Origin of the sequence: Mycobacterium sp. ST-F2 (assembly GCF_001905655.1) — a bacterium.
Lineage (GTDB): Bacteria > Actinomycetota > Actinomycetes > Mycobacteriales > Mycobacteriaceae > Mycobacterium.
In genome coordinates, this window is sequence record NZ_JMHT01000031.1 from 1 (window position 1) to 112734 (window position 112734).

Below are 112734 nucleotides of genomic sequence, written 5' to 3' on the forward strand. Positions count from 1 at the left end.
GGTCGCCGGCCATTCGCATCGCGGGCCGCCGGGTGCTGGAGCTGACGGGCCTGGGCGTCGATGACGTCGACGCGGTGGACGTGTATTCGTGTTTCCCGTCGGCGGTGCAAGTGGCCGCCCGCGAATTGGGTCTGGGCCTCGACGACCTACAGCGGCCCCTGACCGTTACCGGTGGGCTCACCTTCGCCGGTGGTCCGTGGAACAACTACGTCACCCATTCGATCGCGACCATGGCCGAGCGGCTGGCCGCCCATCCCGGTCAGGTCGGGCTGATCACCGCCAACGGTGGGTATCTGACCAAGCACAGCTTCGGGGTTTACAGCACCGAGCCGCCGGTACATGAATTCCGTTGGGCGGATGTGCAATCGGAGGTCGATGCGGAGCCGACGGTGGTGGCCGAGGACGACTGGTCGGGCACTGGGACCGTCGAGGCCTGGACGACGCCGGTGACCCGTGAGGGCGCTCCGGAGAAGGTGTTCGTCGCGGTCCGCACACCCAGCGGCAGCCGGGCGCTGGCGGTCATCACCGATGCCTCGCAGGCCGAGGCCAGCACCCGCGAAGACCTCGCCGGCGCCAAGGTCACGGTCAACGCGGACGGGACCGCCGGGCTGGAGTAGCCGGGTCAGGCCGCCAGGTCCGACAGGTTGACCGACGGATCGGCGAGCGCGCCGACATCGACCGGGCGCTGGGACCGGATGATCTTCTTGATGTCGTCAAGGCCTTCCCAGATGTTGACGTTCATGCCGGCCAGTACGCGGTGGCCGCCGTCGAGCCAGAACATGGTGAATTCGCGTGTGCCGAGATCGCCGCGGGTCACCGACGCCTGATACTGCGGTGCGTAGCCGACGTACTCCATGCCGAGGTCGTACTGGTCGGTGAAGAAGTACGGCAGTTCGTCGTAACTGCCGGGGTCACCGAGCATTCCGTCGACGGCCACGGCGGGCTGCTTGAGCGCATTGGCCCAGTGCTCGGTGCGGATCGGGACACCGAACAGCGGGTGTTCGGCGGCCGCGATGTCACCCACGGCGTAGATGTCGGCGTCGCTGGTGACCAGAGATTCGTCGACTGCGAGGCCGCCGTCGGCGATGACGAGGCCGGAGCGCTCGGCGAATTCGACGTTCGGCATGGCGCCCACGGCGACGAGCACCGCGTCCGCAGCGACGGTTGTCCCGTCGCCGAGTCGCAGGCCTGTCGCCGTGCCGTCGGTGGTCGTGATTTCGTCGACCGTCGTACCCAGCCGCAGATCGACGCCGTTGTCCCGGTGCAGACCGGCGAACACCTCGCCGGCTTCCCGGCCCAGGGAAGCCAGCAGCGGCAGCGCGGCGGATTCCACGACGGTGACCTCAGCGCCCAGCCCGCGGGCACTGGCCGCGACTTCGAGCCCGATCCAGCCGGCTCCGATGATCGCCAGCCGCCGGCCGTCGGTCAGTTGCTCCAACAGTGCGGTGGCGTCGTCGACGGTGCGCAGGAAATAGACCCCGTGGGCGTCCGCGCCGGGGATCGGGGGTTTCCGGGCACGAGATCCGGTGGCCAGCAGCAATTTGTCGTAGTGCTCGTGATCGCCGTCGTTGAAGGCCACCATGTGCGCCGTGCGATCCAGCGTGGTGATCTCTGTGCCCAGCCGCAGGTCGACGTCGTGCTCGGCGTACCAGCTCTTGGGCTGCACCGTGAATTCCTCGATGGTCTTCTTGCCTGCCATGAACTCCTTCGACAGCGGCGGGCGTTCGTACGGCAGCCGGTCCTCGGCGCCGAACAACACCACCTGACCTCCAAAATCCTTGTTGCGCAGGGCTTCCGCGGCCTTGGCGCCCGCCAGCCCGCCGCCGAAGGCCGCGATCATGGTGCGGCGTTCAGCTTTCAGCACGGCTGTGGGCGTGCGCAGCCCGCTCCGGAACAACTCGCGGGCGGCGGCGACCGCAGTGGTCGCAGCGATGGGCTTGCTCGCGAGCATGCAGAGCGACAGCAGTTTGAACAGCGGCATCGGCTTGTCGCGCAGCGTTATCCCGGCGTCGTCGGCATACGTGGTACCGGCTGCGTCGAGCAACCGCGCGACGACCTGTCGATCCCGTGCCATACCTCCACGAGTACCCGGCCGCGGGGCGCGCAAACGCTTACTTGGGTGGCAGCGTGCCCGCGTACCCGACGCCCCGGTCAACCCAGGTCTGCAGCTGCCGCTTGGTTTTCAGGCCGTCGGGTGCCACCCGCAACCAACCGCGCATCTCCCGGCCACCCATCACCATCAGTCCGACGTGCTTGCGTTCCAGCAACTTCTCGGTGTCGTCCGGCGCAACGCGCACCAGCAGACCACCGTCGTGGCTGGCCGCCACCGACATGTTGCCGCTCACCAGGAAGGCCAGCCCGCCGAACATCCGCTTTTCTTCGATGCCACCGACCGGGCCGACCAACTCGCGGATCCGGTTGGCCAGATCCTCGTCATAGGCCATAGCTAACACGTTAGATTCCTCAGGTGCTGATCGCGGCGTTACGGGACCTGCAGTGGCGGCGGCGCCGATTTCTCATCGCGGTCGTCGGTACGTCGTTCGTGTTCGCGATGACCCTGGTGCTCACCGGGTTGGCCAACGGTTTTCGGGTGGAGGCCGGCAACACCGTCAACTCCCTGGGTATCGATCACTTCATGATCCAGAACGGCGCGGCCGGGCCGTTCCTGGGCTCGTCACCGTTCGCGCAGACCGAAGTTGAACGCGCACAGAAGCTTCCGGGAGTGCAGGCGGCCGCCGCGGTCGTCTACGCGGGCACCACGGCGCTCGACAACGGCACGCCGCGGACGATGAATCTGTTCGGCGCACCGACGGGCGGGCCGGGCATGCCGGAGATGTCGCAGGGTCGTCCGCCCGCCACTCCGGACGAGATCGCGGTGTCGTCGACGCTGGGCCGCAAGATCGGCGACCAGATGCACATCGCCTCCCACAACCTGCAGGTCGTGGGGATCGTGAACAACTCGACGGTCTTGGCGCAGCAGCCCAATCTGTTCCTGACGACGCTCGGCGCACAGCGTCTCGTCTACGGCGGGCAGCCCGTGATCGCGTCGGTCGGCATCCGGGGTAACCCGACCAAGGCGCTCGACGGTTACCGCCTGGTGGACCGGCACGGCGCCATCGACGACATGATGCGGCCGCTGAAAGTCGCGGTCGATGCCATCAGCATCATGGCCGTCCTGCTGTGGGTGGTGGCCGCAACGATCATCGGCATGTTCATCTACATGTCCGCGATGGAACGGACCCGCGATTTCGCGGTGTTCAAAGCCGTTGGGGTGAAGACGAAATCGATGATGGCCGGGCTGGCGATGCAGGCCGTGTTCGTCGCCGTGTTCTCCGCGGCGATCGGCGTGCTGCTGGCGATGGTGCTCGGGCCGATGTTCCCGATGCGGGTGGACGTGCCGGCCGGCGCTTATCTGTTACTGCCGGTGGTGGCCATCACCATCGGGCTGATCGCGAGCCTGGCGGGCATGCGTAGAGCGGTGACGATCGATCCAGCGATGGCATTCGGGGGGCCATAGACCATGAGCGGCTTACAGATTCGTGATCTGGTGGTGGAATACGGCAAGGGCGCCGACAAGGTCAGGCCCATCGACAATTTCGAACTGGAGCTGTCGGCAGGATCCCTGGCGATCCTGCTGGGGCCCAGCGGTTGTGGGAAGACGACGTTGTTGTCGTGCATGGGCGGGATCCTCAAGCCCACGTCGGGTCAGATCCTGTTCGATGGTGTCGACGTCACCACCCTCGGACCCAAGGCGCTGACCGACTATCGCCGCAACACCGTCGGCATCGTGTTCCAGGCGTTCAATCTGGTGCCCAGCCTGACGGCCGCCGAGAACGTCATGGTGCCGATGCGGGCAGCGGGCATGAGCCGCGGTGCGGCCCGTCAGCGCGCCGCGGAACTGCTCGACCGGGTCGGTCTGTCACACCGGATGACGCACCGCCCCGGTGACATGTCGGGAGGACAGCAGCAGCGCGTCGCGGTGGCTCGGGCCATCGCCCTGGACCCGCCGCTGATCCTGGCCGACGAGCCGACAGCGCACCTGGACTTCATTCAGGTCGAGGAGGTGCTGCGGCTCATCCGGGAGTTGGCGGACGATCGCGTCGTGGTGGTCGCCACCCATGACAGCCGGATGCTGCCACTGGCCGATCGCGTCGTCGAACTCGTCCCGACGGTCGCCACCACCGACCGCGAACCCGAGGTCTTCGAGCTCGAGGCGGGCGATCTGGTGTTCGAGCAGACCACCATCGGGGACCTGATCTACGTGGTCAAGGAAGGCCGCTTCGAGATCACCCGCGAGATGCCGGACGGCGAGACCATGCTGCTGTTCACCGCAGGACCCGGCGAGTACTTCGGTGAGATCGGGCCGCTGTTCGGGATTCCGCGCACGGCGACGGTCCGCGCCCTCACCGACGGGGTCGTCATCGGTTACACCGTGAAGGATTTCCGGGCGCGGCTCGGCCCCGATCGCATCCACGAACTCATCGAGCACCGCGAGATCCATCTGGCCGAGGTACCGCCGTCGGCCGATATTGCCTGAGACTCAGGCCGGCCCATCTGACGCGAGCAGACCCAAATGTCCCACCACCGTGAGGTGGGCAGGAGCATTTGGGTCTGCTCGCAGGGGTTACGCCGCCGCCGTGATCTCAGCGGCCGGCTCCAGCGCCTGGGCGACGATGTCGGCGACGTCGGTCATGGGCCGCACGTCGAGTGCGTCGAGGACTTCGGCCGGCACGTCGTCCAGGTCCGGTTCGTTGCGCGACGGGATGAAAACCGTTGTCAGACCGGCACGTTGGGCTGCCATCAGCTTCTGCTTGACCCCGCCGATGGGCAGCACCCGCCCGTTCAGCGTGACCTCGCCCGTCATCCCGACATCGCTGCGGACCTGGCGACCCGTGGCCATGGAGACCAGCGCGGTCACCATCGTCACGCCCGCAGACGGACCGTCCTTGGGCACCGCGCCCGCGGGCACGTGCACGTGGATCCGGCGGTCCAGCGCGGCCGGGTCGACGCCGAGCTCGGCGGCGTGCGACCGCACGTAGGACAGCGCGATGTGCGCCGACTCCTTCATCACGTCGCCCAGCTGGCCCGTCAACTGCAGGCCTGGTTCGCCGTCGTTCGAGCCGGCCTCGATGTAGAGCACATCGCCACCCATGCCCGTGACGGCCAGCCCGGTAGCCACGCCGGGCACCGCGGTACGTTCCTCGGATTCCGGCATGAACCGCGGACGGCCCAGGTAATCAACAAGATCCGGTTCGTCCACGACAACCGCATCGGCTCCGGAGGCCAGTTTCGTGGTGACCTTCCGAAGCGCCTTCGCCAGCAGTCGTTCGAACTGCCGGACGCCCGGCTCACGCGTGTAGTCGGCGGCGATCTTGCGCAGTGCCGCGTCCGTCACCGTCACCTCGTCGGTGGTCAGCGCCGCCCGCTCGGCCTGCCGGGGCAGCAGGTAGTCACGGGCGATGGCGACCTTGTCGTCCTCGGTGTAGCCGTCGATCTGCACCAATTCCATGCGGTCCAGCAGCGCCGAAGGGATGTTCTCGATGATGTTCGCCGTCGCCAGGAACACCACATCCGACAGGTCCAGATCCAGGTCCAGGTAGTGATCGCGGAACGTGTGGTTCTGCGCCGGGTCCAGCACCTCCAGCAGCGCCGCCGCCGGATCGCCGCGGTAGTCCGAGCCCACCTTGTCGATCTCGTCCAGCAGCACAACGGGATTCATGGTGCCGGCCTCACCGATGGCCCGCACGATGCGGCCCGGCAGCGCGCCGACGTAAGTCCGCCGGTGGCCGCGGATCTCGGCCTCGTCGCGCACGCCACCCAGCGCGACGCGGACGAACTTGCGGCCCAGCGCACGCGCCACCGACTCACCCAGCGACGTCTTGCCGACGCCGGGAGGGCCGGCCAGCACCATCACCGCACCCGAACCGCGGCCGCCGACGACGGCCATGCCACGCTGGGCGCGGCGGGCCCGCACTGCCAGGTATTCGACGATGCGGTCTTTGACATCCTCCAGACCGTGGTGGTCGGCATCCAGAATCTCCCTGGCGGCCTTCAGATCCGTCGAATCCTCGGTGCGCTCATTCCACGGCAGCTCCAGGACGGTGTCCAGCCAGGTGCGGATCCAGCCGCCCTCGGGCGTCTGCTCGCTGGAGCGTTCCAGCTTGCCGACCTCACGCAGCGCCGCCTCCCGCACCTTCTCGGGCAGATTGGCCGCCTCGATGCGGGTCCGGTAGTCGGCGGGCTCCTCGGCCCCCGCGCTACCGTCCAGCTCGCCCAGCTCCTTGCGGATGGCGTCCAACTGCTGGCGGAGTAGGAATTCCTTCTGGCGCTTGTCCATTCCGGAACGGACGTCTTCGGCGATCTTGTCGTTGACCTCGACCTCGGCCAGGTGCTCGCCGGTCCATTCAACGAGCAGGCTCAGGCGACGACTCACGTCGGCGGTCTCCAGCAGCTCGCGCTTCTGCACATCGGACAGGTACGACGCGTAGCCGGCGGTGTCGGCCAGTGCGGACGGCTCACTGATCTGGTTGACGGCGTCGATGATCTGCCACGCCTCCCGGCGCTGCAGGACCGCCAGCAGCAGCTTCTTGTACTCGGCTGCCAGCGTGCGGGTTTCGTCGGTGGTCGCGGGCTGTTCGACTTCATCCACCAAGACCCACAGCGCGCTTCCCGGTCCGGTGGTCCCGGAACCGATGTGGGCGCGACGTTCGCCCCGGACAACGGCGGCGGCGCCACCACCGGGCACCCGGCCGACCTGGACGATCGACGCCAGGACGCCGTGAGTGGGGTAGCGGTCGTCGAGGCGGGGTGCGATGAGCAGCTTGCCGGCCTCGCCGGCGGCAGCGGCGGCCTGCGCCGCATCGACCGCGGCACGCGCGGCGTCATCGAGTTCGATGGGCACGACCATGCCCGGCAGGACGATCGGCTCGGTGACAAACAGGACGGGAACAGCGATGGGCGCTGTCGTGGCGTCAGACATCCGTACCTCCAAAGTTGAATCTCCTGCGCTCAACCTTTGGGGTCGCGGTTTTGTTCCGGCGCTGCCGTCCGGTGTGTTCTACATCGCTCAGAGCAGAAAACAGGGAGCCTGCCGTCTCGGGGGTAACGGCAGGCTCCCGTGAGTAATAGTGAAACACCGGGACGGCGCGGTTCGGCGTACTGATACCGAAGAGTGACGTCGCAGTTGGCTAACGGTTGAGACTCAGAACAGGGCTCAGGGCCGGAAAGCCGCTTCGTACAACCCTTCATGGTGTCGGCGAATTCGTCGACGGGGCCGTCGATGGGCACGTCCGGTGCGACGGCCGAAATGGGCAGCGCCGCAACAGGGGCGGGCGCGACGCCCCACTCGCTGAGCCAACCACCCAGCTGTGCCGACGATGTCGCATAGACGATGCGGCCCAGGCCGACCCAGGCGTGCGCGGCCGAGCACATCGGACAGTGCTCGCCGGAGGTGTACGTCACCGCGGCGGCCCGCTGCGCCGGATCGAGATTGGTTGCGGCCCAACGGGCTATGGCGAACTCGGGATGCTGTGTCTGGTCGCCGCCGGAGACCCGGTTGCGGTCCTCGAAGACCACCACGCCGTCGGCGTCCACCAGGAGCGAGCCGAATGGTTGGTCACCGTCGTCCAGCGCCTCGCGGGCCAGTTCGACGCAGCGGTTCAGGTAGCGAAGATCATCGGCAGTGACGGTCATGGTGTGGATATTACGTAGGGCGCCGGAAATTCAGCCGTTCGGCGGACATCCATCGAACAGAATGGCAGGCCGTGCCGACCTAAGATTGCCCGGTCAATCCAGCCGGAGGGTTTGCGTCAGTGGCCACGACCTCGCAGCATCACCTGCTGCGCCGTGCCGACAACATCGGGTTACTGATGCGCCACACCGCGAACGTCGGTATCGGCGTGATCGGGCTGGTCGGCTCGGATGCCCAGCCGCCGGGCCGCTGGCTGCTCGGCGGGTTGTGTCTGTGGTCGCTCTACCGGATCTCGACGCGATCCCTCCGACCGGTGTGGTCCGCTGCGGACCTGGTGGTGACATTGGTGATCTGCACGGCCATCCCGGTGCTGGCACCCGACCCGGATTTCTTCGCGTCGAACAGCGCGCCGCAGGCGGTCGCCGGGACCGCTGTCGTCAGTTTTTCGGTGTGCCTGCCGGCACGGTTCACCCTGCCCATGACGGGTGCGATCGCCGCGGCCTATGCGGTGGGGGCGGCCGGGGTGTTGGGCTGGGACCGCGTCTGGTCGGTTCCGGCGTTGTATTACTTTGCGCTGCAGTGGGTTACCGCGGGCCTGATTCGGCTCATGCTGTTGCGGGTCGCCGCGGTGGCAGACCAGGCCAGGGATGCCCGTGAGGCGGTGGAGATCGGGCATCAGGTGCAGCAGGCGGTCCGCAGTTTTCAGCGCGAGCAGCTGGCCCTGCTGCACGACACTGCCGCGTCGACGTTGTTGATGGTCGGCCAGGGTGTGGCGGTGTCGCGGCAGCGATTGGCTATGCAGGCCCGCCGCGACCTGCGTCTGTTGCACGACGGGCCGTGGCAGGGGACGCACTCGCGGATGGAAGTCGTTGGCGCCCTGCGGGAAGCGCTGGCTTTTGCCCGCACCGACGTCGTGTTCGCGGGCGTACCGGAGCTGTGGGTCGACGGCATGGTGGGGCGGGTTCTTGTCGCCGCCGCCCGCGAGACATTGAACAACGTCGACCGCCACGCGGCCGCGACCCTGGTCGAGGTGGACGTCGCGGCGGGCCGCATCACCGTCACCGATGACGGCACCGGTTTCGACCCCGCGACGGTCAGGTCGGGCCGCGGTCTGGCCGCGTCGATCATCGGCCGGATGCGGGATATCGGCGGTGATGCGCGGGTCGCTTCGGCGCCAGGGGAGGGCGCCAGAGTCGACTTGGTGTGGACCTCGGGTGCCCAGGATCAGCAGTCGGTCGATCTGACCGACATCGAGCATGTCATCGGACGCTGCCGGTTCATCTACGGCGCCGTACTCGTGGCCTACGCGGTGGTCAACGTGTTGGTGACCGCGCCGTTTCGTACCGGCTCGGTGGTGCAGTTGGCATCAGCGGCAGTGGGCGCATGCTGTGCACTCGGGGCGCTGCCGGTGTTGCGCGGCAGATGCCGCGTGCTGGTGCCGGTGCTGATCAGCGCCGCGGTGCTCGTGGTGCTCGTGAATTCGATGACAGCGCCGCCGGAAGTGCTGGGTTCACAAGGGGATTGGGTCCAGGCCGGGATCGGTTGGTGCGTACTGCCGGTGCTGCTCGGGCTGCCCGTGCGGTGGGCCTGCGGAATCCTCGCCGGCATCTGGACACTCGGCGGGGTCCTGGAATTGATCCGCCACCCGGTGCCCGAATCGTGGCTCAATGTCGGCCTGGGGACCGGCAGCATCCTGGCCGTCCAGTTGTTCGCGTTGCTTTACGGCCTGCTGCTGCGCGACGTGGCGAGAGATGTGCGCGGCGACGTGGTGGCACACCGGAACTTGGTGGCGCGTGAACGCATCGAGCAGGCCGTCGCCGACGACTACCGCCGCCGGTACGCCACGCTGGTCGGCAACGTGGTGCCGTTGCTCGAGTTGTTGGGCACCGATGCGCCCGTCGACAGCGGGGTACAGCGCCGCGCCCGGGCCGAAACACGGCGCCTCCGGGCCCTGTTCGAGGAATCGAAGACGTACGACCACCCGACCCTCATGCAGCTGCGCCCGTTCTTCGACGCCGCGGAGGCGCGCGGTGTCGAAGTGTCGGTTGCCGTCAGCGGCGACCTGCCGGTCCCCGTCTCCGACGAACCGTCATCGTTGGCCGGTCCGGTCCGGTGCGCGCTGGGGTTCGACATGGCGTCGGCGCAGGTGGTGCTGACCGTAATGCCGGAGGGCCTGATCTTCAGTGCGGTGTGTCGCGAGGTCGGTGACGTCGGCGCGATGTCCGCGGCGTTGGACCGGTACCCAGGTACCGACGTGACCGTCGCCGGCGACACCGTCTGGCTCACCGCCATGGAGAAGGCGTTGTCGTGACTACAGATCCCCGACGGTGAGGATGCCGTCTTCGATGGCGCGGGCCAGCAACGCGGATTTGGTCGGCGCCGGCCGGCCGACCGCCGCGTATTTGGCGCGCGCCCGTTGCAGGTGGGTGCGGACGGTGCTCGGCGCGATGAAGAGCCGCTGGCCCACCAGATCCTTGCTCTCGGTCTGGAACCAGGCCACCAGTACTTCTTTTTCGCGCTCCGAGAGGTTCGGGCGGCCGTCGGTGCGATCGTTGAACAGCGCGCGAGCCATGCGCGGCCCCAGATAAGGCGTGCCCGACGCCGCGGCATGGATCGCGTCGATCAGATGCGCCCGGCCCTCCGACTTGACCAGGTACGCAACCGCACCGAGGTCGAGGCAGGTCAGGATGACCTCGTCGCTGTTGATGTGCGAATAGACGATCACCTTGTGGCCGAGGTCGCACAGTCGTTGCAGAGCCCCGAAGGCGGGCTTGTTGCCGTCGATCTGCAGGTCCAGCAACACGACATCGACAGCGGTGCCGACATCCGGGGGAGCAGCGAGGAACGACTCGGGATCGAGATGGGTCGCCGCGACGTCGATACGTGGCTCGGCGCCGGCGCACCAGGCCTGCACTCCGGCATGCACGACGTCGTGATCGTCGACAACGGCAACGCGAACGATTGCCGCGGCAAAACCGTCGTCGCCGCAGCCGGTGTCGGGTACCCCCCTGGTCGTCACGTTGCCAGACACTATCCAATGTGCGGCGCGCTGTCGGGTCGGATCAATCATCGGATTCGACAAAGCGCTGCGGATTTCGGGCGCGCGCCGTCACAGGTCATCGATACTGATGATGCGGTCCTGGATGGCGCGGGCCACCAGCGCGGCCTTGGTGCCGGCCGGGCGACCGGCCGCGGTGTACTTCGCGCGAATGCGCTGCAGGTGGGTGCGCACGGTGCTGGGCGCCAGGAACAACTGCTGAGCCACCAGGTCCTTGCTGTCGGTCTGAAACCAGGCCAAGAGCACCTCCTGCTCCCGCGGTGCCAGCACCGGGCGCAGGCAGGCGTCATGCCCTTGCAATGCGGCCTCCATGCTCGGCCCCGCGTACGGCGTCGCGGTGACCGCCGACCGGATGGCCGCGAGCAGATGATCGCGACCCTCGGCTTTTGTCAGATAGCTGAGGGCACCCGATGCGATCACGCTGCGGATCGCGTCGTGGTCGGTCAGATGGGAGTACACGACGACGCGATGTCCGCGGGCCGAGAGTTCGCGCACGGCATTGAAACTGGGTGGTTCGTCGACGTTCAGGCCCAGCAGCACCACGTGTGCGCGGTCTGCGGGAATGGGATGTTCGCGAAGCAACTGACCGATATCGGTGTAGTGCGCAGCGGCAGCGGCGCTGAGTTCGCCGTCCGCGGCCAGCCACGACGAGATCCCCGCATAGACCACTTCGTAGGCGTCGACCACGGACACGTTCGACACCCGGCAGGCGACAAGCGCTTCGCTCCCCATCGGTCTCAACCCCCTGACTCAATCCCTTGCCGCTGTGCCGGTCACTATTTGCTGGAAGCCAGACCAGTGACGCTGATCAGAACTTTAATCCGGGACGAATCCGATGTACAGCATTTTTCGAACGAGTGGTATGTATTTCCGCCTGGAAGGCGACTGCTAATATTGACCGGCTCGTAGGCGATATGTGATAGTGCCAGGTGACGTCGTTTTGTTTGGCTCACCCGGGGTGTCGGTCGCGCTGGTGGGACTCTCGCGCTGATCGCCGCATCGTTGGCGGTGGCGCCTGGTCGGTGGCCAAAGACCGGGTTGTGTGCGGGAGGTCCGTCGGCGCTCTCGGAGTCTTTGCTGACGTGCTCTAGGTTCGGTACCTGACCGCATTGGGGGCGGAGCCGGTTCAGGCGTCCACGGTGGGCCGCCGCGGGGGCGCGAAATCGGTTGGTGCACAGGCAACGGGACCCCACTCTCGACACCGTGACTAGAACGTGTTCTAGTTCAGGGGTGCTCGAGGGCACTTTGCACACGCTGAACGCCGATGAGGTGGCGCGGATGCGGGCCATCTACGAACCGCTGACACAGTCCGTGCGCGAGCTCATCGACGCAACCATCCGGACGGAGACCGGTGCCGACACCGTCGCGGCGGTGAAGGCCGAGATCGACGCTGCCACCGCGCGGCTTCGGGCCAACCAGCTCGCCGGCTCGTTCGGTATCCGATTCGGGGCCCGGGGCAGCGAAATGCCCTGGGGTAACGCGGTGATCGGCGTCCGTAATCCGATCGCCCCGCCCGTGGTCCTGATCCGGGCCGAGGACGGCAGCGTGTCCGCCGACTTCCACCTCGGCGCCGCGTACGAAGGCCCGCCGGGCCACGTGCACGGCGGAGTGTCGGCCATGATTCTCGACCACGTGCTGGGTGAGGGCGCGAGCCTGCCCGGCAGTCCGCGGCTCACCGGCACACTCACCATGCGCTACCGCCGCATGACGCGTCTCGGCGATCTGCACACCGAAGCCCGCATCGTCCGGACCGAGGGCATCAAGACCTACGCCGTCGGGCACATCGCCGATGCCGAGGGCATCACGGTGGAGGCCGAGGGCGTGTTCATCACTCCGCGCTGGGCGCGGGACTGACCGAAATCTGTTTGGAGACAACCTGTGACCGATGCCGCGCTCGTTCAGATCGATGACACCAACCGGGTCCGCACCCTGACGCTGAACCGGCCCGACGCGCTCAACGCGTTCAGCGAGGCGCTGTATGACGCCACCACGATCGCACTCAAGGACGCCGCCGCCGATCCGGAGGTGTCGGTCGTACTGCTCACCGGCGCGGGCCGCGCTTTCAGTGCCGGCAACGATCTGGTGGAGATGCAGGAGATGGTCACCAACCCCGAATATCAGATGGGGGAGTACGGCTTTCCCGGGCTGATCGAGGCGCTCACGGCATTCCCCAAGCCACTGATCTGTGCGGTGAACGGCGTGGGTCTCGGGATCGGCACCACGATCCTCGGGTATGCGGATCTGGCGTTCATGTCGACGGCGGCGCGGCTCAAGTGCCCCTTCACCAGCCTCGGTGTGGCCTCGGAGGCGGCGTCGTCGTACCTGTTGCCGCGGCTCATGGGGCGGCAGAACGCCGCCTGGTTGCTGTTGTCCTCGGAGTGGGTGAGTGCCGAGGAGGCGCTGCGCATGGGTCTGGTCTGGCGGATCTGCGAACCCGACGATCTGCTGCCCGAGGCGCGTCGCCACGCGGAAATCATTGCCTCCCGGCCACTTTCGAGCCTGATGGCCGTCAAGTACGCCATGGTGGAACCGACGCGCGACGCCATCGTCGCGGCGACGCAGCGGGAGTCGGGTCAGTTCGCCGAGTTGCTCGGCGGTGCCGCCAACGCCGACGCGCTGAGCGCGTTCGTGGGGCGTAAGGGCTAGTACCAGATCCGCAGTTATTGCGGAGTCCGCAGTTTGTGCGGTATGGTGGTTCATGTCCAACCGCTACAACCGGATTCGTCAGCATCTTGCCGACGCGGAAGCCGCCGAGTCCGTAGCTGAAACGCTGCAGGGGCTTCGGTCGGTGTTGACCGAAGTCGGTGAGCTGCTCGACGAGCAGCTTGCCCGTGCCGTCGTCGACGACGAAATGTCTTTGGCGGCAGCAGGAAAGAACGCCGGCCTCACCGAGAACGCGGTCGGGCCACGCTTGGCCAATACGGCGAGGTTGGCGCCGTATGCCACGTCGGGAAATCGGGTCACCGCAGAAGACGTCAAACGTGCGCGGTCCGACAAGTACGCCCAAACGCCGTTGCCGCCCGCTGCTCCGTCGGAACCCATGCGGTTCAAGCCCCGTCGCACCACCAAGTGAACCTGAGACAGCAGAAAGGACCGTTCATGGCCAACCAGAACCTCACCCACCTCGTCTTTCTGCTCGACCGATCGGGGTCCATGCAGTCCATCAAGTCCGACGTCATCGGTGGTTTCGACGCCTTCGTGACCGAACAGCGCAGCGCCGAGGGTGAATGCACGGTGACTCTCGCGCAGTTCGACAACCAGTACGAGGTCGTCTACCACAAAATCCCGCTGACCTCGGTGCCGGCGCTGACGCTCGATCCCCGCGGCAGCACCGCGCTGCTGGACTCGATGGGCAAGCTCATCACCGACACCGCGGCCGAGATCAACATGCTCGTCGAAGACGACAAGCCGGGCACGGTCGTGGTGGCGATCATGACCGACGGCCTGGAGAACGCCAGCACCGAATGGCGCCGGCCGGACATCAAATCCCTTGTCGAGCAGCAGACTTCGGCCGGTTGGGAATTTCTGTACATGGGTGCCGACCAGGACGCCGTCGAGGTCGGCAAGGGGCTCGGCGTCAAAGCGGAGCAGGCCGTCACCTATGCCCGGGGCCGGTCGCGCGAGGCCATCATGGCGACGTCGGCCAACGTGCGCGGTTACCGCAGCGCCAAGCTCGCCAACCCCGCGGCGGCCATGCCGGCCTTCACCGAAGCGCAGCGGGCCGAGCTCGCGGGGGAGTAGCCCCTAACCCGCCCGGTGCACCGGGCAGTCGGTGCGGGCCGCTTCGATGATGGCCCGCACAGTGCGGCGGCAGCGGCCGCAATCGAGGCCGGCGCCGCATTTCTCGGCGATCTGCTTCGACGTGGTCGCACCGCCGGCGACGAGTTCGGTGACCACCTGGCTGGTCACGCCGGTACACAGACAGACGAACATCAGCCGGTCTCCTCTGCGGAGAAGTCGACAGATGTGAGGTGAGCCAGGGTGCCGACGAAAACCGTTGGATAGACGCCGAATCCGGCGGCCGACATCCATTCGGCGGCGGCATCGGGGTGGTCGATCCAGCGGCGGGCGGCGGCTTCGCTCTCGATCTGCTGCAGGATCAGCACCTCGTGGCCGTCGTCGAACGCCCGGTACACCCAGACCTTGCAGACGCCGGCATCGCGGAAGCGTGCGGCGGCGTCATGCACCTTGTCCATCAGGGCGGGCACGTCCTCGACGGCGGTGACGACACCGACGACGACGGAAGCGACGGCATGCTCGCCCGGTGGCGGTTCGGCCAGATCGATCTTCTCGACGACTTCACCGGCGAAGACCGCGGGAATGTCGTCCACCCCGGACGCGTCGAAGAATTCGAATACCGCCGGTGACCGCAGGACTTCGCGGACAGAATTCGCATTGCGAATGCCGACAGTGGCCAATACGCGCCCCGGTTCCCACAACGACGAATACACGACGACGTGGTGCGCAGAGAGATCGGTGAGGATTGAGCGGTGCGATTTCAGCCGCTCCCACATCGATTCGACATCGTCGACGCGATAATCGGCGGCGAGAATGAGCGAGTGCATCGACTGCTCGCTCATCGGTCCTGCCATTCCGGTTCGCTCGGGACCGCGGGCGGACGCCCGCGGTGGTTAGTGCAGTCTAACCTTACTTAGGCCAGCCAGTCCATAGCTGCTGGCCAGCGACGAAGGCGCGCATCCCGAAACCTGGGAAACGCGGACCCGATCCGGTCCCCCGCGCGAGGCCGCTGCACTACGTTTGAGGCAGGCACGTTGTTGTTCCGCGCCAGTGACACTTGACCAGCCCCCGATGGTGTTTAAGGAGCCGAAATGCAAGGCGACCCCGAAATCCTCAAACTGCTCAACGAGCAATTGACCAGCGAGCTGACGGCAATAAACCAGTACTTTCTGCATTCAAAAATGCAGGACAATTGGGGCTTCACCGAGTTGGCCAAGCACACTCGTGAAGAGTCGATCGAGGAAATGCACCACGCGGAAACCCTCACCGATCGCATACTGCTGCTGGACGGCCTCCCCAATTACCAGCGGTTGTTCTCGCTGCGTGTCGGCCAGACACTGCGCGAGCAGTTCGAGGCCGACCTGGCCATCGAGTACGAGGTGGTGACGCGTCTGAAGCCCGGCATCATCATGTGCCGCGAGAAGGGCGATGCCACCAGCGCCAACATCTTCGAGGCCATCCTTGCCGACGAGGAAGGCCACATCGACTATCTGGAAACCCAGCTGGAGCTGATGGACAAGCTCGGTGAGCAGCTCTACGCGGCACAGTGTGTGTCGCGCCCGCCGTCCTAACCGGTGCCCTGGAGGGTCCGAAGAACTCGTCCGCCAATAAACTAGAACTTGTTTCAGTTTTGGCGTAGCGTGCGAAAAATGAGCCGAATCGGAGATTCCAGCGACGACGACGTGACCGAGTGGGTGCTCAAGTCGCCCGATATCGGTACGGCCATGGCCGGTTTCACGCACGCCGTCTACACCAAGGGGCGCTTGCCGTTACGCGTCCGCGAACTCGCCCGCACGGTGATCGCCCTCGACAACGAATGCGTGACGTGCCAGAACACCCGTGACTCGGCCGGTCCGGCTGCCGGCGTCGACGAGGATCTCTACAACCACGCGGGCGTCTGGCAGACCTGGCCCGGTTACTCCGAGCAGGAGCGCATCGCAGCCGAGTTCGCCTACCGCTTCGCCACCGACCACACCGGTCTGCGCGACGACGAGGACTTCTGGGCCCGTGCCGCAGAGCATTTCAGCGACGAACTGCTGACAGACCTGGCGCTGTCCTGCGCGATGTGGCTCGGTATGGGCCGGATGCTGCGCACCCTGGACATCGGCCAGGCCTGCAAGATCACCCTCTGAATTACTACACCAGGCCTGTCGCGTCGAAAATCCACGACATGTCGGCCGTCGCGAAATTCTCCAGCCAGGACGGCGGGGCGAAGTTCGTCAGCCCGCTCATGTCCCAGTAGTCCTTCCACAACGTCACCTTGCCGTTCTCGACACGGTGCACGGTGACGAACTTGAGCACCGCGGATTCGCCGGTCTCCCAATGCCATTCCTCGTGGTGCTCGTTCATCGCGTCGGCGCCGTCGGTCAGCAGCAGGCCGTCGAAGTTCTCGTACGAGGCCAGCGGTTCCAGGCCGATCTTCAGGCGCTTGACGATGTCCTCAGGTCCGCGGGCGGCCGCAGCCGGGCCGACCGGCATGTCGAGGTAGATGCAGTCGTCGGACACGAACTCCTTCAGCCGGTCCCAGTCCCGCGCCGACAGCGCCTTCCATAATCCGCGGATCGTATCCTCAACCGACACTGGCGAATTCACCTTCCTTGGCGACGGGCAGGGCTGGGGTCTGGCGGGCGAACCGCAGGAAGCGGCCGGTGCGGGTGGTGCCGACCAGCTCGGTCGGCACGCCGTCGCGGACGACCTGGCGGCCGCCGACGAACACCGCGGGGACGGTGGCGTCGTTACGGTTGACCATGCGGGACAATCCGCCGTACTGCTCGACGGGGTCTTCGGCGTAGGCATCGAGGGAATCGTCCAGGCGCTCAGGGTCGATGACGACGAGGTCGGCCCGGTCACCGACCCGCAGGTGGCCGGCATCGAGGCGGTACCAGTCGGCGAGTTCACCGGTCAGCCGGTGCACGGCCTGCTCGACGGTCAGGAACGGGGTGCCGGCACGCTCGGCATCGCGCACGTGGCGCAGCAGGCGCAGGCCCATGTTGTAGAACGCCATGTTCCGCAGGTGTGCGCCGGCGTCGGAGAAGCCCAGCTGGATGCCGGGATCACGGGCCAGCTTCTTCAGCACCTCGGGGCGGTGGTTGGAAATCGTTGTGCGCCAGCGGAGGTCGCGGCCGTATTCGAGCACCAGGTCCAGGAAGGCGTCGACCGGATGCAGCCCGCGCTCGACTCCGGCCTGGCCGAAGGTCTTGCCGACCAGCGATGCGTCGGGGCAGCCGACGATTTCAGCGTCGAAGAAGTCGCGGTGCCAGACGCGCACGCCGAACTTGTTCTCATAGTCCTTGCGGAACCGGCGCCGGTACTCGTCGTTGCGCATCAATTCGTTGCGCTCGACCTCGTCGCGCAGGTGCAGAGCCGCTGCGCCGGAACCGAATTCCTCGAACACCACCAAGTCGATGCCGTCGGCGTACACCTCGAACGGGACCGGCAGGTGCTGCCACCGGAAGTTGCCGCCGAGCTTGTTCACCAGCCGGGCCACCGGGCCCATGATGGTGATGGCATAGGGGTTGGCCTTGATGTCGGCGGCCGACAGCAGGCTGGTCTTGAGGTTCTCGCGGAACAGGCCGAGCGACTGGGCCAACTGCGACACCAGGTTCAGCGGGTTCTGCAGGTCCGGGCCCGACTGCAGAATGCGGCCGGAGCGCCGCAGCTGCGTCTTGAGCCGGCGCAGTTCACGCGCCTTGGCGTACGTGGACGGCAGCGTGCGGGACCGGCAGGTGTCGCCGTCGATCTTGTCGAAAAGCAGTTGCTGCGAGGACAATCCGACGAAGCCGGCCTGCAGTGCCGCCGCCAGCATCTGTTCCATCTCGGCCTGCTCGCCGCGTGTGGGCCGGACATCCTTGCGGGTGGCCCGGTCCAGCCCCATGACGGCGGTGCGCATGTCGGAGTGCCCGATGAACGCGGCCACGTTCGGGCCCAGGGGACGGTCCTCGAGTGCGTTGACGTAACCCTCTGCGGTGTCCCAGGTCTTGTTCTCGTCGACGGCGGCGATGACGTGATCGCGCGGGATGGCCTCGACGCGTCCGAACAGATCGCCGGCATCCTCGCCGCCGACGTGCACGGTCGACAGAGAGCACGAGCCGAGCATCACGGTGGTCACGCCGTGCCGCAGCGACTCGCCGAGGCCGGGGCCGGCCAGCACCTCGACGTCGTAGTGCGTGTGGATGTCCAGCAGGCCGGGGGTCACCCACTTGCCGGTGGCGTCGACGACGTTCGGGCATCCGGTGTCATCCAGGTTCTCGCCGATCGCGACGACGTGTCCGTCGCGGATTCCGATGTCCCGGACGGCAGAAGGCGCGCCGGTTCCGTCGAACCAACGACCGTTACGGATGAGCGTGTCGAACGCTGTTGCAGAGGTCACCTAACTATAGAACCGTGCCGGTCAGGCCCATGTCAATGAAAAAGTGAACACTTTCGAAAAAATGTCTACTCATCCTGGGGAAACCTGGCATCGCGCTCAGGATCAGGGCGGATACTGACTGGGATGACCCCCTTGCAGCGGTACATCGCCGAGGAAATCGCCACCGACCACGTCGACGGGTTGCTGTCCCGTCGCGAAGCCCTCCGCCGGCTGGCACTCCTGGGCGTGGGCACCACTGCCGCGGCCGCGCTGATCGCCGCCTGCGGCGAAAGTCGCGGACCGACGGCCGCCACATCGACCACCTCGAGCAAGGCCGCCATCGCGCCCGGGCCGCCGCCCGGCATGGAGAACGCCGTGCAGCCCGCGCCCATCACCTGGGACGACGGCAGGTTGCAGGGTTCGTGGGCCGCGGCCGACCGGCCGCGCGGCGCGGTGCTGGTGATCCACGAGAACAAGGGACTGAACGACTGGGTGCGGTCCGTCGTCGGCCGCTTCGGCGGCACCGGATACTCGGCGCTGGGCATCGACCTGCTGTCGGCGCAGGGCGGCACCGCCGCATTCGCAGACCCTGCCGCGGCCACCGCGGCACTCGGCAAGATCGCGCCCGACCAGTTCATCGCCGATCTGCGGTCCGGGCTCGACGAACTGGAGCGCCGGGCCCCCGGGGTCAAGCTCGCGGTGATCGGGTTCTGCTTCGGCGGTGGGCTCACGTGGCAATTGCTGGCCGCCGGCGAGCCGAGGCTGGCCGCGGCGTTGCCGTTCTACGGGCCGCTGCCGGACCCGCATGATTTCGCCGGCTCGAAACAGGCTGCGGTGCTGGCCTTTTACGGCGCCAAGGACGAGCGCGTGACGTCCACCAAGGACGCCGCCGCGGCTGCGCTGCAGCGGGCCGGCCTGGTTCACCAGATCGTCGTCGAGCCCGACGCCGATCACGCCTTCTTCAACGACACCGGCCCGCGGTACAACGGCACCGCGGCCGCCGACGCCTGGCAGCAGACGCAGTCGTGGCTCGAGAGGTACCTGGCATGACGGCGATGCGTGGCGCCGCACTGCTCGTGGCACTCGCCGTCGGGACCACTGCCGGGTGCACGCAGACCCCACCGGCACCGAACAGCGTGCCGTCGAGCCACCCGTCGACCGCCCAAGGCCCGGTCGACGGGCCGGCCATCACCATCACCGCGCTGAACTTCGGCGACCCGCTCACGGTGCCACCCGGTGCCCAGATCACCGTCGTGAACAGCGACGACGTTGCCCACACCGTGACGTCAAAGGTCAAGGGCCAGTTCGACGTCAAAGTCGGCGGCAATGCGCGGGCGACCTTCTCCGCGCCCACCACACCGGGCCGGTACCCGTTCTACTGCGTGTACCACCCGGGCATGGTCGGCGTGTTGATCGTTCAATAGCGCCTCAGCGAGGCGGTGTCCAACTGACCGGCAGCCGCTTGATGCCGTGGATGAACTGCGACCACAGCCGGTCGGGTTCGTCGGTTGCCGTGAGGTCGGGCACCCGGCGGTGAATCTCCTCGAACGCCACAGCGATCTCCCGGCGGGCCAGGTTCGCGCCGAGGCAGAAGTGCGCGCCGCCACCGCCGAAGCCGAGGTGCGGATTGGGGTTCCGGTGGACGTCGAACATCCAGGGCCGGTCGAACTTCGCCTCGTCGCGGTTGGCCGAGCCGTACCACAACGTAACTTTCTCTCCGGCTTGCATTTTCACACCGCTGAGCTCGAAGTCCTGCGTCAACGTGCGGCGCATGTACACCACGGGGGAGGCCCAGCGGATGATCTCCTCGACGGCGGTGGGGGCCACCGCGTCGTAATCGGCCCACCACTGGTCGCGCTGTTCGGGGAACCGGCTGAGGGTCAGTACCCCGTGGCTGATGGCATTACGCGTGGTCTCGTTGCCCGCGACGACCAGCAGGATGAAGAACGACGCCACCTCGCTCGACGAGAGCCGCTCGCCGTCGACCTCGGCCTGGACCAGGGCTGTGGTCAGATCGTCATGCGGGTTGACGCGGCGATCGTCGGCCAGGGCGGTGGCATAGGCGCCGATGTCCATGGCACAGCGGAAGAACTCCTCGTAATCGGTGGTCAGGTCGGGATCGCCGAAGCCGAGAATGATGTTGGTCCAGTGGAAGATTCGTTCGTGGTCCTGCTCAGGAATGCCCATCATGTCGCAGATGATCTGCAGCGGCAGGGGACCGGCCAGGTCGGCCACGATGTCGCCGTGGCCGTCGGGGTGGCGTTCGATCATCGATTCCACCAGGCTCCGGGCCCGGTTGCGCACCGACTCTTCCGTCCGCGCCACCACTTTGGGGGTGAATGCGCTGCGCACGATGTTGCGCAACCGCGTATGCCGCGGATCGTCCATCACGATCATCGAACCGAAATACTCGCTCAATTCGGGCGTCTGCTCGGGAATGGTGATACCTGCCGCGGAGCTGAAGATGTGTGGGTGGCGGCTGGCGAAGAACACGTCGTCGTAGCGCGTCAGTGCCCAGTGACCGGGGCCCGGTTCGAACCCGTCCTGAGCCAGTTCGGCGTGGAAGGAGATGGGTGCTTCGCGCCGCAGGGTCGCGAATGCACCGTCGCGGAACGGGTCGCGCCGGCCCCAGAACTTGATCGAACCGAGGTCGATGTCGGACAGTGCGAGGTCCGCCGGCGGTGCGCCGTTCTCGAGTAACGCGATGGCCATCTTTCGAGCGTAAGGCCCCGTCGGCGAGTACCGCGGCAGAATCGGCTGCGAAGAATCCGCGGAACGTGATAGTTCCTTGTGGTGCGTAACCCACATGCAGGACAACCGTTTACGACCTCCGACGAGGAAATCGCCCGTGCTCTGATGGACGTCAGCATCCCCACATTGATGCTGTCGCTGGTGCACATGTCCGGTGATCCCGAACTCATCCGCGGTGCACTTCGCCCCGCCGGACTGTTCCTCAACGAGGTGCAGGGTTACATGTCCGAGGACGACAAGGCGGCGGTACGCACCGTGGCGCTGAAGGTGATCGCGGACTACCGCGACCGCGGGTGCCCCGAGCCCGAGCCCATCGGCGCGGAGTTGCTCAAGGAGATGATGGAGTGGCTGGTCTGCGAGCCGGTGCCCGACGAGTACGTGCCGATGGTGCTCGAGGAGATGGAGCTCGACGGGAAAGATGTCCGCGGTGGCGCGGCCGGGCGAGATGCCGACTCGGCGGCCGAGTTCCCGGTGCTCGTCATCGGCTGCGGTGAATCCGGGCTGCTTGCCGGAATCCGCTTGAAAGAGGCCGGAATTCCGTTCACCATCATCGAACGCGGCGGCGCCGTCGGCGGCACGTGGTGGCACAATAGTTATCCCGGGGCGCGGGTCGACGTCGGAAATCACTTCTACTGCTACAGCTTTGAACCCAGCGATCACTGGACGCAGTTCTTCGCCGAGCAACCCGAGCTGCAGGCCTATTTCGAACGCATCCTCGACAAGTACGGCATCCGCCCACACGTCCGCTTCGAGACCGAGGTCACCGGAGCGACGTGGGACGAGACGACCGCGACGTGGCAGGTTGCCGTCCGCGGACCGGACGGCACCACCGAAACGGTGTCTGCGCGTGCGGTCATCAGTGCCGTCGGGCAACTCAATCGCCCTTATCTGCCGCCCATTTCGGGGCGTTCCGACTTCGATGGCCCGTCGTTCCATTCGGCCGAGTGGGATCACGATGTCGACCTCACCGGCAAGCACGTCGCGATGGTCGGCGCCGGCGCCAGCGGCTTCCAGATCGCACCGTCGATCTCGGGAAAGGTCGCTTCGCTCAGCATCTTTCAGCGAACCGCGCAGTGGATGTTCCCCAATCCCAATTACCACGCCAAGGTGGGCGACGGCGTCAAGTGGGCACTGAAGCACCTGCCGTTCTACGGCCGCTGGTATCGGTTCCTGCTGTTCTGGCCCGGCTGCGACAAGGGCCTGGCGGCCGCTCGCGTCGACCCGGACTATCCGGACCAGCAACGCGCGGTGAGCGAGATCAACGATGTCACCCGAATCATGTTCACCGAGTGGATCAAAGGCCAGATCGGCGACAACCCGGACCTGCTGGCCAAGGTCATCCCGGACTACCCGGCGACCGGCAAACGCACATTGCAGGACAACGGCAGCTGGCTCCGAACCCTGACGCAGGACCACGTCGAGCTGATCCGGACACCCATCGCGCGCATCGAACGCGACGCGGTCGTGACAGACGATGGCGCGCGGCATCCTGCCGATGTGATCGTGTACGCCACCGGGTTTCACGCCGGGAAGGTGCTCTGGCCCATGACCATCGTCGGCCGCGACGGTCGGGTCCTGGCCGAGCAGTGGGGTGAACGCCCGACCGCCTATCTCGGCATCACCGTCCCCGGTTTCCCGAACTTCTTCTGCATGTACGGCCCCGGCACCAACCTGGCCAGCGGCGGCAGCCTGATCTTCCATTCGGAATGCCAGATGCGTTACATCTCAGAATGTCTGGACCTGCTGCTGGCCGGCCACGGCCGCTGGATGGAGCCGCGCCAGGAACGTCTGGACGACTGGGTGCAACGCAGTCAGGCCGAGATGCGCACCATGGTGTGGTCGCAACCGTCCATCCGGCACTCGTTCTACAAGAACGCCGACGGCGACATCTACACGCTCAGTCCATGGCGCCTGGTCGACTACTGGACCTGGACGCGTACTGCCGACCCGGAGGACTACACCTTCGGGTGAGGTCGGGCGCGGTCAGCTGTTGACGGCCTGGTCGTCCGGCAGGTCGTGCCGGACCACGCGTACCTGCCCGTGTGGCAGGCACGCGGCATAGCCGTGGTGCTTGCCGTACAACTCCCACGAGGTGTGTTCCTGGTCGGTGGGCACATCGATCCGATGTCCATCGGCGAACGCCAGGTGGAGGCTGCCGTTGTCGTCGTCCCATTCGGCGTGCGTGCACTTCTGTCCGGCGAAGTCGAACAACGGCCGCTCCTGCTTGCGCACGTCGGCCGGATTGATCGCGACCACTTCCTGCGGGTCGGTCTCGGTGGCCGGCAGAGTCAGGGCCAGCGGTGCCGAGATGACGAGCTCGTTGTAGTCCTCCATGTCCAGCACCAGTCCGTCGCGGAAGGAGATCCGCTGCACTGCGCATCCTTTTATCCACTGTTCGGTCATAACCCACTCTGCCACGCCGACCGGGTGCGGCGCTGGCGGCAAATGTTGATAACGGTTTGAACACAGGACGGTGGGGTCCTGGCAAATCAGTGCAGGTCGGTGACCCTCGGTGCGGATGCGCTGTGGCCCAGGTAACGGGTAAGGTCAGCGGTCAAAGGTGGCTTATCTCACCACGAATCCGGATTGTTTCCGCGCGCCCGAGCGCGCGTCGTCTCCGGTCGTGGAACGCCGCGATGCGGTTCTGAAGGGGTTGTTTGCGTGGACGCGGTGCTCGGTTTGGCTATGACTCCGTCGTCCATGGGCCTCGTCCTGGTCGAGGGCAATGACGTCGACGGTTTCACCATGGACCACGACGCCGTCGAGATCATCAACTCCGCAGATGCCACTGCCGCCGTGCTGCGCAGCGAGGCCCTGGCGGCCACGCGCGGGCTGCGCCTCAAGTCGATCGGCCTGACCTGGAGCGACGACGCCGACGCGGAAGCGTCCATGCTGATGCAGTCTCTGTCGGAGTCCGGCTTCGACAACGTCATTCCGGTCCGCTTCCCGGAGGCGAACGAGGCCGTGGCGCGTGGCATCGCCGACGCGCTGGGGTGCGGCACCACCGCGGTGTGCACCATCGAACCGGAATTCGCGATCACCATGATCGTGCATGCGGCCAGCGGCGCCGTCCACACCGCCGTCAACCACTCCATCGGCTCCCGAGCGGGCCTCACCAGCTGGCTCAGCGCCGTGTTCACCCGGGCGGACTGGCAGCCGGAGGCGCTGGTGGTCATCGGGTCCGCCGGCAACTTCGAGGCCATCCTGCCGGGACTGCAGGACGCACTGTCGGTGCCGGTGTTCACGCCGGAGGAAGCGGATTTGGCTCTGGCCCGCGGCGCGGCGCTGGTGTCGGTCCGTTCGGGTGATACGGGCCTGTCCGAGCCGTACTACTTCGGCGACGTGCCCCGGCCCGATGAGTGGGCGGGCCAGGACTATGGCTGGGACCCCACCTTCGACGCGTTCGAGGACCAGTTCGCGCGTCCTGCGGCCGCACCGGTGGCACCGGCCGCTCGGCATCGCTCGCACAGTTCGTCCCGGTGGCAGCAGGCGTCGAGCTCGCCCGCGCTACCGCTGACCATGCTGGCGGTCGGGTCGACGGCCTTCGTGGCATCGGTGTCGATGGCCGTCACGCTGCAATTCCTGCCCGGACATGGCACGGCATCCGTCACCAAGTCGCCGCGTCCCGCGGCTGCCGAACAGTCGGTGGCGCCGGCCCCGCCGCCGGTCCACGTGGCGCCCGCCGCCGAGCCGTCCGCCGAGGTAGCCGTGCCGGTCGAGGCGCCGCTGTCCGATGCGCCCATCGTCGAGCCGCAGGCGGCTCCGGTCGTCGAAACGGTGCCCACCGCACCACCGGAGGGCATTCCGGCGCCTGAGGCGCTGCCCGCGGCCACGGACATCCCGCCTGCCGAGATTCCGTCGAACTCCGTCGCCGTCGCGGTGCCCGCCGAGGCTCCCGCTCCACCGGTTCCGGCACCCGCCGATGCCGCGCCGCAGGCGGAGCCCGCCGCGCCGCCGCAGTGAGCCCGAGTGCGGCTAACGAAAGTAACGCCGACGTCGAACTACGATATGTAGTGAACGTATCTCGGACCTGAGGATGGACCCCTTGCCCAAATCTGTGCGTCATGCGCTGGCCGTCGCTGCTTCTGCGGTGATGATGCTGAGCGGTCCCGTGGGTGTTGCTGCCGCCGCGTTGCCCGAGTCACTGCCGGTCGCGACCATCACGCCGGGCGCCGGTGCGCCGGTCGGCGTCGGGATGCCGGTCACCGTGACCTTCAGCCAGCCGGTCGTCGACCGGGCGCGCGCTGAGCGCACCATCGAGTTCTCGTCGCCGAAGATGACGAAGGCGCCCGCCGGTACCTTCGCCTGGCTGGCGGACAACAAGGTGGAGTTCACACCGACCACCTACTGGCCCGCGCATTCGTCCATCAAGGTGTCGGTGGGCGGGTTCAAACAGGATTTCGAAACCGCGGCGGCAACCATGGGCGTGGCGAGCATCAGCGCGCACACCTTCACGGTGAGCATCGACGGCCAGGTGGTCAAGACCATGCCGGCATCCATGGGCAAACCCAAGCACCCGACGCCCGTCGGCTCGTTCACGGCGATGTCCAAAGAGAACCCCGTGGTGATGGACTCACGGACCATCGGCATTCCGCTGAGTGATCCCGAGGGCTACAAGCTGACGGTCTACTACGCGGTGCGGGTCACCTCAGGTGGTGTGTACGTCCACAGCGCGCCGTGGTCCGTTGCGCAGCAAGGCAATTCGAATGTGAGCCACGGTTGCATCAACCTCAGCCCGGACAATGCGTCCTGGTACTACAACCAGGTGCGGATCGGCGACCCGATCATCATCAACTCGTAGCCCGTAGCGCCTGCGCCGTCACCTCGTCGGCGGGCAGGAACGCCTCGATGCTGAGCTCCGCCGCGGTCAGGTCCAGCGCCGTGCCGAAGGTGGTGACGGTGCTGATGAAGGTCAACACCCGGCCGTCCGGGCCGTCGATTTCCAGCGGCACCGCGACGCGGCCGAGATCGGACTCCTCGACGTCCCCGCCGGGGTAGGCCTCGATCTCGGTGAGGAGTTCGTGAAGCTCGGCTGACGCGCTGGTCGCCACCTCCCGGCGCAGCCGGCCGATCACGTGGTGGCGCCACTGTCCGAGATTGCGGATCCGCGGCGCCAGCCCGTCGGGATGCAACGAAATGCGCAGGGCGTTGGGCGATCCCAGCAACTCGGGTGCGACGTCCTGGAGCAACACCCCGATGCCGGCGTTGGCGGCGACGATGTTCCAGAGGTGGTCGACGGCCAGGCAGGGGAACGGTTCGTAGGCGGCGAGGACGCGGTCGATCCCGGTGCGCACCGCGCTCATCTCCGGATCGTCGAGCGGCCGTTCTGCGTACACGGGCGCGTGGCCCGCGGCCAGCAGCATCCGATTCTGTTCTCGCGCAGGGACGTTCAGCACACTGCCGAGTTTGAGCACCATGGCCCGGCTCGGTGTCGAACGGCCGGTCTCGATGAAACTGACATGACGCGCTGACACGTCGGCCTCGATCGCCAAGTCGAGTTGACTGATCCGGCGGCGCTGACGCCACTGCCGCATCAGCGACCCGAACGGTTGTGGCGTGGTGACGGTCATGGGCTCAAGTGTTGCGGGTGCACGTCTCTGTGGCGACTACCTGACAGGTAATTGCGGCAATTACCTGGTGCGGACAGTCTCGAATTGTGAGCACGAACCATGCAACCGCACCGTCGACCCAGTTCCCGCCGATCTGGTTGCGGGTGGTCATGGCGGCCGACAAGACCGGCTCGGCCTGGTACGTCGGTACCGGTTTCTTCTTCGCTCCGGTGCTGGCACTGGTATCGCCATGGCCGACGCTCACCGCGGTGCTATGGGTGGTCATCTCCGTCATCGGGCTGTGGCTCGGCCTGCTGGGCATCGCGATGGCGACCGGCCTGGCGATGGTGCTGCGCTCCGGCCAGGAGTTGTCCGACGATTATTGGCAGTCGCTCCTTGACTACCCGGAGCGGCCCGAGGTCACTGCGCAACAGCTGGTTTCGCGTGAGCGCCGGTGTAGTCGACCTGCCAGTGCTTGATGCCGTTCAGCCAGCCGGACCGCAGCCGCTCCGGCTCGCTGAGCGGGCGCAGGTCGGGCATGTGGTCGGCGATGGCGTTGAACATCAGGTCGATGGTCATCCGGGCCAGGTTTGCTCCGATGCAGTAGTGGGCGCCCGTGCCACCGAAGCCGACGTGCGGGTTGGGGTCGCGCATGATGTTGAACGCGTACGGGTCGTCGAACACCTCTTCGTCGAAGTTGGCCGACCGGTAGAACATCACCACCCGCTGGCCCTTCTTGATCGGCACTCCGCTGAGTTCGGTGTCCTCTGTCGCGGTGCGCTGGAATGAGGTCACCGGCGTCGCCCAACGGACGATCTCGTCGGCGGCCGTGGCCGGACGCTCCCGCTTGAACAGTTCCCACTGGTCCGGATGTTCGGCGAAGGCCATCATGCCCTGGGTGATGGTGTTGCGGGTGGTCTCGTTGCCGGCCACCGCCAGCAGGATGACGAAGAATCCGAACTCGTCGTCTGACAACTTGTGGCCCTCGACGTCGGCCTGCACCAGCCGGGTCACGAGGTCGTCGCGTGGGTTGGCGCCCCGGTCGGCGGCCATGGCCATGCCGTACATGATCAGCTCGACGGAGGCGGTGATGGCGTCGTTGCCGGCGAATTCGGGGTCCATGTCGCCGACCATCTGATTGGACCAATGGAACAGCTTCTTGCGGTCTTCCTGCGGCACGCCCATGAGTCCGGCGATCGCCTGCAGCGGCAGTTCGCAGGACACCTGCTCGACGAAGTCGCCGTAGCCATTGGTGGCGGCCTCCTGCACGATCTGTTGTGCGCGCCGGCTCAGTTCGTCCCGCAACAACTCGATGGCCCGCGGGGTGAACATGCGCGAGATGATCTTGCGCAGGTGGGTGTGGTGCGGTGCGTCCATGTTCAGCAGCACGAACTTGCCGCGTTCGATCTGCTCGGTGACGGTGCCGTCCTGGTACCGGGGAATGGCTGTCTTCACCTGGCTGGAGAACACGTCACTGCGTCGCGAGACTTCCTTGACGTCCTTGTGCCGCGTCACCACCCAGTAGCCACCGTCGTCGAAGCCGCCTTTGCCCATGGGCTGTTGGTTCCACCAGATCGGTGCGACATGCCGCAGTTCGGCCAACTCGGCCACCGGCAACCGCTGCGCGTAGATATCGGGGTCGGTGAAGTCGAATCCGGGCGGGATGTTGGGTGCCGACATGTGGCGCTCCTCACTCTGCAACGTGTTTCAATTTAGTACCGCGTGGCGCTCTGGCATGCAAGGTTCTGCAGAGTTTTGGGCCAGATTCTGGGTGAATGCCGAAGCTCGGCGGGTGGCGTCGCACTACTTGTCGTAGCAAAGCGGCATGGCAACGACTCCGGGACGCACTGGACGACATCCCGGATTCGTACGGTCGCACCAGATTGATACCGCAAATCCCCAGCAATACCGCAGTCACCTGTAGCACCATTGGTTACCTGACACGGACGGGAGGTCAACAGATGAGGATTCTGGACGGCGCCAAAATCCGCGCCGCAGGCTTGGCCTGCGCAGCGTTGCTGCTGCCCATCGGGTCAGCGGCGTCGGCAGCGCCCGCGTGGGCCGACGACACGGCGCCGGTCGACCTCTCGGCCGCGCCGATCGATCCGCCGCCACCGCCCGTGGATCCCAAGCCGGTTCCGGTCGGCAAGCCCGTCCCGGTGGCAAATGCCGCCCCGACCCCGCACCTGTCCAGCCCGGAGAACTTGCCGCCGTACACGACGACAACCTCGGAAGGGTCGCAGGACACCGACCAGCTGTCCTATCTGCGCGACGTCTGGCAGGCGGTCCAGGAGCGCGAGATCAGCCCGAAGGAGGCCCTGGTGTTGCTCGCGCAGCGCCCGATGGACGCCGATGCAACGCCACCACCGGGCATGCCCGCCGGGCCGCAGGCTCCGGTCGTCGCACCCGCACCCGGGCCGGACGCGCCTGCCGGTTAGCCGGTCTGGCCGGCGTCACGAACGGCCGTCAGCGCCCGGTCGACAACTCGATAGCACTCGCACGCGACCTGTCGAAGCGCAACCCGGTCGACGATCTCGATGTTGCCCCGCCGATAGGTGATCAGGCCTTCGCGTTGCATCCGGGCCGCGGTGTCGGAGATGGTCGGGCGCTGCACGCCCAGCATCTGCGAGAGGCTTTCCTGGGTGCTGGAGAACTGTTGGCAGTCGTATCGGTCATGTGCGGCCAGGAGCCACCGGGCCAGTCGCGCGCGGACCGAGTGCTGGCTGGTGCACAGCACGTTCTGCGCCATCTGGATGAGCAGGTAGTCGGTGAAGCGATCGATCGCGTCGTGCCAGGGGCCGCCCGCTGTCGCCGCCTCCAGAAACTCGGCAACCGGGACGTGGGCGGTGTCGCCGGCGCACCAGCAGATGACGGTCTGGCGGCTGTTGCGCGCACCGAGGTGGCCGGCGATGCCGACCAGGCCCTCCGAGCCGACGGTGCCGACTTCGATCCCGACACCGTGCTCGGATTCGGCCAACACCGAATACACCGAGTCGAGGGGGAAATGGATGTGGCGCAGCGGCGTTCCGGCCCGTTGGGCGACGTGGCCGATGGGGCTGTGGTCGACCTCGATGTGCGGCATCAATCGATCGAGGCGGTCCTCATCGAGCGTTGCGAGCACCGCGTTGCGGTGCAGTTCGCTCATCCGAACCTCCATCCCCACTCGAGCAAGTTACTACTCCACGTGCCCGCGTTCGTCGCGAACAACTCGGGACACGCGTTCGTTGCTATGTCAGAGAGCTGACATAGCAGCTACGATGTGCGAGCCAGCCGTCAGCACAGCACGGCATAGCCCTCATAGAGATCAACGATTGGGTCCGGATGTCTGATGCACTGGCCGATGACGCCGACGCGGATGTCGCGTCCGAGCACTGGGAAGTCGCAGCGGTACTCGCTGGTGGCGATTCGCCGAATGCCGGTGGATTCAAGTTCTTCGTCGCCGATCAGCGCTGGGTGTGGTCCGAAGAGGTGGCGCGCATGCACGGATACGCGCCGGGACAGGTGGAGCCCACGACCGAGCTGCTGCTGAGCCACAAGCACCCCGACGACCGGGCGCGGGTTGCCGAAATCCTGGAGCGAGTACGGTCCGGGGGCCTCTTCAGCGGTCGGCACCGAATTATCGACACCGAGGGCAGGACGCACTGGATGGTGGTCGTCGGCGACCATATGACCGACGAAGCCGGCGAGATCATCGGTACGCAGGGCTACTACGTGGATGTCACCGACGGTATGCAGGCGGACCTGACCTCGGCCATGAAGCAGGTCGTCGATTCCCGCGCCACCATCGAACAGGCAAAGGGTGTTCTCATGGTGGCGTACGGAATCGACGCCGACCGCGCGTTCGACATCCTGACCTGGCGTTCCCAGCTGACCCACGTCAAGGTCAAAACCGTTGCGGCGCAGTTCCTTGCCGCAGTGATGCGGGACGGACTTTCGGCCGAGAGCGTCGGAACGATCGACCGGCTCCTGCTGCCGAACGACCCCGTGGCCCGCTAGTCAGGCCGTCAGCGCCTCGATGCGGGCGGGCACATGCTTGTGCCACGGGGTCCCCGCGAATTCGTCACGCCAATCGGCAGACGTCAGATCGTTGGGGGCCACACCCGGCACGCGCTGCTCGCCGTCGGCGTCGGTGAAATCGAGCCCGAAACCGTTCGGCAGCGAGGCATGCCCGGGCAGCATCACGTCGGTGACCTCCACCGAGGCCTCCGCGGTACCGGCGGCCGTGGTGATGCGGGCGCGCCCACCGTCGACCAGACCAAGTGCCGCGGCATCTTCCACGCTCACCCGCAGCGCCCCGTCGGCGTCACGTTTGCGCCAGCCGGGGTCGCGGAAGATGTCGTTGGCGGTGAAGGCCCGGCGCTCCCCGGCCGACAGCACGATCGGGTATTCGTCGGTGATCAGCGGCGGCCGATCGGAGGCCAGCGCTCCGAGTTCGGCGAGCAGCTCAGGGATCGCGAAGGCGATGTGACGGTCCTCGTGGCTGACCAGGCTCCAGTCGTCCTCGTACTCGTGCACGGTGAACGTCACCCCGGAGCGGCCCTCGAGGATCGCGGTGAACAGTGCGTTGCCGTCGGCATGTCCGGCGCGGCGGACCGCGTCGGGATACGTCATGGCGGCCTTCTGCGCCAGCCCCCAGAGCGCGGCAGCCCCGGCCAGGCCGTCGGGCAGCGTCGGGCCCAAGGTTTCATACAGCACGTACGGCAGTACCCGGCCGAGCGACGGGTTGGCGCCGACCGCGCCGAAGAAGGCCCCGAGGTAGGCGTCGAGGCCCTCGCGGGCGGCCCGGCGCAGCGGGTCGAGTTCGGCATCGTCGACGACGCCGAGGGCCCGCACCAGCCGTGCCCAGATCTCGGGTTCCGGCAGCGTTCCGGGCAGCGGCGTCATCAGCGGGTGCCGCAGATGGAACGTGTTGTGCGGGAATTCGAGGTTGAAGAACGTGGCCTCGGGCTTCTCGAACTGGCTGGCCGCCGGCAGCACGTAGTGCGCCAGCCGCGCCGTCTCGGTCATCGCGACATCGACGACCACCAGCAGTTCCAGCGCACCGAGCGCCTCGCGCACCGCGGCCGAGTCCGCGATCGAGTGGGCGGGGTTGCTGCTCTCGACGATCATCGCGCGGAAGCGGTCCGGGTGGTCGGTCAGGATCTCCTGCGGCACCACATTGGACGGCAACAGCCCCGCGATGATGGGCGCGCCGGTCACCGGCGAGCGGCCGACCCCGCCGGCGGCGAACAACGGCGCGAACGACGAATGCAGATGCTGCCCACCGCGTTTGGCGAAGTTGCCGGTCAGGATCCACAGCATCTTGTTCAGATACGAACACAGGGTGCTGTTGGGCGCCTGCTGCACGCCGAGGTCCTCGAACACCGAAACGCTTGCCGCGCCCGCAATCCGGCGGGCAGCCGCCCGCAACAGCTCGGCGTCGACGCCGCAGCGCCGCGCGAAGTCGTCGACGTCGACGGCGCGCAGGGCATCCCGGACCGGTTCGACGCCCGTGACGTGTTCGGCGAGAAACGCTTCGTCGCACAGGTTTTCCTGGACCAGGACCGCGGCCAGTGCCGACAGGCACCAGGCGTCGGTGCCGGGGCGCACCCGCAGGTGGAAGTCGGCCAGCTTGGCGGTGTCGGTGATCACCGGATCGATGACGATCATGGACCGCTGCGGATCCTTGGCGATCTCCTGCAGCACGGTCCGCGCCCGCGGGAAGCTCTGCGACATCCACGGGTTCTTGCCGACGAACACCGAGACCTCGGCGTGCTCGAACTCGCCGCGGGTGTGTCCGCCGTAGAGCTGCGCGTCGACCCAGAACTCACCGGTCTTCTCCTGCGCCAACGCATTTGACCGGTACCGGGCGCCGAGTGCCTTGAGGAACGCGCCGCTGTACGCGCCGCCCAGGTGATTGCCCTGACCACCGCCGCCGTAGTAGAAGATCTTGTCGCCGCCGAACTCGTCGCGGATCCGCGAGAAGCCTGCGGCGATCTCGGAAATCGCGGTGTCCCAGTCGATTTCCTCATAGCTGCCGTCGGACCGGCGGCGCATCGGCGAAGTCAGACGGCTGCGGTTGTTCTGATAGTGGTCCAGGCGCAGCGCCTTGTTGCAGGTGTAGCCCTGGGAGGCCGGATGTGCTTTGTCGCCACGGATTTTCGACAGTGTGCGGCCGTCGAGCTGGACGACGATGCCGCAGTTGCACTCGCACAGGATGCAGGCGGTGGACTGCCAGCCGGCCTGGGTTTCAGTCATGACGACGCCTTCCGTTCTGTGTCGGTCGCGGCAGTCACGAGGGCGCGCAACTGCCGATGCACGAGGTCCAAGGGGGTGAGGGAGCCGGTGGTGCGGGCCACCAGCACGGCGCCTTCGATGGCCGTGGTGGCGAGCATGGCCAGCTCGGCGGCCTGTTCGGCGGACACGCCGTCGGCCTGCAACTGTTCTTCGAGTTGGGCCAGCCAGCGGGTGAACGCCGCGGCGGCGCGTTCGACCACGGGCGGGTTGTCCGCTTCGACGGCGACGGCCACCACCGGGCAACCGGCCCGGAACCCGGTCTCGGTGAGTTGGGTACGGAACCCGTCGACCAGGACGTCGAGTGCCTCGAGTGCGGTACCGGCCGCGGCGATCCGGCGCACGATGTGGTCACTGGCGAAATCGATTGCCTCGCAGAGCAATTCGGTACGTCCGCCGGGGAAGTGGTGATACGCCGAGCCGCGGGGCGCTCCGCTGTGGGCGAGTACGTCCGAGATGGCCGTCGAGTGGGCGCCCCGCTCGCGGATGAGCAGCGCGGCAGACACGATCATGCGTTCACGAGGACCAGCCATCCGCACCCTTCCGTCGGATTATGTATGTAACCATACATAGTCGATGGGCAGGGGTCTATGCCTGCGGAGGGTCCGGATGCAGGGCAGCTTCAGTTACGCCTCGGATTCCAGTCACATGTTGACGACGATCCGAGGCGCAAGTGGATCGTGTCGGGTTCAGGCGGCGAGGTCGACGGCGGTGTAGCCGCACCCCGACCCGCACGGACGACCACTGACCGCCACTCCACGCTGCCGCAAAATCAGCACGATCTTTGCTGCGGTCTGACACGGCCGGTCGAATACCTGCTGGTAGCTGAGCCGTACTGTCGATCGGCCGTCGACTGCGGCATCCAGATCACGCTCGAAATCGTTGTTCCTGGCGGCTGCCGAATCGTGAAACAGTCGGCCGTCGAGCTCTACGACCAACCGCCGCCCATATTCGATGTCGCGATACCGCACGCCCGACGCCGCCGAAGACCTGGCCTGTCGAGTGCCACGGGGCAGGCCGTGTGCCCGCTCCACACGATCCAGGTAGCGCTGTTCAAGGACCGAACATGCCCCTGAGGCGATGTCGAGCAGGATCGCCCTGAGCCAACGTCGGCGACGCACCCGCTGACGACGGTCGAGCACGTCCAGCATGCGCTTCGCGGTGGTGCGCCGGGATTGGCACGCGTCCGCCAGTACCGCGATCGCCTCAAACTCTGAAGCACGGCCGGCCAGATCGAGCGCCGCCTCCTCGTAGCGCAACCGCGGCGGGCCGACGTTCCACAGCACCCGCTGGTCCAAATGGGCAACGTGATGAATACGGACGCCGTCGGGTTCGACCAGAGCGGTCCGGTTGCGGTCGACAGCGACGTGGATGAGTGGGCCTTCACGCAACATGGCCGACTCCAGACAGAGCGCCGCCGGTGCGGCGTAAAGTACTGCGGCCCAGGCGCGTTGCTGCCAGCTCGGCGGTCCGGTGTGGTTGACGTACACGCCTTCATGCACGCGGGCCCACTCCTTGCGTCTGAGCATCCGCCGGATGTAGGCGTCGCGCTGGCCGGCATCGAGGACCTGTCGCCGCGAGATGACACCCGCTTGACGGCCAAGCGCCTCGGCTATCTCGGTGTCGCCTGGCCCGCTTATACCGTCCACGCCGTCGATTTTCTCCGCCGCGAACGGTCATCCACCAGACCCTGGTCGGCAACCTGTGGATAACCGCTTGTGCCTCGGATCGCAGCCACATGTTGACTGCGATCCGAGGCACAAGCATCGTCATGCCCGGGAAGTCAGGCGCCGACCACCCAGAGCACGAGAAACGCGGACATGCCGGCCAAACAGAACAGGTGATCGCGGCAGACCGACCGAGCCAGGAGGGACTGTTCGGCGGCCGTCCCGGTCCGCGAGCCCAGCGCCACGGCGTGCGGGACGGTGCGCAGCAACGCCAGCAGGACGGAGCCGCCGGCGGCCACGATCACACGGATGCGGCTTCGTTCAGCTCCTCGAGCCGTCCGGTGGCCTCCAGGTACTCCCGCACCCAGCGCTCGATCACCGCGGACGTCTTCTCCACCTTGGTGAACTGACCGACCACCTGGCCGACGGGGTTGAACGCGACGTCGACGCTCTCGTTCGGGTACTTGTGCGTGGCGGCCACCGCCATGCCGGAAACCATGTACTGCAAGGGCATTCCGAGCGGCTTCGGGTTGCCTTCCTGCTCCCAGGCCTCGGTCCAGTCGTTGCGCAGCATCCGGGCGGGCTTGCCGGTGAACGACCGGCTGCGCACGGTGTCCTTGCTGCTGGCCTTGGCGTAGGCGGCGTGCTGCTGCTCGGAGTGCTCGCTCTCCTCGACCATGACCCACTGCGACCCGGTCCACGCACCCTGGGTGCCGAGGGCCAGTGCCGCGGCGATCTGCTGGCCACTGCCGATGCCGCCGGCGGCCAGCACCGGGACGGGTGCGACCTCCTTGACCACCTGGGGCCACAGCACGATCGAACCGATCTCACCGCTGTGCCCGCCGGCCTCGCCGCCCTGGGCGATGATGATGTCGACGCCCGCGTCGGCGTGCTTACGGGCCTGCGACGGCGAGCCGCACAGCGCCGCGACCTTGCGGCCCTCGGCGTGGATGTGGTCGATCATGTCCTTCGGCGGGGTGCCGAGCGCGTTGGCGATCAGCGTGCACTTCGGGTGCTGCAGTGCGACCTCGACCTGCGGGGTGGCGGTGGCCTCGGTCCAGCCGAGCAGCTGCAGGGCGTCGTCGTCACTGTGGTCGACGGGGACGCCGTGGTCGGCCAGGATCTTCTTGGCGAAGTCCAGGTGCTCCTGCGGCACCAGGGCGTTGAGCTGCTTCTTGAGCACCTCGGGATCCAGGTCGACCTGGTCCATGCCCTCGTACTTGTTGGGGATGACGATGTCGACGCCGTAGGGGTGGTCGCCGATGTTCTCGTCGATCCACTTCAGCTCGATCTCGAGCTGTTCCGGGGAGAAGCCAACGGCGCCCAGGACGCCGAAGCCGCCGGCTTTGCTGACTGCCACGACCACATCGCGGCAGTGGGTGAAGGCGAAGATCGGGTATTCGATGCCGAGCTGGTCGCAGATAGCGGTGCGCATGGGAGTTCCTTGTGCTGGGGCCGAAGCGGGAGCGGCAAAACTGAAACTTGTTCTAATTTAGTACCGCGAGTCGGTCCGGTGCGCAAGGCTACGCGCGCATTTCGCCACAAATACCGGGCGAATGCCGTTCTTCGGAGTCAGCGCTGCACGAATCGTCGTAGCAAACCGGGCCGGTGCCCGGGTGCGGCCGCTGCGCGCACCACGGTCCAGCCGAGTCGCTCGGCTTCGGCTGCCAGTCCCGGCCGCGGATTCACGGGGATCGGGTGGCCCACGGCGTGCATCAGCGGCAGGTCCTCGTCGCCGTCGGCGTAGAAGTAACTTTGTTGCAGGTCAACGTGATTGGCCAGGCTGAACTCCTCGACCGCGGTGGCCTTGCGGTGGCCCCACACGATGGGCCGGACGATGTCGCCCGTGAGCGTGCCGTCGCCGTCGACGGTGAAGTGGTTGCAGATGACGTGCTCGACGCCGAGAAAGCGGGCCAGCGGCATGACGTGCATGGTCAATGCCGACGAACTCAAGACCACCTTGTGGCCCGACCGCTGATGGGCGTGCACGACCTCGCGCATGGTCGGGAACATCCTGGCCCGCACGTGGCTGTGGAACAGTTCTTCGCCCAGCGACTCCTGCTCGGCCAGCGACTCGCCGCGCATGTAGCCGGCAGCCCGGATCAGCAGCCGCTCAAACTCCATGCGGCGCAACTTGTATCGCACCGTCGCCTCGAGAATGCCGGTCAGCTCCCCGAAGGCCGCCTGCCGCTGCCGGAACCGGTGGGCGGCGTGCACCGTCGCGATGAAACCGGACACCAGCGTGCCGTCGACGTCGAAGAACGCGCCGACGCGCGAGTCGAGCGGCCCTGCGTTCGGCGCGGACATGCCGACCAGTATGCCGGGATTGCGCGCGCGGCCTCCCGGGAACCCATCGTGCGGGCGGTAGCGTGACCCGTCATGGGACGCGTGGACGGAAAAGTTGCACTGATCACTGGCGGCGCACGGGGCATGGGTGCGGCGCACGCCCGCATGCTGGTCGCAGAGGGCGCCAAGGTCGTCATCGGCGACATCCTCGACGAACCGGGCGAGGCGCTGGCCGCCGAACTGGGTGACGCGGCGCGCTACGTCCACCTCGACGTCACAGACGCCGATCAGTGGGCAGCCGCGGTCGCCACGGCCACCGAACAGTTCGGTCTGCTGAACGTTCTGGTCAACAACGCCGGCATCAGTGCCCTCGGAAAAATCGGCGAGTTCGACATGGCCAAGTGGCAGAAGTGCATCGACGTCAACCTCACCGGCACCTTCCTGGGTATGCAGGCCGTCGTCGCGCCGATGCGGGAGGCAGGCAGCGGCTCGATCATCAACATCTCGTCCATCGAGGGCATGCGCGGTGCGACACTTTTGCACGCGTACGTCGCATCCAAGTGGGCGGTGCGCGGGCTGACCAAGTCGGCGGCCATAGACCTGGGCAAGGACAAGATCCGGGTCAACACGGTGCTGCCGGGCTTCATCCGCACGCCGATGACGAAATATTTTCCCGACGACATGATGACCGCGCCGCTGGGCCGGCCCGGGCAGGCCGACGAGGTAGCGACCTTTGTGGTCTTCCTGGCCAGCGACGAATCGTCGTTTGCCACCGGCGGCGAGTTCGTCGTCGACGGCGGTCTGACCACCGACGTGCCACACAAGTTCTGACCTCAGCGATTCCGGAACTGCCGGTCTGACGGGGCACAATGAGGTGCCCCCACATCGCGCACCCCCGTGTTGAAGCGCGCTGAAGATCCGGAGGGAGCAGGGCTATCTCGACCTCGATGCGCCGCGGTGCAGTGCTGGGTGCCGTCATTTCCCTGGTGCTGCTGTTCGCGTGCACCGGTGATCTGCCGCGCCTGCTGAAGCCCATGAGCGAGGCCGCCGAGGTCGAGCTGGCGCAGGGGTGGCAACTGGCCTCCGCGCAGGGCCTGGCGGCCACCGGAGCGCAGCTCAGCAGCGACGGGTTCGCGCCGTCCGGTCCCGGCTGGCACCAGGTGCGGCACATGCCGGCGACGGTGCTGCAGGCGCTGCAGGACGACGGCACCTACCCGGATCTCTACTACGGCAACAATCTGCTGACCAAGGTGCCTCAGGACCTGTACAAGCAGGACTGGTGGTACCGCACGACGTTCGTCGCGCCGGTCGGGCATTCGACCTACCGCCTGAACTTCCCGGGTATCAACTACCGGGCCGAGATCTGGCTGAACGGCCATCAGATCGCCGACAGCAAGCATGTCGCGGGCATGTACGTCGACCACACCCTGGACGTGTCGCAGTGGATCGACCGCGGCCGCACCAACACGCTGGCCGTCAAGGTCACCCCGGAGCGGGCGCTGCAGGACGTCGACGGCGTCGAGCTGGCCGACAGCTGGTTCGACTGGATCAACTGGAACTACCTCGGGTACCAGGGGCCGAACAAGAACCCGGCCAACGGCAACTCGTTCGTGGCGGACCGCAACGCCGGCATCTTCAAGCCGGTCACCCTCAAGATGTCCGGCGATGTCGCGTTCACCGATGCCACCGTGAACAGCTGGCTGCCGTTGCCGCGCACCGACAGCGCGCAACTGACCGTCCGGTCGGGCCTCACCAACTATGCGGCCGATCGGGTCAGCGGCGTCGTGCGGGCGACCATCAGCCGGCCCGGCAAGCCCGATATCCGGGTCGAGCAGCCGGTGTCGCTGGCGCCGGGGGAGAGCCGTGATGTCACGTTCAGCCCCGGCGACTTCGAGGACCTGAAGGTCTCCAATCCCGATCTGTGGTGGCCCTACACCATGGGCAAGCCCGACCTGTACGACCTGCGGCTGCAGTTCCTCCAGTTCGGTCAGGCGACCGACGAGATGACGCAGCGGTTCGGTATCCGGTCCATCGAGCAGGGCCGCGACGGCAGCGAGGAATTCCCGCAACTGGGGTCCGGCGGCAACTTCTATCTGAAGGTCAACGGCCGCGACTTCCTGGCGCGGGGTGCCACCTACACGCCGGATCTGCTGTACCGCGACGATCCCGACCGCGACAACGCGATCCTGCGCTACGTCAAGGATCTGGGTCTGAACATGATCCGGATGGAATCCAAGATTCCCGGTTCGCGCTTCATCGAACGGGCCGACGAAATGGGCATCCCACTGATGGTGGGCTGGATGTGCTGCAACCAGTGGGAGAAGTGGCCGCAGTGGGGCCAGGAGGATCACCGCGTCGCGCAGGACAGCCTGCGCTCGCAGATCCTGATGCTGCGCTCGCATGCCTCGGCATTCGTCTGGGCCAACGCCAGCGACGGGCATCCGCCGGCCGACATCCTCGCGCAGTACCACGACATTCTGCGAAAGCTGAACTGGCAGAACGCCGTTGTCGACACGGTGTCGTCGTACACGACGGATTCGCAGGGCAACCGGCTGTGGGACGGCATCCAGATGGCCGGCCCCTACACCTGGCGGCCCCCGGCATACTGGTTCGACGGGGACTACGCCGCCGCCCGCGGCGCGTCGGCCGAACAGGGCGACAACGAGCACATCCCGCCGTTCGCGAGCCTGCGCAAGTTCATCCCGCCGGACAAGCTCTGGCCGATCAACGACATGTGGTACTTCCACGCCGGCTCCAACCCCGGCAACGAGGCGCTGGCGAGCATCCGCGACGCCGTCGTCCAGCGCTACGGATCCTCCACCGGCGCTGAGGAATTCACGCGCAAGGCCCAACTCGCCCACTACGAGGCGACGCGGGCCCAGTTCGAGTCGTTCGCCGCACTGGGCTGGGCGGACCACAAGATGACGATCTACTGGATGCTCAACAACCACTGGCCGTCGTTCTTCGGCAACATCTTCGACTACTACCTGCGCCCGGGCGGTGCGTACTACGGCGCGAAGAAGGGCCTGCAGCCGCTGTCGGTCACGTTCGACTCGTACGCGACCGGCGACCACAGCACCGCCAAGATCAGCATCACCAACCAGAGCCCGGACAATGCCACGGGGCTCCGTGTTCGTACCCGGGTGTACGACCTCAACGGGGTCATGCGCGACGACCGCGTCAGTGACCCGACCGACGTGGCATCCGGTACGGCCGCGGTGGCGCTGACGCTGCCGCGTCTCGTACCCGACTCCCGGGTGTTCTTCGTGCGGTGCGAACTCGTGAACCCGAGCGGCCAGGTGATCGCCAACAACGATTACTGGCAGTCCCAGCAGGACGACATCGGTGACCCCCGCAAAGACGTCGCCTTCGAGCTGCACCAGACAGCATGGGCCGACATGACACCGCTGAACTACATGCAGAAGGCGCAGCTCGAGGTCAGCGCCGCCAGTTCGGCGAACGACGACGGCCAGCAGGTCGTCGACATCACGCTGCGCAACCCGACCAAGCAGGTCGCGTTCTTCGCGCGGGCGGAGCTGACCACCGCCCCGGACGCCGACGAAATCCTGCCCATCGAGTACAGCGACAACTACGTCACGGTGTATCCGGGGGAGACGGCGCACGTGCGTGGCCTGGTGCCGAAACCGGGTGTGAATGCGGGCTGGGTCCGCGTCGGTGGCTACAACACGCCGCCGGTGACCGTTCCGGTCACGGGCAACTCCCGGCCCTCAGACTCGGCGGACGCCGCGTCCCGCGCTGCGATCGCCGACCCCGGTCTTGCCGAGCCCGCGACCCGGCCCGCGACACCGGAAGCGGTACCGCGGGTTCCGCGGCCCGGCGCATAGGACATGATTGACGCAGACACGAAGGAGAATTTGATGGCTGACGAACGTTCCGCACTGGCCGAGCGCACCGCCTCTAGCGGGTGGCAGCGCCACACGGACGACCGCGTCGACGTCTACCTGCGTGGCAATTCCCGGGTGCGCGTGATCTGGCGCGGTGACGACGCGATCAGCGGTGGCACGCGCTTCCAGGACGACATCATGGAGCAATACACGCGCGAGCTCGATACCGTGCGCGCCTGGCTGACGGTCTGACCCGGCCCGCAGCGCCGTACCCTGATCGCCATGGGCGTGCGCGCGGGCATCGTGGTGACGGGGACCGAAGTTCTCACCGGACGGGTCCAGGACCTCAATGGGCCGTGGCTGGCGGATCGGCTGCTGGAGTCCGGCATCGAACTCGCGCACATCACCATCTGTGGTGACCGGCCTGAAGACATTGAGTCTCAACTGAATTTCCTCGCCGACGAGGGTGTCGACCTCATCGTCACCAGCGGCGGTCTCGGCCCGACAGCCGACGACATGACGGTCGCCGTGGTGGCCAAGTTCTGTGGCCGTGAGCTGGTGCTCGACGAGGCTCTCGAGGCACGCATCGCCGAGATCCTGCGGTCCTTCATGGGCCGGTTCCCCGGCGCAGATTTCGACGCCGTACGGGCGGCGAACCGCAAGCAGGCGTTGGTGCCCGCCGGTGAAGGGGTCGAGATTCTCGACCCTGTCGGTACGGCGCCGGGCGTCGTCGTCACCCGGCTCGGGGGCGGGCCGACGGTCATGGTGCTGCCCGGGCCGCCCCGCGAACTGCAGCCGATGTGGGCCCGCGCCAGCGAGACGGCCACCGCCCAACGCGCCGTGGCCGGCCGCACGATCTACCGGCAGGAGACCATCCGGATGTTCGGCCTGCCCGAATCCGGGCTGGCCGAGACCCTGCGCGAGGCCGAAACCCTCGTGCCCGGTTTCGCGGGCCTGGAGATCACGACGTGCCTGCGTCGCGGCGAGCTGGAGATCGTCACGCGCTACGAGCCCGGCGCTGCCGAGAGCTACCGGAAGCTGGCCGGGTTGCTCCGCGAACGCCACCCGCACGAGGTCTTCTCCGAGGACGGTTCGCTGGTGGACGACCAAGTGGCACAACTGCTTTCGGGTCGCACCATTGCCACGGCGGAATCCTGCACTGCGGGTCTGCTGGCAGCCCGGCTGGCCGACCGGCCCGGCTCGTCGGCCTATCTGGCCGGCGGGGTGGTGTCGTACTCGAACGGGGCCAAGGCCGAGCTGCTGGGCGTCGATCCGGCATTGATCGCCGGCCATGGCGCGGTGTCCGAACCGGTGGCCGAGGCCATGGCGGCCGGCGCACTGCAGCGGTTCGGCGCCGACGTCGCCGTGGGCATCACCGGCATCGCCGGCCCGGGCGGCGGCAGCGACGAAAAGCCTGTCGGCACGGTGTGTTTCAGTGTGCGGGTGGCCGACAGCGCGCCGCACACCCGGACCATCCACCTGCCCGGCAACCGGGCGGACATTCGCGAGCGGTCGACGACCGTCGCCATGCACATGCTGCGCCGGGTGCTCGGTGGCGCGACCGTCTGACCTACTGCGCGGCCAGGTCGGCGTCCCAGACCTCGAGAATCCTGGTCAGGATGTCCTCTGGCACACCGAGGCCTGCGAGGTGGCTTTCGCCCGGCAGCGTGTACATCTCGGCATCGGCGATTCGCGCGACAGCATGCTCACCGTGGGCATAGGGCACGATGTGGTCGGCATCGCCGTGCCACCAGCGCACCGGCACCTTGATGTCCTCGAGCCGGAAACCCCAGTCGCGGGCGAACACGACGATGTCGGCGAACGGTGCCGCGAGCTGTTTGCGGCTGCCGTTGAGCAGATCGTCGAGGAACATCGCCTTGAACTCGGGACGGCTCAACAGGTTTCGGTCGCCGTCGGGGGAGATGCGGGCGTACAGATCCAGGGCGGGGGAGCCGAACGGCCCGATCAACTTGATCAGCGAGCCGGCCACCCAGCGGATGGGGGTGTCGGCGACCTCGATGACAGGCCGGACGATCTTGGCCAGCTCCATGAGCCCGCTGCTGATGCCGTCCTCACCGATCAGCGGGGCGACGCCGCCGAGCACCGCGGCCATCACCACCCGGTCGGGCATGGCGGCCGCGGTGGCCAGCGTGTAGGGGCCGCCGCCGGACAGGCCGATCACCGCGAACCGGTTGATGCCGAGGGTGTCGGCAATGGTCCGCAGATCGTCGGTGAACCCGAGCACGTTCTCGTACTGGTACGGCGTCGACGAGCCGATGCCCGGCCGGTCGATACCGATCAGCCGGATGTTCTTTCGCGCGGCGAACGTGCGGGCCTCGGTCGGGATCTGACGACGCGCACCGGGCGTCCCGTGCAGCCAGAACACGGCCCGCCCCTGCGGATTTCCGAACTCGGCGAAACTGATCTGGCGGTCCTCGCCGACGGCAATGTTGCCTTCCAGCTTCGGGCGCTCAATCGACATGACCATGGCCAGATTGTCGCACGCAGGGGTACGGCTACCCCGCGCTGCGGGCGTCGACGCGGGTCTTCCAGAGGCTCGCCACGGTCGTCACGACGAGCGTGACGATGATGACGGCGAGCGACAGCAGTGTCGGAATCTCCGGCACCTCCACGTGATGCCCGCCGTTGATGAACGGCAGCGTGTTCTCGTGCAGGGCGTGCAGGATCAGCTTCACGCCGATGAAGGCCAGGATGAAGGCCAGTCCCTGCGACAGGTAGACCAGGCGCTTGAGCATGTCGCCGAGCAGGAAATACAGCTGGCGCAGGCCCATGAGGGCGAAGACGTTCGCGGTGAACACCAGGTACGGCTCCTGGGTCAGGCCGTAGATCGCGGGGATGGAGTCGAGCGCGAACAGCAGGTCCGTCGTGCCGAGGGCGATGATGACCAGGATCATCGGGGTCAGCACCCGCTTGCCGCCCACCGTGGTGTGCAGTTTGTTGCCGTCCCACTGGTCGGAGGCCTTCAGATACTTGCGGGCGAACCGCACCATCGAGTTCTCGGCGTCGTCGTCGTGTTCGGTGTCGCGGGCGAGCTTGATCGCGGTGTACACGAGGAACGCGCCGAACAGGTAGAAAATCCACGAGAACTGCGAAATGGCAACGGCGCCAAGGGCGATGAAGATGCCCCGGAAGATCAGCGCCAGGATGATGCCGATCAGCAGGACCTGCTGCTGCAGGACCCTGGGCACCTTGAAGCTGGCCATGATGATCAGGAAGATGAAGAGGTTGTCGACCGACAGGCTGTATTCGGTGAGCCAGCCGGCGAAGTACTCGACGCCGTACTGACCGCCGTGGAAGTGCCACACCCAGATGCCGAAAGCGACAGCGAGGCCGATGTAGGTCGCGAGGTAGCCGGCGGTCTCGCGTTTGGTCGGTTCGTGCGGCCGGCGGCCGATCACCACGACGTCGAAAAGCAGAACGGCGATGGTCACCCCGAGGGTGATGGACCATTCGAGCGTAGAAACATTCATGCGGGGGCGCCTCCAGGCGTCAACGAGCGGCTGAGGTCTCTGCCGCCGCCGAAACGGCCCACGGCACCGGCTGCCCAACGTTGGGCAACGTGATGACGACACCGTGGCGAAGGAATACTCCCCTCGGGAGCCATTATCGCAGACGTCGCTGTCAGGCCGTGACCAGCACCGTCAACTGCGCGCCGTCACGTTCGACCCGCAGCCCGGCGCGACGCGCGACGGCGGCGACGGCGGCTGCATCATCGGGCTCGGCCCGGCTGCCCGCCAGCGCGCGTGCCAGCCGTCCCTTGTGGGCCTTGTTGAAGTGGCTGACCACCGTGCGCCGGCCGTCGGGGTGCTCGGTGTAGACGTCGACCGTCACCGCGCCGGGAATCTTGCCGAGCGCCTCATACGAGCCGGACCGCAGGTCGACGATCAACTCCTGCTGCTGGAGTTGGGCCAACACCGGTTCCAGCGCGGGCTTCCACCGGCTGGCCAGGGTGCCGCCGGCCGGCAGTTTCGACGACGCGGACAACCGGTAGGCCGGAATCGGGTCGTCGGCGCGCAGCAACCCGAACAGTGCCGATCCGACCGCCAGCCGGGCGTGGGCGCGCGCCGCGGCCGCGCCTTTCAGCGAGCCGACGTCGAGGGCGTCGTACAGGACTCCCGTGTACCGCTCGATGGCCGGCATCGTCGGCGCGGCGAGCAGTTCGGCGTTGCGCTGGATCTCCGAGTCCTGCGACGCGGAGATCGCGAGCGCCTTGCGGCTGGCTTCCGGGTCGGCGGCCAGCGCGACGAGCTCGCCGACCAGGGCCGTCCGCAGCGGCGTGAGTTCGGGCACACTCAGTGCGCCGAGCTGCAGCGGTGGTCCGTCGCCACCTGGGCGCTTGGTCTCCGAGGGAGGTAGCAGCACGATCACGGCGAAGACGCTAGCGGACGGAAGTGGATACACCTTGGGAGATTGCTTTGCCGCCTCGGTCGCGGTGGCCTAAAGTTCGGTACCTACTGATGTCGGGGTTGAGATCAGTGGGCCGAGGTTCCGTACCTGCGGTGATTGCGTACCAGGGAATGCTGGGGTGGTTATGGGTAGGAACGCCAAGTTCGCCGTTGACATGCGGGTTCGCGTCAACCGTGGCGACACCAAGGACGTGCGCGGTGTGATCGTCGAGGATTACGGCGACCATGCGGGTTACTCGGTCGACGTCGGCGACGACCACATTGTCGACGCCGCGCGCCGCTGGGCTGTGCTGCTGGACAGCGGATCACTGGTTTTCGCCGACGACGCGCATCTCAAGCCGGAGTAATCCGGCGCCGACACTCAGCCAACAGCGATGAGCAGCGGAACCAGCTGCTCGGCATCAGTCCACGAGCCGTGCTGCCCGATCAAGGCAGATTCGAGGGGTTCGACCGTCCGGCGCACCAATCCCGCGTTGTCCCTTGCCGCCGCCACGACATCACCGATCCGGCTGCGCGCCGCGTCGCTGACCCGCGCGCCGAACCAGCCCTCGGCGATGGCCTGATCCTTCGTCCGGACCCAGGCCTTGGCGCCCAGCGCTTCCTGCCAGATGCCCGCGACCGCGTCGGCCGCTCCGTCACCGACGTAGACATGCCGGGCCCGGGCCTCTCCGGCCACGGCGACGACACCGTCCTGCAGCTCGGGACGCGAGTCGATGTCGACGACGTCGGTGCCGTCGAGGTTGACCATGCCGTGGTCGGCCACGACGGCGAGCAGGCCACCCGCCGGTAGTGCGTCGACGATCGACTCGACCAGTCGGTCGATCTGCCGCAACTGCATCCGCCAGGCCGTCGACCCCGCGCCGTACAGATGGCCGAGCATGTCGAGGTCGGCGTGGTAGCCGTAGCAGAACCCGCCGTCGGCGACGGCCTGCTGCACCCGGGCCGCGAGGTCGCCGAGCCGATGCACCCCCACGTACTGACCGCCCCGGAGAACCGCCCGGGTCAGTCCCGAGTGGGTGAATTCGGCTCCGGAGATGACGCTGACGGCCATGCCGGCGGCCGCGGCTTGCGTGAACGTGGTCGGTAGTGGCTGGACGTCCTCTGGCACCAGCACGTCGCGCAGGTCCGCGCCGAACGGATGCGGCGTCCAGCGCAGTGCGTTGACGACCCCGTGGTCGGGAATCCGGAACGAGTAACCCACCATGCCGTGCTCGCCGGAGCGCCGGCCGGTGCCCACCGCCGCCAGACCCGCACTGGTGGTCGAGGGGTACCCGACCCGCAGGTTCTCGCCACGCAGCCCAGCCAGCACGGGCGCGTCGTCGGCGTAGGTGTCGAGCAACTGGGCCCCGAGGCCGTCGATCAACAGGACGCAGGCTCCCCGGATGCCGGCCGGCAGGTCGATGTGGCGGTGCACGCCGTCGAGCTGGGCGTCGGGCACGCCCATCGCGGCCAGCACGGCGGGCACCACGTCGGCCAGATGCAGTGCGTCGGGTGACGGGCTCGGCACATCCATGGCCGCGAGCTTAGGGATTTCCGCGCCGAAGTAAATTCAATTACCTATTCGGCGCCATGAATAGGGAAAACGCAATTATCTCGCGACGCGGGCAAATGCGTTGTTATCCGCCCCAGCCGCGGGTGCCGTCCCAGCCGCCGCAAATCCCGTTGAAGCAGCCGTGGCCGAATCCGCCGGTGACCGGGTTCCAGCCACCGCAGCCCTGCCAGTTCGCTCCGTCGCCGCAACCGCCACCGCCGCCCTGGCCGTCGGGGCCGCCATAACCGTTGTCGGCAACGACGATCCGGTCCGGAGCAGAGCTTCCGGAGAGGGTCATCGCCGCTGCCGGGGCCGCGACTATTGCTGCTGTGGCGGCCACCGCGGCGACCGCCGATGTCGTGAATTTCCGCCTAATTAGCATGTCTACAGAATGCTCCCGATCCGCTGGATATTCCAGCATCATCGGGCCCGGATTGATATCTGTGAGCAGCGTTACTGCTAGACACGCCTTTTTCTCGAAGAAGTGTTTTTGGCCGGGTATCACGCGGTCGGGAGTGTCAGCCGAGGAAAGTCACAGGTTTCTGAGCCGGGTCCGGGTCGCCGCCGCTGTTACCCTTTTCCCGTCATGAGTGTTGTGCCGAGCGGTGAGATCAAGGCACTGTCCGGCCTGCGCATCGTCGCCGCAGTGTGGGTGGTGCTGTTCCATTTCCGTCCGCTGTTGAAGCAGGCGTCACCGCCCCTGAGCGACGCTCTCGCCCCGATACTCGACTGCGGCGCCCAGGGCGTCGATCTGTTCTTCATCCTCAGCGGTTTCGTCCTGACCTGGAACTACCTCGAGCGCATGGGGCCGGCCTGGTCGACGCGAGCGACGCTGCATTTCCTGTGGCTGCGCCTGGCCCGGGTCTGGCCTGTCTACCTGGTCACCATGCATCTCGCCGTGGCCTGGATCATCTTCACGCTCAACGTCGGCGACTTCCCGTCGCCGGAGGCGGCCACCCTGACCGGCCCCAACTACCTGCGCCAGCTGTTCCTGGTCCAGCTGTGGGTGGTGCCCTACTTCGACAACTCCAGCTGGGACGGCCCGGCCTGGTCCATCAGCGCGGAGTGGCTCGCCTATCTGTTGTTCGGGCTGTTGGTCATCGTGCTGTTCCGGGTGGCCCGGGCCAGCCGGGCGCGCGCTCTCCTGTGGCTGGCGTTCGCCGCCACGCTGCCACCGCTGCTGTTCCTGGCCGCGACGGGCGAGTTCTACACGCCCTGGAGCTGGCTGCCGCGCATCATCTTGCAGTTCACCGCGGGTGCCCTGGCGTGCGCCGCGGTCCGCAAGCTGAACCTCACCGAGCGCGGTCGGACGGTCGCGGGCGTGCTGTCGGTGGTTTTCCTGGCCCTCATCGTGGGCCTCGTGTACTGGTTCGACGCCCATCCGATTCCGTCCATCCGTGACGACTTCGGCCTGGTCGACATCTTCTTCCTGCCATTGGTGGTGGCCTTGTCGGTCGGCACCGGGACGTTGCCTGCGCTGTTGGCGACCCGCGTGATGGTCTACGGCGGCAAGGTCTCGTTCAGTCTGTACATGGTCCACGAGCTGGTACACCAGGGCTGGAACTGGGCGGCGGCGCAGTACCGCATCGAGATGTTGCCCAGCTGGGGCACCAAGTTCATCGTGCTCGCCCTGCTCGCCGGATCCTTCGCCGGTGCGGTGGTGCTGTTCCACTACGTCGAAGAACCGGCGCGGCACTGGATGCGCCGTATGGTCGGCCCCGCGGACGACTCGAAAGCTGTTGCAGGGCAACGTAAACTGCAGGCGATATCTGACGACGACGAAGAGCCCGCCGAGCGGGCGGGCTGACCGGAATTGGGAGAGTAGTGCGCCATCTGACGACCTTGTTGCTGACGGCTGCGCTCTGCGCGGTGTCCGTGGTGAGCACACCCGGTTCGGCGTACGCGTACCGCAACGTGCGCCCGGGGATGCCCGACCGCGTCGCGGTGATCAGCGACTCGTACACCAACGGCACCAACTTCGGCGGCCAGGGTCCGCGGAGCTGGCCGGCGCAGGCCGGACGCAACCTGGAGGCGTGGGGCGTTCCGATCACCGCCGACGTCGCCGCCGAGGGCCGGGCCGGATACGTCGTGCGCGGCGACCACGGCAGCATCTTCCGGGACCTGACGGCGCGTGCCGTGCGCCCGGACGACGCGCTCGTGGTGTTCTTCGGCTCCCGCAACGACCAGGGCGTCGACCTCATGCAGCTGTCGGGGATGGCGCACGACGCCTTCATGCAGGCCCGGGCGACGGCGCCGGGTGCCAAGCTGTTGGTGATCGGGCCGCCGTGGCCGACGGCCGACGTGCCACCGGCGGTCCTGCAGATCAGGGATGTGCTCGGCATGCAGGCCGGGATGGCCGGTGCCACGTTCGTCGACCCGATCGCCGAGCGCTGGTTCGTCGACCGTCCCGACCTGATCGCGTCCGACGGGGTGCACCCGACAGACGCCGGACATGATTACCTGGCGGGCCTCATCGCACCGCGGATCCGAGCTGAACTGCCTATTCGCTGATCGGCAGATCGTCCCGCACGTCGTAGCGGACGTCGTTGCCGCCGTCCTCGCGGGCCAGCTCCATGGCTTGCTCGGCGGCGGCCAGCAGCGCATCGATGACGACCTCGGGCGGGTGGACCGTCAGCGGAGCCAACGGGGTGCACACCACGCCGATGCTCGCCGTCACCCGCGAGGGCGTCGATTTCATGGCGCCCTGAACCCGATCGATCAGCGGTGACGCGTCCGGCGTGGTGAAGGTGTCCGCGACGATGAACTCGCTGTCGGAGATGTGTGCGGCGATCGCGTTGCGGCGCACGGTTTCCCGGAGTGCCTGGCTGACATCGATGCGGGCCCGGTTGGCGTGCCGGGGCCCGGAAATCGATGACAGCAGCGGGAAGCTGTCGATGCTGACCACGGCCAGCACCATGTGGCGGTCGTCCTGCCGGTTGCGGGCGGCGAGCAGGTTCGCGGCCCGTGAGTACAGGCCGTCGGTGTTGAGCAACCCGGTCAGCGGTTCGATCTCGCTGTGGTGGATGTCGGTTGCACTCAGCCCGATCGCGGTGCGGCAGGTGAAGACCACAAAGACGTTGACCAACGCGATGACGAGGGCGACGCTGCAGGCCAGCACCGGATCGTGCGCCCCGATCCGCACCGCCAGGTAGCCCAACGTCACGGCACCCACGCCCCACGGCGCGATGAGAAGTATCGGGCGGTGCATGAACGCCATGTACCCGGCTGTGAAGACGAAGGCGATGGTGGCGAGCATCCCGAGCATCGGGTCCGACATCACCAGGCAGGCGGCGCTCGTCGGGATCGCCCACAGCGTCGCGGTGATCGCGGAGAAGCGTTCGGACGGCCACGAGTGTCGAAGCCACACCGAAGCGACAGCCAGACCGTAGACGGCGATGGCGACCGCGATGGCATGATTCACCGGTCCCTGCGGCCCGGCGGGGCTGAGAGTCAGGAGGAGGGGCAGCAGCGCGACGCCGCCGTTGATCAAGGCGACGATCCGGCATGTCGTAGCTTGCAGTCCACGTGCGGCCAGCAGCGAGGTGAGCCAGTAATAGTTGCTCTGGCCGCCGCGGATCATGGCACGCCTTCGACATGCAGGTGCATGGGCAGCAGATTAACAATTGGTGTCTGCGATTTTGGGTGACGTGGGCAAACCCGGCGCAGACGTTCAGGTATGGAAACCGGTCTCCGGAATTTGACGTGATTTTCCAGTGTGTGCGGAGCCGGTCGCCTAAAGTTTCGGCGGAACAACGGCTTTGACGCCGACGAACCACGGCCGCTGGGTGGATCCCGCCGTGAATCGCGTGACACACATCACTCCGAAGTCTTGACTCAGTCCAAAAAAGCGCGTAGAAGTGAACACGTGACGACCGACTACACGGAGCAGCTGCGTTCCGCAGATCTCCGTGTGACACGTCCCCGCCTCGCAGTACTCGAGGTGGTGGCCGGCCGTCCGCATGCCGACACCGAAAGCGTCTTCGACGCGGTTCGCGCGATCCTGCCCGACGTCTCCCGCCAAGCGGTGTACGACGTGCTGGCGGCGCTGACCACGGCCGGCCTGATCCGCCGTATCCAACCCTCGGGCTCGGTGGCCCGCTACGAAACCCGGGTGGGGGACAACCACCACCACGTCGTCTGCCGCTCCTGCGGCACCATCGCCGACATCGACTGCGCCACCGGGGAAGCGCCGTGCCTCACCCCCGCCGACAACATCGGCGTGCTCGACGGTTTCGTCGTCGATGAAGCCGAAGTCATCTACTGGGGCGTGTGCCCCGACTGCGCGGCGGCAACAACTTCACGATCACATCCGTGATCGCAGCCCAATTCACCACCCTCGAAAGGAAGTGCAGTGCCTGAGGAAACTCACCCTCCGATCGGAGAAGCACAGACCGAGCCCGCCGAAAGCGGTTGCCCGATGCGCATCAAGCCGCCTGTCGAGGGAGGTAGCAACCGGGACTGGTGGCCCAACGCCGTCAACCTCAAGATCTTGCAGAAGAACCCGCCGGCCATCGACCCGACGGATGAGGGTTACGACTACCGCGAGGCTGTCAAGACCCTCGATTTCGAGGCCTTCGAGCGCGATTTCGACGCCCTGCTGACCGATTCACAGGACTGGTGGCCCGCCGACTTCGGTCACTACGGTCCGCTGTTCGTGCGCATGTCGTGGCACGCCGCGGGCACCTACCGCGTCGAGGATGGCCGCGGCGGCGGCGGTCGTGGCATGCAGCGTTTCGCCCCGCTGAACAGCTGGCCCGACAACGTCAGTCTGGACAAGGCCCGCCGTCTGCTGTGGCCGCTGAAGAAGAAGTACGGCAAGAAGATCTCGTGGTCGGACCTCATCGTCTACGCGGGCAACCGCGCGATGGAGCACATGGGCTTCAAGACCGCCGGTTTCGCCTTCGGTCGCCCGGACTACTGGGAGCCCGAGGAGGACATCTACTGGGGCTCGGAGCACGAATGGCTGGGTTCGCAGGACCGCTACGCCGGTACCGACCGCACCAAGCTGGAGAACCCGCTGGCCGCCAGCCACATGGGTCTGATCTACGTCAATCCCGAAGGCCCCGAGGGCAATCCGGATTACCTCGCTGCTGCCGTCGACATCCGCGAGACCTTCGGCCGCATGGCGATGAACGACGTGGAGACCGCCGCCCTGATCGTCGGCGGCCACACCTTCGGTAAGGCCCACGGCGCCACCGACATCGAGAACGGTGTGGAGCCCGAGGCCGCCCCGCTGCAGGAGATGGGATTCGGCTGGGCCAACCCGGGCGTCGGCAACGAGACCGTCAGCAGCGGCCTGGAGGTGACCTGGACCCACACCCCGACCAAGTGGGACAACTCCTTCCTGGAGATCCTGTACGGCAACGAGTGGGAGCTGACCAAGAGCCCGCAGGGTGCCAATCAGTGGAAGCCCAAGGACGGCGGCTGGGCCAACTCGGTGCCGATGGCGCAGGGCACCGGCAAGACCCACCCGTCGATGCTGACCACCGACCTGTCGATGCGGTTCGACCCGATCTACGGCGAGATCACGCGCCGCTGGCTGGACCACCCGGAGGAGCTGGCCGAGGAATACGCCAAGGCGTGGTTCAAGCTGCTGCACCGCGACATGGGTCCGGTAGTGCGCTACCTCGGCCCGCTGGTGCCGAAGCAGACGTGGCTGTGGCAGGACATCGTGCCGGCCGGCAAGACGCTGTCCGCCGATGACGTCGCCTCGCTGAAGACCGCCATCGCCGAATCGGGCCTGTCGGTGCAGCAGCTGGTCAACACCGCGTGGAAGGCGGCGGCCTCGTTCCGCTCCAGCGACATGCGTGGTGGCGCCAACGGTGGCCGCATCCGGCTGCAGCCGCAGCTCGGCTGGGAGGTCAACGAGCCCGACGAGCTGGCTCAGGTGATCCGCAAGCTCGAGGAGATCCAGCAGGCCTCGTCGACCGGTGTGTCGTTCGCCGACCTGGTGGTCCTCGGCGGTGTCGTCGGCCTCGAAAAGGCCATCAAGGACGCCGGTTTCGATGTCGCGGTGCCGTTCACCTCGGGTCGCGGCGACGCGAGCCAGGATCAGACCGACGTCGAGTCGTTCGCCTACCTGGAGCCCAAGGGCGACGGTTTCCGGAACTTCGTGGGCAAGGGCGACACTCTGCCGTCCGAGTACCGGCTGATCGACCGTGCCAACCTGCTGGGCCTGTCGGCACCGGAGCTGACCGTCCTGATCGGTGGTCTGCGGGTGCTCGGCGCCAACCACGGTGGTTCGGACCTCGGTGTGCTGACGGAGAACGTGGGTCACCTGACCAACGACTTCTTCGTCAACCTGACCGACATGGCCACCAAGTGGGCTCCGTCGCCGGCCGACGACGGCACCTACGTGGGCACCGACCGCGCCAGCGGCGCGCCGAAGTGGACCGCCAGCCGTGTCGACCTGCTGTTCGGCTCCAACTCGCAGCTGCGGGCGCTGGCCGAGGTGTACGCCGAGGACGACAGCAAGGAGAAGTTCGTCAAGGACTTCGTCGCGGCGTGGACCAAGGTGATGGACGCCGACCGGTTCGACGTCTAGTCGCAACATGATTCAGTACCCCGTGAGCCTTCGGGCTCACGGGGTACTGTGCTTTCGTGCTCCTGGATGAACTCCGCTGGTTCGTCGTCCTGGCCGAGACCGAGCACGTCACCGACGCCGCCGCTGAACTGGGAGTCGCTCAGCCGACACTGTCGCGGGCCCTGGCCCGGCTGGAAAATCAGGTCGGCACACCACTTTTCGACCGCATCGGCCGACGGCTGCAGCTGAACGGTTACGGGCAGATCATGCTCGAACACGCACGCCGCAGCATCGCCGAGATGGACGCGGCGCACAGCCGGATCGACGCACTGCTGGACCCGGATCGCGGCCTGGTGCGGCTGGCTTTTCTGCATTCGACCGCGAATTGGTTTGTGCCAGAAGTGCTCCGACAGTTCAGGATGCTGGCCCCGGCGGTGCGGTTCGAGCTGTTCCAGGGCGCGGCACACGATATCGCCGAGCGGCTGCGCACGGGGCAGGCCGACGTCGCGATCACCTCGCCGCGGCCGACGCAGGTGCCGTGCATCTGGCGGGTGCTGTACGTCGAGCGGTTGTGCCTGGCAGTACCGGCCGATCACCGGTTGGTGGGCCGGGCGCGGGTGCGCTTGAGCGAGGTGGCCGACGAGACCTTCATCGCGCTCGGGGCGGACTTCGGTCTGCGCCAGCTGACGGACCAGGTGTGGGCCGAGAGCGGCATCACGCCGGAGATCGCCTTCGAGGCCATGGAAATTCCGACGATGGAAGGCCTCGTCGCGGCGGGCTTCGGCGTCGCGGTGGTGCCGGTGCCGAGGCCGGGTCGCGGTGATCCGTCGGTGACGTACATCCCATTGGCCGACACCCGGGTCAAACGCGAGATCGGCATGGCCTGGGTGAGGGGTCGTGAATTGCCGCCTCCCGCAGAGCGATTCGCCGAGCTGGTGACTGCCACCGCCGCTTCTGATACCTAAAATGCATGAGTCAACCTCATTTGATGTATTGGACACATAAAGAGCCGGCTTCCTAACCTGATTTTCGTGACTGTTGAAGCGCCTGTCTGGACCGGCCATGTGCGCGGATCCACCGACTACCGCAGGCTGCTCGGTGCGCTGTTCTGTGCGGGCGTCGCCACCTTCGCACAGCTGTATTCGCCGCAGGCTGTCCTCCCGCTGATCGCCCGCAGCCTGAACACCGGTGCGGCCGCGTCGGCCCTCATGGTGTCGGCGTCCACGATCGGCCTGGCGCTCGGCGTGATCGGCTGGTCGACGCTGGCAGACCGCATCGGCCGGGTCCGGGCCATGTCGTATTCGGTCTGTGTCGCAACAGGTTTGGCACTGCTGGTGCCGTTCGCGCCGACGTTCCAGCTGCTGTTGGCCGGCCGATTGGCCGAAGGTCTGGCGTTGGGGGGAGTGCCCGCCATCGCGGTGGCCTACCTGACGGAGGAGATCGACGCCGGGCATGCCGCCCGGGCGGCCGGCACCTATGTCGCGGGTACCACGATCGGCGGCCTGCTCGGCCGGTTGGTGGCCGCGCCCGCGGCCGAGCTCACCGACTGGCGGTGGGCCATGTTCGTCGTCGGATTGCTGTGCAGCGCAGCAGCTGTCGGGTTCATGCGGCTGGCCCCGGAACCCCAGGGCTTCGTCCCGGCCGACGAGGAATCCGAGGGCTCGTTGGCGCACCGGTTGGCCGCCAACTTGCGCAACCCCGGACAACTCGTGCTCTATCTGCAGGGCTTCCTGCTCATGGGCGGGTTCGTCGCCATGTACAACTTCCTCGGCTTCCGGTTGAGCGCGGCGCCGTTCGGTCTACCGCAGACCGTCGTCAGCCTGGTGTTCGTGGCGTATCTGGCGGGCACCTGGGCATCGGCGTGGGCCGGGGCCCAGGCCAGCCGGTACGGCCGGCGCCCGGTGCTGCTGGGCAGTGTCGTGGTGATGGGCATCGGGGTCGTGATCACGTTGAGCCACAACATGATCACCGTTCTCGCGGGTTTGCTCGTCGCGACCGCGGGATTCTTCGGCGCGCATGCCACCGCGTCGGGGTGGACGGGCCAGTTGGCCACGGTCGGCAAGGCGCAGGCGGGCTCGCTGTACAACCTGGCCTATTACGCCGGGTCGAGTGTCATCGGATGGGTCGGCGGCCTCGCCTTCGACGCCGCCGGGTGGACGGCCGTGGCCGTCGTCATCGTGATTCTGGAGGTCGTCGCCGGACTGGCGGCTGCCGCCGTGCTGCGCGACTGAGCGCTAATTCGCCCTCTGGTGCACCCGCTCCTTGAGTGCGTCCGGCAGCGCGTCGGCCGGCAGCAGGCTCGGAAGCAGCTCGGGTTCGAGAGTCAGGGCGCGGAACACCAGCGCGACCGTGACGTCATGTGCGGGTCGGGACACCACCTCGATCGGGGCGCCGGCGCGCAGCGTGCCAGGCGTCACCACGCGGAGATAGGCACCGGGCAGAGCCTGTTTGGTGAAAGTCTTGACCCAGCCCCGGATTTCGAGCCACTCGGCAAAGGTGCGGCAGGGGATGCGCGGTCGGCTGACTTCGAGCAGAGGCCCGCCGTCACCGATCTGCCAGCGCTCGCCGATGACGGCGTGGTTCACCTCGAGGCCCGTGGTGGTGAGATTCTCGCCGAAAGAGCCGTTGCTCAGCTCCCGGTCGAGGCGCACCTGCCAGTCGTCGAGGTCTTCGCGCGCATACGCGTACACCGCCTGGTCGTCGCCGCCATGGAACTGCTGGTCCCCGATGGTGTCACCGACCAGGCCGCTGCCGAGGCCACCCTGCATGGGTCCGGGCGCGCGGACCGGCACCGGCTCGGAAGTCGGTCGTTTGTCGATGCCGGTGGTCAACTGATCCTTGTCGGGGCTCGGCCGGGGAACCGCCAGATTGACCGTCAGGATCGCTGCCATGACGGCAAGCCTAGAGGTGTCCCCGGACTCGAAATACGTAGCCCCCGATCACCATTCGATCACATTTTCGATAAAGATCGCGCGCTGACCTGCATTTATGTGGGATAACGCGCGCGATTGGGGTAAAAGTGACGGTAGTGAAATTTGTGAGGAGAGGGACCACAGGGGCCACGACCCCCGCGTAGACCACGCGGCGTCGTGCGTCTCGGTGGCGCACGAAGAGAGGTGGTCGGAATGCGACGGATGATGGCGACGATGGTGAGCGCAGCAGTGCTGGCAGCGCCCCTGGCGGTGGCCCCGATGGTGTCGGCACCCCTCGCATCGGCTGACAACACCACGTGGACCGGCGGTACCCACCGCCAGGCCATCGAGTTCGTGATCCAGCGTGCGCTGTCGCAGCGCGGGGTCCCGTTCGTGTACGGCGGCGGCAACGCGAATGGCCCCAGCCTGCCTCCGGCGAACGTCTCGACGGCGTCCGCCCCGGTGGCCCAGCCCACGCCGCAGGTCGGTCTGCAGCCGCTGGGCGTCACGCAGCCGGCAGCAGCATCGCCTCTGGCCGGCCTGTTCGGCCCGTCGCCGGCAGCCGGGGCCGTCACACCGGCGCCGACCACGCCGGGCTTCGATGCCTCCGGTCTGGTGCAGTACGCGTTCGCCGGCGTGGGCATCAAGCTCCCGCGTTCGTCGGGCGAGCAGTACAAGGTCGGGCGCAAGATCACCGCGGACCAGGCGCTGCCGGGCGATCTGCTGTTCTACGGCCCCGCGGGTTCGCAGAGCGTCGCGATGTTCGTCGGCAACGGACAGATGATCGAGGGCACCGAACCCACTGTGACCGTGGGCCCGGTGCGCACCAACGGCATGGATCCCTACCTGAGCCGCATCATCGAATGGCAGTAGCCGGGTGCAGCGGCACCCCCGCGCTGCGGACGTGACGTCGTCTTGACAGACTGTCGGGTATGGCACAGATAACACTGCGTGGAAACCCCATCAACACTGTCGGCGACCTGCCCGCTGTCGGGTCCGCGGCTCCGGCGTTCGCCCTGACCGGTGTCGACCTCGGACCGGTCACCAACGAGCAGTTCAGCGGTAAGCCCGTGGTGCTCAACATCTTTCCGTCGGTCGACACCCCGGTGTGTGCCACCAGCGTGCGGACCTTCAACGAGCGGGTGGCAGCCGACGGCGCCACCGTCGTGAATGTGTCCAAGGACCTGCCGTTCGCCCAGAAGCGCTTCTGCGGTTCTGAGGGCATCGAGAACGTCTCGACCGCGTCGGCGTTCCGGGACGGCTTCGGCGAGGACTACGGCGTCACCATTGCCGACGGCCCCATGGCCGGTCTGCTCGCCCGCGCCATCGTGGTGATCGGCGCCGACGGCAACGTCGCGTACACCGAACTTGTGCCCGAGATCGCTCAGGAACCGGACTACGACGCGGCCCTGGCCGCCGCCAAGTAACACCAGCTCTTCGTCGGACGGGGTGCGTGCCAGGGGCACGTGCCCCGTCCGACTTTTTGCATCGGGCATGATGACTTGGTGCAGTTGCGATCTCCGATACCGGCTTTGTCGTTGCGAGCCATCGTCGTTGTCGCCGCATTGTCGGTCGTCGCGACGGTGCTGATCATTGGTACCTGGGTGTGGATCGGCGTCACCAACGACCAGTACAGCCAGCTGGACCGGCGGCTGGACTCTCTGAGCAGCCTGCCCGACGTCAACACCCTGCTGAGCATCGCCCGGCAGAACCCGACCGGCACGCCGCAATCCGAGGGCTCACTGGTGCGCACCGTGCGTATCGGTGCGGCCACGGTATCGATGCCGGCGGACATCGTGCTGCCGCAGTTCGACAATGGATACGCGAACACGACCATCAACGGCGTCGAGTACCGCGTCCGCACCGTCACCACGGGATCGGCGTCCATCGCACTCGGCGCTCCGTTGGCCGAGGCGCAGCGTCAGATTCGGACGCTGCACATCCGCATTCTGGCCATCTGCAGCGGCGTCATCGTCGGCACGTTCCTGGTCGGCGGCTCGATGTGGTTGGTGATGATCAACCCGTTCCGCAAGCTCGCCCAACAGGCCCGGCAGATCAACGCGCAATCGAAACCTGAAGAGGTCCATGTGCGTGGCGTCTCCGAGGCCGTGGAGATCGCCGAGGCCGTCGAAGGCATGCTGGCCCGCATCGGTGAGGAACAGGCCCGCACCAAGGCCGCGCTGGAGTCGGCACGCGACTTCGCGTCGGTGGCGTCGCACGAACTGCGCACCCCGCTCACTGCCATGCGCACCAACCTCGAGGTGCTGTCGACCTTGGACCTGGCGCCCGAGCAGCGCAACGAGGTGATCGGCGACGTCATGCGTACCCAGAGCCGCATCGAGGCGACCCTGACCGCGCTGGAGCGGTTGGCCCAGGGCGAACTGACCACCGCCGACGATCTGGTCCCCGTCGACATCACCGAGTTGCTCGACCGGGCCGCCCACGACGCGGTGCGCGTGTACCCCGACCTCAACGTCTCTCTCGTCCCGTCGGCGACGGTGCTGATGCTGGGCCTGCCCGTCGGGCTTCGGTTGGTCGTCGACAACGCGATCGCCAACGCCGTCAAGCACGGTGGCGCCACCCGGGTGCAGCTGTCCGCGGTCAGTTCGCACGACGGTGTGCAGATCGCGATCGACGACAACGGCACCGGTGTACCGGAACACGAACGCGATGCGGTGTTCGACCGCTTCGCCCGCGGTTCCACGGCGTCGCACTCGGGCTCCGGCCTCGGGCTGGCGCTGGTCGCGCAGCAGGCGGAACTGCACGGTGGCACAGCGCGTTTGACGCAGAGTCCGCTCGGTGGCGCTCGCCTGCTGCTGGAACTTCCCGCACCGCGTCCGGACACGGAGTAGCCATGCTGATCGGCGTGCTCGCAGCGCTGGTCGCGTGCTTCAGTTACGGCACCGCGTCGGTCCTGGAGTCCCGGGCCGCCCGCACGACGGTCGGCGACGTCACCGCAACCGGCCCGACGTTCCGCTCGACGGTGGCCGCCGTCCTGGCACCCCTGTTCCTCGCCGGCATGCTGCTGGACGGACTCGGATTCGTCGGCAGTCTGGTCTCGGCACGCATGATCCCGCTGTTTCTGTCCCAGACCATCATGAGCGCGAACCTGGCCGTGACCGCCGTGCTGAGCGTGCTGGTGCTCGGGGTGCGCCTGCGCACGCGGGACTGGGCCGCCATCGCCATAGTCCTTGTGGCCCTGTGCATTCTGGGGTTCAGCGCAGGCGAACTCGGCACCGAGGTGCCGGGCCGGCACATGCATTGGAGCGTCCTCGCGGCGTCGGTGCTCGTCTTCGTGTTCGGCGTCACGCTCGTCCGGCTACTGGGCCACAAAGCCGCCGTCCCAGCCGGACTCATCGCCGGCGTGCTGTACGGCGCCATGGCTGTCGCGGTACGGATCGTCCACGGGCTCGACCCACTGCAGTGGCACGTGTTGATCTCCGACCCGGCCGCCTGGGCCGTGCTGATCGCGGGCGGCGGCGGCTTCTACCTGTTCACCGTCGCCCTGCAGCTCGGGTCGGTGAACGGCGTTGCCGCCGCGCTCGTCATGGGGGAGACCGTGATTCCCGGCGTCGTCGGCGTGCTGCTGTTGGGTGATGTCGCCAAGCCGGGGCTCGGGTGGCTCGTGGGGGTGGCGTTCGCCACCGCGGTTGCCGGCGCGGTGGCGATCGCGATATTCGGTGCGGCAGAACAAGAACCGGCGGTCTAGTCCTCCTTGCGGATCAAGCGGCCCAGGGCCTCACGGTCCGGCGCCAGCAGTTCATCGATCCGCGGCTTGTTCACATCGGCCACGATGATCTCGCCGACCTCCTGGTAGACGTTGCTGAACAGGCCGTGCGACTTCATCTTCTCGGTCTGGTAGATGTTGTCCTCGGTAGGCGTGACGTAGTAGACGATCTCGGACTTGAACCGGTGGATCAGCCACACGTGGATGAGGTCCATCAGGCGCTTCTGGCGCAGCTTCTCGGCGAAGGTGTTCTGGTCGCGCACCGTCAGGATGTTGCGGCCGTGCCGGTCCTTGATCGGGTCGACGACGACGTTGGCCAGTGGCTCGTCGCCGCTGCCGTAGATGCCGAGATCCAGGACATCGGAACCGGCCCGACGGGGACGCAGCTGGACGTGCAGCTGCTCGCCGATCTGGTAGTGGTCGCTCCACATGGCCAGCCACTCTTCGAGCAGCTTCTTGGGCACCTCGGTCTGGACCAGGTGCTGGTGCTGGGTGGAGCCGGCACCCATCGCCTTGGTGGTGGCCGTCCGGCCCGACGACGCGGCCAGCGCGGCATCGCTGCGCGGTCCGCCGACGAGTGTTTGCGGTGTGCGGTAAGGAGATTCGACCAGACGCATCTTGCGTTGCAGCCGGGCCAGGGCCAGCATGCCTTCCTGCCGCAGCGACGTCGCGAACTCCTCGCACGCCACACCGTCGACCTGGTGGCCGCCGTAGGTGATGAAGTTGAAGACGAACCCCATCTTGCCGAGTTCCTCTGGGAACGCCCGCATTTCGTCATCGGTCATGCCGGTGGTGTCCCAGTTGAACGACGGCGACAGGTTGTAGGCCATCATCTGGTCCGGGAACTCGGCGTGGATGGCCTCGGCGAATTCGCGTGCGTCGGCCAGGTCCGCGGTCTTGGTCTCCATCCACAGGATGTCTGCGAACGGCGCGGCCGCAAGGGATTTCGCGATGGCGTAGGGGATGCCGCCGCGCACCTGGTAGTAACCCTCGGGAGTTTTGGCGAGCTCGCAGTCCCACGCCACGTCCGCACCCAGTTCGCGGGCCTTCTCCCGGGCGGCATACAGCGACGCGCGCGCGGCGAACTTGCGCCACTCGTCGGGGCTCATCGCCGCGGCCTCGCCTTCCCTGGCCCGGAACTGCAGCACTTCGGCGACGGCCTCGCTGTAGGTGTTCAGCCCTGAATCCGCCTGCCAGGCCTCGACGAACTTCGACTCGACCTTGTCGAACACCGAGTCGACCGACTGTCCGGCATTCGGGTCCCAGGACGCGGCGGCATCGTCGATCAGCGCCGCGATGCCGTGGCTGTCCAGCCAGGCGTCAGCGGTGTCGTACTGGCCCTGGGGCAGCGCGTACAGCAGGTGCCCACGCAGATCGGTGACGCCCTTGTCGTGGAAGCGGCGCACCATCGCCAGGAAACACGACTTGTACGACGGGATCTTCAGGTTGGTGGCGCCCAACAGGAACGGCTGGTCGCGTTCATCGGCGGCGCTGTCGATCAGGTTGGCGGCCTCGGCGTCGGTGCGGGCCACGATGATTCCCGGCACGCCCATCATGTCGAGCTGGAAGCGTGCGGTGTTGAGTCGCTTGAGCTGTTCGTCCGACGGGACCAGCACCTTGCCGCCCTGGTGACCACACTTCTTGGTGCCGGGCCGCTGGTCCTCGATGTGGTATCCGGGGACTCCGGACTCGACAAAACGGCGAATCAGGTTGCGTACGTGGGCATCTCCACCGTGGCCGGTGTCGGCGTCGGCGATGATGAACGGCCGGTAGTCGACGGCCGGAGTGGTCGCCCGCTGTTCGTCGGTCATCTGCAGCCGCAGGTACTGCTGATTGCGGTCCGCGGTCAACAGGGCGCGCACCAGGCCGGCGGCCTCGTCGGGCACCTGGCTCAGCGGGTAGCTGGCCAGATCGGGCCCGGGGTCCTCACTGATCGAGCCCTTGGCCGAGGTGGCCCAGCCGCCGAGGTAGATGCCTTCGATGCCGATCCGCTTCATCACCACGGCCTGGCCGGGGGAGTAGGGCCCGAACGTGGTGATGCTCTTCTTCTGCGCGAACAGTTCGCGCAGCCGCGGATAGAACGCTTCGGCGGCCTGGCGGGCCACCGGATAGTCGGACGGGATGGTGCCGCGCTGTTCGACGACCTGGCGCGCGGTGTAGAGCCGCGTGATGCCGTCGAAACGGGGGCTGTCGAAATACTCCTGCACGGCAGCGACGTTCTGCTCGAACGACGTCGTGGCTGCTGCGGCGGTATCAATGGCCATGGACGGCTCCTTGCTGAGCTTGTTTCCGATGAGCCCTCCGAGCCTATCGCTGCGGGGCGGCCGCGAATATGCGATCAGACATTCACATCGAACCCGAGGTTCACGTCGCAGGCGGCCTGTCCGCCGCGGATACCCCAGTTCTCGAGGGCGCTCTCGCGCAGCAGGATCGTGATGTGGTCGGCCGGAATGTCGAAGGCGCCGAGGCGCTCGACGATCTCGCGGTACAGCGCGCGCTTGGCGTCCACCGAGCGGCCGGCGAAGCAGTCGATGGTCACCAAGGTGTACCGCTCGGGGTGTTCGAGATGCGGCGAGTACGAAACCCGGTGCGGCTCATGGACCAGCAGCCGGACATGCTTGTCGCCGACCGGTATCTGGAACGCGGCGACCAGCGCATCGTGCACGGCGTCGATGATGGCGACCTCGTCGGCCCGGCTGTACTGACGGCGGACCTCGACCAGTGAACTCGGCATGGCGCTGATCGTCACACCCGCCGGCGGGTCAGCGCACCTGAATTTCCGCGTCGATGGCCGGTTCGAAGCGCACCCGGTACACCGCCGGCCAGTACTTTCCCGTGACCAGGAACTGCCCGTTGCCGGCTGCCCCGCCGAGATGCGCGATGCCGTTGAGTACCCCGGCCCCGCCGTGCCAGCCCGGCTCGCGCAGGCCGGTGGCGTACACGACGGCCGTGACGACGCCGGTGGTGGCGTCGATCTCGATGATCTGGTCGGTGGGGAACACGTTGGCCCAGATCCGGTTGCCGGTGCAGTCGAGGCTGTTGAGCCCTGACACCGGAACCCCGTCGTAGGTCACGGCCATGGTCCCGGTTTCGCGCATGTCGTCGAGACCGTGGATGCGCAGCACGGAGGATCCGTCACTGCGGATCAGCCGGTCGCCGGCGCGGCACAGGCCCCAGCCCTGTCCGTCGAGGGGGACCTCGCGGAGCACGGACAGCGTGGCCTTGTCCCACTCGATCGCCACGCCGTTGTCGTAGGTCAGTTGCCACAGGTGTGTGCCGGCGTCGGCGATGCCCTCACCGAAGTAGTCCGGCGGCAGCGGCACGGTGCGGCGCAACTGGCCCGTGGTGGCATCGATTTCGCGCAGTGCGGATTTCCCGGTGAGACCGGTGCTCTCGTAGAGCGTCGTGCCGTCGACGAACATGCCCTCGGTGTAGGCAGCGGGGTCGTGGTCCAACTGTTGGAGGACCACAGGGCGGAGCTTGACCACCTGATCGGCAGCGGCAGTGGGGATTCCCGCCACCACGACCAGGAGCGCCCCGACCGCCGTCAGCGTCACCGCGGTGATCGCTGCGGTGTGCTCCTGCACCCAGTGGCGCATCCGCTCCAGGCCCTTCTCGGCAAACCGGGACGCCACCAGATGGGCGATGATCGGCGCGGCGGTGGTGCATCCGGCGATCAGCACGAAATAGTTGATGGCGGTGGCCTTTTCGACAGGCTCGGTCAGTAGGGCATCGATGGCCACCCCACCGGCGATGCACGCCAGGATGAACTTCGGGTTTGCGACGGAGAACACGAACCCCGTGACACCGGTGACCACGGGTGACGCCGACTGCAGCCGGGTGAGCCAGCCCGTCGCCTGCGCATAGTGCTTGCGCCGCAACCACGCGACGACGCCGAGCCCGATCAGGAGGACACCGATGCCGAACTGCAATCGCGAACTGGTCGCGGCGGCGTGCGACCGACCGACCGGTGACACCAACACCACCGCGCTGATGACGAGCGTCATCCCGGCCAACCAGCCACCCAGGTACGTCAGACCGGTGCTTCGCGGCCGGTCCGAGTACAGCAGGAGCAGCACGGGCGGCAGCACGGCCATCGGGGACAGCGCCACGATGAGCGCGTCGGGGATCAACCACGTCACGTTGCCATCTTGCCTGCGCGCACCCTGCCCGCCGCAGACGCGCGTCCGGTGATCGGGCAGGCTGGAGGCCACGATGGAACTCTTGGACGACCCCGCCGACCTGTCCGCACTGCGCGCCACGGGCGCTGATCCCGACGAACTGCTGGCGTCGTTCGCCGCGTGGGCCGAGGCGGCGGGCACGACGCTGTATCCGGCGCAGGAGGAAGCGCTCATCGAACTGGTCAGCGGCGCCAACGTGGTGCTGGCGACACCCACCGGTTCCGGCAAGTCGCTGGTCGCCACGGGCGGGGTGTACTTCGCGCTGGCATTGAACCGGCGCAGCTACTACACCGCGCCGATCAAGGCCCTGGTCAGTGAGAAGTTCTTCGCGCTGTGCGACGTCTTCGGCGCCGCCAATGTCGGCATGCTCACCGGCGACGCGGCGGTCAACGCCGGAGCCCCGATCATCGCGTGCACGGCCGAGATCCTTGCGAACATCGCGCTTCGCGAAGGTGCCGACGCCGACATCGGCCTGGTGGTGATGGACGAGTTCCATTTCTACGGCGACCCCGACCGCGGCTGGGCCTGGCAGGTGCCGCTGCTCGAACTGCCGAAAGCCCAGTTCCTGTTGATGTCGGCGACGCTGGGCGACGTCACGGTTCTGCGCGAGGACCTGACCCGGCGCACCGGCCGCCCGACGGCGCTGGTGGCCGGTGCCGAGCGACCGGTGCCGCTGTTCTACAGCTACGCCACCACCGCGATGCACGAGACCATCGCGGACCTGTTGCAGACCAAGCAGTCGCCCATCTACGTCGTGCACTTCACCCAGGCCGCGGCGCTGGAGCGCGCGCAGGCGTTGATGAGCGTCAACGTGAGCACCAAGGAGGAGAAGGCGGCCATCGCCGATCACATCGGCGGTTTCCGCTTCACGACGGCGTTCGGCTCGACGCTGTCGCGGTTGGTCCGTCACGGCATCGGGGTACACCACGCCGGCATGCTGCCCAAGTACCGGCGGCTGGTGGAGCAGCTGGCCCAAGCGGGGTTGCTGAAGGTCATCTGCGGCACCGACACCCTCGGCGTGGGCATCAACGTGCCGATCCGCACCGTGGTGTTCTCGGCACTGTCGAAGTACGACGGCACCCGCACCCGCCTGCTCAATGCCCGCGAGTTCCATCAGATCGCGGGCCGTGCCGGACGGGCCGGCTACGACACCGCGGGCACCGTCGTGGTCCAGGCCCCCGAGCACGAGGTGGAGAACCTCAAGCAGTTCGCCAAGGTCGCCGACGATCCCAAGAAGCGCCGAAAGCTGGTGCGCCGCAAGGCCCCCGAGGGCATGGTGCCCTGGGGCGAAAACACGATGAACCGACTGGTCGAGGCGGCACCCGAGGCACTCACGAGCAACATGCGGGTGTCCACGGCCATGATCCTCGACGTCGTCGACCGTCCCGGTGATCCCTGCCTGGCCATGCGCCGGTTGCTCAGCGAGAATCACGAACCGCGCAAGCGGCAGTTGCGGCACATCCGCGAGGCAGTCGGTATCGCGCGTTCGCTGCTGCAGGCCGGGGTGCTGGAACGCCTGGCCGAACCCGAACCGGACGGGCGCCGGTACCGCCTCACCGTCGACCTGCCACCGGACTTCGCCTTGAACCAGCCGCTGTCGACGTTCGCGCTGGCGGCCGTCGAGCTGCTCGACCCGGAGTCGGAAACGTTTGCGCGCGACGTGGTTTCGGTTATCGAGGCGACGCTCGAGGATCCCCGGCAGATCCTGGCCGCCCAGTTGAAGAAGGCCCGGGGCGAGGCCGTCGCCGCCATGAAGGCCGAGGGCATCGAGTACGACGAGCGCATCGAACTGCTCGACGACATCACCTACCCGCGGCCGCTCGACGAACTGCTGACCCACTGCTTCGAGGTGTACTGCCGCAGCAATCCGTGGGCGGCCGACGGGCATCCGGCGCCGAAGTCTGTCGTGCGCGAGATGTGGGAGCAGGGACTGACGTTCAAGGAGTACGTCAGTGCCTACGGTCTGACCCGCACCGAGGGCGCGGTGCTGCGCTACCTGTCCGATGCGTTCAAGGCGCTGCGGTCCGGGGTGCCGGCCGCCGCCCGCACCGACGAGCTCACCGATATCGTCGAGTGGCTGGGTGAGCTTGTGCGCCAGGTGGATTCGAGCCTGCTCGACGAATGGGAGCAGTTGACCAGTGCCGATCAGGTCGACGAGGTGGCGGTCATGGCGCCGGTGCGGCCGCTGACCGGCAACGAGCGGGCGTTCACCGCGATGGTTCGCAACGCCCTGTTCCGGCGCGTGGAGTTGGTGGCCCGCCGCCGCTGGGACGATCTCGGCGCCCTCGACGGGGGATCCGGGTGGACAGCGGAGCGCTGGGAAGCCGTGGGGGAGCAGTACTTTGACGAGCACGACGACATCGGCACCGGCGCGGACGCCCGCGGGCCCGCCCTGCTGATCTTCGACCGCGCGCCAGGTGTCTGGCGCGTCCGCCAGATCCTGGACGATCCCGCCCGCGACCACGACTGGGGTATCGACGTGGAGGTCGACCTGGCCGCGTCCGACGAGGACGGCGCGCCGGTGATCCGGGTGGTGGATGCCGGCATGCTGAGCTGACTCGGCTGGCAAACTGACCCGCATGAGCGTCGCTGCCCCCGAGCCCGTGAGCGGAACCCGTGGGTTCCTGCCCGCGGTGGAGGGGCTGCGGGCCGCGGCGGCACTGGGTGTGGTGCTCACGCATGTGGCATTGCAGACCGGCTACACCGACGGTGTCGTCGGCCGGTTGCTTGCCCGGTTCGACCTGTCGGTGGCCGTGTTCTTCGCGCTGTCGGGTTTTCTGCTGTGGCGGCGCCATGTCGCCGCGGCGCACGGGTTGCGGCCCGATCCCGAGGTGGCGCCGTACTACCGGTCACGGCTCGTCCGGATCATGCCGGCCTATCTGTTGACGGTGGTCGTGGTGCTGACCTTGCTGCCCGACGCACGCAGCGCGGACCGGGCGGTGTGGATCGCCAACCTGACCCTCACGCAGGTCTTCGTACCGAAGACGTTGATCGCCGGGCTGACGCAGATGTGGAGCCTCTCGGTCGAGATGGCGTTCTACCTTGTCCTACCTCTCCTGGCGCTCCTGGCCGCCAAATTGCCGCTGCGGCTGCGGGTTCCGGTGATCACGGGAGTAGCCCTGCTCAGTTTCGGCTGGGGGTACCTGCCGATTCCCGCGTACCACGGGGCCAATCCGCTGACGTGGTTGCCGGCCTACGCCTCATGGTTCGCGGTTGGGATGTTGTTGGCGGAGTGGATGTTCCGGCCCTACGGCTGGCTGCATCAGTTGGCCCGGCAACCGACCATGTTGATGATCGTCGCGGTCGCGGCGTTCCTGCTCGCGGCATCGCCGATCGCCATGCCCGCCGCACACCAGCACGCCACCCTCGGCCAGTTCATCGCGCGGACCGCACTTGGCGCCGTTGTCGCCGGCGCGCTTCTCGCGCCGCTGGTTCTGGATACCCCGGACACCCGGCACCGGGTGTTGGGCAGTGCGCCGATGGTGACGCTCGGCCGTTGGTCGTACGGCCTGTTCCTGTGGCACCTCGCTGCACTGGACATGGTGCTCGCCATGGTCGGCCAGACGGCGTTTCCGGGGGCGCTGCCGGTGGTGATGGTGCTGACGACGACGTTCGGGCTGGCGCTCGCGGCGGTCAGTTACGCGCTGCTCGAAGAACCATGCCGGCTGGCGTTGCGCCGCTGGGAAGGCCGGAGGCAACCTACAGTTGCAGGGTGCGATTCAAGCGCCAGGGACCGCTCGACCAGATGAACACTGCCGTGGCAGATCTCGAATTGCCGCCTGCGGTGTACAAGACCTGTCCTTGGGAGCCACGGGATCTCGTCGAGGAGGGCCTGCGGCAGTGGTTGCGGTGCTGCGGTGCGGCGATGCGAGACGGTCAGGTGATCGGTATGCCGTCGCACGCCGTCGATGAGGCCTGGCACGGCCTGATCCTGTGTACCGCAAGGTATTCGGCGTTCTGCGACGCGGCCTACGGTCAATTCCTGCACCATCACCCCGAGGGTGGCGCACCGGCCGGAGCCGCGGTCGAGCCCATGCACGAGCAGCTCCGGCGGACGGTGATCGCCTGGGAAAAGGTCGCCGGTCCCGACGAAGATTGCGTGCTCTGGGATCTGGACCAGCGCGTCGGCGTCGAGAACCCGTGGGGGATCGCTGCGGCGCGGGTCGACGAGATCCGATCGGCCTATCGCGCATTGCAGGTCCGAACGAGATGACGGACCCCGTCGCACGCGATAGCCTGACCCGTTACGGACGCCGGAAAGGACGGACGAGCATTTGAAGACCGAGCGACAGCGTTTCCAGCCGCCGGTGATCGTCGGCGGCATTCTGCTGGCCGGCGCACTCGCCACGGCCGGCGCGGCTGCGGCGGACCCCGCCACACCGACGACACCACCGCCCGGCCAGCCGGTCCTCGAGGCCGCAGGCGCTCCCAGCGGCCCCGCGGCCCCGCCGCCGATAGGTCCACCGACGGTGCCTGAGATCCAGAACCCGCAGTACGGTGCGGGCAACACACCGGGCCAATTCGGCTACATCCGGGACCTCTGGCACACGTTCCACAGCGGCAATCCGCTCGAAGAGCTCACCATGGTGCCCGAGGACGGCGGCGGCAGCGGAGTTCCGGCAGGTGCCGGGCCGGCCCCCAAACTGCCCCCGGGCTTCATCTCGCTGACGGATCCGGCGTCGTCGAACCCCATCGTCGACACCGGACCCAAGACCGGTGGACCCCCGCTGCCTCCGGGTTACTACCCGCTCAACGGCCCGCCACCGCCTGGGTATTACGACCCCAAGCCGGGTTCGGCTCCGGTGACTCCGGTCCCCGGAGCTCCTGAGGCGCCACCGCCGCCGGCGTCCGGCTTCGTGCCCACCCCGTCGCACTGAGCGGTCGGCGTAATGTGATTACATACGCTAAGTAATCGCAGTCGACGGGAGCATGTGCATGACCTCGATCAAGAAGACCTTGTCTGCCGCAGCTGTCGCGGGCTCGCTCGCCGCGGCCGCGCTCGGCTTCGGGATGCCGTTGGCCGCCGCGCAGCCGCCGCCACCGGCGCCCGGGCTGGGCGAGGAGGTCCCGCCGTGGGCCCCGAAGAAGCCGGCTGAGGTCTGGGACGGTCAGCCCGTCGTGTGGACCTCAGCCTGGGGTGGCCGGTGGGGTGTCTGGATCAACGACGGCTTCATCCCGCTGACGTCGAACCCGGTCACCAACGGCGGTTGACCGCTGCCGTCACCATCGCGCTGCGACGTTGGTGCCGATCTGGTTGGCGATCTGTACCGCCGTGTCCGCCGGATTGGCACTGCAGGTGTTGATGTCGATGATGACGTTGTTCTTGTGAGCCAAGGCGCGGCCGCACGCCCATCCGGGTGCGGCCGCTTCTTGTTGTGTGTAGAGTGCGCTGAGAGTGTCGTGCGCATTGGTGATCGGTCCGACGGACCATTGCGTCTGACTTTGGGTGTGCTCGTACTGCGTGCACGCCGGCCACTGCTGCGCCGACGCGCTGAAGAACTCCTGTGCCTTGTCCTGCGTGGGGAACAGCACCACGGCCTGCTTCAGGTAGTGCGTGAACTTGTCTCCGTCGTTCATGCTCTGCTCGCGCTCGGCCCAGAAGCCGCTGCCCGCGTACACGGCCGCCTCGGCCGCACCATCGATGACGAGGCATTCCGGCGGCGCCATCGTGCTGCTGTTGTCCGACATGGTCGTCTGCGCGTTGAGGACGGTCATCGCCGACGAACCCATGACCGCATTCACCTGGTCGGGGTTGAGCAGCAGCCCGTCGAGTTCGCGTTCGACCAGTGGCCGGGCCACCATCGGTGGGGTGCTGACCGGTACGGCCGTACCTGGGGTACTGCCACATCCGGCGGTCAGAGCACCAACCACGACAACGGTGACCGTGGCGACTGAGCTGCGCATATGTCCTCCCGTCGCGGCAGCGGCGACCTCCTGATCAACATTCCTATTGTTGCGTCAATGGAGGCCGGGCCGCCTTTGCTCGACGGTGTTTCGCGGTAACGATGAACGATGTTCTTGATAACAGGTTCGCCGCGAAGCCGCAGCGTGAAGATCAGTTCGACACGTCGAGGATCTTGATCGCGAAGACCAGCGAGTCGCCCTTTTCGATGCCGGCGCTGGGCTGGCCGTCGGGGTATCCGTCCGCGGAGGTCATCGCGACTGCGACGGTGGAGCCGACCTTCTGGCCGGCGATGGCCTTCTGGAAGCCGGGCACGACGCGCATGAGCGAGAAGGTCGCCGGGGCGCCGCGATCGTAGGCGCTGTCGAACTTCGAGCCGTCGCGGCCGTTGAAGCCCGCGTAGCAGACGGAGACCGTCGCGGTTTCGGGGACGACGGGACCGGTACCGGCCTTGAGGGTCTGCACCTGGGTCTGGTTGACGCTGAACGGCCCCTTGACCGAGACGACGGGGGCGGTGGTGTCGGTGGATCCGGTGACGGCGACGCTGCCGGTGGTGCCGTTCAGCGTCCACTCGGGCGCGCCACCCTGTCCCTCTGCCATCGGGCACGACCGGGCGGCCGCGGTCGACGAGTTGTCCAGGGCGGTGACGGGCGTCGGCGTCGTGGTGACCAGCGGCGCCTGCGTCGTGGTGGCAGCCGGTTTGGCATCAGAGCCGCAGGCGGTGAGGGCGACGGCGAGTGATGCGGCGCAGGCTGTCAGTGCAACGGAGGAAGACACGCGGGAGAAGTTCACCGGTGCCACGCTACCCGGGCGGGATCGGGATGAGGACTGCGACCAAGAAGTCGGATTTGTCGCTGAACACCCGCAGATCCCAGGTGGACAGCAGCAGATCCGGAGTGAGGCCGGCCTGGCTGGCGTCCTGGAAGAACTCGTTGAATGGATAGTCGCGGCCCGCACCGAAACCGATGACCACGCGGCCGTCGTCGGCCAGGTGGGCGCGAAGCCGGGACAGCACCTGCACGCGGGTACTCGGGGCGACGAAGGTCATCACGTTGCCGGCTGACACGATGAGGTCGAACGGCTCGGGGATGCCGCGCGCCGGCAGGTCGAGCTCGGCAAGGTCGCCCACCAGCCAGCGGGGTCCCGGGTGATCCTGTTCGGCGGCGGCGATGAGGGCGGGGTCGACATCCACTCCGACCACGTCGTGCCCGGCCGCGGCCAGGTAGCCACCGACCCGGCCGGGGCCGCAACCGGCATCGAGGATCCGGGCACCACGGGAGGCCATCGCGTCGATCAGGCGCGCTTCGCCGACCAGGTCCTCACCGGCCTGGGCCAGCGCCCGGAAGCGATCGATGTACCACTGCGAGTGGCCGGGATCGGCTTCGACTTTCTGCATCCACAGGCTCTGCTCGACCATGTGTCCCATTGTCGCAAGCCCGAACTTCAGCGCAGCGTGCTGTCGACCACGCTCTTGGCGATCAACATCGTCGCGGCTTCCCGGATGTGGTCCGCGTCGATGCCCGCCCACGCAAGCAGCTCGCGTGCCGTACCCGACCCGGGCATCCCGCGGACTGCCAGATGCGCGAGGCGAATCTCGGCAACATCGTGCGCGACGAGCGCATCGAGAACCGCCGATCCGAGACCGCCCTCGGGGTGGTGGTCCTCGGCGATGACGACGCGCCCACCCGTGGCGCCGACCGCTGCCGCCACGGTGGCTGCGTCCATCGGTTTGATCGAGTAGCAGTCGATGACCCGCGCGGTGATGCCTTCGCCGGCGAGTTGGTTTGCGGCGCTGAGGCATTCGTGGACCGTCACGCCGGCGCCGATCAGCGTGACGTCGTCGCTATCGGATACGCGCAAGAGCTTGGCTCCGCCCACCGGAAACTCCTCGGTGGCGTCGTACAGCACCGGGTAGGCGCCGCGCGTGGTGCGCAGGTAACAGATTCCAGGGGTCTCGGCCATCGACTGCACCAAGGCGGCGGTGCTCGTGGCATCACTCGGATACAGCACGACGGCATCGTGGACGGCGCGCATTATCGCCAGATCCTCGAGTGCCATCTGTGACGGGCCGTCCGCGCCGATTTCGACACCGGCATGGGAACCAACAAGTTTCACGTTCGCGTCCGAGATCGCGCCCATCCGGATGAAGTCGTAGGCGCGCGTGAGGAACGCGGCGAACGTGGAGGCGAACGGGATGTATCCGCGGACGCTCAGGCCGGTGGCCGCGGCCACCATCTGCTGTTCGGCGATGAACATCTCGAAGTAGCGGTCGGGGAATGCCCGCGCGAATTCGCCTGCGTGGGTGGAATTTCCGACCTCACCGTCGAGGGCGACCACGTGACGATTGCGACTGCCGACAGATACCAGCGCATCGCCATATGCCTTGCGCGTGGCGACGGCGTCGCCGAGTGGATAGGTCGGCGTGGGTATCGGATCGATCGATCCCCAGCCGTCGCCCGGCTGAGGCGTCGGCGGGGTGGGGCCACGCACTATCACCCGGCGCTGCCCGCCGAGTTCGGCGATGGCCCGTTGTGCCATGTCGTCCGGGAACGGTTTGCCGTGCCAGTCCGGGCTGTCCTCCACCTCCGAAAAACCCTTGCCCTTGATGGTTTTGGCGATGATGACCGTCGGTCGGTCCACGGCGTCGGGAGCGGCCACGCTGGCCATCGCGTCATCGATCGCAGTGAGGTCGTGGCCGTCGATGACGAGTGTCCGGGCGCCGAAAGCCTGACAGCGCCGCTCGTAGGCAGCGACATTCCAGCCCAGGTCCGTGGGGCCGCGCTGTCCCAGCCTGTTCACATCGATGAGGGCGACCAGGTTGTCCAGTTTGTAGTAGGACGCCTTGTCGAGTGCTTCCCACATGGAGCCTTCGGCCATCTCGCTGTCACCACACAGCACCCAGATCCGGTAGGAGAGGCCATCGAGGTATTTCCCGGCCAGAGCGAGCCCGACGCCGTCCGGCAGCCCCTGGCCGAGCGAGCCCGTCGCAACGTCCACCCACGGCAACACCGGTGTGGGATGGCCCTGCAGGCGCTGCCCGAACCGGCGGTAGCCGTCGATCAACTCTTCGTCGGTGATCGCACCGACGGCTGCGAAGGCCGAATACAGCAGCGGCGACGCGTGCCCCTTCGAGAAGATGAGATGGTCGTTGGTCACGGCGGCCGGATCGCGCCACTCGTAGCGCAGATGGCGGGCGATCAGGACGGCGACGAGGTCCGCGGCCGACATGCTCGACGTGGGATGACCGGATCCCGCGCTGGTACTGGAACGAATGGAATCCACGCGCAGACGAGCGGCGACTTCGGCCACGGTATCCATGGGAGTTATCGGTGGTGTCGTATTCACACACAGCGCATACCCGGTGTCACGGTCGGTACACGCGGTCACAGGAGCTCGGGAGGAACTGTCGCACCCAGCAGCCTCAGCAGGTCCGCGAGCTTGTGATCGAGCTGCCGTCCCACTGCCGCGATCTGCGGATCACCGAAGCTGGCGAACCTGCTCGACGGCTGATCGATGCTCAGATGGACGCCGCCGTGACCATCTTCGTAGATCGCCGTCCGCAGCGGCGCGTACAGCATCACGCCGGGGTCGTGACGGAACATGGTTTCGGCGATGACGTTGTTGCCGACCATGTAGGTGACCGCACGATTCGGATTGCCGGCCAGAGCCATCATCGGCGTCGGATCGAACACCCAGAAGTTGACGAACGAGTGCGGTGCGTGCGCCGCGGTGTAGCGCTGTACGGCAGCCAGGTCGCCGGATTCGATGACGTCCGTCAGCTCAGCGAAATCGATTGTGGGTACCAGGGTTTCGAATCTGCGTCGCAGACCGTCGAACGTGTCATCGGTGTCGATCACGAAGCGATTGACCTGGTGCGGGATGGTCGTGGTCACGTCAGGCTCCAATCAGGATCGACTGGGATTTCGTGGGTGCGGATGCGGCAAGCCTGCGCAACGACACGATGTGCAGCGCCGCGGCAAGGGGTACCAGGGTGGTCGGAATCAGGACGAGCGGCAGCAGTGCGATCTGCGCGGTCGATGGCGACAACTGCAGCACGTGGGCGAGTCCGGGTGCCGCGGTGACGCCGAGCGCGGTCGCGACCACCAGGTCGAGCAGGCCCAGGACGTTGAACCAGACCAACCGGCGGTTGACATTGCCTCGCCGAAGGCCGCGGGCGACGAAGATGGCACCGAAACCGGTTGCGATATCGCCCAATCCGGCGGGCAGTGCGAATCCGGCCGGCAGGTCTCCCAGTGCCATGACCACCAGGAAGGCGGCACCCTCCACCCGGAAGATCTGCGCGACGGTCAGCCACCACTGGGTGTCCGGTTGATCGAGGATTCGGGATGCAGCAGGTATCCGGGTCGCCAGCAATACCGCGACCAGTGGCACGATCATCGCCAAGGCCAGCCACGGTTCGACTTTCGCCGGCGCGAATCGGAACACGTCGGCGCTCGCGAGGCTCGCGCTCGCGAAAACCCAAGTGGTCCATACGGTTCCGAACACAGCCGCGATGGCGGCGGTGGTGGCACCGCGGAACAACATCACACAGATCGTTGCGATGGTGCCGACCACTCCGGCCACCACGATCGCCCATGCATAACTCATGGCTCACTCCCAACTGATTGACTCTGTCGAACACTTGGTTAGTTTCCGAACAGCATGTTCAATTGAAGGAAGAGTGCCGAAATTCCGTCAACAACCAATGGGGGCGAGATGTCCAGAACCGAACAAGCTCCGAAATCCGTTCGGAATTCGGATCGACGGGTCCGGCGCACCCGCAAGCTGCTGCACTCCGCCTTCCTGGAATTGGTCATCGAAAAGGGCTACGACAAGATCACCATCCAGGACATCCTCGACCGCGCCGATGTCGGCCGGTCGACGTTCTACGTCCACTTCCGCGACAAGGAAGCACTCCTGACAGCGAGTTTCGATGACATGCGCGATCAGCTCGAGGAAGCCCTGGCGGCCATTCCGGTGTCCCAGGCCGTCGACGTAACCCTGCCTGCGACACTGCTTTTCGAGCATGCGGCTCGGCATCAACAGATCTACCGTGCACTGTGTGGCCGGCACGGCGGCGATGTGGTGCAACGTCATCTGCGCCATCTGATCGGGGACGTCCTGCGCAAGCATCTGCGACCACAGTTCGCCTCCGCGACCCCGGCCGTACCCGCCGACGTCGCCGCCGAGTTCCACACGTCGGCGACGCTGGGCCTGCTCGCGTGGTGGATCGACCACGATTTCTGCAACGGGCCGCACTGGCTGACCGCGACGTACCGCAAGCTGGCGGTGCCCTGACTCGCCGCCTTCAACTCGGCAACCCAGGCAGGCACCGGGCCGACTCGATGATCTCGGCGTTCATGTTGCGCTGCATCATCTTCAGGGCCGCGTCGCCGAGTTCAGGGTCGATGTGCGCGACCGCGTCCGGCGGGACTATGACGTCGTAGTGCCGCAGGTACCCATCAAGGGCGCTGTAGAGAATGCACTGTTCGGTGACCTGCCCCGTCAGGATCAGCGTGGTCACGCCACGCTGCCGCAGCAGGTAGTCGAGCGCGGTGGCATAGAAGACGCTGTGCCGTACTTTGGTCAGGAAGGTGCTGCCGTCCGCCGGCACCAGTGGCTTGACGAGCTCGGGGTGGCGCCCGGACAATGCGGCGTCGACGATGCCTTCGCCGCCGACGCTGAAGTCTTCGTGATTGTCGTTGACGTACAGGACATCCACGCCTTCGTGTGCTCGGGCCGACGTCAGCAGCCGGTGCAACGGATCGAGGATCTCGGCGACATTCGCTGCGAGTGCGTCGCCGTCCTCGTGCCGGTAGTCGTTGAACATGTCGATGATCAACAGAGCAGTGTCACTCATCGACGGTGCATACCCGTGGCGGTCGGCCGGTACACCCTCACTGCGCGGCGTCGCGCAAAATCTGTTGCAGCCCTTGCATCGGGTCGGCGCCATCCGGCGGGGGCAGGGGTGGCGGGAGGGGCGACGTGGCATCCCCGGCCGCGGGCGGCGGCGCCTGTGGCGGTGCCGCCGGAGGGGGTGGGGGCGGCGCGGTCGGCGGCGGGCCGGCCTCGGCGAGCTTGGCGTCCAGCCGGGGCAGGGCCTCTGCGCGGATCCGGCGCCGCTGTGTGTCGGCGTCTGCGTTGCCCGCGAAACAGTCGGCGGGCGCGTGCGTGACCACATCCCTGGCGGCGGTGTACTGCCGGACGGCCGCGTCGCGGTCGCCCGCTGCGGCAGCTTGATCGCCGAGGGTTTCGCGAATCAGCTCGAGGTTGACCCGGACAGGGCACGACCGGTCGGCGGGCGTGCGAGCCAGGGCGCGGCCGAATTCACTGTCCGCGTCGCGGAGCCGGTGCTGCAGTACCGCGAGGCTTCCGCCGGCGTACGACGTCCGGTTCGGTTCGATCACGTTGAACTGACGCAGGATTGCGACGTCGTCGGACAGCGCGGCGGTATCGCGGTTCGCGTAGTCGGTGACCGCCGAGTCGCCGACGACAGCGACGGATGCCAGCTTCGCGGCGAGGATCAGCACCGCCGCGACGACGGGTGCCGAGACCAGGAGTAGTCGGCGACGCAAACGTGCTCGGTCGGTTGTCATAGCCGTACCCGGTCCAGTCGGGTGCGGGCGGCTTCCCGCAACGTCAGGAACAGCTCGACGAGAAGCAGCACGGCGGCGAGGCCTGAGAGCACCCAATAGAGTTCCGTCCCGCTGTGAGCCGCGCCGGCGGGCTGCGGGGCGGGGCGAGCGACGTCCATGAGCGCCGTGTCCGGCAGCCCCGCCTCGGTCCGTTGCACATACGGCACCCCGATCTGCCGGGCCACGGCTCGCAACGTGGGGGCCGCGTCGTCGCCGTACCCGATCACCGCCCCGCCGGCGACCACGCCTTCCGGTAGATCGAATTCCCTTGGCGGAGTATCGGATTCCGGCGTTCCGGAGCCGAGGTAATAGACGAGGTTCTTGGCGTTCGGATATTGCTGGACTGCGCTGAGCAGCTGATAGCGCAGCACCGTATTCGCTGCGCCGGCGTCGGTATGCGACAGCTCCGGTGCCGGATAGGTGACGGGAGTCGTCACGACCGGCTTCAGACTCCACACATCGGCCGACAGCGGCCATTCCAGTGCCGGGCCGGACGCGAATCCGACGACGGCGAACCGGGCCGTCGGATAGCGGTCGATCAGTCGCGCGATGTCCGCACTCGCCTCCGCCGCGCGTGCGCGGCCGTCGGGACCCGGTGCCGCCATGTTCGTCGACCGGTCGACGACCAGGAAGACATTCGGCTCGAGCGCGTCTGCGATCTGGGGTGGCGGTACCGTCGCGCCGACCGTGGGGCGCGTGGCAGCAGCGATCAACAGCAGCGCGGCCACGCCGAATCCGGCCCAGCGCCACGCCCGCCACGTGGCGTTCGCGGTGCTCCGACGTCGCCACCAGGCGGCGCCGGCCGCTGTGAGCAGGGCCACCAGCAGTGCGACATCCGGGGTCTCGACCGGTGTGGCGGCAACGCTGATTCGATCCGCCGGAGGCGGATGGCGCGTGATGTCGCGCAGGGACGCGCCGATATCGGTAGCGGGGTGTGACCTGCCGCCGGTGTCGTGCACGAGCCCGGAAACCGTGCCCGCGTCGTCGCCGACGATGAGCGCATTGACCTGAATCTTGCTGGTAGCAGCCAGGTCCCGAGGCGCGGTGCCGTCGAACAGCCTGCCCGCCTCGCCGGTCGAAGCGTCCGGCCCGACATAGATGAGTGACCGGCGCGTTGCCGAAGCCTTGGCGACCGGCGGGAAGCCGGTCATGCACAGTGCGAGCAGGTCGCCGATGTTCGCGGTGTAGCCGGCGTAACGCACGGGCGCGACAAACGGCCTGGCGACGCTGCGCTTGATCTGACGTCCATACGCGGTGAACTCTGCGGCAACGTACTGGTAGTCCCGAGTCAGCGGGACGACACGGCGATTGGCAGACGTCAGCCCGATCCGCTCAGTGCCGAACGCGCGGGCGGCATCGGCGAAGTACTGCAGTGTCGCGGTCACGGGGGCATCGGAGACGGGGGCGCCCACACAGACCATGATGTCTTGCGGCGCAGCGGCTTCGGACCGGCGGTCCAGCGTCGGCAGCCCGGCCGGTCGTGCTGTCGCCACGACGGCGGCGCCGAAGCTCGCCACGAGCAGCGCGACGGCGGACCACACCGAGATCGTGTTCCGGCGTTGTGCCCGGCGATATTCGGGCAGCCGCGTCAGGCGGCCGGTGTTGGCGAGCGGTCTCACGTCACCGGGGCGGTGGCGGTGTGGCCAGAGCACGGCGAACGCCACGCACGCCGCCAATGCGACGCACCCGATGATCGCGGAAATCGGCCATGTCAGCTCCATCGCATGACCAGCCCTTCGGCCGTCGCGCAGGCATCGCCGACATCGACGGCCGAGCGTGGATTGAATTGCACGTCAACGAGTTCGGACAGCAGCGGTGCGGCGGCGCGCGCTGGGCCGGCCGCGATGGCACCGACGTGCATGTACTGCACCCGGAGCCCCGTAGCCGCATGCAGGAACCGGCAAACTTCCCGGCTCAGCGCCGCCCCGGCCGCCGGCGCCGTGAGTTCGCCTGCCCGATGGCGCCGGGCGATGCCGCGAATATCCCGGACCGCACGCAGTTTGATCAGCTCGTCCCGTACGACGCGGACCAACCGGACGTCACGGATCCGGCGAGATGCCGACGTCGCGAGGAACAGCCAGGCGTACCAGCCGATTACACAGAGGATCAGCGCGGCCGAGGCCCACGGCCACCACCCCGAATAGGGTTCGGGTCCGATCAAGTAGCGCAGCAGATCGTCATCTGGCACGTGCGTAGACCCCCGTCATCGCCGTCAACGCAGATTTGATGTGGGCGCTCGAGCCGATTCGCGCGTGTGGTACGCCGGACACGGTGAGGAACTCCGAAAGACTCTGGCGCCGTCCGTCTTCCGATCGCCGGTACGCCTCGGCGACGGTGCGGTCGAGTGCGGACGGCGGTAAGAGGAACTGCCCGTCGGCGGTGTCGTAGCTGCGGCCGGTGCCGGAGCCGACCGGCGGCATGTCGGTCACCAACGCCCACAGCACATCGTGCCGGGCGGTCAGTGAGCGCAGCACGTCTCGCAACGCGTCACTGATCTCGGGCTCGTCGGACACGATGAACACCAGCAGCCGGTGGCGGTAATGCGTGGCAAGCCAACGGAGTTGGACCAGCAGGTCACTGCGCGCCGGTGAGTCGCCGGCCAGCTGCACGTAGTGGTGCAGCATGCGCTCGATTTGCGTCTCGCCGCGGCGCAGCCGGGTGTCGATACAGCCCCGGCGGTCTCCTGTGACTAGGCCGATCTCGTCGGATCGGCGCAACGTCATGAGCCCGACCGCGCCGATGACGTGCATGATGATGTCCTTCTTGAGTTCTCCCGATGGCGCCAGCGCCGACGCATTTCGGCCGGCGTCGGCGACCACCACGATCTTGTGGTGCTTCTCGGACACGAACTGCTTGATCAGGGTGTGGCCGGAGCGCGAACTCGCCTTCCAATCGATGTCCCGGACGTCGTCGCCCGGAACGTAGGGCCGGAGTTCGTCGAACTCCAGGCTCCGGGTGTGGATCAGCGCGTAGCGGCCGCCTTCCAGCAGACTGCCGGGGTCGCGGCCGATGTGAATTTTCGCGGCGTCGAGGTGTTTCCCCATGTCGGCCTCACGGCACCGGGACCGTCTGCAGTACCGCGTCGACCACTGCGTCAGGCGTGATCCGAGCGCTCGCGGCCTCGAAGCCGAGAATCAGCCGATGCCGCAGCACACGGTGTGCGAGCATCGAAATATCCTCGGGCACAACGTGTCCACGGTCGTGGATGACGGCGAGTGCCCGTGCGGACCGGCAGAAGGCGATGGTTGCGCGGGGGCTCGCGCCGTATTCGACGAGTCGGGCGAGGTGCGACGGTAGGTGTTGGGCGGGGCTGCGCGTGACGTCGACCAGGCGGCTGGCGTACGCGACGAGAGCGCGATCCAGATAGACCGAGCGGACGATCTCCTGCACGCGGCGGACGTCGTCGAGTGATACCACCGGGGCCGGATGACGGGCTCGGTCGTACCGTCCGGCGTCCATGCGGTCGATGATCTCGATCTCGTCGGTGATCGACGGGTAGTGCACGAGCTCTTTGAGCATGAAGCGGTCGGTCTGGGCCTCCGACAGGGGATAGGTGCCTTCCTGGTCGACGGGGTTCTGGGTGGCGATGACGAGAAATGGCTCGGGTAGTGGGTATTCGACGCCGGCGATGGTGGTCTGACGTTCCTCCATCGCCTCGAGCATGGCGCTCTGCGTCTTGGCGCTCGAGCGGTTGACCTCATCGAGCAACACGATGTTGGCATGCACCGGGCCCAGTTGGGTGGTGAACGAGTTGGTGTCGGCCTCGAAGATCTGTGTGCCGATGATGTCGCTGGGCAACAGATCCGGCGTGCACTGGATGCGGCGGAAGCTGCCACCTACCGACGCGGCCAGGACACGCGCCGCGGTGGTCTTGGCAAGACCGGGCACGCTCTCGATCAGCAGGTGACCACCACCGAGCAGCGCAAGGAGCATCGTTTCACGCAGGTGCTCCTGGCCCACGACGTGATGTGAGAACGCCGATGCCACGGCGCCCACGATGTCTCGGGCCTCCGCGACGTCGCGTTGGTCGGGCTGCAGGCGGGGTAGCGTCATCGGTCCTTCCGGTTCAAGAATGAGCTGTGGCTACCCCGACTTCGCGGTTCGAAAACCCGACGTGCACCGGGAGGCCGTGAGCACGAGGTTTCGGTGATGAACGCAAACAGCGCCTTTGACGATTTCGTCGGACTGCTCGACTACCCGATGTTCGTCGTCACTGTGCAGGCAGACGGTGAGTCCGGCGGATGCCTCGTCGGTTTCGCCACGCAAGCCAGCATCGATCCACCGAGATTCCTCGTCGGGCTGTCGACGGAGAATCACACGACGTCGATCGCACGGACGGCAACGCACCTCGCGGTGCACCTGCTGCCGCGCGAGCAGTTGAAGCTGGCCGAACTGTTCGGCGGTGAGACGGGTGATGTCGTCGACAAATTCGAGCGGTGCGACTGGCACGTCGGGCCGGAAGGCATTCCGATACTCGATTCCGCGCTGGCATGGTTCGTCGGCGAGATCATCGCGAGATTCGACATGGGCGACCACGTCGGCCATTTGTTGGTGCCGGTGGCAGGAGGCACCTCCGATGCCGATCAGCGGCCGGTGCTCTTCTCCGATGTGAAGGACCTCAGTGCGGGCCACGGCCCGTAGCCGGATCGGCACCAGCGACAATCATCGGATGACGGAGACAACCGCGACGCCGCCCTGCCCTCAGTGCGCGAGTGAGTACACCTACGAGTCCGGCGCGTCGTCAAGAAGTCCTCGTGACGTCAGCGCGCTGACAGCGTCCGGGCGATCGCGCCGTAACGCTCGAATCGATCCGTGCCACCGAGCGCGTTGTACAGCACGACGCGTGTGGCGACACCTTCGTATTTGGCGATCAGCTTGTCCGCCAGGGCATCCCACGTGGATTCGGTGGCGAAGGCCGCAATATGTTCGTCGGTGATCTGCGCCATCATGCCGGCCATGTCGCCGGCCTTCTGCTTCTCCCGGAGGCGCGCGGTGGTGCCCTCGAAACCGGCCTCGTCCCAGATGAACGCATAGTTCGGTGTGCTGCCGTAGAAGCTCATGCTGGCCCGCACGAATTCGCGTTCGTTGTGGCATTCTTCGTCGGTGTCGCCGACGATCGTCATGGCTGGGATGATCGTGTCGATGTCGGCGGGGGAGCGGCCCGCTTTCTCCGCGCCGGCTGCGATGTTCGGAAGCACGTGGCGGGCAACGTAACCCGGTTCGCCGAGCGGGTGGACATGCACGCCGTCGGCGACTTCGCCGGCCATGCGCAGCATCCACGGATTCACCGCGGCGATATCCACTTTGGGATCGGGTGCATCGATGGGCCCGGGGCTCCATTGCGGGGTGATGAAGTCCAGATCGTAGAAATCGCCGTGGTGGTCGAGCTTGCCCGTCCGGAAGGCGGCGAAACACGCTTTCACGGCGCGCACGTAGTCACGCAGCCGTGGGCCCGGCTGCTCGAAGGGCATGCCGTAGCGCCGCACGACGTGCGTCCGGACCTGGGTACCGATGCCGAGCCGGAACTTGCCGCCGGTGGCTTCCTGCAGCTCCCATGCCGACGCTGCCGTGACGAACGGACTACGCGGAAACGCCACGGCGACACCGGTGGACAGTTCAAGTCCCGGCGCGGCCTGAGATGCGACCGCGGCACTGAGATACGCCGTCCTGCCGGTCTCGGTCAGCAGAAGACCCGAGAAACCGGCCGCCTGGGTGCGCTGGGCAAGTGCGCTCATTTGAGCCAAAGGCTGCGGAACGGTCATCACGTCGACGTGCACAGTGGGAGCCTACGTCTCGGGCGCCGCGGTCCCGCGGACCCGGCCGTCGACGGTCCTGCCAATGTGAAGGAGCTGCGAGATGTCCGGCATCACAGGCAAAGTCATTGCCATCACCGGAGCCAGCAGCGGTATCGGCGAGGCTACTGCACGTTTGCTCGCCGACCGCGGCGCTGCGCTGGTGCTCGGTGCCCGTCGCAGTGAACGACTGAACGAACTGGTTCGGGAGATCGGGGACAGGGGTGGTCGGGCGGTCGCGTGCGTGACGGACGTGACGCGCAGTGCCGACCTCCAGCGGCTTGTGGCCTGTGCCGTGGACGAGTTCGGGCGGCTCGATGTGCTGGTGAACAACGCGGGCATCGGGAAGATCGGGCCGGTATCCGAGCTCGACACCGACGGATGGTCGGCGATGATCGACGTGAATCTGCGCGGCGTTCTGCATGGCATCGCGGCGGCGCTGCCCGTGTTTCAGCGGCAGGGCACAGGGCATTTCGTCACGACCGTCTCAACTGCAGGTCTGAAAATCGTTCCAGGACAGGCGGTTTACGCGGCGACCAAGAACGCAGTGCGGACTCTCATGGAAGGGCTCCGGCAGGAGTCGACGGACGGCGCCGTCCGGACGACGTCGATCTCGCCCGGATTTGTCCGCACCGAACTCGATACGTCGATCGATGATCCGGCACTCCGTGAACAGATCCGGCGCAGCATGGACGACTTCGGTATCGCGCCCGAGGCGGTGGCTCGAGCTGTCGCCTTCGCCATCGAGCAGCCGGCAGACGTCGAGATCGGCGACATCACCATTCGGCCTACGGTGCAGGGGTAGCCACGGATCGGAGCGGACGAGTGGTGGCGCGTGTCACACCCCCGTGGCATAATCGAACGTATGAGCGAAAGTCTGGTGGTGGACCCCGACGCTGATGACGCGGCGTTGTGGGGTCGCATGACCGAGCTCGAGCGGGTGAAGTCGGCCGCGGCGGCGGAGCAGGCCCGGATTGCGGCGGCGTTGGAGGCCCGCCGGGTCGCGGCGGCGCGGGCGGGTGGGCCGCGGGTGTCCCGGGCGGCGTTGGGTTCGGAGATCGGGTTGGCGCGGCATGAGTCGCCGCACCGGGGGGAGCGGCTCGCGGCGATGGCCCGGATGCTGACCGCGGATATGCCGTGCACGCTGGCGGCGTTGGAGTCGGGGGTGCTCTCGGAGCATCGGGCCGAGCTGATCACCAGGGAAGCGGCGTGCCTGTCGGGGTGGGATCGCCAGCTGCTCGATGTCGAGTTGTGTGGGGATCCGGCCGGGTTGGTGGGGTTGGGCCACGCCGAGATCACCGCCGAGGCCGCGCGGATCGCCTACGAGGTGGATCAGCAGAGCGTGCTGGAGAAGATGGCGCGGGCTCAGGCGTCGCGGCATGTGCGGTTCCGGGTGGCCCGGGACGGCATGATGGCGATGACGGTGCGGGTGCCGGCCGCGCAGGGCCAGCTGATGCGCCAGGCGCTCTCGCGCGAGGCCGCGGCAGCCGTTGCGGCGGGGTCGGGGCGCAGCCGTGGCCAGGTCATGGCCGATGTGGTGGTCGAGCGGGTCACCGGCTGTGACCCGGTGGCGCCGGTGCCGGTGACCGCGAATCTGGTGCTCTCGGATGAGACGCTGCTGACCGGAGGTGAGCAGCCCGCGCACCTGGACGGGTATGGGCCGATTCCGGCGGCGTTGGCGCGGGACTGGGTGCTGGCCGCGGCCGCCGAGGGCGTGGCGGCGTTGCGCCGGTTGTATGCCCAGCCGGGCACGAACAAGTTGGTGGCGATGGAGTCGACGGCGCGGGCGTTTCCGAAAGCGCTGGCGACGTTCATCGGGTTGCGCGATCAGCTGTGCCGGACCCCGTACTGCAATGCCCGGATTCGGCATACCGACCACGTCAGGCCGCACGCCCACCACGGACCGACCAGCGCCCACAACGGGGACGGGTTGTGTGAGCACTGCAATTACGTCAAAGAAGAACCCGGCTGGCAGGCCGCGGCGACCTATGACCGGTACGGCCGGCACACCATCGCACTGACCACCCCATCAGGCGCGGTGTACACCTCCACCGCACCGCCGACACCGCAGGGGCTGCGCATCTTCACCCGCGACGTCCACATCGCGCGGATCAACCCGGCCGCATGACGTCAATGACGGTCAGTTGGGCGCGAGGAATGCGATTGGCGCAGTGCTGGTCAGGTCAGCATCGACATTGCCGATGATGGAGTAATTGTGTTCCACGGCAACAGACCTGACGCCGGAATGCGCGTCGAAGTTCAGCTGGTTCAGGTTGAGCCACACGATGTTTGGGCTCAGAGCGGATTCGAAGTAGTAGATCTTGTTCGTTGAATCAGCGACGGACCGCCAATACGTCGGCGATAGATTGGGGTGGGCCGGGTCGGCGGTGCCCCACGGAACCGACACGTTGCGGATCACGCTCAGAACCCCTGCGACAGCTTGACGTTCGTCTGTTGTCTGGGGCAGTTGGCTCAGGTAGTACGAGGCGCGGACAAATCGATCCTCGGACTGGATCGACCCCGGCAGGTTGACGTTGCGGTCCCGGCCTTCCCATCCGGCGTTCAGAGCGAGTTGCTGATCGTAGGTCGGGCTGTTCGTCATGACTTGGTATTGGCGGCCGTGGTGGATGACGGGCTTGCCGCCGAGGTACTCGATGACGGCGGAATCGCCGGTTGCGTCTGACACGGACAAGTGCACGACCGAGGGCTCATCGCCGTGGGGGCCGAATTTCAGTGGCGCGATGTAGATCGCCGGATTGGTGAAGGCGTCCACTACCTCATCCACAGTGGCGAAGCTGGTGAGCACGTACTGCACCCATCCGGTGACCGAGAGCCGCGGGCGGTTGTCTGTTGGCGCCGGCCCGAAGTCCGCCTCACCCAGATACAGCAGATTGGCAACCAGGCCGGTCTCATTCATCCCGTCGAAGACCCCATCGATCGGCCCGCTCGGATTGGTGGTTCCCGCGACCTGGACCGCGCCATATCTCGCGGTCCAGGCCAGCGAGTTGACGCCGCCGGCGCCGTCCTGCGTGAGCCCGCGCGGAATTGCGTAGAGGTGTGAATTGAACGAGTACGGCCAGTCCATGGATCTGCCGGTGATGACCATGCCGTCCGGGCCCAGCCACGTCACTCTGCTGCAGATGGCGTCACCTTCTCTCGATTACCTGAGCGACCACGGTCGCCGGTGACTACGGCCAGGTGCCGGGACGGGGCGCCGGACCGCCGGGCGGCGCGGGCGTCCGTGCTGCGCCTGGCACCGGTGTGTTCTGCAGCGCGCCCAGGCACAGACCGAGTCGTCCTGGGAGACAAGGAATGTTGCCCGAACCGCCGTAGCTGTTGTTCGGTTGGTTCTGCGACCAGCAGATCCCCGTGCGCGGATCGAGTATGGTCCCGCCCGCGCACGGCGCCGTCGATGCGGTCGGTGGATTTCCCCATGGGGCTGATAGCAGCAGAACCCCACTGCAGATGGAGACCGCCAGCAAGTTGGACGACCGGAACCGCAAGTTCATGGTTGTGCTTCTCCCTACGCGGTGATCTTGGTCTGGGCTTCGATCACGTCGGCGGCATCGATCACGACTTGTTCCTGGCCCTGAAGGGCGTCGGCGTTGAGCTGCAGGACGAACAGGGCATCTTTGCCCGGAATGATCACCGTCTTCTGCGCGACGACCCTCGCCTTGCCCTCATGGGTATACGTACCTGCCGACTGGATGGCCTCGAAGCCGCTCAGTGAGCTCTTCTCCGGCTCGCCGAGCGGCTTGAAGTCCGGCAGATTCAACAGCTGGCTGGGTGCGTATTTGAGGATCATCGCCGGATCGACGTTGCCGGTCAGTTTCGAGGCGATGGCGATCATGGTCGGCGGATCACTCGGATCTGCCGGCTTGTCGTAAACGATTGCGCCGTAAGCCCACGGCGGAGTCTTGTCGCCGGCACTACTCCAACCCGGCGGGAATGGAAAATCGAAGTCCGGAGTGCCGGGATCGTTGGGCTTGATCGGCGTCTCGGCAATGTTGTTCTCGGTGATGTAGTCGTTGATCGTCTTGTTGGGGCCGGCGATGTTCGGTCTGGAAGACGTTGTGACATTGGCTGATCCCGACGGCGATGCTGAATTCGACGTGGCGGGTGCGGTTTTCGGAGAGGCGCTGCAACCCGACAATATGATCGCCAGGGTCGCCAATCCCGCCGTCGCCGTGGTCAGGACTCTTGTCATCGGCCACCAACTCCTCGTGTCGATTGCGCTTGGCGCGCAGCGTATCCCTAAATTAACTCTTGCGTCAGATAATTGAGTGGCGCCCGCCGTATTTCTGGTTACCGTGACGCCGTACTAGCGTCAGGGGAGCTGTAGTTCATTTTCGGAGGGGGAGGCGTCATGCGGGTCCTGGTCACGGGCGGAACCGGATTTGTCGGTGGGTGGAGCGCGAAAGCCATTGCAGACAAGGGACATTCGGTCCGCTTCCTGGTGCGTAACCCCGCCCGGTTGCAGACCAGCGTCGCCAAGTTGGGCGTCGATGTCTCCGACCACGTCGTCGGTGACATCACCGACCGCGACTCGGTACTGCGCGCGCTGGACGGGTGCGACGCGGTGCTGCACGCCGCTGCTCTGGTGGCGACCGATCCGAACCAGACCGCACAGATGCTGAGCACCAACATGGACGGTGCGCGCAACGTGTTGGGCGGCGCCGTAGAACTCGGGCTCGACCCGATCATCCATGTCTCCAGCATCACGGCGCTGTTCAACCCCGACGTCGACAAGCTGGAAGCCGACCTCCCGGTCTTCGGCGGCACGGACGGCTACGGGCGATCCAAGGCCCAGGTCGAGATCTATGCCCGCGGCATGCAGGACGCCGGCGCGCCCGTGAACATCACCTACCCCGGCATGGTCATGGGGCCGCCGGTCGGGAACCAGTTCGGCGAAGCCGGTGAGGGCGTGGCTCAGGCACTTGCGCTCGGCGCGATTCCGGGGCGCAGCGCGGCCTGGACCGTCGTCGACGGTCGCGATCTGGCCGACCTGCACTCGGCGCTGTTGGAGCCCGGCAAGGGCCCGCGTCGCTACATGGCCGGCGGTCACCGGATCCCGGTGGACGAGCTGGCGCGGTTGCTGACCGAGGTCGGCGACAAGACCATGCTGTCGGTTCCGGTACCCGACACCGTGCTGCGCTTGGCGGGGCAGGTACTGGACCGGCTGGGCCCGTTCCTGCCGTTCCAGACACCGTTCACGGAGGCCGGTATGCAGTACTACACGCAGATGCCGGCGTCGGACGATACGCCGAGCGAGCGCGACCTGGGTGTCACCTACCGTGATCCGCGTATCACGTTGGCCGACACCGTCGCCGGACTGCGCAACCTCGACCGCTGAGGCGAATGATGGCTGCTGTCAAGAAGTTTCAAGTCACCTTCGACTGCGCGGTACCCGAACGCGTCGCCCGGTTCTGGTGCGACGTGCTCGGGTACGTCGTACCAGAACCGCCACCCGGATTCACGTCATGGGACGACTTCGACCGCGCCCTGCCACCTGAGCATCAGGGTTCGAAGTTCGCCTGCGTCGACCCTGACGGGGTCGGTCCACGCCTGTTCTTCCAGCGTGTGCCTGAAGGCAAGGCGGTGAAGAACCGGGTGCACCTGGACGTGCGGGTTGCGACAGGGCTCGTGGGCGACGAGCGGCTCGCGGCGCTCGAGGCGGAGTGCACCCGGCTGGTCGCGCTGGGCGCGGTCCGCGTGCGATTGCTGCCCGCTGACGACATCAACCAGTCGTGCATCGTCATGCAGGACGTCGAGGGAAACGAGTTCTGCCTCGACTGATTGCCAGGAACTACTGATACCTTGCGGGCCGTGTCCGTGCTGAACCGAAGAGCCTTCCTGGTCGGCCTCGGGGCAGCGATCACCGTTCCGCCGGTGGTGGCGACCATCGAGGTGGCCCGAACGACGCTGGCCGCCTCCTTGACGGCGCCCCATGCCGTGGCATCGGTGCCTCCGCCGCCGGACCTGGCCGGGGCCGCGAGGCCGGGGACACCGGAGCTGCTACCCCCACCGCCGGCCGCCGCACGCGTCGCACTGCCCGGTACCGGGGTGTTGACCGTCCTTCCTGGCCAGGGTGATCTGCTCGCCCTGACTGTCGACGACGGCGTCGACAGCAACGTCGTGCGGCTGTACACCCAGTTCGCCAAGGACTCCGGCATCCGGCTGACGTTTTTCGTCAACGGCACATATCGGTCCTGGACCGACAACGCATCCTTTCTCCGGCCGCTGGTCGAGTCAGGGCAGATCCAGCTGGGCAACCACACCTGGTCGCATCCAGACCTCACCACGTTGTCACCCGCGCAGATCGCGGACCAGATCCAGCGCAATCATGCGTTCCTGTCCAACACCTTCGGCGTCGACGCCCGCCCGTATCTGCGACCACCGTACGGCCGGCACAACGCCGCGGTTCGGGCCGTCGCCGCCGACCTCGGCTACACCCTCACGACCATGTGGACGGGTTCGCTCGCGGACTCCACCGTCATCACCGAGGACTACATCGTGAAGATGGCGAATACGCATTTCCGGCCCCAGAGCATCGTCCTCGGCCATCTCAACCATGCTCCGGTGACCCATGTCTTCGATCGTCTCGCCGATGTCGTCTGCACCCGAAAGCTGCGCACGGTCACCTTCAACGACGTTTTTCTGCCCAGTCACCCGACGCCTTGAACCACAGTCCGTTTAGGACTGCCACCGTGGGGTATCCAAGACCTGCCTACGGCGCAAGGTTCGCTCTTTCGAGAGTCGGAACAAGCTCGTTCGCCGCGGACCTTGACGCGTGAGGCGCAGTCAAGGCAAGGACGAAGCAATGACCATCAAACGACTAGCCGTCGCAGTTGCCGTCGCCGGCAGCCTGGCCACGGGCATATTCGGCGTGGCCGGTGGCATCGCGACCGTATCTCCGAATGCCCTGGGCACCGGCGTTGCCGCCGCTGAACCGAACGTCCCTCCGGCGATCCCGCCACCATGGGCGCCGGTCCAGCCGAACCCACCCTGGTGGGCACCTGGCGCGTCCGTGGTGTGGAGCCCGGCCATCGAGCGATGGGGCTTCTGGTGGTTCGGCAATTTCATCCCGATGTAGAGATGTTGCCGTAGCCGCTGGATAGGAGCCGGCCGTCGCATCTCAGAAAAGAAATGCGGCGGCCGGTTCATCGGCGTAGATGTGGTGGGGTGAGGAAACCAGCGGTAATCGGTGCTGCGGGCACCGCGATCGTCATCGGGATCGCCGGGGTCGGCTGTTCGGGCGAGAAACCGTCGTCGGAGACGACGAGCTCGACCAGTACTTCGACCAGCAGCACCAAGAAGAGCACGACGCCGTCGTCCAGCACAGCTGCCTCATCCACTGAGCCCGCCACCGGCAATCCGCCGCCCGGTCAAGCCGAGGTGACCGTCGACGGTGTGCGCCGGAACATCACTGGCAATGTGGTCTGCACCAACGCCGTCGGCAACTTCAACATCGCCATCGGTCAGCAGGTTTCCGGCGTCGCGGTGGTGCTGACGCCCGACGCCAAGACCGTGCATTCGGTGATCCTGGGTAACGTCAACGGCGTCATTCTGGGCTACCAGCAGGGCATGACGGGCGGCGAGGCCACCGCGTCCAAGGACGGCGACACCTACACCATCAGCGGTACCGCTACCGGGGTTACGGCAGCGATACCGCCTGCCATGGTGACCAAGCCATTCGAGGTCCGAGTCACCTGCAAATGAGGGTCAGGCCGCTATCTGCGTGACGTTGAGGTGCTTGTGCGCCTCGGTCTTCCGCTGCGCCATCATCGAATGGGTTCTGCCGTAGACGAAGTAGAGCACCACGCCGATTGCCATCCAGATCAGGAACCGCAGCCAGGTCTCGACCTCCAGGTTGAGCATCAGCCACAGGCATGACAGCGCGGCCAGGATCGGGACCACCGGCACGAAGGGCACGCGGAAGCCGCGCTTGAGATCGGGCCGGGTCTTGCGCAGGATCGGGACGCCGATGGCGACCAGGATGAACGCGACAAGGGTGCCGATGTTGACGAGGCCTGCCAGCGTGCCGAAGTCGACGAATGCCGCGAGCACCGCGCAGACCACGCCCACGATGACGGTCAACCGCACGGGGGTGCCGTGCTTCCCGGTGTGCGCGAGCTTCCGGGGGAGCAGGCCGTCGCGGGACATCGCGAACAGCACCCGGGTCTGGCCGAGGAACATGACCATGACGACGGTCGACAGCCCGGCGAGCGCGCCGATCGAGATGATGTTCTTGGTCCAGGTGGCGCCATGGATCGCGAATGCCGTTGCGAGGGTGGCGTTTTCCCCCTGCAGCTGCGTGTACGAGACCATGCCGGTGAGGACGAACGAGACGGCGACGTAGCAGACGGTGACGATGGCCAGTGCACCGAAGATGCCGCGGGGGACGTCGCGCTGCGGGTTGCGGGTCTCTTCGGCGGCCGTGGCGACCACGTCGAATCCGATGAAGGCGAAGAACGCGATGCTGGCCGCGGTCAGCAGGCCGAGCCATCCGAAGCTGGTACCGCCAGTTCCGGTGAGCCAGGCCAGCATTGACTGGTGCACACCGTCTGCCTTCGCCGACGGCTGCGCCGCCGGGATGAACGGGGTGAGGTTCGAGGCCTTGAAGTAGGTGGCACCGACGACGAGGATCAGCACGATCACGGAGAGCTTGATCGCCACCGCGACAGCCGAAACCCGTGACGACAGTTTGGTTCCCGTCGCCAGGAGCACGCCGACGATCGCGATGATCACCAGCGCACCCCAGTCGAACTTGATGGACCCGACGTGCACGACGGGCGACACCGCGCCACCGAGAACTTCACCGAGATATTGCGACCAGCCTTTGGCGACAACAGCTACCGCGAGCGCAAACTCGAGAATCAGGTCCCAGCCGATGATCCACGCAACCAGTTCACCGAAGGTGGCGTAGGCGTAGGTGTAGGCGCTGCCGGCGACGGGGACAGTCGAGGCGAACTCCGCGTAACACAGCGCGGTGAGCCCGCACGTGATCGCAGCGATGACGAAGGCGATCGATACGGCCGGCCCCGCCATGTTGCCCGCGGTCTGAGCGGTAAGGGTGAAAATACCGGCGCCGATGACAACTGCCACGCCGAAAACAGTGAGATCCCTTGCCGTCAGGTCCTTCCGGAGCTTCGAGTCCGGTTCATCGGTATCCCGGATCGACTGCTCGACTGACTTGGTGCGGAACAACCCGCCGCCGGCGGCCATCAGATGGCTCCGTCGAGCCGGCGTTCGGCGAACAGGTTGGCGGCGGCACCGATGCTGATGCCGGCTTCGCGCGCGGTGGCGATGATGTCGCGGCACCGGTCGAAGATGCGGGTCACGTCGGCCTCGACAGTCGCGCGATCCACACCGTGCAACTCACCGGCGACCTGGATGAGGCCGCCGGCGTTGGCGACGAAGTCGGGTACCCAGGTGATCCCGCGACGGTCGAGCAGCAGCTCGACGTCCGGGGTCGCGAGCTGGTTGTTTGCGGCACCGCAAATCAGCTTCGCCTCGATGGTTTCAGCGCTCATAGGCGTCAGAGTAGCCCCGAGGGCACACGGCGCATAGACATCGACCGGGGCGTCGGCAACCGAGTTGAGCAGGCGCACCGACGGGTGGACGGTCGAGAGGCGCTGCAGGGCCGCGTCGTTCACGTCGGTGGCGTACACCTCGGCGCCATCGGCGAGCAGCAGGGCGATGAGTTCGCTGCCGACCTTGCCGACGCCTTCGACGCCGACGGTCCGTCCCGCCAACGTCGGTGCGCCCCAGACGGATTCGGCCCCCGCGCGCATGGCGTTGAACACGCCCAGCGCGGTCAGGCGGGCGCTGTCGCCGGAACCACCGGCCACGGTGCTGCGGCCGGTGACGTGCTCGGTGTACTTGCCCATGATGTCGAGGTCGTCGGTGTTGGTACCGACGTCGCCTGCGGTGACGTACCGTCCGCCCAGGGTGTTGACGTAGCGCGCAAAGGCCGCGAACAGCGCTTCGCTCTTGTCGCTGGTCGGGTCGCCGATGATGACGGACTTGCCGCCGCCCAGGTTCACGCCGGCCGCAGCGGCCTTGTAGGACATGCCCCACGACAGCCGCAGGACGTCCTCGAGTGCCTCGAATTCGTCGGCGTACGGGTACATGCGGCACCCGCCGAGTGCCGGGCCCAGCGCCGTCGAGTGGATGGCGATGATGGCCTTGAGGCCCGACTCGGCGTCCTCGCAGAACACCACCTGCTCGTGGCTACGGGAGCTCAACTTGTGCGAGCGACCGAAGACACCGGCGGGGGTAGATACAGCTGTCACTACTACTTCCTTTCTGGTGCCGCATGTTCGGCGGCATGGGGTGGTACTGCCGCATGTTCGGCGGCAGGACAGTTAGGGGTGGTGGGTGCTCAGGCTGTGATGCCGAGGTCGCGCAGCCGTGCCCGGTACAGCTCGACGTTGCCGAGCTTGACGTCCTCGTAGCCGCGCACGATGTCCGGCAGCCCGGCCGCTGCGACCGCCATGTTGTAGTTGTCGACGGTCAACTCGGCGGCGAGGCGGAGCACCATGTCGGTGTAGTGAGACAGCAACTGCCGCTCCACTTTCCGGACGTGCGCGTAGCCGAACGGATCCAGCTTGGTGCCGCGCAGCACCTTGGCCTTGGCCAGAAGCTTCAGTGCCACATGCGATTTCGGTCCGAAACCGACCTTCTTCGTGCGTCCCATCGCGCGCAGGGCGGGCGGATGCAGCCGGTAGGTGAGGTTCTCACCGCCGGGCACCTGGGCCTGCACCTCGGTCAGGAAGGCGGGGTCGACCAACAGTCGCGCGACTTCGTACTCGTCCTTGTACGCGGTGAACTTGTGCAGCCCACGCGCGACGGCCTCGCTGAACGCCGTGTCATCGGTGATGGTGCGCTCTGACTGCCAGATCGCCTGAACCGTTTCGACGTAGCGCCGCGCGACTTTCGCATTCTGGTAGCGCACCAACTCGCCGGCCCGCAGCTCGACCAGTCGGCGAACCTCACCGTCGAACGTGGTGCTTGCCAACAATTCTGGGCTCGCGACCGTCGGGGCGGCCTTCGGCCGCGCCGCGTCGACCGCGGCGGCGAACGCCGCCGGATCGGCGACCGCCACTCGGCCCCAGCGGAATGCGGCGACGTTGGCGGCGACCGCGACACCATTGATGCCGATGGCTTCCTCGATGCTGGCCTCGGGCAGGCGCAGTCCACCGGTCTGGAAGGCGGCGCCGACGACCAGGAAGTTGGCCGCCGCGGTGTTGCCGAACAGGGCCTCGGCTGCGGCGAGGGCATCGAAGTGGGTCAGCGTCCGGGTGTTGGCCGTCAGCCGGTCCAACAGCAACTGGGTTTCCGGGTACGCGACGGTCTTGTCGTACACCATGTCGCCGGTCGGGGTCTGGCTGGTCGAGGCGATGGCGATGGTGCGTTCAGCGCTGCCGTAGGCCAGGTTCCGGTTGTCGGTCGCGGTCAGCAGGTCGATCGCGATGATGCAGTCGGCGCTGCCCGAGGTGAGCCGGTTGGACGGTTCGAGTGCGCCCGTCGAGAACCGCAGGTGCGACACGACCGGTCCGGCCTTCTGGCTCAGGCCGATCTGGTCGAGGCTCTCCACCTCGTAGCCCGCACGCAATGCTGCGGTGGCCAGGACCTGGTTCACCGTCACGATCCCGGTGCCGCCGATGCCGGCCAGCAGCACGTTTTGGGTACCGATGGGGGTGGCGAGGCCCGGGTCGCTCACGCGGGGCGGGTCCGCCACCTTACGCCGGGATGTCTTGCGGCCCTTCTTGTCCGGCGTCAGCTCAACCGTGACGAATGACGGGCAATCGCCGTCGAGGCACGTGTAGTCGGTGTTGCACGAGGTCTGGTCGATGCGGGTCTTGCGGCCGAACTCGGTGTCGACGGGCTGCACGGACAGGCAGTTCGACTTGGTGCCGCAATCGCCGCAGCCTTCGCAGACAGCTTCGTTGATCACCACGCGGGTGTTGCGCGTGGGCAGCGTGCCGCGCTTGCGCTGGCGGCGCGCGTCGGCAGCGCAGTGCTGGTCGTAGATGAGGACGGTGACGCCCGGGATCTCGCGCAGCACCTTCTGCGCTTCATCGAGCCGGTCCCGGTGCCACAGCAGCGTGCCCTTCGCGAGGGCTTTCTTGTTGTGCCGCTTGGGTTCGTCGGCGCAGATGATGATCTGCTTGACGCCCTCGGCCGTCAGCTTGTGGGTGAGTCCTGCGACCACCAGTCCGCCCTCGACGTCCTGCGCGCCCGTCATGGCGACGACCTCGTTGTAGAGCAGCTTGTAGGTGATGTTGACCCCGGCCGCGATGCAGGCCTGCACCGCGAGCTGGCCGGAGTGGAAGAAGGTGCCGTCGCCGACGTTCTGGAACAGGTGCGGCACATCGGTGAACGGGGCCTGCCCGATCCACTGGCTACCCTCGCCGCCCATCTGGGTGAGGCCGACCACGGCGCTGTCGCTCCGGCCGGACATGGTGACCAGGGTGTGGCAACCGATGCCGCCGCCGCCGATCGAACCCTCGGGGATCGCGGTGGAGCGATTGTGCGGGCAGCCGCTGCAGAAGTACGCGGTTCGCTTGGCGGACAACACTTCCAGCGACAGAGCGGGTGGCGGCGTGCGCTTCAGCTCGACGTGGTCGCGCAGTACGCGGCGCAGGGGCGCGAGAACGCGGGTGGCGGTCAGCTCGCCGCCGAGCGGGAACAACGGCGCGCCCGCGGCGTCGTGCTTGCCGATGATCTGCGGGGCGCCGGCAGTGCCGTAAAGGATTTCGCGGATCTGGGTCTCGATGAAGGCGGTCTTGTCTTCGACGACGATCACCTGCTCGAGCCCGCGCGCGAACGCGCGGACCGATTCCTGCCCGACGGGGTAGGGCATCCCGATGCGCAGCAGGCGAATTCCGGCACGGTGCAGGGCCGCGTCGTCGACACCGAGGTCGAGCAGCGCCTGCCGGACCGCGTCGAACGTCGTGCCGGTGGCGGCGATGCCGACCTTCGCGCGGACCGGGTCGACTTCGAGCACGTCGAGGTTGTTGGCATCACCGAAGGCGCGCACGGTCGCCCAGCGCGGCCCGTAGAGGTCGGCTTCGGCGATCAGGCTGTCGGCAGGGGCGGCCATCGGGCGCTGCAGGTAGGTGAACGGCTTGCCGTCCCAGACGATTTCGGGCGTGGTGATGGCGAGATCGGCCACGTCGGCGTCGACGGTCCAGGCGCCGTCCGCGACGTCGGCGACGATCTTCATCGCGACGACGCAGCCCGAGGTGCGCGACAGCGCAACGCCCTGCATGCCCATCGTGATGATCTCTTCGGCATTTCGCGGGAACAACACTGGGATGCCGAGGGCCGCCAGCGACCGCTCGCTGACCGCGGGAACGGTCGACGACTTCGATGCGGGGTCGTCCCCCACCAGGAGCAGGACGCCACCGCGGGGGTTGACCCCGTACATGTTGGCGTGCCGCAGCGCGTCGGTTGCGCGGTCGACGCCGGGGCCCTTGCCGTACCAGACGCCGATGACGCCGTCGTGCGTGGCATTGCCGGAGGGGAGGTCGGTCTGGCTGCCCCAGACCGAGGTGGCGGCGAGCTCCTCGTTGAAGCCCGGGGTGAAGACGACGTCGTGCTCGGTGAGGACGCTCGGCATGCCCAGCAGCATCTTGTCGACGCCGCCGAGGGGGCTGCCCTGGTAGCCGGAGACGAAGGTCGCAACGCGGCGGCCGGCGCGGAGGTCGCGCACATGCTGTTCGACCATCATCCGGGCGATGGCCTGCACTCCGGTGAGGAGCACGGGGCCGGCGCCGGAGCGGTACCGGTCTTGAAGATCGTAGGGGGCGCCGGGCGCGGTGGGTTCCACTGCGGTGAGTTCGGATCGGGACAGAACACTGGTCACTGACAACCTCCACACTTTCCACAACCCAGATCGTGAGCTGCAAAGCGAGAACTAAAAGCAATCGGTGCAGCGAAATCTGCCGTGGAGTGTGATCTGCGTCAACAGTCAGCGAAAATGTTGATCAAACTGCTCAATTGTGACCTGGCGCACTGTGACGCACGCATCATTTTGCTCGACGCCCCGTCACGTACTGCACAAGGGGGAGCGATCGGTATTCGACGGGTGTCGCCATCGCCAGCATGGTTTCGGAGTGCTTCACCCCGTCGATCCGGTGCACCCGTTGGATGACACTGAGCAGTTCTTCCTGCGTCTGCGCCGCGATCCGGACCAGGAGGTCCGCCCGCCCCGTCGTGGCATGGACTTCCAGCACGTGGGGGATGTCGCGCAATGCCTCGATGATCGCGTCCATCTTGGTCTGGTCCGTCTCGACGAAGACCAACGCGTGCACCGCGAAGCCGAGTTCGGACAGATTGACGTTCGGCGGGTAGCCGCGAACGAGACCGGATTCCTCAAGCCGCTTCATGCGCGCCTGCACCGTGTTGCGGGCGACCTTCAGCCGCGACGCCAGCTCAAGGATCGGGGTCCGCGGGTCGGTCGCCAGCGCCGACAGCAGCGCCGAGTCGAGTGCGTCGATCTTGATGGCCATGCGCCATTTTCCCACGGGGGCAGGGCGGGTTACTCCGAATCAGCGACCGTCACCTGCGGTTCGCACCGAACGTCGAAGTTGACGGAATTGGCGATGAAACACAGATGGTGGGCACGCTCGTGGACATCGGTGAGAGCGTCTCGATGCCGGTCGTCGGCGATCTGGACGACTGGCCGCAGCACCACTTCGGTGAAATGTCCACCGCCGTCCGGGGTTTGGGTCATGGTGCCCGACGGGTGGTCGGTGTAGCCGGTCACGACGATGCCTTCTTGCGAACACAGGGCGAGCACCCACAGCATGTGGCACTGCGACAGCGAGACCACGAGCAGTTCCTCGGGGTTCCAGCGCTGCGGGTCGCCACGGAACGCCGGATCGGCGCTACCGAGAATCGTCGGTTTGCCGTCGGCCGTCACATCGTGCGCGCGGTCGTACTCGCGGTATCCAGAGGTCCCTGTGCCGGTGTTGCCGGTCCACGTCACGTCGAGTTCGTAGTGGTGCGTCTTCGCCATGGCGCTTCCCTTTCGTCGCTGCGGCGCGTACCTCCGTTCTAGCGCACGCGTACCGACCCTCAGTGTTTAGTGCGCCCGTGGTCGCCCTTCTCCTTGGACGCTTTGGAGGTGTCTGCCTTGGCCGCGCGCTTGGATTTCTTGGTGGGCGTGACCGGCTTGGCATCCTGTGGGTCGGCGGCAGCCGATTTGGGTGCCGTGGCGTGGTCACCCGGCTTCTTGGCTGCCGATTTGCGCTCGGTGGCGGTCGACTCGGCGGTCGTACCGGTCGAGGCCGCGGCGGCTGGCCGCGGCGCGTGGGTAAGGACATTGGCCAGGCTCTGGACCGACGACACGACGTTGGCAACCGCCGTCAACGGGTTCTGCCCGCTGAGCACGGTGCCTACTCCCGTGGTCGAGAGCGTGGCGACGGCGTAGTAGACGCCGACCGCTGCCCGCAGCACCCTGACGACATAGATCACCGGGGTCAGCGGCGCGAGGTGGGGCGCCAGCGTGGCCGTCACGGTCCGCGTCGCGCCGGCCGCGGCGGCGCCTGCCGAGCCGATTCCGCTGACCAACTGTTTCACCTGGGGCGAGGACGATGCGCCGGGAAACGCGGTGACCGCGCTGACCAGACTCTGCAGGTGCGCCGCCGTCGACGACACCTTCTCCACGGCCTCGTACTGGCCGGTGCTGGAGTCGACCTGTGCGCTCAGTACCAGCAGCGGGAAGTCCGGTGTCTGCCAATAGATCACGTCGGAGGCGACGGCCTTGGCCGCACCGCCGACGTTGCCGACATACCGAATCGGGCTGAAAGCGGCGTCGACGGCCGCCGCCGTGAGCGCGTACCGGTACTCGGCGCTGTGCACCGTCGGCGGGTGCGTCATCGGGAGAACCGGCGCGGTACTGGTGCCCACGACGGCTGCCGAGCACACCACCGACAGTGTCACGGCCTGCGTCTTGACCCACATGCGAATTACCTCCTCGATTCCCCGCCACTGCGAGATTTCCGAAAACCGAACCCCCGCTTGGGCTTCGGTGCCTTCTCTTTGTCTTGCTTCGAAATCGACGTGTCTGCGCTCTGGCGCGGCAGCGGGTTGGCCCTGCCCAGATCCTTTGCAGCCAGGGCGACGATCGACGGCCGGGACGCGGGTTCGCGAGGTGCGACCTGCGGGCGGCGGACGTATGCGCGGTCGATCTGCGGTCGGAGCAGAGCGTCGAGGAGAGACGTGTTCAGCCCGGCATCACGCAACGGCTGAGTGAGTGGCAGCCGGACCGTGCGCACGACGTAATGCGTGGTGGTGCCGCCGGCGACGTTGGTACGGACCGTTTTGAGGGTGCCCGGTGTCATCGGATTCGCCGCCGACCCGTAGTCGGTGTGCACGTATGCGATGCCCATCAGAGCGTTCAGGACGGCCAAATGTGTTGGCTTGTCGGGCCAGTCCGAGAATCCGTCGTACTCACGGACGATCTCGGTGGTGGAGTAGGCGCTTGGCATTGGCACGTTCGGCGCAAACAGTTGTAGTGCCCGATTCTTGGTGGTGATGCCGCCGGTGGCGTTCTGCGGGTCGCCGAAGGTCACGAATTGCAGGTTGTCCGAGGCACGCCGGCCAAGCGGATCTCGCAGTGAACGCGCGAGTTTGACGTAGTTCAGCACGATGGCGCCCTGGCTCAGTCCGGCGAGGGTGACGGCGGTGCCATCGCACAGGCAGGTACCCCGTAGGTAGAACGTGACGTCCGGTCTATCGCTCGATGCCGCCGCTGATGGGTGCGCGCCGATCGACACGCAGAGCGCGACCACGAAACCTATTGCACTGCAGCGGTTCAAACCGGCCACCGGGGCAGATTCCTATCTGTGTACGAGGAGGGGATTCTGGTTGATGCACAGAGCGGCCCACTCGAGCGACGTTGTCGCAGTGGTGACGTACTCGGGGACTTCGCTGATCGTTCAGCGGCGGTGATGTGCCCTGCCGTCCCCGACTACCCCCGTTTGGTACCTCAGTACAACTTGACCAGGCGAAATTAACACCGCTGCAGCATTTCTGCTCGCCATGAGATGCAGCTCACCGCAAGCGGGTGAGTCAGTGCCGGAACACAATCCAGCGCATCGCGGCATACATGTAGGCGGCCTCACAGGCGCCGGCAGTGATGCGGGCGACGTGGTACTCGACACCGAGTGCCGCCAGACCCGTCGACAAGCCCAGGATGAACGCCAGATAGTTCACCGCGACCACAACGACGTACACCGCGAGCTGCGGCCCGACCGCGGCGTGTGAGCTGAAGTTGAAGGTCCGATTCAGGACATAGCTGAGCCCGAACGCGCACGCGTAGGAGACCGTGACCGCCACGGCCAGCGGCAAGCCCAGCCCGTCCCGCAATCCGGTGAGCAACAACAGGTCGACCGCGAAGGTGCAACCGTTGATCAGCGCGAAACCCAGAAATGTCGGTGCGACAATCCTTTTCAGCCCGAACGGCAGCCGCCGGACCACCGCCTCGCAGGAGCGGTGGAATCCGTCGACGGTGCGCTGCAGGCTACTCGTCGAGTCGACGGTCACGCGCGCACTGTGTCATGGGTCGGCGTCGGCCAGGTAGCCGCGAGACGAACTCTGCGCGGCGGACCGGCGGCGTCCCGTAATGTCCACCGCGATGAGCGTCACCACCATCTCGTCGGCGGTCGCGACGTTCGCGGTCACCAACATCGATGATCTCGTGGTGCTCGCGGTGTTCTTCGGCCAGGCGCGTGGCCACCGCAGTGCGGCAACGAGGGTGATCGCCGGCCAGTACCTGGGCTTCGCCGCCATCGTGGCGGTCTCGATCGGCGCAGCGCTGCTCGGTGCCGCATTGCTGCCGACCGGCGTGCTGCCGTACCTCGGACTGCTGCCAATCATGTTGGGCCTCAAGGCGGCATGGGATGCATGGCGCCAGCGGCGCGACGGTGACCCGGAAGAAGCCGAGGGCCTGTCGGCGCCGTCCGCGCGGGGGACCTGGCAGGTCGCCGCCGTCACCTTCGCCAACGGCGGCGACAATCTCGGTGTCTATGTGCCGATGTTCGCGGTTGCGACCGTCGGCACCGTCGCAACGTACGTCGCCGTGTTTCTCCTCTGCGTGGGAGTGTGGTGCGCGGCCGGCCGATACCTGGCGTCCCACCCGGTCGTCGCCAAGACGTTCTCCCGCTGGGGGCACGTCATCCTGCCCGTCGTCCTCATCGCCATCGGGGTCGGCATCCTCGTCGGCAGCTAGGGACGTTCACGCGTTTTGCCGTCGGGATGTGAGCTGCGCGGTAAGTTCACCCCGGTGAGTAGCAAACGACTGTCACCACTCGACACCATGTTCCTGGCGGCCGAATCGCCGGAGACCATGATGCATGTCGCGGGGCTCATGCAATTCCGCCCGACATCGGGCAGCGCGGGCGACATCCTCGATCAGCTGCGCGATGAGATATACGGGTCCGACGAGATCGAGCCGCCGTGGAACATGAAGCTGCAGACACCGTGGTTCCTGCTCAACCCCCTTCAGCGCTGGGTCGAGGACCCGAAGTTCGACGTCATGTATCACGTTCGACGCTCCGCCCTGCCCCGTCCGGGCGATCAGCGTGAGTTGGGAATCCTCATCTCTCGCTTGCATGCTCGCCAACTGGATCTGACGCGGCCGCCATGGGAACTGCACATCATCGAGGGCCTCGACGACGGCAACGTCGCGTTGTACGTGAAGATGCACCACTCGTTGGTCGACGGCTACACGGCGATGAAGACGCTCATCCGGTCGATGTCGACCGAGCCATCGGACACCGACACCCCGTTGTTCTTCAGGAACCCGGTGCCCAAGCGGGAGCGGAAGAAGGACGAGAAGGACAGCGGCCTCATCCCCGACCTCGGCGGATTGCTGCGGTCCGTCACGTCGGAACTGTCGACCGTCATCGATCTGCCTGCCGCGTTCGCCAAACTGGCGGTCACGGCGGTCAGCAAGAGCAATCCACTGGTCGGGCCCGGCCAGGCGCCGCACACCATCTTCAACGGGCGGATCGGTCGCAGTCGCCGGTTCGCCACGCAGCAATACGACATCGCGCGGCTGCGTGCCGTTGCCGATGCGTCCGGCGGAACCCTCAACGACGTCGCACTGGCGATCTGCGCCGGGGGACTGCGGGACTATCTCCTGGGTCTCGACGCCCTTCCGGAGAAGTCGTTGATCGCCATGCTGCCGGTCAACATTCGGCCGAAGGATGATCCGGGCGGCGGCAATGCCGTTGGCGCCATTCTCGCGACCCTGGGTACCGACATCGCCGATGCCCGCGAGCGGATGGAGGCCATCAGCGCGTCGACGCAGGCGGCCAAAGACCAATTGTCGGGCATGACCAGCACCGCGATCCTGGCGTACACCGCCGCCCTGATGGCGCCGTTCCTGGTGCAGACCGGCGCGGCTACCGTCGGAGCACCGAAGGTGGCACCCGCGTCGTACAACATCATCCTGTCCAACGTCCCAGGCCCGGACTACCCACTGTATTTCCGGGGCAATGAACTGGTCTCCACGTATCCGGTGTCGATTCCGGTGCACGGCGTCGGCCTCAACATCACCTGCCAAAGTTATGCTGGCACATTGAATTTCGGGTTCACCGGCTGCCGGGACTCGATGCCGCACATGCAGAAACTCGCCATCAAGACCGGCGAGGCGTTGGCGGAGCTGGAGGCGGCTTACGGCCTGTCATGAAAACACCATGTAAAGGCAATTGACTCAAGTGGCGAAACGACCCGTCATAAACGGCACATTGGTGCTACTTTCACCGGACCAGCTAGCACCGGAGAGTAGGTATGCCATGAGCGCAACAACCACGCGATTCGCTCGCATGTCAATGGCGGCAGCAGCGTTCGGCGTGGTCGGCTTGATCAGCATGCCGATCGCGCAAGCCGACGAATTGACCTGTTCGGATGGCCTCGTAGCGTCCGAAGGCACCTGCGTGGCGCCGGCGGATGGCCCGGCGGCGCCCGAGGCGGCACAGGGTCCGTTCAACGCACCGGAATCGTCGCTCGACGATCCCAGCCTGTTCACGCCGCCGTTCGAACTCACCGAAGGCGAAGTCGCTTCGCCGGGATATAACGCCGGAGGCGGCGGACGCCGGTAATAGACAGATGACAACGGCGAGCCGCCGCGGCGTTCTCATCGGCGCGGGGGCAGTTGGCGCGGGGATGGTTCTTGCGGCCTGCGGCGGCAAGGAGTCAGGGTCCACCGGCAGCCCGTCGTCGGGCGGTGAATCCTCCGCCGCTGCAGCCAACTCCGTGAAGACGGCCGACGTGCCCGTCGGCGGTGGCGTGGTCCTCAAAGAGGCCAAGGTCGTCGTCACGCAGCCGCAGGCGGGACAGTTCAAGGCGTTCAGCGCGGTCTGCACGCACAAGCAGTGCACGGTGTCCAAGGTCGCCGACGGCACCATCGACTGTCCCTGCCACGGCAGCGAATTCAGTGCCGTTGACGGCTCGGTCGTCAAGGGCCCCGCAGAGAAACCCTTGGCGACCAAGACCGTGACGGTGACCGGAGACACGCTCACCATCAGCTGAACACGCTGTCCGACGGCTACACCGAGCCATCGCAACCGCGAATGCCTCCGGCGACCGGCAGGCCAGGAGGATCAGGCTGCGGGTTGAAGCCGTGGATCACCCCTGGGTTGGTGAACTGGGGATGGCCGACGGTCACTGGCTTGGTCGGCGGTTCAGGCTGCGGGTTGAAGGCCTGCGCGGTGCCGGAGGCCAGCCCGAAGCCGATCAGCGTCAGACCTCCCGACAGTAGGGCGGTACCGGCGACTTTCTTGATGTGGTGGGTGCTGAGCATGGCCTCTCCCTTTCGCTGACCGGCCGGTGGTGGCCGTTGACAGCAATGGTGGGCCGCAGTACTTGGTGGATTCTTGGCAGATTTCCCACGATCGACGGGTATCGCCGCCACCCGCGGTTATGTCAGCATGGAAATGGCCGGTAGCAGTTCGCTGGTGCAAGACACTGGAGCCGATATGGACGTCACCACGTTGTTCCAAGTCGTGCGGTTACCCCACGTCGCGGGGGTCGCCATGATCATTGCTTCCGCTTTTCTGGGTGCACCGGCGCCGCCGGCGTCAGCTGATCCGTGCCCCGATGTCGAGGTGGTGTTCGCTCGCGGCACCGGTGAGCCACCCGGCACCGGGATGGTCGGTCGGGTGTTCGTCGATGCACTGCAGGCCCAGGCCGGGAACAGGTCCGTGGCGGTGTATCCGGTCGACTACGCGGCCAGCAGCGATTTCGGCAACCGCCTGGACTTCGTGCAGAGCGTCGTCGACGGAGTCAAGAACTCCGCCGGCCACGTGGAGGCCACCGTAGCGAACTGCCCGAATACCCGGATCGTCCTCGGTGGATACTCGCAAGGTGCGGTCGTGGCCGGATTCACAACGGCGAATTCGTTGCCGAAAGAGATCCCGGCCGATCTGGCGGAGTACACGTGGTACGCGCCCAAGCCCATGCCGGCGTCGGTCGCGAATCACGTTGCTGCTGTTGCTCTCTTCGGAAAGCCATCGACAGAATTCATGGCGTCCATCGGTGCGCCACCGATTGCAGTCGGACCGTCGTATGTACCGAAGACCGTCGAACTCTGCGTGCCCGACGACACCATCTGTAACGGAACGCCCGCCGGCGGGCCCTCGCTGGCACACATGTTCTACGGGTCCAACGGAATGGCCGACCAGGCTGCGGCTTTCGTCGTCGGACGGCTGTGACTGCGGGGCAGATGACGACGTTCCTACTCGTACCAGGCGGCGGCTGCGATCCCTCGTACTGGCGATTTCTGGTGCACGAGTTGGCACTTCGCGGACACCGCGGAATCGCGATCGATCTACCCTGTGACGACGATTCGGCGGATATGACGACGTATGCCGCCGCGGTCGCGGCGCAGCATCATGATGACGGCGAACGGCCTGTCGTCGTGGCCCATTCGTTCGGTGGTTTCACCGGTGCTCTCGCCTGCCCGCTGGTCGATGCGGCGGAGTTGATCTACGTTGCGGCGATGATTCCCCGTCCGGGTGAGCGTCCCGGCGACTGGTGGAGTGCCACCGGATGCGTTGCGGCACAACGGGAGGCCGGCGCTGCCGGCGGATACGACGTCGACGACATGACCGCGCTGTATTACAACGGAGTCGACGCCGCGGTGATCGAAACGGAAATCGAACGCGCACAATCGGATACGCCGTCGCTGAAACCCTGGCCGGCGGAGGCACTTCCAGACGTCCCGACGAGATTCATCCTGTTCCGTGACGACCGCTTCTTTCCCGAGCAGTTCCTGCGGGGTGTGGTCGCCGACCGGCTCGGCATCGAACCCGAGGTCGCGCCTGGCGGCCACATGGCCATGCTGTCGCATCCCGGCGACCTTGCCGACCGGTTGACGAGCGCGTCGACCAGATCGAGCGATGTCGGGAGGTCGTGGCACCATCGAGAAACGTGACTTCTGTGCAGCGGCTGGTGCCGCCCATGAACGCCGACGAGCGCACCACCCTCGAAGGCTGGCTGGACTTCTACCGTGCGACGTTGGCGTCGAAATGCGAGGGCCTCGACGACGACCAGTTGCGTACTGCGTCGGCGCCACCTTCTGAGCTGACGCTGCTGGGCTTGATGCGGCACGCCGCGGAGGTGGAGCGGAACTGGTTTCGCCGGGTGCTCGCCGGCGAACAGGCACTACCGATTTACGGGCCCACGGAACACCCGGAGGGCCACGACGGCGGGTTCGAGTTGTCGCCGGAGTCGTCGTACGAGGTGGCGTTTCGGATCTGGCAGGACGAGATTGCCCACGGGCGTGCCAACTGCGCAGCTCGAGGGCTCGATGAGGTCAGCCCGTTCATGGGCGGCGATGTGAGTCTGCGCTGGATCTACACGCACATGATCGCGGAGTACGCCCGTCATTGCGGGCACGCGGATGTCCTGCGCGAACGTATCGATGGCGCCACTGGCGTCTGAATCAGGTTGCCATGCAACGTGATCACGTTCGGCCGGCGAGATGCTCCAACGGTCCGCAGCGGACGTGATACCGCTCTCGGATGGTGTCGAGCGTGGTCCGATGACGTTCCCGATCCCGGCGGTGTGTGCGCTGGAATCGCACCATCGCGGCCAGCCGCCGGGGTAGCGGATACCAGAGCAGCAGGTCCGAGCCGAAACCCGCGAACACCTTGGTCGGCAGATGGTCGAATGCCAGACTCAAGTTGTAGAGCGTCAGCGGGAATCCCGCAGGCACGGGTGACCGGCCCATCGTGTCGCGCAGCCCTTCGGCATCGAGTTCGTACAGGGGGAGGGTGTGCAGCCCGCCAGTGAACATCAAATGGGTCAGGAAGTAGGCGGCCTGGAGCGTCAGCGGGATGGCTGTCGACCGCTGCTGAATCGAGAGGGTGCGGCCTGACGGGGAGACGAACGGTTCGTAGGGGTGCGAACCGCGCATCATCAGGCCCGTGCAGTTGACCAACCAGGTGCCCACTGGTACTTGCTCGGTACGGCCGCCACGGAAGACGAGTTCGGTTGAACCGTCGCGATCGACCGCGTCGACGAGGTACTCGTTGTCGGCTCGCCGGAGGCCGGCGGTGATCACGGCCATTTCCGCGTCGGACGTCACGCCGCCGAAGCCGAATGCGAAGTCGCATTTCTCGCCGGTGGGGCCGGTGCCGAGCATGGAGTAGTACCAGCGGAGGACTTCATCTTCATTGGTCCCGTCGTACCGCTGTGCAAGTCCGTTCCCGAGGGTATTGAACGGCAGTCCGCCGAGCCAACGACCCCGCACGCTCGCCGGCAGCAGGACGTCACGCCGCAGTGCGATGGCACCTCGGCCGACCAACATGTTCACTTCGCGCCCGGGGCACCGGGTGATGAGCAGGTGCGCGGTGTCGAGACCGGTCTTGCCTCCGCCGATAACCCAGACCGGGGCGTCTGATTCGACGACCTGGTCGATTTCGTTGGGTGTCGTCGACCGGACCCGGTTGCTGGATACCGTCAGCGGTGGGTTCGGCTGGACCTGGAAGCCGAACGCCTTGATCAAGCGTTGTGCCGTCACCAACCGGGTCTGCCCGTCAGGTGCCTGCAGGGATACCTGAACCACGCCGTCGGATTCCGTGTGCGACAGATAGGCCCAGCCGAAGCGCTCGTCGAGGTCGACCCGACGGGACACGACATTCAGGCAGTGCTGCAGGTGATCCAGGATTTCCGGCTTGCTCGCCAGGTAACCACGTTCCTTGCCCAGCGTCCACTTGATGTCGCCGGCGGTGAACAGTTGATAGGGCTGATGTAGTCGCACGTAGTCGTAGGTGTCGACCCACATTCCACCGACCCGTGGCCGTTGGTCGACAAGAATGACCTTGTCGTTGCGGCCGAGATACTGGGTGGCCGCCGCCAGCGCATTGAGGCCCGCGATGCCGGCTCCGACGACGCAGACCTCACAGTGGTCGGCTGGCAGCGAGTCCGTCATGGCAGCGAATCACCACCGTTCTCTTGTGGTCGTCAAGAGGCCTTGGTAACGAGTATGCGCTGCTAACCTACGTTTTGAGGGTGTTCTGGATCCGGGACTGCAATGTGGGCACGCCAGGGCCGGCCAGCTGGTCGAAGGCCACGGTGCGTCCGCACGCCGCCAACATCAACGCCGGTGCCGCACCGTGAATGACTTCACCCTGGCCCCATGTTCGTCCTGTTTCGTCGTCACGTAGTGCGACACCGCGTAGCCGCCGTTTTGGAAAGAATCCCAATTGGGTTCGGCTGGTGAGGAAATCGAGCACCCGTACCACATGTCCAGGATCCGGAACGTACGGAATCGCCAGGGGGATACGGATGTCCGCGCCGTGGACCAACACGTCGGTGAGGCCCGATAGCGGACCGGTCACGGGCGGGCTCACCCGGCGGTCAGCGCCGCGGCGCAACGCCTCGGCGATCTCGGCGGCCGGCGCTTGCGCCCGGTGACGGGCCAGCACGTCGATACCTCTGTCGACACTGCCGTGACGAATACCGCTGGCCAAGAAGCCCCAGAACCCGTCGACGAAGTCGCTGACCAGATGTGCGGCAACGGTTTTGACATCCCAACCCGAGCAGAGGCTGGGCGTCGCCAGCTGGTCCGGACCGAGGCCGTCGATCAGGTCGGCGATGGCACGCCGCTCGGCTGCCACCGCGGCGAAGACCTGTTCGCGTTCCGTTGAACTCAGCCGCATTCAAGCACAGTACCCAGGTCGTGTGAGCAGCGCGGCGACGAGAAGTGCCGCGGCGCAGGTGACTACAGTCACCGACCAGCCGAACGAGGCGACTGCGGCCGCACCGAATGCCGTGCCGAGACTTCCGCCGACGAAGTAGACCAGCATGTACGCGCTGTTGAACCGGGCAGGCGCGGCAGGATCGATGGCCAGGATGGCCGTCTGATTCGCGACCTGGGCGGCGACGGCGATACCGGACCAGACTGCACAGAAGGCGAAGAACCACAGGGAGCCGCGTACCGCACCGCGGCGCAGTACCGGGTTTCGCAGGAGTAGGCCGGGTGTGGACGCCAAGCCGGCGAGGTAGTTCTGTTCGACCGCGCCCCGAGTTGTCGGCAGGAACAGCAGGCATGCGCCCGCGATGCCGACGGCGGCAACTGCGACGGTAAGAAGCATCGCGTGCCAACCGATTACGTCGGTCAACCAGCCACCGACGATGCGTCCGGCGAGAATGCCTGCCGAGATCCCGGCGGTGACGATACCGAGAATTGTCGAACGACGGTGCTCAGGCGCCAGCCGTCCGACGACGGAACTCAAGCCGGCGCCCACAGCGGAACATGCGCCGGTGAGCAACATGCCGAGGCCGATCAGCCAGACCGTCCCGGCCGCGGCGGTCAAGGTGAGTGCACCGCCGAGCGCCAGGAACTGCAGCGCGAGAACGCGCCGCGGCGAGAACCTGTCCACCAGCGGGACCAGTAAGGCGAGGCCAAACATGTAGCCGATCGGACCGAATGCCAATGCGGTGCCGACGGCGGCCGGACCGGTCGCCAGCGATCGTGCGATATCGGCGATTGCCGGCTGCAGCGGGTAGATCGTGGAGGTACCCAGCGCGGCCGCCACTGACATGAAAAGGACTGTGCCTCTGGTGATTACCGGATTCTGTTGTGCAATCGTGGTCACGCGTCGACGCTAGCCACCGACTTGCAGTGGGGCTGGCGGAAAACCGCCATCGCAGTCGATCAGCTCTTCCAGACCACCTTGTCGGTGCCACCGGCATCCCGGTACACCACGCTGTCGGGCGCTGTCCCGTTCCGCACGTCGAAGTAGATTCGACCCGTCACGTAGCTGCCCGGGGCGATCGGTTGGTTGGCCAGCCCGTCAGTCTGGTTGCCCTTCATATCGGCGTACGTCGAGCTGTTGACTGCCCGCGCGTTGAAATCGGAAATGTTGGGAGTCGGGGACCCGGTCACCGCGCGCGCCGTCACATCCGAGTACCAGATTCCGTCGTTGTGGCCGCTGGGCTGCAGGTTGACCACGGTGTATTCGATCGCGCCACCCGGGCTGGGGATTTCCGCCCGCTGGCCGAACAGCACCGCTGTCGGGTCAGCGACCGCCGGTGTCGCCAGCAGAATTCCGGCTGCCGCAATGCCGGCAGCAGTTGTCACGGTTTTCGAGAACGCCACGTTTATCTCCCTCCGTCAAGATCCTGCCATGCAGGAATGATCGTGTTCGGTTCTCCTGAATGGGTATCCCGGCTCCGGGATGTCAAAACCAAGGTTTCGCGACGGTCTCGATCGCGCAAAGGTCTGGCAGCTCACCTGCGGCGATAGGTCGGGATTCGCCAACGGCGCTCTAATGTTGATTGCGATGGCTGGACTGGACTCTCCTGTGAAGCGCTGGCGCACAGCGCTTCACGTCGTCGTGTCCGCATTCGCAGCAGTGATCCTCGCCCTCGCCAGCACCTCGGTAGCTCATGCGGCTGCGGCCGGCGCGCGATTGGTGGTGCAACATACGTGGCAGGACGGCTTCATCGCGCGGTGGGTCATCACCAACTACAGCACGGTGCCGATGACCGATTGGAAGCTCGAGTTCGATATGCCGATGGGGCAGTCCATCTCGCGCGTGTGGAGTAGCACGTTCACCCAGTACGGCACGCACTACGTGATCACCCCGACCTGGAATCGTGTGATTCCGCCGGGCGGTTCCGCCAACGGCGGTATCCGTGGCGTGTTGAGCGGTACCTACACGCCACCGTCGAATTGTGTTCTCAACGGCCAGGTTTACTGCTCCTGACCGCGACGGCTCAAGATCGAGATGTGCGGAAGGCGCGCGGGCTCATCCCATGCCAGCGACGGAACGCCTGCGAAAAGCTCGACAACTCAACGTATCCGAGTCGGCTGGCAGTCTCGGCAACCGTCAAGCGGCCGCCGATCAACATCTCCTCCGAAAGTCGCTGCCGTATTTCGTCGAGCAGTTCGCGATAGGACGTGCCTTCGACGCCGAGGCGGTGGCGCAACGTTCGTGGGCTCATCATCAGGGCGTGGGCGATCTCGTTGGCGTTCGGCGGTTGCGCGGGGGACGCCAGCAGCAGGTCGCGAACCTGGCCGGACAGGCCGGTCCGGCTGCGCCGTTCTTCGAGGAGATTGCGGCACTGCTCCTGCGTTGCCGCGGAGTTGTAGGCGTTCGCCTGTGGCAGCGGGAGGTCGAGTAGGTCGAGAGGCAGAATCAGCAGGTTCTCGGGGGCATCGAACTGCGGCTCGGTGTCGAACGCGGCGATGTACCGGTCGAGGCTGGCCGGGCGGGGGTGCGCGAACTGAACTCCGAACGGCGGCAAGTCCGTCGATAGTTCACGCTTGATCACCGAAATCGCCGTGGCCAGCCGGTCGATGTCGAACCGCCGGACGCGGTCCGGTGTCCCGGGCGCCTCCAGGACGAAATGGAACTCGTCACCGACCACGCGGGTGCCGAGGGTTGACGAGGCAAACGTCAGATCCAAATACCGCACGCCGACATCGATCGCGCTGCGCAACGTCGGACTGCTGATCAGTGCGAACCCGAAGATTCCGTACGTCGCCAGGCGATAGCGCAAGCCCACTTCGACGCCGAGATCGTCGGGATAATCAAGCGCCTCAAGCAGATTGGTGACAACGGTCAATTCCTGGCGCGCGGTGACCTCGGCGCTCGGACTCTGCAGACCACGAACTGTCAGGCGCGAGCCGGCCAGGCAGGTTTCCGGGCTGACGCCACGTTCGCTGGCCAGGCCGAGCAGCACACCGACGCTTGCCGGCGTGCGGGGGATGTCCCAGTCAACCACGGTTTGTCAGCTCACCAGACGGTCGCGCAGGGCACCGATCGTCGCTTCGTCCACGCCGATCTGATCCAGGTAGGCGGTGAAACTGCCGTACTGGTCATCGACCGCGCGCCAGGATGCGGCGATGAAATCGTCGTGCACGCCGAGGATCTTGTCCGAGACCAGGGAAAGGTCACCGTTGCGTGCGATCACATGCCGGCGAAGGTGTTCGACGGCCTCGTTGCTCCGCAGGTAGTCGGTCAGGATGTCGGACTCGCAGACACCGACCGCACGCAACAGCGCGGCAACGATCCAGCCGGCGCGATCCTTGCCGGCCGCACAATGAATCAGGACGCCGCCCGGGGCTTCCGAAACCACGCGAATCGTGTACGCAAGTGCCTGCTGGCCGGTGGGCAGGAGTGGAAAACGACTGTAGGCGTGCTCAAGCGCCGCCTCGAACAGTTCGGGAGTGAGAACCTGTTCCGGCTCATGAGGCGCGTTCTGTTGCGCGTCGTCGTGCACTGACGCGACGTGCAGCATCACTCCCGGCGGCAGGACGTCACGCCCGTTCCAGGCGATCTCGCTCTGGCTGCGCAGATCGATGACGTCGGTGATACCGAGTTCGCGCAGGCTGTTCTGACCGCCGGCGTCCAGCCCGCACAATTCCGACGACCGGTAGAGAACCCCGGGCCGCATCTCGCGCCCGTCGTCGGTCCGTAGTGCGCCGACGTCTCGGAAGTTCCAGGCACCCGAGAGGTGGTACTGATCGACGACGGCCACGGCCGGTAGCTTACATCCGCGCCCAACCTTGCCACTTCGAGTAAGTATTCGGCCACTTAGGGTCTCCCAGCTGCAGCTTTTGGTTCGTAGCGTGATTGCCAACGAACAGTCGATGCGAGGAGGGTCCGATGGTTACAGTCACAGACCGCGCGGAGCGGCTGGCCGGAGGCTGGGGTGGCACCGTCATCCGCACCGGAGGCACCGTCCGCCGCTCGACCGGCCACTGGACACCCGCCGTCCACGAACTCCTCAAGCACCTGGAAGCCGTCGGCTTCGAGGGTGCGCCCCGGGTGTTCGGTGTCGACTCCGAAGGCCACGAGGTGCTGGCCTTCATCGACGGGCAGACGGCGGCGAGTGCCGACGGCTGGCCTGCCTGGCTGCGCTTCGAAGCGAACCTGGTTCGTGTCGCGCGGCTGCTGCGCCGGTTCCACGACGCCGTCGAGAGCTTCCGCCCGGGAGCTGAACTGCAGTGGCGTGACGGCAGCCGCGGCCTGCGTGACGGCGAGATCATCGGGCACAACGACGTCAGCCTCGCGAACCTCGTGGCGGACTCCGCCGGCCGCATCCACTCACTCATCGACTGGGACAACGCCGGCCCGACGACGCGGCGCAAGGACCTGGCGTACGCCGCATGGCACGTCGTCGGTCTGCACGCTCGCGATCACTCCCGGGCTCGCGGTTGGTCCAAGGCTCCCGATGTCGCGCGTCGGCTCCACATGTTCCTCGACGCTTACGGACTCGAGGACCGCGACGGATTCGTCGACGACATCATCGCTCGCATCAGCGAGGCCGTCCGCTCCTGCCGGGCAGCGGTGAACGCCGGTGACCACGGCGCGCGGCCGTTCGTCGCACTGCTGGAAAACGACCTCGAATTCGTCCGCCACAA

Annotated in this window: 116 protein-coding genes and 1 pseudogene (1 of these 117 only partly in view); 56 read left to right on the top strand and 61 right to left on the bottom strand. The window is 66.7% G+C overall.

The features are described from left to right. Positions 1–617, top strand: a 617-nt coding sequence (locus EB75_RS12800) for a TLP1 C-terminal extension domain-containing protein (RefSeq protein WP_502689366.1), incomplete at its 5' end; no start/stop codon positions are given. Between the two features lie 5 nt (positions 618–622). Here the strand turns inward: EB75_RS12800 and EB75_RS12805 are convergent. Next, a complete protein-coding gene (locus tag EB75_RS12805) occupies positions 623–1840 on the bottom strand; it encodes an NAD(P)/FAD-dependent oxidoreductase (RefSeq protein ID WP_073695863.1) in 1218 nt (405 codons plus the stop codon). Positions 1841–2111: 271 nt separating this feature from the next. Then, positions 2112–2444, bottom strand: coding sequence for a TfoX/Sxy family protein (locus EB75_RS12810; RefSeq protein WP_073695763.1), 333 nt, complete (start codon positions 2442–2444; stop codon positions 2112–2114). A 23-nt stretch (positions 2445–2467) separates the two neighbouring features. Here EB75_RS12810 and EB75_RS12815 point away from each other — a divergent pair, with 23 nt between their 5' ends. Both EB75_RS12815 and EB75_RS12820 read left to right on the top strand, forming a co-directional pair. Continuing rightward, positions 2468–3517: an ABC transporter permease gene (locus EB75_RS12815; protein WP_073695764.1), complete on the top strand. Its 1050-nt coding sequence runs from the start codon at positions 2468–2470 to the stop codon at positions 3515–3517. Between the two features lie 3 nt (positions 3518–3520). Further along, positions 3521–4537 carry an ABC transporter ATP-binding protein gene (locus EB75_RS12820; RefSeq protein ID WP_073695765.1) on the top strand — a complete coding sequence of 339 codons (1017 nt, stop codon included), beginning with the start codon at positions 3521–3523 and terminating at the stop codon, positions 4535–4537. Between the two features lie 87 nt (positions 4538–4624). Here the strand turns inward: EB75_RS12820 and lon are convergent, their stop codons facing one another. Together lon and EB75_RS12830 are read right to left on the bottom strand one after the other, a co-directional pair. Beyond that, positions 4625–6979: an endopeptidase La gene (gene lon, locus EB75_RS12825; RefSeq protein WP_073695766.1), complete on the bottom strand. Its 2355-nt coding sequence runs from the start codon at positions 6977–6979 to the stop codon at positions 4625–4627. Positions 6980–7213: 234 nt separating this feature from the next. Beyond that, a pseudogene (locus EB75_RS12830) lies at positions 7214–7692 on the bottom strand (nucleoside deaminase). A gap of 119 nt (positions 7693–7811) precedes the next feature. On the opposite strand from EB75_RS12830, the gene EB75_RS12835 reads away from it, so the two are divergent. Next, entirely contained in the window at positions 7812–10001 is a 2190-nt protein-coding gene (locus EB75_RS12835) for an ATP-binding protein (RefSeq protein WP_083612212.1), read from the top strand. Here EB75_RS12835 and EB75_RS12840 read toward each other — a convergent pair whose 3' ends face one another. Both EB75_RS12840 and EB75_RS12845 read right to left on the bottom strand, forming a co-directional pair. After that, entirely contained in the window at positions 10002–10709 is a 708-nt protein-coding gene (locus EB75_RS12840) for a response regulator (RefSeq protein ID WP_286150172.1), read from the bottom strand. A gap of 90 nt (positions 10710–10799) precedes the next feature. Then, positions 10800–11480 (bottom strand): LuxR C-terminal-related transcriptional regulator, encoded by a 681-nt coding sequence (locus tag EB75_RS12845; protein WP_073695767.1) that lies wholly within the window; start codon positions 11478–11480, stop codon positions 10800–10802. 546 nt (positions 11481–12026) lie between these two features. Here EB75_RS12845 and EB75_RS12850 point away from each other — a divergent pair. The 4 genes from EB75_RS12850 to EB75_RS12865 are packed head-to-tail and all read left to right on the top strand — an operon-like array spanning position 12027 to position 14489. Then, positions 12027–12602 carry a PaaI family thioesterase gene (locus EB75_RS12850; protein WP_502689368.1) on the top strand — a complete coding sequence of 192 codons (576 nt, stop codon included), beginning with the start codon at positions 12027–12029 and terminating at the stop codon, positions 12600–12602. A 24-nt stretch (positions 12603–12626) separates the two neighbouring features. Next, entirely contained in the window at positions 12627–13394 is a 768-nt protein-coding gene (locus tag EB75_RS12855) for an enoyl-CoA hydratase/isomerase family protein (protein WP_073695769.1), read from the top strand. Between the two features lie 52 nt (positions 13395–13446). Beyond that, positions 13447–13821: a hypothetical protein gene (locus tag EB75_RS12860; RefSeq protein ID WP_073695770.1), complete on the top strand. Its 375-nt coding sequence runs from the start codon at positions 13447–13449 to the stop codon at positions 13819–13821. Positions 13822–13847: 26 nt separating this feature from the next. Then, a complete protein-coding gene (locus EB75_RS12865; RefSeq protein ID WP_073695866.1) occupies positions 13848–14489 on the top strand; it encodes a vWA domain-containing protein in 642 nt (213 codons plus the stop codon). Positions 14490–14492: 3 nt separating this feature from the next. Here the strand turns inward: EB75_RS12865 and EB75_RS12870 are convergent, their stop codons facing one another. Together EB75_RS12870 and EB75_RS12875 are read right to left on the bottom strand one after the other, a co-directional pair. Further along, complete coding sequence (locus EB75_RS12870; RefSeq protein ID WP_073695771.1) at positions 14493–14681, bottom strand: (2Fe-2S)-binding protein; 189 nt, start codon at positions 14679–14681, stop codon at positions 14493–14495. Further along, a complete protein-coding gene (locus EB75_RS12875; RefSeq protein WP_073695772.1) occupies positions 14681–15328 on the bottom strand; it encodes a fatty-acid--CoA ligase in 648 nt (215 codons plus the stop codon). Before EB75_RS12875 ends, EB75_RS12870 begins: the two co-directional genes overlap by 1 nt. A 249-nt stretch (positions 15329–15577) precedes the next feature. Here EB75_RS12875 and bfr point away from each other — a divergent pair, with 249 nt between their 5' ends. Then, positions 15578–16057 carry a bacterioferritin gene (gene bfr / locus EB75_RS12880; protein WP_073695773.1) on the top strand — a complete coding sequence of 160 codons (480 nt, stop codon included), beginning with the start codon at positions 15578–15580 and terminating at the stop codon, positions 16055–16057. A 78-nt stretch (positions 16058–16135) separates the two neighbouring features. After that, positions 16136–16618, top strand: a complete 483-nt coding sequence (locus EB75_RS12885) for a carboxymuconolactone decarboxylase family protein (protein WP_073695774.1) — start codon at positions 16136–16138, stop codon at positions 16616–16618. Between the two features lie 4 nt (positions 16619–16622). Here EB75_RS12885 and EB75_RS12890 read toward each other — a convergent pair whose 3' ends face one another. Next, positions 16623–17066, bottom strand: a complete 444-nt coding sequence (locus EB75_RS12890) for a nuclear transport factor 2 family protein (RefSeq protein ID WP_073695775.1) — start codon at positions 17064–17066, stop codon at positions 16623–16625. Continuing rightward, positions 17056–18855, bottom strand: a complete 1800-nt coding sequence (locus EB75_RS12895; protein ID WP_073695776.1) for an N-acyl-D-amino-acid deacylase family protein — start codon at positions 18853–18855, stop codon at positions 17056–17058. Before EB75_RS12895 ends, EB75_RS12890 begins: the two co-directional genes overlap by 11 nt. A 123-nt stretch (positions 18856–18978) precedes the next feature. Here EB75_RS12895 and EB75_RS12900 point away from each other — a divergent pair, with 123 nt between their 5' ends. Then, positions 18979–19884, top strand: a complete 906-nt coding sequence (locus EB75_RS12900; RefSeq protein ID WP_073695777.1) for a dienelactone hydrolase family protein — start codon at positions 18979–18981, stop codon at positions 19882–19884. Further along, complete coding sequence (locus EB75_RS12905) at positions 19881–20258, top strand: cupredoxin domain-containing protein (RefSeq protein WP_073695778.1); 378 nt, start codon at positions 19881–19883, stop codon at positions 20256–20258. The genes EB75_RS12900 and EB75_RS12905 overlap by 4 nt, the downstream gene beginning before the upstream one ends. Before the next feature lie 4 nt (positions 20259–20262). On the opposite strand, the gene EB75_RS12910 is transcribed toward EB75_RS12905, so the two are convergent. Continuing rightward, complete coding sequence (locus tag EB75_RS12910; protein WP_073695779.1) at positions 20263–21546, bottom strand: cytochrome P450; 1284 nt, start codon at positions 21544–21546, stop codon at positions 20263–20265. Between the two features lie 81 nt (positions 21547–21627). Between EB75_RS12910 and EB75_RS12915 the strand changes: the two genes are divergently transcribed. Then, positions 21628–23556, top strand: a complete 1929-nt coding sequence (locus EB75_RS12915; RefSeq protein ID WP_073695867.1) for a flavin-containing monooxygenase — start codon at positions 21628–21630, stop codon at positions 23554–23556. Positions 23557–23568: 12 nt separating this feature from the next. Here the strand turns inward: EB75_RS12915 and EB75_RS12920 are convergent, their stop codons facing one another. Continuing rightward, on the bottom strand, positions 23569–24003 hold the full coding sequence (locus EB75_RS12920; RefSeq protein WP_083612216.1) for a DUF6188 family protein: 435 nt from the start codon (positions 24001–24003) through the stop codon (positions 23569–23571). Between the two features lie 252 nt (positions 24004–24255). Between EB75_RS12920 and EB75_RS12925 the strand changes: the two genes are divergently transcribed. Together EB75_RS12925 and EB75_RS12930 are read left to right on the top strand one after the other, a co-directional pair. Continuing rightward, positions 24256–25548 carry a DUF7159 family protein gene (locus tag EB75_RS12925; RefSeq protein WP_502689369.1) on the top strand — a complete coding sequence of 431 codons (1293 nt, stop codon included), beginning with the start codon at positions 24256–24258 and terminating at the stop codon, positions 25546–25548. A gap of 73 nt (positions 25549–25621) precedes the next feature. After that, on the top strand, positions 25622–26386 hold the full coding sequence (locus tag EB75_RS12930; protein ID WP_073695782.1) for a L,D-transpeptidase family protein: 765 nt from the start codon (positions 25622–25624) through the stop codon (positions 26384–26386). Here EB75_RS12930 and EB75_RS12935 read toward each other — a convergent pair. After that, positions 26376–27155, bottom strand: a complete 780-nt coding sequence (locus EB75_RS12935; RefSeq protein WP_073695783.1) for a helix-turn-helix domain-containing protein — start codon at positions 27153–27155, stop codon at positions 26376–26378. The two genes, EB75_RS12930 and EB75_RS12935, sit on opposite strands and share 11 nt — an antisense overlap. Positions 27156–27304: 149 nt before the next feature. On the opposite strand from EB75_RS12935, the gene EB75_RS12940 reads away from it, so the two are divergent. Continuing rightward, a complete protein-coding gene (locus EB75_RS12940) occupies positions 27305–27613 on the top strand; it encodes a hypothetical protein (protein WP_073695868.1) in 309 nt (102 codons plus the stop codon). Here the strand turns inward: EB75_RS12940 and EB75_RS12945 are convergent. Beyond that, complete coding sequence (locus EB75_RS12945) at positions 27555–28814, bottom strand: cytochrome P450 (protein ID WP_073695784.1); 1260 nt, start codon at positions 28812–28814, stop codon at positions 27555–27557. The genes EB75_RS12940 and EB75_RS12945 overlap by 59 nt on opposite strands. A 281-nt stretch (positions 28815–29095) precedes the next feature. On the opposite strand from EB75_RS12945, the gene EB75_RS12950 reads away from it, so the two are divergent. Beyond that, entirely contained in the window at positions 29096–29572 is a 477-nt protein-coding gene (locus tag EB75_RS12950; protein ID WP_073695785.1) for a hypothetical protein, read from the top strand. Here EB75_RS12950 and EB75_RS12955 read toward each other — a convergent pair. After that, the gene (locus EB75_RS12955) at positions 29569–30279 is read right to left on the bottom strand and encodes a Crp/Fnr family transcriptional regulator (RefSeq protein ID WP_073695786.1); all 711 of its coding nucleotides are present in this window, start codon (positions 30277–30279) and stop codon (positions 29569–29571) included. The two genes, EB75_RS12950 and EB75_RS12955, sit on opposite strands and share 4 nt — an antisense overlap. 176 nt (positions 30280–30455) lie before the next feature. Between EB75_RS12955 and EB75_RS12960 the strand changes: the two genes are divergently transcribed. After that, a complete protein-coding gene (locus EB75_RS12960) occupies positions 30456–31130 on the top strand; it encodes a PAS and ANTAR domain-containing protein (RefSeq protein WP_083612219.1) in 675 nt (224 codons plus the stop codon). Here EB75_RS12960 and EB75_RS12965 read toward each other — a convergent pair whose 3' ends face one another. From EB75_RS12965 to EB75_RS12990, 6 genes are all read right to left on the bottom strand, one after another. Continuing rightward, positions 31131–33371: a molybdopterin-dependent oxidoreductase gene (locus tag EB75_RS12965; protein WP_073695787.1), complete on the bottom strand. Its 2241-nt coding sequence runs from the start codon at positions 33369–33371 to the stop codon at positions 31131–31133. Then, entirely contained in the window at positions 33368–33940 is a 573-nt protein-coding gene (locus tag EB75_RS12970) for a TetR/AcrR family transcriptional regulator (protein ID WP_073695870.1), read from the bottom strand. The genes EB75_RS12965 and EB75_RS12970 overlap by 4 nt, the downstream gene beginning before the upstream one ends. 156 nt (positions 33941–34096) lie before the next feature. Next, complete coding sequence (locus tag EB75_RS12975) at positions 34097–35056, bottom strand: type IV toxin-antitoxin system AbiEi family antitoxin domain-containing protein (protein ID WP_286150174.1); 960 nt, start codon at positions 35054–35056, stop codon at positions 34097–34099. Between the two features lie 134 nt (positions 35057–35190). Then, complete coding sequence (locus EB75_RS12980) at positions 35191–35379, bottom strand: hypothetical protein (protein ID WP_073695788.1); 189 nt, start codon at positions 35377–35379, stop codon at positions 35191–35193. Beyond that, the gene (locus EB75_RS12985; RefSeq protein WP_073695789.1) at positions 35376–36509 is read right to left on the bottom strand and encodes a nitronate monooxygenase; all 1134 of its coding nucleotides are present in this window, start codon (positions 36507–36509) and stop codon (positions 35376–35378) included. Before EB75_RS12985 ends, EB75_RS12980 begins: the two co-directional genes overlap by 4 nt. 137 nt (positions 36510–36646) lie before the next feature. Beyond that, the gene (locus EB75_RS12990) at positions 36647–37381 is read right to left on the bottom strand and encodes an HAD family hydrolase (RefSeq protein ID WP_073695790.1); all 735 of its coding nucleotides are present in this window, start codon (positions 37379–37381) and stop codon (positions 36647–36649) included. Between the two features lie 72 nt (positions 37382–37453). Here EB75_RS12990 and EB75_RS12995 point away from each other — a divergent pair, with 72 nt between their 5' ends. The 4 genes from EB75_RS12995 to EB75_RS13010 all read left to right on the top strand — a co-directional run bounded on the left by EB75_RS12995 (position 37454) and on the right by EB75_RS13010 (position 42774). Next, positions 37454–38191, top strand: coding sequence for a glucose 1-dehydrogenase (locus EB75_RS12995; RefSeq protein ID WP_073695791.1), 738 nt, complete (start codon positions 37454–37456; stop codon positions 38189–38191). 116 nt (positions 38192–38307) lie between these two features. Further along, positions 38308–41205, top strand: coding sequence for a glycoside hydrolase family 2 protein (locus EB75_RS13000; protein WP_286150175.1), 2898 nt, complete (start codon positions 38308–38310; stop codon positions 41203–41205). 33 nt (positions 41206–41238) lie between these two features. Further along, positions 41239–41457, top strand: a complete 219-nt coding sequence (locus tag EB75_RS13005; protein WP_073695873.1) for a hypothetical protein — start codon at positions 41239–41241, stop codon at positions 41455–41457. A gap of 30 nt (positions 41458–41487) precedes the next feature. Then, positions 41488–42774, top strand: coding sequence for a competence/damage-inducible protein A (locus EB75_RS13010; RefSeq protein ID WP_502689367.1), 1287 nt, complete (start codon positions 41488–41490; stop codon positions 42772–42774). Between the two features lies 1 nt (position 42775). On the opposite strand, the gene EB75_RS13015 is transcribed toward EB75_RS13010, so the two are convergent. The 3 genes from EB75_RS13015 to yaaA all read right to left on the bottom strand — a co-directional run bounded on the left by EB75_RS13015 (position 42776) and on the right by yaaA (position 45594). After that, positions 42776–43693: an alpha/beta fold hydrolase gene (locus EB75_RS13015; protein ID WP_073695793.1), complete on the bottom strand. Its 918-nt coding sequence runs from the start codon at positions 43691–43693 to the stop codon at positions 42776–42778. Between the two features lie 28 nt (positions 43694–43721). Further along, positions 43722–44696, bottom strand: a complete 975-nt coding sequence (locus EB75_RS13020; RefSeq protein ID WP_073695794.1) for a TerC family protein — start codon at positions 44694–44696, stop codon at positions 43722–43724. A gap of 151 nt (positions 44697–44847) precedes the next feature. Then, the gene (gene yaaA / locus EB75_RS13025; RefSeq protein ID WP_073695795.1) at positions 44848–45594 is read right to left on the bottom strand and encodes a peroxide stress protein YaaA; all 747 of its coding nucleotides are present in this window, start codon (positions 45592–45594) and stop codon (positions 44848–44850) included. A gap of 163 nt (positions 45595–45757) precedes the next feature. Between yaaA and EB75_RS13030 the strand changes: the two genes are divergently transcribed. Then, entirely contained in the window at positions 45758–45979 is a 222-nt protein-coding gene (locus tag EB75_RS13030; RefSeq protein ID WP_073695796.1) for a hypothetical protein, read from the top strand. 14 nt (positions 45980–45993) lie between these two features. Here the strand turns inward: EB75_RS13030 and EB75_RS13035 are convergent, their stop codons facing one another. After that, a complete protein-coding gene (locus EB75_RS13035) occupies positions 45994–47145 on the bottom strand; it encodes an alkaline phosphatase family protein (RefSeq protein WP_073695797.1) in 1152 nt (383 codons plus the stop codon). A 103-nt stretch (positions 47146–47248) separates the two neighbouring features. Beyond that, positions 47249–47545: a hypothetical protein gene (locus EB75_RS13040; protein WP_073695798.1), complete on the bottom strand. Its 297-nt coding sequence runs from the start codon at positions 47543–47545 to the stop codon at positions 47249–47251. 204 nt (positions 47546–47749) lie between these two features. On the opposite strand from EB75_RS13040, the gene EB75_RS13045 reads away from it, so the two are divergent. Together EB75_RS13045 and EB75_RS13050 are read left to right on the top strand one after the other, a co-directional pair. After that, complete coding sequence (locus EB75_RS13045) at positions 47750–48970, top strand: acyltransferase family protein (protein ID WP_142239579.1); 1221 nt, start codon at positions 47750–47752, stop codon at positions 48968–48970. Between the two features lie 17 nt (positions 48971–48987). Next, positions 48988–49674 carry an Rv0518 family GDSL lipase gene (locus EB75_RS13050; protein WP_073695799.1) on the top strand — a complete coding sequence of 229 codons (687 nt, stop codon included), beginning with the start codon at positions 48988–48990 and terminating at the stop codon, positions 49672–49674. Here the strand turns inward: EB75_RS13050 and EB75_RS13055 are convergent. Then, positions 49664–50743 (bottom strand): GGDEF domain-containing protein, encoded by a 1080-nt coding sequence (locus EB75_RS13055; protein WP_073695800.1) that lies wholly within the window; start codon positions 50741–50743, stop codon positions 49664–49666. The genes EB75_RS13050 and EB75_RS13055 overlap by 11 nt on opposite strands. 285 nt (positions 50744–51028) lie before the next feature. On the opposite strand from EB75_RS13055, the gene EB75_RS13060 reads away from it, so the two are divergent. The 4 genes from EB75_RS13060 to EB75_RS13075 are packed head-to-tail and all read left to right on the top strand — an operon-like array spanning position 51029 to position 55917. Next, complete coding sequence (locus EB75_RS13060; protein WP_073695801.1) at positions 51029–51478, top strand: Fur family transcriptional regulator; 450 nt, start codon at positions 51029–51031, stop codon at positions 51476–51478. 36 nt (positions 51479–51514) lie between these two features. Continuing rightward, complete coding sequence (katG, locus tag EB75_RS13065) at positions 51515–53707, top strand: catalase/peroxidase HPI (RefSeq protein WP_073695802.1); 2193 nt, start codon at positions 51515–51517, stop codon at positions 53705–53707. A gap of 56 nt (positions 53708–53763) precedes the next feature. Continuing rightward, on the top strand, positions 53764–54651 hold the full coding sequence (locus EB75_RS13070) for a LysR family transcriptional regulator (RefSeq protein ID WP_073695803.1): 888 nt from the start codon (positions 53764–53766) through the stop codon (positions 54649–54651). Between the two features lie 60 nt (positions 54652–54711). Continuing rightward, positions 54712–55917, top strand: a complete 1206-nt coding sequence (locus EB75_RS13075; RefSeq protein WP_502689370.1) for an MFS transporter — start codon at positions 54712–54714, stop codon at positions 55915–55917. A gap of 3 nt (positions 55918–55920) precedes the next feature. Here EB75_RS13075 and EB75_RS13080 read toward each other — a convergent pair whose 3' ends face one another. Further along, positions 55921–56577, bottom strand: a complete 657-nt coding sequence (locus tag EB75_RS13080) for an MOSC domain-containing protein (protein WP_073695805.1) — start codon at positions 56575–56577, stop codon at positions 55921–55923. 234 nt (positions 56578–56811) lie between these two features. Here EB75_RS13080 and ripD point away from each other — a divergent pair, with 234 nt between their 5' ends. The 4 genes from ripD to EB75_RS13100 all read left to right on the top strand — a co-directional run bounded on the left by ripD (position 56812) and on the right by EB75_RS13100 (position 60307). Next, positions 56812–57471, top strand: coding sequence for an NlpC/P60 family peptidoglycan-binding protein RipD (ripD, locus tag EB75_RS13085; RefSeq protein ID WP_073695806.1), 660 nt, complete (start codon positions 56812–56814; stop codon positions 57469–57471). Between the two features lie 59 nt (positions 57472–57530). Continuing rightward, a complete protein-coding gene (gene tpx, locus EB75_RS13090) occupies positions 57531–58025 on the top strand; it encodes a thiol peroxidase (RefSeq protein WP_073695807.1) in 495 nt (164 codons plus the stop codon). A gap of 78 nt (positions 58026–58103) precedes the next feature. Then, positions 58104–59450 carry a sensor histidine kinase gene (locus EB75_RS13095; protein ID WP_286150177.1) on the top strand — a complete coding sequence of 449 codons (1347 nt, stop codon included), beginning with the start codon at positions 58104–58106 and terminating at the stop codon, positions 59448–59450. Between the two features lie 2 nt (positions 59451–59452). Continuing rightward, the gene (locus EB75_RS13100; RefSeq protein WP_073695808.1) at positions 59453–60307 is read left to right on the top strand and encodes a DMT family transporter; all 855 of its coding nucleotides are present in this window, start codon (positions 59453–59455) and stop codon (positions 60305–60307) included. Here EB75_RS13100 and aceA read toward each other — a convergent pair. The 3 genes from aceA to EB75_RS29690 form a co-directional block, all read right to left on the bottom strand. After that, positions 60304–62589 (bottom strand): isocitrate lyase ICL2, encoded by a 2286-nt coding sequence (gene aceA / locus EB75_RS13105; protein WP_073695809.1) that lies wholly within the window; start codon positions 62587–62589, stop codon positions 60304–60306. The two genes, EB75_RS13100 and aceA, sit on opposite strands and share 4 nt — an antisense overlap. Before the next feature lie 74 nt (positions 62590–62663). Continuing rightward, positions 62664–63059, bottom strand: coding sequence for a tautomerase family protein (locus EB75_RS13110; RefSeq protein WP_073695876.1), 396 nt, complete (start codon positions 63057–63059; stop codon positions 62664–62666). Between the two features lie 28 nt (positions 63060–63087). Further along, positions 63088–64467 carry a glutaminyl-peptide cyclotransferase gene (locus tag EB75_RS29690; RefSeq protein WP_217267696.1) on the bottom strand — a complete coding sequence of 460 codons (1380 nt, stop codon included), beginning with the start codon at positions 64465–64467 and terminating at the stop codon, positions 63088–63090. Positions 64468–64540: 73 nt separating this feature from the next. Between EB75_RS29690 and EB75_RS13120 the strand changes: the two genes are divergently transcribed. The 5 genes from EB75_RS13120 (at position 64541) to EB75_RS13140 (ending at position 69717) form a co-directional block, all read left to right on the top strand. Beyond that, positions 64541–67063, top strand: a complete 2523-nt coding sequence (locus tag EB75_RS13120; RefSeq protein ID WP_073695810.1) for a DEAD/DEAH box helicase — start codon at positions 64541–64543, stop codon at positions 67061–67063. Between the two features lie 22 nt (positions 67064–67085). Next, entirely contained in the window at positions 67086–68255 is a 1170-nt protein-coding gene (locus EB75_RS13125; protein WP_073695811.1) for an acyltransferase family protein, read from the top strand. Beyond that, a complete protein-coding gene (locus EB75_RS13130) occupies positions 68219–68719 on the top strand; it encodes a UCP032817 domain-containing protein (protein ID WP_083612223.1) in 501 nt (166 codons plus the stop codon). Before EB75_RS13125 ends, EB75_RS13130 begins: the two co-directional genes overlap by 37 nt. Positions 68720–68780: 61 nt before the next feature. After that, the gene (locus EB75_RS13135) at positions 68781–69383 is read left to right on the top strand and encodes a hypothetical protein (protein WP_286150178.1); all 603 of its coding nucleotides are present in this window, start codon (positions 68781–68783) and stop codon (positions 69381–69383) included. Between the two features lie 58 nt (positions 69384–69441). Next, the gene (locus EB75_RS13140) at positions 69442–69717 is read left to right on the top strand and encodes a hypothetical protein (protein ID WP_174557662.1); all 276 of its coding nucleotides are present in this window, start codon (positions 69442–69444) and stop codon (positions 69715–69717) included. 9 nt (positions 69718–69726) lie between these two features. Here the strand turns inward: EB75_RS13140 and EB75_RS13145 are convergent, their stop codons facing one another. From EB75_RS13145 to EB75_RS13170, 6 genes are all read right to left on the bottom strand, one after another. Further along, positions 69727–70410, bottom strand: coding sequence for a sensor domain-containing protein (locus EB75_RS13145; protein WP_073695813.1), 684 nt, complete (start codon positions 70408–70410; stop codon positions 69727–69729). 151 nt (positions 70411–70561) lie between these two features. Further along, complete coding sequence (locus tag EB75_RS13150) at positions 70562–71185, bottom strand: FKBP-type peptidyl-prolyl cis-trans isomerase (RefSeq protein ID WP_073695881.1); 624 nt, start codon at positions 71183–71185, stop codon at positions 70562–70564. Positions 71186–71210: 25 nt separating this feature from the next. Then, a complete protein-coding gene (locus EB75_RS13155) occupies positions 71211–71825 on the bottom strand; it encodes a class I SAM-dependent methyltransferase (RefSeq protein ID WP_073695880.1) in 615 nt (204 codons plus the stop codon). Between the two features lie 26 nt (positions 71826–71851). After that, positions 71852–73726 carry a transketolase gene (locus EB75_RS13160; RefSeq protein ID WP_073695814.1) on the bottom strand — a complete coding sequence of 625 codons (1875 nt, stop codon included), beginning with the start codon at positions 73724–73726 and terminating at the stop codon, positions 71852–71854. A 65-nt stretch (positions 73727–73791) separates the two neighbouring features. Next, positions 73792–74301 (bottom strand): DUF302 domain-containing protein, encoded by a 510-nt coding sequence (locus EB75_RS13165; protein ID WP_073695815.1) that lies wholly within the window; start codon positions 74299–74301, stop codon positions 73792–73794. Position 74302: 1 nt separating this feature from the next. After that, complete coding sequence (locus EB75_RS13170; RefSeq protein ID WP_073695816.1) at positions 74303–75016, bottom strand: DUF8737 domain-containing protein; 714 nt, start codon at positions 75014–75016, stop codon at positions 74303–74305. Between the two features lie 108 nt (positions 75017–75124). On the opposite strand from EB75_RS13170, the gene EB75_RS13175 reads away from it, so the two are divergent. Beyond that, positions 75125–75706: a TetR/AcrR family transcriptional regulator gene (locus tag EB75_RS13175; protein ID WP_073695817.1), complete on the top strand. Its 582-nt coding sequence runs from the start codon at positions 75125–75127 to the stop codon at positions 75704–75706. A 10-nt stretch (positions 75707–75716) separates the two neighbouring features. Here the strand turns inward: EB75_RS13175 and EB75_RS13180 are convergent, their stop codons facing one another. Genes EB75_RS13180 through EB75_RS13205 form a run of 6 tightly spaced genes read right to left on the bottom strand, consistent with a single transcriptional unit; the run spans position 75717 to position 81096 of the window. Beyond that, complete coding sequence (locus EB75_RS13180) at positions 75717–76268, bottom strand: cysteine hydrolase family protein (protein ID WP_073695818.1); 552 nt, start codon at positions 76266–76268, stop codon at positions 75717–75719. Positions 76269–76305: 37 nt separating this feature from the next. After that, entirely contained in the window at positions 76306–77004 is a 699-nt protein-coding gene (locus EB75_RS13185; RefSeq protein WP_073695819.1) for a hypothetical protein, read from the bottom strand. Beyond that, positions 77001–78764 (bottom strand): VWA domain-containing protein, encoded by a 1764-nt coding sequence (locus EB75_RS29965; RefSeq protein WP_286150179.1) that lies wholly within the window; start codon positions 78762–78764, stop codon positions 77001–77003. The genes EB75_RS13185 and EB75_RS29965 overlap by 4 nt, the downstream gene beginning before the upstream one ends. After that, positions 78755–79231 carry a hypothetical protein gene (locus tag EB75_RS13195; RefSeq protein WP_073695820.1) on the bottom strand — a complete coding sequence of 159 codons (477 nt, stop codon included), beginning with the start codon at positions 79229–79231 and terminating at the stop codon, positions 78755–78757. The genes EB75_RS29965 and EB75_RS13195 overlap by 10 nt, the downstream gene beginning before the upstream one ends. Next, the gene (locus EB75_RS13200) at positions 79221–80087 is read right to left on the bottom strand and encodes a DUF58 domain-containing protein (RefSeq protein ID WP_073695821.1); all 867 of its coding nucleotides are present in this window, start codon (positions 80085–80087) and stop codon (positions 79221–79223) included. The genes EB75_RS13195 and EB75_RS13200 overlap by 11 nt, the downstream gene beginning before the upstream one ends. A gap of 7 nt (positions 80088–80094) precedes the next feature. Then, complete coding sequence (locus tag EB75_RS13205) at positions 80095–81096, bottom strand: AAA family ATPase (protein ID WP_073695822.1); 1002 nt, start codon at positions 81094–81096, stop codon at positions 80095–80097. 96 nt (positions 81097–81192) lie between these two features. Here EB75_RS13205 and EB75_RS13210 point away from each other — a divergent pair, with 96 nt between their 5' ends. Further along, a complete protein-coding gene (locus EB75_RS13210) occupies positions 81193–81684 on the top strand; it encodes a flavin reductase family protein (protein WP_073695823.1) in 492 nt (163 codons plus the stop codon). Positions 81685–81803: 119 nt separating this feature from the next. Here EB75_RS13210 and EB75_RS13220 read toward each other — a convergent pair whose 3' ends face one another. Beyond that, positions 81804–82820, bottom strand: a complete 1017-nt coding sequence (locus EB75_RS13220; RefSeq protein ID WP_073695825.1) for a TIGR03617 family F420-dependent LLM class oxidoreductase — start codon at positions 82818–82820, stop codon at positions 81804–81806. A gap of 79 nt (positions 82821–82899) precedes the next feature. On the opposite strand from EB75_RS13220, the gene EB75_RS13225 reads away from it, so the two are divergent. Together EB75_RS13225 and EB75_RS13230 are read left to right on the top strand one after the other, a co-directional pair. Beyond that, a complete protein-coding gene (locus tag EB75_RS13225; RefSeq protein WP_073695826.1) occupies positions 82900–83640 on the top strand; it encodes an SDR family oxidoreductase in 741 nt (246 codons plus the stop codon). Positions 83641–83700: 60 nt separating this feature from the next. Further along, complete coding sequence (locus EB75_RS13230; RefSeq protein ID WP_083612225.1) at positions 83701–84963, top strand: HNH endonuclease; 1263 nt, start codon at positions 83701–83703, stop codon at positions 84961–84963. A 12-nt stretch (positions 84964–84975) separates the two neighbouring features. Here the strand turns inward: EB75_RS13230 and EB75_RS13235 are convergent, their stop codons facing one another. Further along, complete coding sequence (locus tag EB75_RS13235) at positions 84976–85965, bottom strand: linear amide C-N hydrolase (protein ID WP_083612227.1); 990 nt, start codon at positions 85963–85965, stop codon at positions 84976–84978. A gap of 393 nt (positions 85966–86358) precedes the next feature. Next, positions 86359–87009: an envelope biogenesis lipoprotein LpqN gene (gene lpqN / locus EB75_RS13245; protein ID WP_353651651.1), complete on the bottom strand. Its 651-nt coding sequence runs from the start codon at positions 87007–87009 to the stop codon at positions 86359–86361. A gap of 192 nt (positions 87010–87201) precedes the next feature. On the opposite strand from lpqN, the gene EB75_RS13250 reads away from it, so the two are divergent. The 5 genes from EB75_RS13250 to EB75_RS13270 all read left to right on the top strand — a co-directional run bounded on the left by EB75_RS13250 (position 87202) and on the right by EB75_RS13270 (position 90554). Next, positions 87202–88188, top strand: a complete 987-nt coding sequence (locus EB75_RS13250; protein ID WP_073695830.1) for an NAD-dependent epimerase/dehydratase family protein — start codon at positions 87202–87204, stop codon at positions 88186–88188. A gap of 8 nt (positions 88189–88196) precedes the next feature. Then, the gene (locus tag EB75_RS13255; protein WP_073695884.1) at positions 88197–88631 is read left to right on the top strand and encodes a VOC family protein; all 435 of its coding nucleotides are present in this window, start codon (positions 88197–88199) and stop codon (positions 88629–88631) included. 30 nt (positions 88632–88661) lie between these two features. Further along, a complete protein-coding gene (locus EB75_RS13260; RefSeq protein WP_073695831.1) occupies positions 88662–89516 on the top strand; it encodes a polysaccharide deacetylase family protein in 855 nt (284 codons plus the stop codon). Between the two features lie 139 nt (positions 89517–89655). Beyond that, positions 89656–89928 (top strand): hypothetical protein, encoded by a 273-nt coding sequence (locus tag EB75_RS13265; RefSeq protein ID WP_073695832.1) that lies wholly within the window; start codon positions 89656–89658, stop codon positions 89926–89928. Between the two features lie 89 nt (positions 89929–90017). Beyond that, positions 90018–90554: a lipoprotein LpqH gene (locus EB75_RS13270; protein ID WP_073695833.1), complete on the top strand. Its 537-nt coding sequence runs from the start codon at positions 90018–90020 to the stop codon at positions 90552–90554. 3 nt (positions 90555–90557) lie between these two features. Here EB75_RS13270 and EB75_RS13275 read toward each other — a convergent pair whose 3' ends face one another. From EB75_RS13275 to EB75_RS13310, 8 genes are all read right to left on the bottom strand, one after another. Beyond that, the gene (locus tag EB75_RS13275; RefSeq protein WP_073695834.1) at positions 90558–92060 is read right to left on the bottom strand and encodes an amino acid permease; all 1503 of its coding nucleotides are present in this window, start codon (positions 92058–92060) and stop codon (positions 90558–90560) included. Further along, positions 92060–93130, bottom strand: coding sequence for a Glu/Leu/Phe/Val dehydrogenase dimerization domain-containing protein (locus EB75_RS13280; RefSeq protein WP_073695835.1), 1071 nt, complete (start codon positions 93128–93130; stop codon positions 92060–92062). The genes EB75_RS13275 and EB75_RS13280 overlap by 1 nt, the downstream gene beginning before the upstream one ends. A gap of 89 nt (positions 93131–93219) precedes the next feature. Beyond that, positions 93220–96708: an indolepyruvate ferredoxin oxidoreductase family protein gene (locus EB75_RS13285; RefSeq protein WP_174557664.1), complete on the bottom strand. Its 3489-nt coding sequence runs from the start codon at positions 96706–96708 to the stop codon at positions 93220–93222. 163 nt (positions 96709–96871) lie between these two features. Next, a complete protein-coding gene (locus EB75_RS13290; RefSeq protein WP_073695836.1) occupies positions 96872–97354 on the bottom strand; it encodes an Lrp/AsnC family transcriptional regulator in 483 nt (160 codons plus the stop codon). 29 nt (positions 97355–97383) lie between these two features. Then, positions 97384–97863 (bottom strand): OsmC family protein, encoded by a 480-nt coding sequence (locus EB75_RS13295; RefSeq protein WP_073695837.1) that lies wholly within the window; start codon positions 97861–97863, stop codon positions 97384–97386. Positions 97864–97922: 59 nt separating this feature from the next. After that, complete coding sequence (locus EB75_RS13300; RefSeq protein ID WP_073695838.1) at positions 97923–98810, bottom strand: hypothetical protein; 888 nt, start codon at positions 98808–98810, stop codon at positions 97923–97925. Positions 98811–98815: 5 nt separating this feature from the next. Further along, positions 98816–99640: a PE-PPE domain-containing protein gene (locus EB75_RS13305; RefSeq protein WP_073695839.1), complete on the bottom strand. Its 825-nt coding sequence runs from the start codon at positions 99638–99640 to the stop codon at positions 98816–98818. Between the two features lie 280 nt (positions 99641–99920). After that, entirely contained in the window at positions 99921–100394 is a 474-nt protein-coding gene (locus EB75_RS13310; RefSeq protein WP_073695840.1) for a GtrA family protein, read from the bottom strand. Positions 100395–100485: 91 nt separating this feature from the next. Between EB75_RS13310 and EB75_RS13315 the strand changes: the two genes are divergently transcribed. The 4 genes from EB75_RS13315 (at position 100486) to EB75_RS13330 (ending at position 103385) form a co-directional block, all read left to right on the top strand. Beyond that, complete coding sequence (locus EB75_RS13315) at positions 100486–101079, top strand: cadmium resistance transporter (RefSeq protein ID WP_073695886.1); 594 nt, start codon at positions 100486–100488, stop codon at positions 101077–101079. A 54-nt stretch (positions 101080–101133) separates the two neighbouring features. Beyond that, positions 101134–102543: a WS/DGAT/MGAT family O-acyltransferase gene (locus EB75_RS13320; RefSeq protein WP_286150180.1), complete on the top strand. Its 1410-nt coding sequence runs from the start codon at positions 101134–101136 to the stop codon at positions 102541–102543. A gap of 142 nt (positions 102544–102685) precedes the next feature. Next, positions 102686–102955 (top strand): hypothetical protein, encoded by a 270-nt coding sequence (locus EB75_RS13325; protein ID WP_073695842.1) that lies wholly within the window; start codon positions 102686–102688, stop codon positions 102953–102955. Positions 102956–102962: 7 nt separating this feature from the next. Beyond that, positions 102963–103385, top strand: coding sequence for a Rieske (2Fe-2S) protein (locus EB75_RS13330; RefSeq protein WP_073695843.1), 423 nt, complete (start codon positions 102963–102965; stop codon positions 103383–103385). 16 nt (positions 103386–103401) lie between these two features. Here EB75_RS13330 and EB75_RS13335 read toward each other — a convergent pair whose 3' ends face one another. Continuing rightward, positions 103402–103656 carry a hypothetical protein gene (locus tag EB75_RS13335; RefSeq protein ID WP_073695844.1) on the bottom strand — a complete coding sequence of 85 codons (255 nt, stop codon included), beginning with the start codon at positions 103654–103656 and terminating at the stop codon, positions 103402–103404. Between the two features lie 232 nt (positions 103657–103888). Here EB75_RS13335 and EB75_RS13340 point away from each other — a divergent pair, with 232 nt between their 5' ends. The 3 genes from EB75_RS13340 to EB75_RS13350 are packed head-to-tail and all read left to right on the top strand — an operon-like array spanning position 103889 to position 105797. Beyond that, the gene (locus EB75_RS13340) at positions 103889–104566 is read left to right on the top strand and encodes a cutinase family protein (RefSeq protein ID WP_168176038.1); all 678 of its coding nucleotides are present in this window, start codon (positions 103889–103891) and stop codon (positions 104564–104566) included. Between the two features lie 11 nt (positions 104567–104577). Beyond that, positions 104578–105288, top strand: a complete 711-nt coding sequence (locus tag EB75_RS13345) for an alpha/beta fold hydrolase (RefSeq protein ID WP_073695845.1) — start codon at positions 104578–104580, stop codon at positions 105286–105288. Positions 105289–105314: 26 nt separating this feature from the next. Then, positions 105315–105797 (top strand): DinB family protein, encoded by a 483-nt coding sequence (locus tag EB75_RS13350; protein WP_073695888.1) that lies wholly within the window; start codon positions 105315–105317, stop codon positions 105795–105797. A gap of 22 nt (positions 105798–105819) precedes the next feature. Here the strand turns inward: EB75_RS13350 and EB75_RS13355 are convergent, their stop codons facing one another. The 4 genes from EB75_RS13355 to EB75_RS13370 form a co-directional block, all read right to left on the bottom strand. Beyond that, on the bottom strand, positions 105820–107289 hold the full coding sequence (locus tag EB75_RS13355) for an FAD-dependent oxidoreductase (RefSeq protein ID WP_073695846.1): 1470 nt from the start codon (positions 107287–107289) through the stop codon (positions 105820–105822). A 67-nt stretch (positions 107290–107356) separates the two neighbouring features. After that, on the bottom strand, positions 107357–108019 hold the full coding sequence (locus tag EB75_RS13360) for a maleylpyruvate isomerase family mycothiol-dependent enzyme (protein ID WP_073695847.1): 663 nt from the start codon (positions 108017–108019) through the stop codon (positions 107357–107359). Further along, positions 108020–108904: an MFS transporter gene (locus EB75_RS13365; RefSeq protein WP_073695848.1), complete on the bottom strand. Its 885-nt coding sequence runs from the start codon at positions 108902–108904 to the stop codon at positions 108020–108022. A gap of 113 nt (positions 108905–109017) precedes the next feature. Beyond that, positions 109018–109461, bottom strand: a complete 444-nt coding sequence (locus tag EB75_RS13370) for a DUF1942 domain-containing protein (protein WP_286150182.1) — start codon at positions 109459–109461, stop codon at positions 109018–109020. A 184-nt stretch (positions 109462–109645) separates the two neighbouring features. On the opposite strand from EB75_RS13370, the gene EB75_RS13375 reads away from it, so the two are divergent. Next, complete coding sequence (locus EB75_RS13375) at positions 109646–110071, top strand: cellulose binding domain-containing protein (protein ID WP_073695850.1); 426 nt, start codon at positions 109646–109648, stop codon at positions 110069–110071. A 10-nt stretch (positions 110072–110081) separates the two neighbouring features. Here EB75_RS13375 and EB75_RS13380 read toward each other — a convergent pair whose 3' ends face one another. Together EB75_RS13380 and EB75_RS13385 are read right to left on the bottom strand one after the other, a co-directional pair. Then, entirely contained in the window at positions 110082–111092 is a 1011-nt protein-coding gene (locus EB75_RS13380; protein WP_073695851.1) for an AraC family transcriptional regulator, read from the bottom strand. A 6-nt stretch (positions 111093–111098) separates the two neighbouring features. Next, on the bottom strand, positions 111099–111848 hold the full coding sequence (locus EB75_RS13385) for a tyrosine-protein phosphatase (RefSeq protein WP_083612231.1): 750 nt from the start codon (positions 111846–111848) through the stop codon (positions 111099–111101). Positions 111849–111976: 128 nt separating this feature from the next. Between EB75_RS13385 and EB75_RS13390 the strand changes: the two genes are divergently transcribed. Next, positions 111977–112734, top strand: the 5' portion of a protein-coding gene (locus tag EB75_RS13390) for a phosphotransferase (RefSeq protein WP_073695852.1). The gene runs 43 nt beyond the window's last position; 758 of the gene's 801 nt are visible here — the first part of the coding sequence; its start codon is at positions 111977–111979; the stop codon falls past the right edge of the window.

What these genes read in the sequence shown, in the direction of transcription:
- EB75_RS12805 (WP_073695863.1), bottom strand. Translation starts at nt 1,840, where the DNA reads ATGATCGCGGCCTTCGGCGGCGGGCTGGCGGGCGCCAAGGCCGCGGAA.
- EB75_RS12810 (WP_073695763.1), bottom strand. Translation starts at nt 2,444, where the DNA reads ATGGCCTATGACGAGGATCTGGCCAACCGGATCCGCGAGTTGGTCGGC.
- EB75_RS12820 (WP_073695765.1), top strand. Translation starts at nt 3,521, where the DNA reads ATGAGCGGCTTACAGATTCGTGATCTGGTGGTGGAATACGGCAAGGGC.
- lon (WP_073695766.1), bottom strand. Translation starts at nt 6,979, where the DNA reads ATGTCTGACGCCACGACAGCGCCCATCGCTGTTCCCGTCCTGTTTGTC.
- EB75_RS12845 (WP_073695767.1), bottom strand. Translation starts at nt 11,480, where the DNA reads ATGGGGAGCGAAGCGCTTGTCGCCTGCCGGGTGTCGAACGTGTCCGTG.
- EB75_RS12850 (WP_502689368.1), top strand. Translation starts at nt 12,027, where the DNA reads ATGCGGGCCATCTACGAACCGCTGACACAGTCCGTGCGCGAGCTCATC.
- EB75_RS12860 (WP_073695770.1), top strand. Translation starts at nt 13,447, where the DNA reads ATGTCCAACCGCTACAACCGGATTCGTCAGCATCTTGCCGACGCGGAA.
- EB75_RS12865 (WP_073695866.1), top strand. Translation starts at nt 13,848, where the DNA reads ATGGCCAACCAGAACCTCACCCACCTCGTCTTTCTGCTCGACCGATCG.
- EB75_RS12870 (WP_073695771.1), bottom strand. Translation starts at nt 14,681, where the DNA reads ATGTTCGTCTGTCTGTGTACCGGCGTGACCAGCCAGGTGGTCACCGAA.
- EB75_RS12875 (WP_073695772.1), bottom strand. Translation starts at nt 15,328, where the DNA reads ATGAGCGAGCAGTCGATGCACTCGCTCATTCTCGCCGCCGATTATCGC.
- bfr (WP_073695773.1), top strand. Translation starts at nt 15,578, where the DNA reads ATGCAAGGCGACCCCGAAATCCTCAAACTGCTCAACGAGCAATTGACC.
- EB75_RS12885 (WP_073695774.1), top strand. Translation starts at nt 16,136, where the DNA reads ATGAGCCGAATCGGAGATTCCAGCGACGACGACGTGACCGAGTGGGTG.
- EB75_RS12900 (WP_073695777.1), top strand. Translation starts at nt 18,979, where the DNA reads ATGACCCCCTTGCAGCGGTACATCGCCGAGGAAATCGCCACCGACCAC.
- EB75_RS12905 (WP_073695778.1), top strand. Translation starts at nt 19,881, where the DNA reads ATGACGGCGATGCGTGGCGCCGCACTGCTCGTGGCACTCGCCGTCGGG.
- EB75_RS12910 (WP_073695779.1), bottom strand. Translation starts at nt 21,546, where the DNA reads ATGGCCATCGCGTTACTCGAGAACGGCGCACCGCCGGCGGACCTCGCA.
- EB75_RS12930 (WP_073695782.1), top strand. Translation starts at nt 25,622, where the DNA reads ATGGACCCCTTGCCCAAATCTGTGCGTCATGCGCTGGCCGTCGCTGCT.
- EB75_RS12935 (WP_073695783.1), bottom strand. Translation starts at nt 27,155, where the DNA reads ATGACCGTCACCACGCCACAACCGTTCGGGTCGCTGATGCGGCAGTGG.
- EB75_RS12940 (WP_073695868.1), top strand. Translation starts at nt 27,305, where the DNA reads ATGGCGGCCGACAAGACCGGCTCGGCCTGGTACGTCGGTACCGGTTTC.
- EB75_RS12945 (WP_073695784.1), bottom strand. Translation starts at nt 28,814, where the DNA reads ATGTCGGCACCCAACATCCCGCCCGGATTCGACTTCACCGACCCCGAT.
- EB75_RS12950 (WP_073695785.1), top strand. Translation starts at nt 29,096, where the DNA reads ATGAGGATTCTGGACGGCGCCAAAATCCGCGCCGCAGGCTTGGCCTGC.
- EB75_RS12955 (WP_073695786.1), bottom strand. Translation starts at nt 30,279, where the DNA reads ATGAGCGAACTGCACCGCAACGCGGTGCTCGCAACGCTCGATGAGGAC.
- EB75_RS12960 (WP_083612219.1), top strand. Translation starts at nt 30,456, where the DNA reads ATGTCTGATGCACTGGCCGATGACGCCGACGCGGATGTCGCGTCCGAG.
- EB75_RS12965 (WP_073695787.1), bottom strand. Translation starts at nt 33,371, where the DNA reads ATGACTGAAACCCAGGCCGGCTGGCAGTCCACCGCCTGCATCCTGTGC.
- EB75_RS12970 (WP_073695870.1), bottom strand. Translation starts at nt 33,940, where the DNA reads ATGGCTGGTCCTCGTGAACGCATGATCGTGTCTGCCGCGCTGCTCATC.
- EB75_RS12985 (WP_073695789.1), bottom strand. Translation starts at nt 36,509, where the DNA reads ATGCGCACCGCTATCTGCGACCAGCTCGGCATCGAATACCCGATCTTC.
- EB75_RS12990 (WP_073695790.1), bottom strand. Translation starts at nt 37,381, where the DNA reads ATGTCCGCGCCGAACGCAGGGCCGCTCGACTCGCGCGTCGGCGCGTTC.
- EB75_RS12995 (WP_073695791.1), top strand. Translation starts at nt 37,454, where the DNA reads ATGGGACGCGTGGACGGAAAAGTTGCACTGATCACTGGCGGCGCACGG.
- EB75_RS13000 (WP_286150175.1), top strand. Translation starts at nt 38,308, where the DNA reads ATGCGCCGCGGTGCAGTGCTGGGTGCCGTCATTTCCCTGGTGCTGCTG.
- EB75_RS13005 (WP_073695873.1), top strand. Translation starts at nt 41,239, where the DNA reads ATGGCTGACGAACGTTCCGCACTGGCCGAGCGCACCGCCTCTAGCGGG.
- EB75_RS13010 (WP_502689367.1), top strand. Translation starts at nt 41,488, where the DNA reads ATGGGCGTGCGCGCGGGCATCGTGGTGACGGGGACCGAAGTTCTCACC.
- EB75_RS13015 (WP_073695793.1), bottom strand. Translation starts at nt 43,693, where the DNA reads ATGGTCATGTCGATTGAGCGCCCGAAGCTGGAAGGCAACATTGCCGTC.
- EB75_RS13020 (WP_073695794.1), bottom strand. Translation starts at nt 44,696, where the DNA reads ATGAATGTTTCTACGCTCGAATGGTCCATCACCCTCGGGGTGACCATC.
- EB75_RS13030 (WP_073695796.1), top strand. Translation starts at nt 45,758, where the DNA reads ATGGGTAGGAACGCCAAGTTCGCCGTTGACATGCGGGTTCGCGTCAAC.
- EB75_RS13035 (WP_073695797.1), bottom strand. Translation starts at nt 47,145, where the DNA reads ATGGATGTGCCGAGCCCGTCACCCGACGCACTGCATCTGGCCGACGTG.
- EB75_RS13040 (WP_073695798.1), bottom strand. Translation starts at nt 47,545, where the DNA reads ATGCTAATTAGGCGGAAATTCACGACATCGGCGGTCGCCGCGGTGGCC.
- EB75_RS13045 (WP_142239579.1), top strand. Translation starts at nt 47,750, where the DNA reads ATGAGTGTTGTGCCGAGCGGTGAGATCAAGGCACTGTCCGGCCTGCGC.
- EB75_RS13055 (WP_073695800.1), bottom strand. Translation starts at nt 50,743, where the DNA reads ATGATCCGCGGCGGCCAGAGCAACTATTACTGGCTCACCTCGCTGCTG.
- EB75_RS13080 (WP_073695805.1), bottom strand. Translation starts at nt 56,577, where the DNA reads ATGGCAGCGATCCTGACGGTCAATCTGGCGGTTCCCCGGCCGAGCCCC.
- ripD (WP_073695806.1), top strand. Translation starts at nt 56,812, where the DNA reads ATGCGACGGATGATGGCGACGATGGTGAGCGCAGCAGTGCTGGCAGCG.
- tpx (WP_073695807.1), top strand. Translation starts at nt 57,531, where the DNA reads ATGGCACAGATAACACTGCGTGGAAACCCCATCAACACTGTCGGCGAC.
- EB75_RS13100 (WP_073695808.1), top strand. Translation starts at nt 59,453, where the DNA reads ATGCTGATCGGCGTGCTCGCAGCGCTGGTCGCGTGCTTCAGTTACGGC.
- aceA (WP_073695809.1), bottom strand. Translation starts at nt 62,589, where the DNA reads ATGGCCATTGATACCGCCGCAGCAGCCACGACGTCGTTCGAGCAGAAC.
- EB75_RS13110 (WP_073695876.1), bottom strand. Translation starts at nt 63,059, where the DNA reads ATGCCGAGTTCACTGGTCGAGGTCCGCCGTCAGTACAGCCGGGCCGAC.
- EB75_RS13120 (WP_073695810.1), top strand. Translation starts at nt 64,541, where the DNA reads ATGGAACTCTTGGACGACCCCGCCGACCTGTCCGCACTGCGCGCCACG.
- EB75_RS13125 (WP_073695811.1), top strand. Translation starts at nt 67,086, where the DNA reads ATGAGCGTCGCTGCCCCCGAGCCCGTGAGCGGAACCCGTGGGTTCCTG.
- EB75_RS13140 (WP_174557662.1), top strand. Translation starts at nt 69,442, where the DNA reads ATGACCTCGATCAAGAAGACCTTGTCTGCCGCAGCTGTCGCGGGCTCG.
- EB75_RS13145 (WP_073695813.1), bottom strand. Translation starts at nt 70,410, where the DNA reads ATGCGCAGCTCAGTCGCCACGGTCACCGTTGTCGTGGTTGGTGCTCTG.
- EB75_RS13155 (WP_073695880.1), bottom strand. Translation starts at nt 71,825, where the DNA reads ATGGTCGAGCAGAGCCTGTGGATGCAGAAAGTCGAAGCCGATCCCGGC.
- EB75_RS13160 (WP_073695814.1), bottom strand. Translation starts at nt 73,726, where the DNA reads ATGGATACCGTGGCCGAAGTCGCCGCTCGTCTGCGCGTGGATTCCATT.
- EB75_RS13170 (WP_073695816.1), bottom strand. Translation starts at nt 75,016, where the DNA reads ATGAGTTATGCATGGGCGATCGTGGTGGCCGGAGTGGTCGGCACCATC.
- EB75_RS13175 (WP_073695817.1), top strand. Translation starts at nt 75,125, where the DNA reads ATGTCCAGAACCGAACAAGCTCCGAAATCCGTTCGGAATTCGGATCGA.
- EB75_RS13180 (WP_073695818.1), bottom strand. Translation starts at nt 76,268, where the DNA reads ATGAGTGACACTGCTCTGTTGATCATCGACATGTTCAACGACTACCGG.
- EB75_RS13185 (WP_073695819.1), bottom strand. Translation starts at nt 77,004, where the DNA reads ATGACAACCGACCGAGCACGTTTGCGTCGCCGACTACTCCTGGTCTCG.
- EB75_RS29965 (WP_286150179.1), bottom strand. Translation starts at nt 78,764, where the DNA reads ATGGAGCTGACATGGCCGATTTCCGCGATCATCGGGTGCGTCGCATTG.
- EB75_RS13200 (WP_073695821.1), bottom strand. Translation starts at nt 80,087, where the DNA reads ATGGGGAAACACCTCGACGCCGCGAAAATTCACATCGGCCGCGACCCC.
- EB75_RS13205 (WP_073695822.1), bottom strand. Translation starts at nt 81,096, where the DNA reads ATGACGCTACCCCGCCTGCAGCCCGACCAACGCGACGTCGCGGAGGCC.
- EB75_RS13210 (WP_073695823.1), top strand. Translation starts at nt 81,193, where the DNA reads ATGAACGCAAACAGCGCCTTTGACGATTTCGTCGGACTGCTCGACTAC.
- EB75_RS13225 (WP_073695826.1), top strand. Translation starts at nt 82,900, where the DNA reads ATGTCCGGCATCACAGGCAAAGTCATTGCCATCACCGGAGCCAGCAGC.
- EB75_RS13230 (WP_083612225.1), top strand. Translation starts at nt 83,701, where the DNA reads ATGAGCGAAAGTCTGGTGGTGGACCCCGACGCTGATGACGCGGCGTTG.
- EB75_RS13250 (WP_073695830.1), top strand. Translation starts at nt 87,202, where the DNA reads ATGCGGGTCCTGGTCACGGGCGGAACCGGATTTGTCGGTGGGTGGAGC.
- EB75_RS13255 (WP_073695884.1), top strand. Translation starts at nt 88,197, where the DNA reads ATGGCTGCTGTCAAGAAGTTTCAAGTCACCTTCGACTGCGCGGTACCC.
- EB75_RS13265 (WP_073695832.1), top strand. Translation starts at nt 89,656, where the DNA reads ATGACCATCAAACGACTAGCCGTCGCAGTTGCCGTCGCCGGCAGCCTG.
- EB75_RS13275 (WP_073695834.1), bottom strand. Translation starts at nt 92,060, where the DNA reads ATGGCCGCCGGCGGCGGGTTGTTCCGCACCAAGTCAGTCGAGCAGTCG.
- EB75_RS13290 (WP_073695836.1), bottom strand. Translation starts at nt 97,354, where the DNA reads ATGGCCATCAAGATCGACGCACTCGACTCGGCGCTGCTGTCGGCGCTG.
- EB75_RS13295 (WP_073695837.1), bottom strand. Translation starts at nt 97,863, where the DNA reads ATGGCGAAGACGCACCACTACGAACTCGACGTGACGTGGACCGGCAAC.
- EB75_RS13300 (WP_073695838.1), bottom strand. Translation starts at nt 98,810, where the DNA reads ATGTGGGTCAAGACGCAGGCCGTGACACTGTCGGTGGTGTGCTCGGCA.
- EB75_RS13315 (WP_073695886.1), top strand. Translation starts at nt 100,486, where the DNA reads ATGAGCGTCACCACCATCTCGTCGGCGGTCGCGACGTTCGCGGTCACC.
- EB75_RS13325 (WP_073695842.1), top strand. Translation starts at nt 102,686, where the DNA reads ATGGCGGCAGCAGCGTTCGGCGTGGTCGGCTTGATCAGCATGCCGATC.
- EB75_RS13330 (WP_073695843.1), top strand. Translation starts at nt 102,963, where the DNA reads ATGACAACGGCGAGCCGCCGCGGCGTTCTCATCGGCGCGGGGGCAGTT.
- EB75_RS13335 (WP_073695844.1), bottom strand. Translation starts at nt 103,656, where the DNA reads ATGCTCAGCACCCACCACATCAAGAAAGTCGCCGGTACCGCCCTACTG.
- EB75_RS13340 (WP_168176038.1), top strand. Translation starts at nt 103,889, where the DNA reads ATGATCATTGCTTCCGCTTTTCTGGGTGCACCGGCGCCGCCGGCGTCA.
- EB75_RS13345 (WP_073695845.1), top strand. Translation starts at nt 104,578, where the DNA reads ATGACGACGTTCCTACTCGTACCAGGCGGCGGCTGCGATCCCTCGTAC.
- EB75_RS13350 (WP_073695888.1), top strand. Translation starts at nt 105,315, where the DNA reads ATGAACGCCGACGAGCGCACCACCCTCGAAGGCTGGCTGGACTTCTAC.
- EB75_RS13355 (WP_073695846.1), bottom strand. Translation starts at nt 107,289, where the DNA reads ATGACGGACTCGCTGCCAGCCGACCACTGTGAGGTCTGCGTCGTCGGA.
- EB75_RS13360 (WP_073695847.1), bottom strand. Translation starts at nt 108,019, where the DNA reads ATGCGGCTGAGTTCAACGGAACGCGAACAGGTCTTCGCCGCGGTGGCA.
- EB75_RS13365 (WP_073695848.1), bottom strand. Translation starts at nt 108,904, where the DNA reads ATGTCAGTGGCGGCCGCGCTGGGTACCTCCACGATCTACCCGCTGCAG.
- EB75_RS13375 (WP_073695850.1), top strand. Translation starts at nt 109,646, where the DNA reads ATGGCTGGACTGGACTCTCCTGTGAAGCGCTGGCGCACAGCGCTTCAC.